General features: G+C 68.7%; 69 protein-coding genes (2 of these 69 cut by a window edge). 43 read left to right on the top strand and 26 right to left on the bottom strand.

Translation table 11 applies throughout. The features are described 5' to 3' along the window. From AVL48_RS01805 to mptB, 6 genes are all read left to right on the top strand, one after another. A protein-coding gene (locus AVL48_RS01805) for a hypothetical protein (RefSeq protein WP_244162595.1) crosses the window boundary here: on the top strand, positions 1 to 1,296 show its 3' portion. Its footprint begins 495 nt before the window's first position; the window shows 1,296 of its 1,791 coding nt (coding positions 496–1,791); the start codon falls outside the window, past its left edge; its stop codon occupies positions 1,294 to 1,296. A gap of 402 nt (positions 1,297 to 1,698) precedes the next feature. Next, on the top strand, positions 1,699 to 3,486 hold the full coding sequence (locus AVL48_RS01800; protein WP_061986452.1) for an ABC transporter substrate-binding protein: 1,788 nt from the start codon (positions 1,699 to 1,701) through the stop codon (positions 3,484 to 3,486). Positions 3,487 to 3,495: 9 nt separating this feature from the next. Further along, positions 3,496 to 4,527: an ABC transporter permease gene (locus tag AVL48_RS01795; RefSeq protein WP_061986450.1), complete on the top strand. Its 1,032-nt coding sequence runs from the start codon at positions 3,496 to 3,498 to the stop codon at positions 4,525 to 4,527. After that, entirely contained in the window at positions 4,524 to 5,429 is a 906-nt protein-coding gene (locus AVL48_RS01790) for an ABC transporter permease (RefSeq protein ID WP_061986448.1), read from the top strand. The genes AVL48_RS01795 and AVL48_RS01790 overlap by 4 nt, the downstream gene beginning before the upstream one ends. After that, positions 5,426 to 7,075, top strand: coding sequence for a nickel ABC transporter ATP-binding protein NikE (nikE, locus tag AVL48_RS01785; protein ID WP_061986446.1), 1,650 nt, complete (start codon positions 5,426 to 5,428; stop codon positions 7,073 to 7,075). The genes AVL48_RS01790 and nikE overlap by 4 nt, the downstream gene beginning before the upstream one ends. A gap of 83 nt (positions 7,076 to 7,158) precedes the next feature. Continuing rightward, complete coding sequence (mptB, locus tag AVL48_RS01780) at positions 7,159 to 8,721, top strand: polyprenol phosphomannose-dependent alpha 1,6 mannosyltransferase MptB (protein ID WP_061986444.1); 1,563 nt, start codon at positions 7,159 to 7,161, stop codon at positions 8,719 to 8,721. A 173-nt stretch (positions 8,722 to 8,894) separates the two neighbouring features. Here the strand turns inward: mptB and AVL48_RS01775 are convergent, their stop codons facing one another. Genes AVL48_RS01775 through AVL48_RS01760 form a run of 4 tightly spaced genes read right to left on the bottom strand, consistent with a single transcriptional unit; the run spans position 8,895 to position 12,817 of the window. After that, complete coding sequence (locus AVL48_RS01775) at positions 8,895 to 9,311, bottom strand: TIGR03668 family PPOX class F420-dependent oxidoreductase (protein WP_061986442.1); 417 nt, start codon at positions 9,309 to 9,311, stop codon at positions 8,895 to 8,897. Between the two features lie 2 nt (positions 9,312 to 9,313). Next, positions 9,314 to 9,940 (bottom strand): class I SAM-dependent methyltransferase, encoded by a 627-nt coding sequence (locus AVL48_RS01770; RefSeq protein ID WP_061986440.1) that lies wholly within the window; start codon positions 9,938 to 9,940, stop codon positions 9,314 to 9,316. Positions 9,941 to 9,989: 49 nt separating this feature from the next. Continuing rightward, on the bottom strand, positions 9,990 to 10,880 hold the full coding sequence (locus AVL48_RS01765) for a S66 peptidase family protein (RefSeq protein ID WP_061986438.1): 891 nt from the start codon (positions 10,878 to 10,880) through the stop codon (positions 9,990 to 9,992). Beyond that, complete coding sequence (locus tag AVL48_RS01760; RefSeq protein ID WP_061986436.1) at positions 10,877 to 12,817, bottom strand: prolyl oligopeptidase family serine peptidase; 1,941 nt, start codon at positions 12,815 to 12,817, stop codon at positions 10,877 to 10,879. Before AVL48_RS01760 ends, AVL48_RS01765 begins: the two co-directional genes overlap by 4 nt. Before the next feature lie 143 nt (positions 12,818 to 12,960). Between AVL48_RS01760 and AVL48_RS01755 the strand changes: the two genes are divergently transcribed. The 8 genes from AVL48_RS01755 (at position 12,961) to AVL48_RS01715 (ending at position 23,478) form a co-directional block, all read left to right on the top strand. Continuing rightward, positions 12,961 to 13,536, top strand: coding sequence for a DUF3090 domain-containing protein (locus AVL48_RS01755; RefSeq protein ID WP_061986433.1), 576 nt, complete (start codon positions 12,961 to 12,963; stop codon positions 13,534 to 13,536). A gap of 4 nt (positions 13,537 to 13,540) precedes the next feature. After that, positions 13,541 to 14,323, top strand: coding sequence for an SCO1664 family protein (locus AVL48_RS01750; RefSeq protein WP_082857511.1), 783 nt, complete (start codon positions 13,541 to 13,543; stop codon positions 14,321 to 14,323). A 22-nt stretch (positions 14,324 to 14,345) separates the two neighbouring features. Beyond that, complete coding sequence (locus tag AVL48_RS01745; RefSeq protein ID WP_061986431.1) at positions 14,346 to 15,236, top strand: aminoglycoside phosphotransferase family protein; 891 nt, start codon at positions 14,346 to 14,348, stop codon at positions 15,234 to 15,236. Between the two features lie 97 nt (positions 15,237 to 15,333). Further along, positions 15,334 to 16,149 carry a DUF3097 domain-containing protein gene (locus tag AVL48_RS01740; RefSeq protein WP_061986429.1) on the top strand — a complete coding sequence of 272 codons (816 nt, stop codon included), beginning with the start codon at positions 15,334 to 15,336 and terminating at the stop codon, positions 16,147 to 16,149. A 95-nt stretch (positions 16,150 to 16,244) separates the two neighbouring features. Further along, positions 16,245 to 16,676 carry an NfeD family protein gene (locus AVL48_RS01735; RefSeq protein WP_061986428.1) on the top strand — a complete coding sequence of 144 codons (432 nt, stop codon included), beginning with the start codon at positions 16,245 to 16,247 and terminating at the stop codon, positions 16,674 to 16,676. 59 nt (positions 16,677 to 16,735) lie between these two features. Beyond that, positions 16,736 to 18,070 (top strand): SPFH domain-containing protein, encoded by a 1,335-nt coding sequence (locus tag AVL48_RS01730; RefSeq protein ID WP_177242299.1) that lies wholly within the window; start codon positions 16,736 to 16,738, stop codon positions 18,068 to 18,070. Positions 18,071 to 18,309: 239 nt separating this feature from the next. Beyond that, positions 18,310 to 22,665, top strand: a complete 4,356-nt coding sequence (locus tag AVL48_RS01725; protein WP_061986423.1) for an HAD-IC family P-type ATPase — start codon at positions 18,310 to 18,312, stop codon at positions 22,663 to 22,665. Between the two features lie 240 nt (positions 22,666 to 22,905). Further along, positions 22,906 to 23,478 (top strand): TetR/AcrR family transcriptional regulator, encoded by a 573-nt coding sequence (locus AVL48_RS01715; RefSeq protein ID WP_061986418.1) that lies wholly within the window; start codon positions 22,906 to 22,908, stop codon positions 23,476 to 23,478. Here the strand turns inward: AVL48_RS01715 and AVL48_RS01710 are convergent. Beyond that, on the bottom strand, positions 23,469 to 24,227 hold the full coding sequence (locus AVL48_RS01710; RefSeq protein WP_061986416.1) for an SGNH/GDSL hydrolase family protein: 759 nt from the start codon (positions 24,225 to 24,227) through the stop codon (positions 23,469 to 23,471). The two genes, AVL48_RS01715 and AVL48_RS01710, sit on opposite strands and share 10 nt — an antisense overlap. 221 nt (positions 24,228 to 24,448) lie before the next feature. Between AVL48_RS01710 and AVL48_RS01705 the strand changes: the two genes are divergently transcribed. After that, a complete protein-coding gene (locus AVL48_RS01705) occupies positions 24,449 to 25,234 on the top strand; it encodes a S1 family peptidase (RefSeq protein WP_061986414.1) in 786 nt (261 codons plus the stop codon). A gap of 77 nt (positions 25,235 to 25,311) precedes the next feature. On the opposite strand, the gene AVL48_RS01700 is transcribed toward AVL48_RS01705, so the two are convergent. The 3 genes from AVL48_RS01700 to AVL48_RS01690 form a co-directional block, all read right to left on the bottom strand. Then, positions 25,312 to 28,773 carry a FlgD immunoglobulin-like domain containing protein gene (locus AVL48_RS01700; protein WP_061986412.1) on the bottom strand — a complete coding sequence of 1,154 codons (3,462 nt, stop codon included), beginning with the start codon at positions 28,771 to 28,773 and terminating at the stop codon, positions 25,312 to 25,314. Between the two features lie 213 nt (positions 28,774 to 28,986). After that, positions 28,987 to 29,193 carry a hypothetical protein gene (locus AVL48_RS01695; protein WP_061986410.1) on the bottom strand — a complete coding sequence of 69 codons (207 nt, stop codon included), beginning with the start codon at positions 29,191 to 29,193 and terminating at the stop codon, positions 28,987 to 28,989. 15 nt (positions 29,194 to 29,208) lie between these two features. Next, entirely contained in the window at positions 29,209 to 29,472 is a 264-nt protein-coding gene (locus AVL48_RS01690) for a hypothetical protein (protein ID WP_061986408.1), read from the bottom strand. 335 nt (positions 29,473 to 29,807) lie between these two features. Here AVL48_RS01690 and AVL48_RS01685 point away from each other — a divergent pair, with 335 nt between their 5' ends. Both AVL48_RS01685 and AVL48_RS01680 read left to right on the top strand, forming a co-directional pair. Then, on the top strand, positions 29,808 to 30,935 hold the full coding sequence (locus AVL48_RS01685) for a sensor histidine kinase (protein WP_158070231.1): 1,128 nt from the start codon (positions 29,808 to 29,810) through the stop codon (positions 30,933 to 30,935). Positions 30,936 to 30,972: 37 nt separating this feature from the next. Continuing rightward, positions 30,973 to 31,638 (top strand): response regulator, encoded by a 666-nt coding sequence (locus AVL48_RS01680; protein ID WP_177242296.1) that lies wholly within the window; start codon positions 30,973 to 30,975, stop codon positions 31,636 to 31,638. Between the two features lie 38 nt (positions 31,639 to 31,676). Here AVL48_RS01680 and AVL48_RS01675 read toward each other — a convergent pair whose 3' ends face one another. After that, on the bottom strand, positions 31,677 to 32,810 hold the full coding sequence (locus AVL48_RS01675) for a peptidoglycan-binding protein (protein ID WP_061986404.1): 1,134 nt from the start codon (positions 32,808 to 32,810) through the stop codon (positions 31,677 to 31,679). Positions 32,811 to 32,841: 31 nt separating this feature from the next. Continuing rightward, on the bottom strand, positions 32,842 to 33,840 hold the full coding sequence (locus AVL48_RS01670; protein ID WP_061986402.1) for a peptidoglycan-binding domain-containing protein: 999 nt from the start codon (positions 33,838 to 33,840) through the stop codon (positions 32,842 to 32,844). Between the two features lie 292 nt (positions 33,841 to 34,132). On the opposite strand from AVL48_RS01670, the gene AVL48_RS01665 reads away from it, so the two are divergent. After that, a complete protein-coding gene (locus AVL48_RS01665) occupies positions 34,133 to 35,095 on the top strand; it encodes an ArsR/SmtB family transcription factor (RefSeq protein WP_063816571.1) in 963 nt (320 codons plus the stop codon). Between the two features lie 50 nt (positions 35,096 to 35,145). Here the strand turns inward: AVL48_RS01665 and AVL48_RS01660 are convergent, their stop codons facing one another. The 3 genes from AVL48_RS01660 to AVL48_RS01650 all read right to left on the bottom strand — a co-directional run bounded on the left by AVL48_RS01660 (position 35,146) and on the right by AVL48_RS01650 (position 40,062). Continuing rightward, a complete protein-coding gene (locus AVL48_RS01660; protein WP_061986398.1) occupies positions 35,146 to 36,672 on the bottom strand; it encodes an alkaline phosphatase D family protein in 1,527 nt (508 codons plus the stop codon). Between the two features lie 10 nt (positions 36,673 to 36,682). Continuing rightward, the gene (locus AVL48_RS01655) at positions 36,683 to 38,284 is read right to left on the bottom strand and encodes an FG-GAP repeat protein (RefSeq protein WP_143104764.1); all 1,602 of its coding nucleotides are present in this window, start codon (positions 38,282 to 38,284) and stop codon (positions 36,683 to 36,685) included. A gap of 74 nt (positions 38,285 to 38,358) precedes the next feature. Further along, positions 38,359 to 40,062: a glycoside hydrolase domain-containing protein gene (locus AVL48_RS01650; protein WP_061986393.1), complete on the bottom strand. Its 1,704-nt coding sequence runs from the start codon at positions 40,060 to 40,062 to the stop codon at positions 38,359 to 38,361. A 145-nt stretch (positions 40,063 to 40,207) separates the two neighbouring features. On the opposite strand from AVL48_RS01650, the gene AVL48_RS01645 reads away from it, so the two are divergent. Both AVL48_RS01645 and AVL48_RS01640 read left to right on the top strand, forming a co-directional pair. Then, positions 40,208 to 41,125, top strand: coding sequence for a peptidoglycan-binding protein (locus AVL48_RS01645; RefSeq protein ID WP_061986391.1), 918 nt, complete (start codon positions 40,208 to 40,210; stop codon positions 41,123 to 41,125). Positions 41,126 to 41,151: 26 nt separating this feature from the next. Next, positions 41,152 to 42,123, top strand: a complete 972-nt coding sequence (locus tag AVL48_RS01640) for a penicillin-insensitive murein endopeptidase (protein WP_061986388.1) — start codon at positions 41,152 to 41,154, stop codon at positions 42,121 to 42,123. Between the two features lie 330 nt (positions 42,124 to 42,453). Here AVL48_RS01640 and AVL48_RS01635 read toward each other — a convergent pair whose 3' ends face one another. Beyond that, positions 42,454 to 45,273 (bottom strand): AfsR/SARP family transcriptional regulator, encoded by a 2,820-nt coding sequence (locus tag AVL48_RS01635; protein ID WP_061986386.1) that lies wholly within the window; start codon positions 45,271 to 45,273, stop codon positions 42,454 to 42,456. A gap of 241 nt (positions 45,274 to 45,514) precedes the next feature. Here AVL48_RS01635 and AVL48_RS01630 point away from each other — a divergent pair, with 241 nt between their 5' ends. Together AVL48_RS01630 and AVL48_RS01620 are read left to right on the top strand one after the other, a co-directional pair. Beyond that, complete coding sequence (locus AVL48_RS01630) at positions 45,515 to 45,775, top strand: hypothetical protein (RefSeq protein ID WP_061986655.1); 261 nt, start codon at positions 45,515 to 45,517, stop codon at positions 45,773 to 45,775. Between the two features lie 1,101 nt (positions 45,776 to 46,876). Continuing rightward, positions 46,877 to 47,938: an alcohol dehydrogenase catalytic domain-containing protein gene (locus AVL48_RS01620; RefSeq protein ID WP_061989757.1), complete on the top strand. Its 1,062-nt coding sequence runs from the start codon at positions 46,877 to 46,879 to the stop codon at positions 47,936 to 47,938. A gap of 7 nt (positions 47,939 to 47,945) precedes the next feature. On the opposite strand, the gene AVL48_RS01615 is transcribed toward AVL48_RS01620, so the two are convergent. After that, entirely contained in the window at positions 47,946 to 48,137 is a 192-nt protein-coding gene (locus tag AVL48_RS01615) for a hypothetical protein (RefSeq protein ID WP_244162596.1), read from the bottom strand. A 494-nt stretch (positions 48,138 to 48,631) separates the two neighbouring features. Here AVL48_RS01615 and AVL48_RS01610 point away from each other — a divergent pair, with 494 nt between their 5' ends. The 6 genes from AVL48_RS01610 to AVL48_RS01585 all read left to right on the top strand — a co-directional run bounded on the left by AVL48_RS01610 (position 48,632) and on the right by AVL48_RS01585 (position 54,604). Beyond that, entirely contained in the window at positions 48,632 to 49,399 is a 768-nt protein-coding gene (locus tag AVL48_RS01610) for a GntR family transcriptional regulator (protein WP_074038270.1), read from the top strand. Between the two features lie 118 nt (positions 49,400 to 49,517). Beyond that, positions 49,518 to 50,144: a helix-turn-helix transcriptional regulator gene (locus AVL48_RS01605; protein ID WP_208616274.1), complete on the top strand. Its 627-nt coding sequence runs from the start codon at positions 49,518 to 49,520 to the stop codon at positions 50,142 to 50,144. Between the two features lie 49 nt (positions 50,145 to 50,193). Then, positions 50,194 to 51,459 carry an ABC transporter substrate-binding protein gene (locus tag AVL48_RS01600; RefSeq protein ID WP_061989759.1) on the top strand — a complete coding sequence of 422 codons (1,266 nt, stop codon included), beginning with the start codon at positions 50,194 to 50,196 and terminating at the stop codon, positions 51,457 to 51,459. Between the two features lie 46 nt (positions 51,460 to 51,505). Beyond that, positions 51,506 to 52,363 carry a carbohydrate ABC transporter permease gene (locus AVL48_RS01595; RefSeq protein WP_061989797.1) on the top strand — a complete coding sequence of 286 codons (858 nt, stop codon included), beginning with the start codon at positions 51,506 to 51,508 and terminating at the stop codon, positions 52,361 to 52,363. After that, entirely contained in the window at positions 52,363 to 53,205 is an 843-nt protein-coding gene (locus AVL48_RS01590) for a carbohydrate ABC transporter permease (RefSeq protein ID WP_061989761.1), read from the top strand. Before AVL48_RS01595 ends, AVL48_RS01590 begins: the two co-directional genes overlap by 1 nt. A gap of 10 nt (positions 53,206 to 53,215) precedes the next feature. Continuing rightward, entirely contained in the window at positions 53,216 to 54,604 is a 1,389-nt protein-coding gene (locus AVL48_RS01585) for a GH1 family beta-glucosidase (protein WP_061989763.1), read from the top strand. On the opposite strand, the gene AVL48_RS01580 is transcribed toward AVL48_RS01585, so the two are convergent. The 3 genes from AVL48_RS01580 to AVL48_RS01570 all read right to left on the bottom strand — a co-directional run bounded on the left by AVL48_RS01580 (position 54,576) and on the right by AVL48_RS01570 (position 62,015). Beyond that, positions 54,576 to 58,247, bottom strand: coding sequence for an ATP-binding protein (locus AVL48_RS01580; RefSeq protein WP_061989765.1), 3,672 nt, complete (start codon positions 58,245 to 58,247; stop codon positions 54,576 to 54,578). The genes AVL48_RS01585 and AVL48_RS01580 overlap by 29 nt on opposite strands. Then, complete coding sequence (locus AVL48_RS01575) at positions 58,244 to 61,438, bottom strand: ATP-binding protein (RefSeq protein ID WP_244162597.1); 3,195 nt, start codon at positions 61,436 to 61,438, stop codon at positions 58,244 to 58,246. The genes AVL48_RS01580 and AVL48_RS01575 overlap by 4 nt, the downstream gene beginning before the upstream one ends. 139 nt (positions 61,439 to 61,577) lie before the next feature. Next, the gene (locus tag AVL48_RS01570) at positions 61,578 to 62,015 is read right to left on the bottom strand and encodes a hypothetical protein (RefSeq protein WP_244162598.1); all 438 of its coding nucleotides are present in this window, start codon (positions 62,013 to 62,015) and stop codon (positions 61,578 to 61,580) included. 653 nt (positions 62,016 to 62,668) lie between these two features. Between AVL48_RS01570 and AVL48_RS01565 the strand changes: the two genes are divergently transcribed. After that, positions 62,669 to 63,007, top strand: a complete 339-nt coding sequence (locus AVL48_RS01565) for a hypothetical protein (RefSeq protein ID WP_244162599.1) — start codon at positions 62,669 to 62,671, stop codon at positions 63,005 to 63,007. A gap of 67 nt (positions 63,008 to 63,074) precedes the next feature. Here AVL48_RS01565 and AVL48_RS01560 read toward each other — a convergent pair whose 3' ends face one another. The 4 genes from AVL48_RS01560 to AVL48_RS01545 all read right to left on the bottom strand — a co-directional run bounded on the left by AVL48_RS01560 (position 63,075) and on the right by AVL48_RS01545 (position 66,490). Then, positions 63,075 to 63,272, bottom strand: a complete 198-nt coding sequence (locus AVL48_RS01560; protein ID WP_061989769.1) for an Lsr2 dimerization domain-containing protein — start codon at positions 63,270 to 63,272, stop codon at positions 63,075 to 63,077. 58 nt (positions 63,273 to 63,330) lie between these two features. After that, complete coding sequence (locus tag AVL48_RS01555) at positions 63,331 to 63,951, bottom strand: helix-turn-helix transcriptional regulator (protein WP_061989771.1); 621 nt, start codon at positions 63,949 to 63,951, stop codon at positions 63,331 to 63,333. A 102-nt stretch (positions 63,952 to 64,053) separates the two neighbouring features. Beyond that, the gene (locus AVL48_RS01550) at positions 64,054 to 64,689 is read right to left on the bottom strand and encodes a helix-turn-helix transcriptional regulator (RefSeq protein WP_061989773.1); all 636 of its coding nucleotides are present in this window, start codon (positions 64,687 to 64,689) and stop codon (positions 64,054 to 64,056) included. A 361-nt stretch (positions 64,690 to 65,050) separates the two neighbouring features. Beyond that, the gene (locus tag AVL48_RS01545; RefSeq protein ID WP_061989775.1) at positions 65,051 to 66,490 is read right to left on the bottom strand and encodes an amino acid permease; all 1,440 of its coding nucleotides are present in this window, start codon (positions 66,488 to 66,490) and stop codon (positions 65,051 to 65,053) included. Positions 66,491 to 66,975: 485 nt separating this feature from the next. Here AVL48_RS01545 and AVL48_RS01540 point away from each other — a divergent pair, with 485 nt between their 5' ends. The 10 genes from AVL48_RS01540 to AVL48_RS01495 all read left to right on the top strand — a co-directional run bounded on the left by AVL48_RS01540 (position 66,976) and on the right by AVL48_RS01495 (position 80,689). Then, on the top strand, positions 66,976 to 69,486 hold the full coding sequence (locus AVL48_RS01540; protein ID WP_061989777.1) for a helix-turn-helix transcriptional regulator: 2,511 nt from the start codon (positions 66,976 to 66,978) through the stop codon (positions 69,484 to 69,486). After that, the gene (locus AVL48_RS01535; protein ID WP_061989779.1) at positions 69,470 to 69,967 is read left to right on the top strand and encodes an SsgA family sporulation/cell division regulator; all 498 of its coding nucleotides are present in this window, start codon (positions 69,470 to 69,472) and stop codon (positions 69,965 to 69,967) included. The genes AVL48_RS01540 and AVL48_RS01535 overlap by 17 nt, the downstream gene beginning before the upstream one ends. A gap of 18 nt (positions 69,968 to 69,985) precedes the next feature. Next, a complete protein-coding gene (locus AVL48_RS01530) occupies positions 69,986 to 72,238 on the top strand; it encodes a hypothetical protein (RefSeq protein WP_244162600.1) in 2,253 nt (750 codons plus the stop codon). A gap of 427 nt (positions 72,239 to 72,665) precedes the next feature. Beyond that, complete coding sequence (locus tag AVL48_RS01525; RefSeq protein ID WP_244162601.1) at positions 72,666 to 73,214, top strand: hypothetical protein; 549 nt, start codon at positions 72,666 to 72,668, stop codon at positions 73,212 to 73,214. Positions 73,215 to 73,495: 281 nt separating this feature from the next. Then, positions 73,496 to 75,184 (top strand): carbamoyltransferase N-terminal domain-containing protein, encoded by a 1,689-nt coding sequence (locus AVL48_RS01520; RefSeq protein ID WP_061989781.1) that lies wholly within the window; start codon positions 73,496 to 73,498, stop codon positions 75,182 to 75,184. After that, positions 75,181 to 76,455 (top strand): cytochrome P450, encoded by a 1,275-nt coding sequence (locus AVL48_RS01515; protein WP_061989783.1) that lies wholly within the window; start codon positions 75,181 to 75,183, stop codon positions 76,453 to 76,455. Before AVL48_RS01520 ends, AVL48_RS01515 begins: the two co-directional genes overlap by 4 nt. Then, positions 76,452 to 78,173 (top strand): fatty acyl-AMP ligase, encoded by a 1,722-nt coding sequence (locus tag AVL48_RS01510; protein ID WP_158070232.1) that lies wholly within the window; start codon positions 76,452 to 76,454, stop codon positions 78,171 to 78,173. Before AVL48_RS01515 ends, AVL48_RS01510 begins: the two co-directional genes overlap by 4 nt. Positions 78,174 to 78,196: 23 nt before the next feature. Beyond that, entirely contained in the window at positions 78,197 to 78,481 is a 285-nt protein-coding gene (locus AVL48_RS01505; RefSeq protein ID WP_061989787.1) for an acyl carrier protein, read from the top strand. Positions 78,482 to 78,494: 13 nt separating this feature from the next. Then, positions 78,495 to 79,745, top strand: a complete 1,251-nt coding sequence (locus AVL48_RS01500; RefSeq protein WP_061989788.1) for a cytochrome P450 family protein — start codon at positions 78,495 to 78,497, stop codon at positions 79,743 to 79,745. 47 nt (positions 79,746 to 79,792) lie between these two features. Then, a complete protein-coding gene (locus AVL48_RS01495; RefSeq protein WP_061989790.1) occupies positions 79,793 to 80,689 on the top strand; it encodes an AurF N-oxygenase family protein in 897 nt (298 codons plus the stop codon). Positions 80,690 to 80,828: 139 nt separating this feature from the next. On the opposite strand, the gene AVL48_RS01490 is transcribed toward AVL48_RS01495, so the two are convergent. The 4 genes from AVL48_RS01490 to AVL48_RS01475 form a co-directional block, all read right to left on the bottom strand. Then, positions 80,829 to 85,772, bottom strand: coding sequence for an SDR family oxidoreductase (locus AVL48_RS01490; RefSeq protein ID WP_061988612.1), 4,944 nt, complete (start codon positions 85,770 to 85,772; stop codon positions 80,829 to 80,831). 22 nt (positions 85,773 to 85,794) lie between these two features. Then, on the bottom strand, positions 85,795 to 88,764 hold the full coding sequence (locus AVL48_RS01485) for an SDR family oxidoreductase (protein ID WP_074038271.1): 2,970 nt from the start codon (positions 88,762 to 88,764) through the stop codon (positions 85,795 to 85,797). 5 nt (positions 88,765 to 88,769) lie between these two features. Continuing rightward, positions 88,770 to 90,059: an acyltransferase domain-containing protein gene (locus AVL48_RS01480; protein ID WP_061988617.1), complete on the bottom strand. Its 1,290-nt coding sequence runs from the start codon at positions 90,057 to 90,059 to the stop codon at positions 88,770 to 88,772. A gap of 251 nt (positions 90,060 to 90,310) precedes the next feature. Next, positions 90,311 to 91,717, bottom strand: a complete 1,407-nt coding sequence (locus AVL48_RS01475) for a helix-turn-helix transcriptional regulator (RefSeq protein ID WP_061988619.1) — start codon at positions 91,715 to 91,717, stop codon at positions 90,311 to 90,313. 444 nt (positions 91,718 to 92,161) lie between these two features. Between AVL48_RS01475 and AVL48_RS01470 the strand changes: the two genes are divergently transcribed. The 4 genes in view from AVL48_RS01470 to AVL48_RS01455 are tightly spaced (at most 57 nt apart) and all read left to right on the top strand, a layout consistent with a single transcriptional unit that may run on beyond the window. Further along, the gene (locus AVL48_RS01470) at positions 92,162 to 94,561 is read left to right on the top strand and encodes a right-handed parallel beta-helix repeat-containing protein (RefSeq protein WP_061988667.1); all 2,400 of its coding nucleotides are present in this window, start codon (positions 92,162 to 92,164) and stop codon (positions 94,559 to 94,561) included. Between the two features lie 56 nt (positions 94,562 to 94,617). Then, the gene (locus AVL48_RS01465; protein ID WP_061988620.1) at positions 94,618 to 97,113 is read left to right on the top strand and encodes a hypothetical protein; all 2,496 of its coding nucleotides are present in this window, start codon (positions 94,618 to 94,620) and stop codon (positions 97,111 to 97,113) included. Positions 97,114 to 97,170: 57 nt separating this feature from the next. Beyond that, the gene (locus AVL48_RS01460; RefSeq protein ID WP_061988669.1) at positions 97,171 to 97,527 is read left to right on the top strand and encodes a WXG100 family type VII secretion target; all 357 of its coding nucleotides are present in this window, start codon (positions 97,171 to 97,173) and stop codon (positions 97,525 to 97,527) included. Between the two features lie 57 nt (positions 97,528 to 97,584). Continuing rightward, on the top strand, positions 97,585 to 115,343 hold the 5' portion of the coding sequence (locus tag AVL48_RS01455) for a WXG100-like domain-containing protein (RefSeq protein WP_061988622.1). The gene runs 10,012 nt beyond the window's last position; 17,759 of the gene's 27,771 nt are visible here — the first part of the coding sequence; the start codon lies at positions 97,585 to 97,587; its stop codon lies off the right edge, out of view.

The following is a 115,343-nucleotide window of genomic DNA, read 5'->3' as shown; positions in this document are numbered from 1 at the left end:
CGCCTGTTCGGCCAGGACGTCACCGAATGGGGACCCACGCACGTACTGATGATCGGCGGCGGCGTCTGTGTCGTCCTCGGTCTGCAGCTGCTGCTCGGCGAGGCGCGCCAGGTCGGCGCGACCGGACCGATCGTGCGCCTGCTCGGACCGGTCCTCGCCGGTGCCTGGATGATGGGCGCGTCGGCGTTCCTGATGGAGTTCGACCTCGGCGTGCCGCAGTTCCCGATGTTGTCGCAGGTCGTGCTCGTCGGCCTGATCGGCGCCTGGACGCTGACCTACGGACGGCTTTCGTGGGGCCCCGGCGGTGCGCTGATCGTGGTCGCGGTCTTCCTCGCCTCGCGGGCTTCCTTCACCGTCATCCCGCTGTTCGCCGACCTGCACGTGGCGTCGCTGCTGCCGTACGTCGCCGAAGCGCTGATCATCGAGGTCGTCGCCCTGGTGATGCGCGGACGGCAGGGGTACTCGTTCGCCGCTGTCGCCGGTCTGCTCGTGGGCACGGCCGGGATCCTCGCCGAGGCGGCGTTCACCCAGTGGCTGATGCCGAATCCGTGGCCGACGGCCCATCTGCCGTTGTTCGTCCTGTTCGGGACCGGTGCCGCACTCGCGGGTGCGTTCATCGGTGTCTGGCAGTACCAGCGGGTCGAGGAGACGGCGACCCAGGTGCCCACGACCGGCCCCCGGCACTCGATCGGGCTCGTCGGCGCGCTGGGCGCGGTCGTCCTGATGTCGTCAGTCGCTGTTCCGGCGGATCCGGAAGCGGGGTTCACCGCGGACGTCCGGCTGACCGAGGCCGCCACCGGGTTGCCGATCTCGAATCCGCACGGTGGCGGGACGCCCCGATGGGTCGACGCGACCGTCACGATCTCCCGGCCCGACCTGGCCGACGACTCCGTCTGGCTGAACGGCTTCGCTTGGCAGGGCGGCGACTTCTTCACGGCGCCGCTGGAGAAGATCGGCGAGGGTGTGTACCGCACGGCGCAGCCGCTGCCGGTGTTAGGCCAGTGGAAGACCGGGATCCGCGTACATGTGCCGAACCGGGTGATGGGACTCGCCCCGATCTACGCGCCCGCCGACCCGGCCGCGAACGCGCCGGCGATCGACGCGGCGTCCGGCTCGCGCCCGTTCATGTCCGAGATCGAGTTCCTCCAGCGGGAACGGAAGTCCGAGACCCCCGCTGTGTTGTGGACGGTCGCCTACGCCGTCGTCGGACTGATCTTCGCCGGGATGTGGGCGCTGTTCGCGTGGCTGTACGCGGCCGCCGCCAGCGCGCGCCGGCGTGAGGTCTCCGTCGGCTGAACCTTTCGCCCCGTCGCGTTTCGTCCTCTGAGTGCGGTACTTGCGCGTGCAAGGACCGCGATCAGAGGACGAAACGCTTTGCTCCCACTTGGTCGCCACGTATCGATTGAGCATCATCGGGCGCAAGCCTTTTGCAAGCACGCTTCCCTTGAATGCCCAGGACACCGCACGTGTTCCCACTTCACGCGCCGAATCAGTGACTCAAAGCTACTTTGCTCACACGCAAAGTAGCTGTCGACCACGCGATGACGTCCACCGTGCACGATCGGTATTGGCGAGTCATTGCGCGGTTACCGCGACATGTGGTTACTTTTCCGCCTCGGGGGTTGGCACACAGCGAATTTCGATGGGGTGGTCTTCGTGCGCACAGAGCGTTTTCCCAGACGACGGCGCGGTCTCCGCGTGGTGGCGGTCCTCGCCGCGTCGGCGGTCGCGACGGTGCCTTTCGCGCCGGTCGCGATGGCGCAGCAGCAGGGCAAGGTGCTGCGGGTGGCGCTCACGACCGGCATCGACCACCTGAACCCCTTCACCGCCACGCTGTCGGCGGCGACGCAGGTCGGCCGGTTCAACTACGAGTTCCTGACCCTGCCTTCGGCCGAGGACACCCAGCCCACGGGCGGGGTCGCGGAGTCGTGGAAGACCTCCGACGACAAGCTCACCTGGACCTTCGCCATCCGCCAGGGGATGAAGTGGTCCGACGGCAAGCCGGTGACCGCGCAGGACCCCGCGTACACCTTCCAGCGAATGCTCGACGACGAGAACGCCCGCACCGCGAACGGCAGCTACGTCACGAACTTCGCGTCGGTGTCGGCGCCGGACGACAAGACGCTCGTCATCAAGACGAAGACGCCGCAGGCGAGCATGACCGCGCTCGACGTCCCGATCGTGCCCAAGCACATCTGGGAGCCGATCAAGGACCTCAACGCCCCCTCGACCGACGAGATGGCCGTCGTCGGCGTCGGCAGCGGCCCGTACCTGCTGACCGAGTACAAGAAGAACGAGTTCGTGAAGTTCAAGGCGAACAAGGACTACTGGCGTGGCGCGCCCAAGGTCGACGAACTGCAGCTGCTGCAGTTCAAGGACGCCGAGGCGGCGGTGAACGCGCTCAAGCAGGGCGAGGTCGACGTCATCAACCGGCTCACGCCGACGCAGTTCGACGCGCTCAAGGGCGAAAAGAACATCACCACCAACAAGGCGCCTGGCCGCCGGTACAACGAGCTCATCATCAACTTCGGCGTGAAGAACGTCGCCGACCAGCCGATCGGTGACGGCAACCCGCTGCTGAAGGACATCCGCGTCCGCAAGGCGATCGCGCAGGCCATCGACACCGAGTCCATCGTCCAGAAGGTGATGAGCGGCTACGGCCAGCCCGGAACCGGCGTCGTGCCCGCCATCTACAAGGCCTACACCTGGACACCGTCCGACACGGAGAAGACCAAGTTCGACATCGCCGCGGCGAACGCCACGCTCGACCAGGCGGGCTTCGCCAAGGGGCCCGACGGTATCCGGGTCGCCCCCGGCGGCGCGAAGCTGGAGTTCCGCCTCGCCGGCCACGCGAACCGCCCGTTCGACCAGCGCACCGCCCAGTTCGTGACCGGCTGGCTCAAGGACGTCGGCATCGGCGTCAAGCAGGAACTCGTCTCCGACGACGAACTCGACGACCGCACCACCGCGGGCAACTACGACCTCGCCATCTCCGGTTACGGCACCTCACCCGACCCGGATTACGCGCTCTCGCTCAACACCTGCGCCGCCCGCCCGAACGCCCAGGGCAACGGCGGGACCTCGGCCACCTTCTTCTGCGACCCGCAGTTCGAAGAGCTGTACAAGAAGCAGCTGACCGAGTTCGACCCGGCCAAGCGCGCCGAAATCGTCAAGCAGGCCCAGGCCGTCCTGGCGAACCAGTACGTCGACGTCGTCCTGGACTACGACAACGTGCTCGAGGCCTACCGCTCGGACAAGTTCAGCTCGTTCACCAAGCAGCCGCAGCCCGATGGCGCGATCCTCGAGCAGTCCGGCTACTGGGGCGTCTACGGCGCCACGCCTGCCGACGCGGCCGCGGCGAACTCCGACGACGGCGGAAGCAACACCGGACTGTGGATCGGCATCGGCGCGGTCGTGCTCGTGGTGCTCGTCGGCGGCGGTGTGCTGCTCGGACGGCGCGGCAAGTCCGCCGAAGACCGGGAGTAAAGGACAGCGTTGAGCGAGGCACTCAGTTCTCTCGACCAGACCTCGGTGCTCGTCGACCCCGACGAGCACCGAGGCGGGACCGGCACCACGCGGTTCGTCCTCACCAAGATCGGCGGCGCGCTGGCGAGCCTCGCGCTCGTCGTCGTCCTCGGCTTCTTCCTGTTCCGGACGCTGCCCGGCGATCCCGTCCGGTTCATGGTCCGCGACCGGCCGACGGACCCGGTGCGGATGGCGGAGCTGCGGGAGCAGATGGGCGTGGACAAGCCACTGCTGCGACAGTTCTGGGACTACGTCGTGGGCTTGTGCCAAGGCACCATGGGCGATTCCTATCTGCTGAAGCGTCCGGTGATCGACATGATCGGCGAGCGGTTGTGGCCGACCATCCTGCTCGTCGGCAGTGCGACCGTGCTCGCGATCGCGCTCGGCCTGTGGCTCGGCATCCGCGCGGGCTGGCGCCGGGGGAGCAGGTTCGACAAGGTCCAAACAGGACTCGCGCTGACCCTGTGGTCGGTCCCGCAGTTCTGGCTCGGGCTCATGCTGCTCGTCGCGACGAACGGCCTCTTTCCCAGCCGGGGCATGCATTCCCCGGACGTCGAGCCCGGCTTCTTCAGCGAAGGACTCGACGTCCTCCACCACCTGGTGCTGCCGTGCGTGACCCTGCTGGTGGTGTTCTACGCCCAGTACATGCTGGTCATGCGCTCGTCGTTGATCGGTGAGATGAATTCCGACTACCTCACCACCGCGCGGGCCAAGGGATTGCGGGACGACCTCGTGCGCAAACGGCACGCGGTTCCCAACGCCCTGCTCCCGACGGTGACGCTGGTCTTCATGCAGTTCGGCATGGTGGTCTCCGGGGCGGTCTCGGTCGAGGCAGTGTTCAGCTGGCCGGGTCTCGGGCAGCTGCTCTACGAAGCGCTTCGCGGTCCTGATCTGCCTGTGCTGCAAGGCGTCTTCGTCACGCTCGCCGGCGCGGTGGTGCTGATGAACCTGCTCGCGGAATTGCTCTACCGCGTGCTCGACCCCAGGGTGCGGACGGCATGACGACAGCGGAAAAACCCGGTTCGATCGTCTGGCGCCGCCGCCGCGCGGCCGTGGCGAAGCACTGGCACGAGTTCACCACCAACAAGGCCGGCGTCTTCGGCCTCGCGTTCCTCGCGAGCATCACGGTGCTGGCCATCCTGGCGCCGGTGATCTCGGACGAGTCCGGCCTCGACGTCACCAAGGCCACCGGCGGTTCACTGCAGCCGCCGAGCGGGGAGTACTGGCTCGGTACCGAAATCGACGGCCGCTCGGTGCTGCTCATGACGTTCTGGGGCGCGCGGATCTCGTTGCTCGTCGGCTTCTCGGCCGCGTTCCTCTCGGTACTGATCGGCACCGTCGTCGGGATCGCGGCCGCGCATTTCGGCGGCTGGCTGTCCGGGCTGCTGCTGCGGTTCACGGACTTCTTCCTGGTGCTGCCGTCGCTCGTCCTCGCCGTGGCGCTGGCCTCGGTGCTGGAGCAGGGCACGGCGACGGTGATCGTCGCGATCGGCGTCACCGCGTGGCCGAGCACCGCGCGGCTGGTCAGGGCCCAAACCCTGACGATCGAAGGTCGTCCGTACATCGAGCGCGCGAAGGCGCTCGGCGGCGGCCATCTGCACATCGTCGGCAAACACGTCCTGCCGGGCGTCATGCCGCTCGTGCTGGCCAACACCACCCTCGTCGTCGGCAACGCGGTCATCGCGGACGCGACGCTGGCCTTCCTCGGCGTCGGCAACCCGAACAGCATCTCGTGGGGCGCCATGTTGCAGGCCGCGCTGAACAACGGCGCGATCAGCAAGGGCGCCTGGTGGAACCTGTTGCCGCCGGGTATCGCGATCGTCGTGGTCGTCCTCGCCTTCACCCTCGTCGGACGCGCGCTGGAGACCGTGCTGAACCCGCGCCTGAAGGGACAGCACTCATGAGCCCCTTGCTGGAACTGAAGAACCTCGGTGTCACCTACACGACCGGCAGCGGCGAGGTCGCCGCCGTCCGGGGCGTCGACCTGGTGCTCGAACCCGGCGACACCCTCGGGGTGGCGGGGGAGTCGGGCTCGGGGAAGTCGACCGTCGCGATGAGCGTGCTGCGGCTGCTGCCGCGGTCGGCGAAGATCAGCGGAGAGATCCTGCTGGACGGCGAAGACGTCACGGCCATGAAATGGGGCAGGCTGCGCGCGGTGCGCTGGGCCGAAGCCTCGGTCGTGTTCCAGGGCGCGATGCACGCGCTCAACCCGGTCCGCAAGATCGGCGAGCAGATCGCCGAGCCGATCCGCCTGCACCCGCCCGGCGGCAAGGCGCCCTCGGACGCCGAGGTCCAGGCCAAGGTGGCCGAACTGCTCGAACAGGTCGACCTGCCGCCCGGCCGCGCGGGGGCGTACCCGCACGAGCTGTCCGGCGGTCAGAAGCAGCGCGTCATGATCGCGATGGCGCTGGCCTGCTCACCGCGGCTGATCATCGCCGACGAGCCGACCACCGCACTCGACGTCGTCGTCCAGGCTCAGGTGCTCGCCCTGCTCGGCAGGCTGGTCGCGGACCAGGGGATCGGGCTGATCATGATCAGTCACGACCTGTCGGTGCTCGCCGCGACCTGCCGCCGGATCGCGGTGATGTACGACGGCGAGATCGTGGAAGAACGGCCGAGCGCGGAATTGATGACCGCGCCACGGCACGAACACAGCAAGGCGCTGGCGGCCGCGTTCCCGACCGTCGGCGATCCGGCATCCCGGTTCGCGCCCGCCACCAGCACGCCACTGCCACCGGAACCGGAACGCGTCGCCGACCAGCCCGCGCTGCTGGAGGCCGAAGACCTGCGCGTCAGCTTCCGCGACCGCACCGGCAAGCGGATCAACGCCGTGGCCGGAGTGAGTCTCCAGGTGCGGAAGGACGAGATCGTCGCGCTGGTCGGCCAGTCCGGCTCCGGCAAGACGACGCTGGCCCGGACACTGCTCGGGCTGCAGAAACCCGACTCCGGGGCGGTGCGCTACGACGGCGAACCCGTCCCGCTCGGCGGCGCCGGGCTCAAGGCGTACCGGCGGCAGGTCCAGCTGGTCCTGCAGGACCCGACCAGCGCGCTGAACCCGAACCACACGGTGTACGAGGCCGTCGCGGAAGGCCCGCGCATCCACGGCCTGAGCGCGGACGAGCACGAGATCGTCACCAAGGCCCTCGAAGCGGCCGAACTGCGGCCGGCGGAGAAGTTCCTCGACCGGCTCCCGCACGAGTTGTCCGGCGGGCAACGGCAGCGCGTGGTCATCGCGGGCGCGCTCGCGCTGAACCCCGGCGTGGTCGTGGCCGACGAACCGGTGGCGTCGCTCGACGCGTCGGTGCGGGGAGAGATCCTCGCGCTGCTGCTGCGCCTGCGGCGTGAGCTGGGACTCGCCGGACTCGTGATCACGCACGACCTGGGGCTGGCGTGGAACATCGCCGACCGGGTCGCGGTCATGTACCGCGGGGAATTGGTGGAGGTCGGTACCGTGGAGGAGGTCCTGCTGGACCCGAAACACGAGTACACGAAGTCGCTGCTCGCCGCGTTGCCGGGAGGTACCGCTCAGCGGGCGGCGGCGGACCGCTGAGCGACGGGATTCCCGTCTCCGACGCGGGAAACACCCATTGCCGCGCACACGTACAGGCGCGGTGTGTAACCTCCAATCTCGAAATGGTGACCACGACAGACCCCCAGCAGACGCCCTCGGCCGGTTCGCTCGGCGAGCGGCTCCGGGTGCCTTCCCGCTTCCCGTACCGCACGATCGCGATGGGAACCGTGGGCAGCACACTGCTGATGCTGGCCGCGCTCGGCGCGGGCGGCATCCTCGTCCGTGACCCGATCCTGGGCCACGGACCTTTGTCGTGGATCCGTTACGGCCACGGCCGGCTCCTGGCCAACGCGATGCTCTACCTCGGCTTCGGGCTGATCATCTGGGCGTGGGTCCGGCTGGGCCGCTACGCCCTCGCCGGCCGGATCGGCAGCCGTCCGATCGTGATCGCGGCGGCCTGCTGGATGGCGCCGCTGCTGGTGTCGCCGCCGCTGTTCACCCGCGACGTCTTCTCCTACCTCGCGCAAGGCGCGCAGCTGCTGAACGGCCTCGACCCGTACGCCAACGGCCCGGCCGAACTGGTCGTGCTGCCGGATGTCGTGCAGAACGTGCACCCGCTGTGGCAGACCACGCCCGCGCCGTACGGCCCGCTGTTCCTGCTGGTCGCCAAGGGAATCGTCTCGGTCACCGGCAACGACATGATCGCCGGCGTCATCGCGACCAGGCTCGTGCTGATGATCGGCCTGATCGGCATGCTGTGGTCACTGCCGCGGCTGGTCAAGCATCTCGGCGGCAAGCTCCCGATCACGCTCTGGCTCGCCATCGCCAGCCCGATGACGGTCATCCACCTCGTCGGCGGTCCGCACAACGACCTGCTGATGCTGGGCTTCCTCACCATCGGCGTACTGGCCGCGCTGGAACGCAAGCACGTCCTCGCGATCGTCCTGGTCACCATCGGCATGCTGATCAAGCCGACCGCCGCCTGGGCGCTGCCGTTCCTGGTCTGGGTGTGGGCGAACCACCTGCCCGGTGACCGGAAGGTGGTCAACTTCTTCCGCGCCGGCGCCGCGTCGGTCGGGATCTTCTTGCCGGTGTTCGTCGCCGGAACCTGGATTTCGCTCGGCTCGGTGAACCTCGGCTGGCTCACCGGCCTCAAGGCGCCGACCCTGATCGCGAACTGGATGAACTTCCCGACCGGGATCGGCGAGATCGTCTACTCGCTGGTGAACCTGGTGATCGACGTCGAGGTGTCGCCGTTCGTCACCGTGTTCCGGGCGATCGCGATGGTCGGGCTGTTCGTCTTCGCCGGCCGCCAATGGTGGCTCGCCCGCAACGGCGGGAACCCGGCGATCCACCGGATGGCGATCGTCCTGCTGGCCGGCGCGATTGTCCCGCCGCCGTCGCTGCCGTGGTACCTGACCTGGGGTTTCGTGGTCCTGTCCGCCTTCGAGTGGCGCCGCCGGAACCTCGCCGTCGTCGTGGCGGTCTCGGTGTTCGTGACGCTGGTGTACTACCCGACAGGGGAGCAGGCGCTGTACGACTGGTGGTTCATGGCCGTCGTCGTCGCCGCGAGCGTCTACGCCGCCGCTTCGCTGCTGCGGCCGGACCCGCTGGGGATCATCGCCGCCTGGCGGGGGAAGCCGGTGGAGCAGTTCCTGCCCGCCGAGGCGCCGCGTTCCTCCTGATACTGGAAGGGCCCGGGAAAGAGGGGCCATCACGTACTGGCCGTCGCCCGGTCTCACACCAATCGCGACCTGTGCACTGGCCGCCGTAGGTGACTAAAAGTACCAAAGTGTATAACGGCCTATACGGCATGGCACTGGTGTTGTTGCCGTAAAACGGCAACAACACCAAAAGCTCAGGAAGCCCGCCAGCCGCTCCACGTGTGAACGAGCGTGCTCACCACTGCATGCGGAGCAGGCTGCGCCTCGTACTGCGGATACTTCTCCCGCAGCAGCCGCACCGGCAGCGCCTGCTCCCCGGGATCGGTCAGCACCCGGGCGACCCCATCGGCCCGCGCCCACCACAGCCCGGCCCAGTCCTCGTCGTAGTGGTCGGTCAAGAAGCTGACCACGGGGTTCTCTGTGATGTTCTTCAGCCGCCGCAGGGCTGTCGTGCTCTTCGGCTTGTGATCGATCGCGAACGCCACCGAGTCCCCTTCGACGACGAACGTCACCGGCACCAGGTGAGGCACGCCGTCCGTCCCCGTCGTCGCCAGCCTCGCGATCAGCTCGCCCTCGAACCGGGCGCGGGCTTCCTCCGGGGACAACCGCATGCCTAGACGCTACGCCGTACCCGGAGCACGTTGTCCGAACGCGTCCCCGGCTGCCCCTCCGGCCCCGGGTGATCGTGCGTGATCAGATCCTGCAGCTCCACGGTCCATTCGCCGTCGCCCAGCGCCAGCGCTTCGAGTACCTCGGCGGGGGTCGGGAAGTGGACGTCCTTGTGCGGCGGGTCTTCCATCCACGTCGGCCAGCCCGCGTGGCCTGCGACCAGCAGTGTGCCGCCCGGCGCGGTGGCCTCGGCGGCACGGCGGAGCGCCTTGTCCCGGCCGCCGTTCTCGTCGACGGGGGAGTGGAAGAACTGCGCCGAGACGAGGTCGAAACGCCCCTCCGGGAACGACGCCGCAAGGTCATGGCGTTCCCAGGTGATGCCTTCGACACCGGCTTCGGCCGCGTGTGCGGCGGCACGCTTGAGCGCGGTGTCCGAAATGTCGACGGCGGTGACGCGCCATCCTCGCTGCGCGAGCCAGATCGCGTCACCGCCTTCGCCGCATCCGAGGTCGAGTGCGGTGCCTGGCGCCAGATCGGCGACTTCGCGCACCAGCAGCGGGTTCGCCTTCCCGCTCCAGACCTGGTCCTTGTCCCCGTAGAAGTCTTCCCAGAACTGTCGTGTGGAATCCATGCCGGAAACGATGCCCGTGATCTCGCCGGAACCGCCAGTTCTGTTGCTGTTATGGCAAAATCCGCAGCGTTCCCCGGTCCGCGTCGAGGGTGGCCCGCGCACCGAGGGGAATGGTCGGCGATGCCGGGACATGGCCGAAGCCGAAGTCCCACACCACCGGCACGCCGAGCGGCCCCAAGCGGTCGAGCATCAGACCTCGGATCGTTTCCGGATCGCCACACGCCTTCCATGAGCCCAGTACGACGCCCTGGACGCCGTCGAGCCAGCCGGACCGCAGCAGCTGGGTCACCATCCGGTCGATCCGGTACGCCGGTTCGGTGACGTCCTCAAGGAGCACGATCGCGTCACGCGCCGAACCCTGCTCCGGAGTGCCGAGTCCCGAGGTGAGCAGGGCGAGGTTGCCGCCGATGAGCGTGCCGGTCGCGGTGCCGGGCAGCAGCAGCGGCGACGCCGTCGGCGAGGCGATCGTCCGCACCTCGTCCGGTTCGAACAACGACAGCCGCAGGTGCTCGGCGGCCACCGCGTCGAACAAGGTGGTCGCGGGCAAGGGGGAGAACAGCGTCTCCAGTCCCAAGTGGACATTCACCGCCCGGTGCAGCGCGGTCACGTCGCTGGATCCGGCGAACATCTTCGGCCCGGCCGCCCGCAGCGCGGCCCAGTCGACCAGGTCGAGCATTCGCTGGGAGCCGTAGCCGCCGCGGGCGGCGAGAACGCAGGTCACCCCCGGATCCAGCCACGCCCGCGTGAACTCGGCGGCCCGCGCCTCGTCGGAGGCGGAGAGATAGCCGTCGCGGACGGCGCGCACGCACTCACCGACGCTGACCTCGACGCCCCAGCCGCGCAGCACCGGCACCGCCTTTTCGACGAGATCTGCCGGGACCGGTCCCGCGGGAGCGACCAAGGCGATCGTGTCACCCGGCCGCGTCTTCGGCGGCCTCACCGGCTCAGCCGGAGCTTCGGCACGCCGGGGGTTTCGAAGCCGAAGACCTGGCCGTAGAACGACAACTCCGCTTCGAGCGCCGCCACGATGGTCTCCGCCTTCCGGAAACCGTGCTGCTCGCCCTCGAACCTCAGGTAGGCGTGGTCGATGCCCCGCCCCGCCAGTCCGGCCACGAACCGGTCCGCCTGCTCCGGTGGGCAGATCTCGTCCTCCACGCCCTGCAGGAACAGCAGCGGACCGGCGACGGTGCCGGCGTTGTGGATGGGCGAGCGTTCCCGGTAGCGCTGCTCGGTTTCCGGTAGCGGTCCGATCAGCCCGTCGAGGTAACGGGACTCGAAGTCGTGTGTCTCGCCGCCGTCACCGGTCCACTGGTAGAGGTCGAGGATCGGGTACATCACGGTGCCCGCGCGGTAGGTGGTCGTGGTGGTCAGCGACGCGGCGGAGGTGTACCCGCCCGCGCTGCCGCCGCGGATGGCCAGCCTGTCACCGTCGACGGTGCCTTCGGCGGCGAGGGCTTCGGCGACGGCGACGCAATCCGCGACGTCGACGACGCCCCACTGTGCACGAAGCCGTTCGCGGTAGGCGCGCCCGTAACCGGTCGAGCCGCCGTAGTTCACCGTGACGACGGCGATGCCGCGGCTGGTGAAGTAGGCGATCTCGAAGTCGAGTACCGCGCTGTCACGGCCGGTCGGTCCGCCGTGCGGGTAGACCAGCAGCGGGGGGCGTTCGCCGTCCGGCGCGGCGAAGTCGGCGTTCGCGGGCAGGTAGACGAAGGCGGGGACCCGGTCGCCGTCGCCGGTCTTGAAGATCCGCTCCACGGGCCTCGACAGGTAGTCCGGCGACGGGGGTTCGGGTGCCGACGCGAGTTCGGTCACCGTGCCGTCCCGGAGGTCGACCTTCACCACGGCGGCTTCACGGTCCGGCCCGGCCGCGACGCCGACGACGCCGCCGTCGTGGACGGCGAAGCCGTTGGTGGACCAAGCGGTCAGGTCGGCGGCGGCAGCCACCGGCGTCACCTCCCGCGTCGCCTCGTCGAGGACGGCGAGCTTGCCCGACGCGATGACGGCGAACCGGCCGTCGCCGAGCGGGGTGAACCAGCGCGCGCCGAGTTTCCACATCGCGCCGCCGATCTCCTGTTCGGCGGGCGCCAGATTCTCCAGGCCGCCGTCGAGTCCGACGCGGTGCAGATTCCACCAGCCATCCGGATCCAGCAGGGCCAGCAGGCTGTCGGCGGATTCCCATTCGACCTGGCAGACGGCGACGTCGGCCGCGCCGGCGAGCACGCGATGGGGCCCGAACGTGCCGTCCTCGCCGACGTCGGCGACGCACAGTTCCGTGCCGTCCCACGGCATCGCGGGATGGTTCCAGCCGATCCACGCCGCCCGCGCGCCGTCGGGCGACAGCTGCGGCGCGGTGAGGAAGTGATGGCTCGCGGACAGGACCCGCTCCGGGCCGCCGTCGAGGGGGAGCGCGACGAGGTCCCTGGCGATGTCGACGCGCCGGGGACCGGTGCTGCGTTCGCGGACCAGCCACACTTCGCCGGGACGGCCGGGCCGGAGGTCGCTGTAGCGGATCCCGTGCCGGGACGCGGGTTCCGGGGTGAGGGGAGTGGTCTCGCCGGTGGTGAGATCGCGGCGGTGGACCCGCTGATCCGCCCAGTGCGTGAACACGAGGACGCCGCCGTCCACCAGCCAGGGACGGCCGCCGTACTCGTGCACGCGGTTCCGGGCGTTCCACGGAGCGGGAAGGACGTCTTCGATCGGGCCGTCCGCGCGTGCCCGCACGAGGGTGACGCGGCCGCCGTCGCCGGTGCGCGGTTCGGCCCACCAGACCTCGTCGCCGACCGTCGCGAGCCATTGCGCGCTGACTCCCGAGGCCGCGACGTCCGCGGCCGACAGGGGAGATGTCCAGGTGCCGTAAGGGGCGATCTCAACCACGGTTGAAGACTAGGATCGCCTCTTTGCCCGCCGTGGCCCGGGGCACACCGACGACCTGGCGATCCGTCGCGCCGTTCGCCCACGGCTGAACGGTGGGGCGGCGGGTGCCGATCATCTGGCTGTGGCCTAGGGTCAAAGGTGCCATGTCTCGCGTAATCCACGTCTTCCGCCAGCCCGACCGGTTCGTCGCAGGAACCGTCGGTGAGCCCGGCGACCGCACCTTCTACCTCCAAGCGTCCGAGGACGTCCGCACGATCAGTGTGACGATCGAAAAACAGCAGGTCGTGGTCTTGGCCGAAAGGCTCGGTTCGCTGCTGGAAGAGGTCGCCAGCCGGTTCGGCGCGGACGTACCGGACGACGCGCCGGACGAGCTGCTCGACGTCGACCCCTTGACCGTTCCGGTCGAGGAGGAGTTCCGCGTCGGCACGATGGGCCTCGGCTGGGACGCCGAGAGCAGCGCCGTCGTCATCGAGCTGCTGGCGATGACGGAGGGGGAGGTGGACGAAACGGTCGTTCTGGACGACACCGAAGAAGGGCCCGACGCGGTCCGCGTCTTCCTGAGCCCTGGCGCGGCGCGGGCGTTCGCCGAACGCGCCGACCGGGTGGTCAACGCCGGCCGTAAGCCGTGCCCGCTGTGCGCCGAGCCGCTCGACCCGGCGGGGCACATCTGCCCGCGGCAGAACGGGTACCGGCGCGACGTCGACGTCATCGAGGACTGACCAGGTGGCGGAGACTTCGCGGGAGCTGGTGACGCGCGGCAAGATCGACGTCGAAGGCAGGCTGGTCGACGCCTCCAACGTCACGCTCTTCTGCAAGATCGAACTCGACGGCGTGACCGGCAACGTCGTGTACAAGCCGGTGTCGGGTGAACGGCCGCTGTGGGACTTCCCGGACGGGACGCTCGCGGGCCGCGAGGTCGCGACGGCCATGGTCTCCGAAGCCGCCGGGCTGGGCGCGATCCCGCCGACGGTGCTGCGTGACGGGCCGTTCGGGCCGGGCATGGTGCAGCTGTGGATCGAGACCACCGAAGAGGAACTGGTCGACGTCCGGTCCCCGGAGAGCCTGCCGGAGGACTGGCGTGTCGTGCTGCACGCGCATGATCGCGACGGTGAGCCCGCGGTGCTCGCGCACGCGGACCGCCCGGGGATGCGGGAACTGGCCGTGCTCGACATCGTGGTCAACAACACCGATCGCAAGGGCGGGCACGTGCTCGCCGGCGCCGACGGCCGGATTTACGGGGTGGATCACGGCATCTGCCTGCACACCGACCCGAAGCTGCGGACGGTGTTGTGGGGCTGGATCGGTGAGCCGCTCACCGAGACCGAGATCGGCAAGCTGCGCGGTCTGCGTGAGCGGATCGACGGCGAACTCGGCGAGGCGCTGAGCGAGCACCTCACCGGCTTCGAGATCCGCGCCTTGGCCGAACGGGCCGACTTGCTGCTGGCGGAGGGCGTCTTCCCGGAGCCGGGTGACGATTGGCGCGCCATCCCGTGGCCGCTGTTCTGACCGAGTGATCGCTGGGGGCGACGTGACCGAGATACTGGACGACGAGGCCCGCGCGCGCTTGGTCGCGCGGTTCGGTGAGGACGTCGGCCCGTGGTGTGACGAGCTGCCCGCCCTCGTCGCGAAACTGGCGGAGCAGTGGGGGCTCACCGTCGTCGACGCGAAGCCGGGCAACACCGGCCGCACCCTGATCTGCGCGGGGGACGACGGCGCCAAGAAGGTCCTCAAGCTGACCCCGGATCGCACGATCGCCGAGTCCGAGGCCGCCGCGCTGCGCGCCTGGGACGGCTGTTCGAGAGTCGCGCAGGTCCTCGCCACCGAACTCGCCGACGAGGCGATCCTGCTGGAAGGCATCGATCCCGGGACACAGTTGCTGGAGTCGGGCGCGAGCGTGCCGTGGGCCGAGGTCGGCGACCTGATGACGCAGATCCACTCGGTGACCCCGCCCGCCGGCTTCTCGACACTCGAAGACCGGGTCGTCTTCATGTATGGGCTCGCCGAGCGAGGGCTGCGCGGGTCCGTCGCCGAAGCCACGCTGCCACTGGCAACCCTCGACCGAGCCCGGCGGCGCGCACTCGCCCTCGCGACCGACGGGGCAGGGAACTCGCTCGTGCACGGCGACCTGCATCCGGGCAACGTCCTCGACGGCGGGCCCGGCCGCGGCGCGGTCGCCATCGACCCGCGCCCGAGCGTCGGGGACCCGGCCTTCGACCTCGCCGATTGGGTCACCCTGCCGATGAGCGACGGCGGCACACTCGAAGACGGGTTCGACGCCCTCGCGCCGCACCTGCCCGGATTCGACGCGGAGCGGGTCCGGGCGTGGTGCGTCGCGCTCTCCCCGCTGTTCGTGATCCGCCCCCTCCAGCGTGGTGAACGGACCCCGTTCGTCGAAGCGATGCTGTCATTCTGTCGGTGAACCTGAGTCCGCGATCGACTCCGGTCAGGCGACGGATGACCGCCTGACCGGCGTGGCGGGGCGACGTCGGCCCCGGGCGCCGATAGCGTCGTCCGCCGTGCGCTCTCATTCGTATGACGACGTGCTGTCCGGGCCGCGCAAGCGGAAGGTCTCCGAGGTGCCCGCCGAGCCGGGACTCGTGGTCGAGGACCCGGCCAGCGGGTATTGCGGCGCCGTGGTGAAGATCGAGTACGGCAACGTCGTACTGGAAGACCGGCACGGCAGGCATCGCGTGTTCCCGCTGAACCCCGCGGGTTTCCTGCTCGAGGGCAAACCCGTCACCCTCGTGCCCGCGAAGGCGGCTCCGAAGACCCCGGCCCGGCGGATCTCCGCGTCCGGGTCGGTCCAGGTCCAAGGGCTCAAGGCGCGGGTCGCGCGCGATTCGCGGATCTGGGTCGAAGGCAAGCACGACGCCGAACTCGTCGAGCGGGTCTGGGGGCACGATCTCCGGGTCGAAGGCGTCGTGGTGGAACCACTCGATGGGGTGGACGTGCTGTCGGATCGCATCGGCGAGTTCGGCACCGGACCCGGCCGTCGCCTCGGGGTGCTGGTCGATCACTTGGTCGCGGGCAGCAAGGAGTCGCGGATCGTCGACGGAATCCGCGACGAGAACGTGTTGATCACCGGCCATCCGTACATCGACATCTGGGAGGCCGTGAAGCCGTCGGTCGTCGGCATCCGCGCCTGGCCGAACATCCCGCGTGGCACGGAGTGGAAACAGGGCGTCTGCGCCGCGCTGGGCTGGGGTGAGCCATGGGAGGGCTGGCAGCGGGTCCTGGCGGCGGTCGGCAGCTACCGGGATCTGGAAACGCCGCTGATCGGAGCGGTGGAGCGGCTCATCGACTTCGTCTCCGACCCCGGCGAGGAGTCCTGAATGACCGATTCGCGCGAGGTCACTCAAGGTCACGCGTCGGTCACGTCGGTTTCGCTTCCCCGGTATGAATCTTCGCGATCTGGGAGCATGAACGCATGACAGGCGCTCTCATCTGGCTGATCGCCGGGATCCTCTTGATCATCGCCGAGCTGCTCTCGGGCGACCTGTTCCTGCTCATGGTCGGCGCCGGAGCCCTGTTCGGGGCCGGCTCCGCGGCGCTGACCGGGAACCCGTTCATCGACGTCGCGGTGTTCGCCGTCACCTCGGTCGGGATGCTCGCCCTCGTCCGGCCCGCCCTCAAACGCCGGTTCCTCGCGGGACCGGGCATCAAGACCAACACCGACGCGCTGATCGGCGCGCGAGCGGTAGTAGTGTCCACAGTGGACGTCGAAGCCGGGCAGGTGAAGCTGGCGGGTGACGTCTGGTCGGCCCGGGCCATGACCGAAGGGGAACCGATCGCCCCGGGGACATCGGTGACCGTCGTCGAGATCTCGGGCGCCACGGCGGTCGTCTCCGCCGAGCTGTGAGCCGGACGGTGGAACAGCAAAAGGGTTTCTACGTAAGGGGAAGGTAGTTGTCAGAGACAGTGGTGTTCATCGTTGTCGGACTGCTCGCGTTGTTCGTGATCGTCGTCGTGGTCAAGGCGATCATGGTGGTGCCACAGGCGCAGTCCGCTGTGATCGAACGGCTGGGCCGGTTCCGGACGGTGGCTTCTCCCGGCCTGACGTTTCTGGTGCCCTTCCTGGACAAGGTGCGGGCGCGGATCGACCTCCGCGAGCAGGTCGTCTCGTTCCCGCCCCAGCCGGTGATCACGGAGGACAACCTGACCGTGTCGATCGACACGGTCGTGTACTTCCAGGTGACCGATTCGCGGGCCGCGGTCTACGAGATCTCGAACTACATCGTCGGTGTCGAGCAGCTGACCACCACGACACTGCGAAACGTCGTCGGTGGCATGAGCCTCGAGCAGACGCTGACCTCGCGTGACTCGATCAACAGCCAGCTGCGCGGCGTTCTCGACGAGGCCACCGGCCGCTGGGGCATCCGTGTCGCCCGGGTCGAACTGAAGGCGATCGACCCGCCGCCCTCCATCCAAGACTCGATGGAGAAGCAGATGCGCGCCGACCGGGAGAAGCGCGCGATGATCCTGACCGCCGAAGGTCAGCGTGAATCGGCGATCAAGACCGCCGAAGGTCAGAAGCAGAGCCAGATCCTCGCGGCCGAGGGCGCCAAGCAGGCCGCGATCCTGAGCGCGGAGGCCGAGCGGCAGTCGCGGATTCTGCGGGCGCAGGGTGAACGCGCCGCCCGGTACCTGCAGGCGCAGGGTCAGGCGAAGGCGATCGAGAAGGTCTTCGCGGCGATCAAGGCCGGACGTCCCACTCCCGAGGTTCTCGCGTACCAGTACCTGCAGACCCTGCCGCAGATGGCGCAGGGCGACGCGAACAAGGTCTGGATGATCCCGAGCGACTACGGCAAGGCACTGGAAGGCTTCGCCCGCGCACTCGGCGCCCCCGGCGACGACGGCGTGTTCCGCTACGAGCCGCCGAAGGAAGAGCCCGTCGAGAAGCCGGACCTGGAGGACGAAGAAGTCCAGGGCTGGTTCGACACCTCCAGCGACCCGAAGGTCGCCGAAGCCGTCGCGGCCGCGGAAGCCGTGGCACGCAAGGAGGTTCCGGCGCTGGGCGTCGCGACGCCGCGACAGGAGCCGCCCGCGCCTCGGCCGGTTCCCAAGGCCGCGCCCGCTCCGGAGCAGCAGGCCGCCCCGGCGGAGCAGCAGGCGCCGCCGCCCGCGCAGCTGCCGCAGCCCCAGCCGCCCGCCGCTCCGCAAGGAGGCCCGTACCAGGGCCCTCCGGGACAGGCACCGGGTGGCGGCGGACCGTTCCCGCAGCAGGGGCCGTTCGGCGGTCCGCCGCAGCGTTGAGGTGATTCGAGAAAGGGCCGTCCCGTCCGGGGCGGCCCTTTCTCGTGGGGTTCGCTTCGACGGGGGCCTTATCAGGCTCCGTGACCAGTGACACGCGGTGTGTTCGGCGAGCCCGTTCTTCCAGTGGCCATGCCGGGGCGTACCCCTTCCGTGTCACCTCAAACCGCGCGCGATTGGACGCTTCGGCGACCGGGTATCCGTGGAGATCAACATGACCACTGGCGCGAGGAGGATGCCGCATGCGGCGGACGGACCCGGAGACCGTGGACGTGCTGGGCGTCCCCTTCCCCAGGCCGATTCCGGCGATGAGCCGGGTCGCGCGGGGGCTGGCAGGACTGGCACTCATGCCGTTCGAGGGGATGCCCGGCCGAGGTCCGCGGCGGGCGGTCTGGTCGTGTCCCGGCAGGCTCTACATCGAGACCCACGGTGTCAAGGGTCCGGATGGCGCCCGCGTCGCCCGGCAGGTCGAGCGGGCGCTGACGGAGATCCCCGGTGTGCGCTGGGCGCAGGTGAACGCGCCGACTTCGCGGGTGGTCGTGGCGGTCGGGGAGCCCGCGCCACGGCGGGTGGAGCTGGTTCGCGCGGTCGAACGGGCGGAGTCGGAGCCGTCCTGTGAGGCCGAGCGAATCGAGGAGGACGAACTCCACCATCCGGCCGATGGAGCACGGGCGACCCGGCTTCCTTCCGTGATCGCCGCCGACGCCGCGGGCCTGGTGCTCTCGGCGGCTTCGAAACTGATGCCGTGGGCGCCGCTGCCGACGGAGGTCGCCGCGCTGGCCTCGCTCGTCGACCTGCATCCGCGGCTGCGCGCGCTGGCGGACCGGAAGCTGCGGGGGCATGAGCGGGCGGATTCGGCGACGTCGATCGGGGCGGCGCTGGCACACGGTTTGGCGGCCCGCGGCGAGGGCACGGTACTGGACATCATGGTCCGGAGCACCCAATGGCGAGAGGCCAAGGCACACAAGCGTGCCTGGTGCGCGGCCGAGTCCCGGCTGGTCCGGCAACGTGATCACGCCGGCGCGGAGCCGGTGGTGGGGGAACGACCGCGGCCACTTCCGGAGGGGGCCGCGGATCGTCATGCGCGCCGGTCCATCGCGGCCGGGGCCGCGGCGGCGGCGGTGGCCCTGCCGTTCACCGGTCCGCGACGGGCCGCCGCCGTCGGGATCTCGGCCATACCCAAGGCGCCGTCGAATGGCGCGGCCGCCTTTTCCGCTCAACTGGGCCAAGTCCTCGCCAGGCGGGGTGCTCTGGTGATGGACCGCTCCGTGCTGCGGAGGCTGGATCTGCTCGACACGCTGGTCATCGACACGGCGGCACTCGGCGCCGGGGTGAACGTGCTCAGCGATCTGGTTCCGTTGCCGGGCAGCGAACCGGTGGAGCTGACCGCCGCCGCCTTCGCCTTGTTCGACGAGGAGAAGCCACAGGTGGTCCGGCGTGACGGTGACTGGGTCCTCGGCCCGGTCGACGACCTCGACCTCGAGGGGCGCGACGGAGTCCGGGAACGGCAGCGATTGCTGGATCAGGGCGCGCCCCTCGTGCTGGGCCTGGCCCGTGACGGGCGGCTGCAAGGACTGCTGGCCGTCGCCGAAGAGCTCTCGCCCGAGGTCGACGCCCTGGCATCGGCGGCCAAGTCGGCCGGGATACGGGTGGTCCAGAGCGATGGCGGTGAAGGAGTGCTCGACGTCGTCCGCGAACTCCAGGCCGACGGAGGCGTGGTCATGCTCGTCTCCGGTGACCGTCGGGCTCTGGGCGCCGCCGACTGCGGAATCGGCGTCCACGACGAGGGAACTCCGCCGCCGTGGGGCGCACACGTTCTGATCGAGCGGGACATCGACATCGCCATGCTGCTCGTCGAAGCGATCACCGCGGCCCGGACGGTCGTGCGCGATTCCACGTTGTTCGCCACCGTGGCGAGCGGTATCGGTGGAGTGAGCGCCCTCAGCGCCCGGCGCAAACCGGCCGCGAGCGGCCTTCGCGCGGTGAACGCGGGCGCGCTCATGGCCTTCAGCGACGGGATCTGGCGGGCCCGGAACCTCACCGGCACGCGGAAAGCGGCTCCGGCGGGCCGCGTCGCACCGCCGTGGCATCTGATGCCGGCGGACCTCGTGCTCGACCGGCTCGGCTCGGACCCGCGCGGTCTCGACGAAGACGAGGCACGACGGCGAACTCCCGCGAACCGCGTCGGGGGAGCAGGCGGCGCCGGCACGAGTATCGCCAAGGCGTTCCTCTCCGAGCTTTCCAACCCGCTGACTCCGGTGCTCGCGGGCGGTGCGGCCGTGTCCGCGGCGGTGGGGTCCCCGGTCGACGCCGCGCTGGTCGCGGGGATCGTCGGGGTGTCGGCGCTGATCGGCAGTGTGCAGCAGGTCCACACCGAACGCGCGCTGGCCGGGCTCTTCGAGCGGTCCGCCACGGTGACCACCGTCGTCCGGGACGGCACGGAGCAGCGCGTCGTCGCCGACGATCTGGTGCGCGGCGACATCGTCTCGCTGCGGTCCGGTGACGTCGTACCCGCGGATTGCCGGGTGCTCGAAGCCACCGGCGTGGAACTCGACGAATCGTCGCTGACCGGCGAATCGTTGCCGGTGCCCAAGGATCCGTCCCCGGTGGTGGCCGCGGACATCGCCGAGCGGGCCTCGATGCTCTACGAGGGCACCGTGGTCGCCGCGGGGAAGGTGACCGCCGTGGTCGTCGCGACCGGCGACCAGACCGAGGTCGGGCGCGGGCTGGCCGCGGCTCGGGGCGCCGCCCCCGAGACCGGCGTCGAAACCCGGCTCGCGTCGCTCACCAAGCAGGCGCTCCCGGTCGCGGTCGGCTCGGCTGCCGCCGTCGCGGGCGCGGGCCTGATCCGCGGTGTGCCGCTGCGCGAAAGCCTCGGCGCCGCGGTGAACCTCGCGGTCGCTTCGGTGCCGGAAGGGTTGCCGTTCCTGGTCAACGCGGCCCAGCTCGCCGCCGCCCGCAGGCTCGCCGACCACGGCGCGCTCGTCCGCAATCCACGCACGATCGAGGCGCTCGGGCGGGTCGACGTCCTCTGCTTCGACAAGACCGGCACGCTGACCGAGGGCAGGCTCAGCGTCACCCGGATCGACGACGGGCACAGCAGTGCCGCCGTGTCGCGGCTCGGGAAGAGCCATCGCGCGGTGCTGACCGCCGCCGTGCGCGCGACACCCCGGGCGGACAACCCCGAGGAACTGCCGCATCACACCGATCAGGCCGTCCTCGAAGGCGGCCTGGCCGCGGGTGTGGACGCGGACGGCTGGGAGAAGACGGACGCGGTCCCGTTCGAGCCGTCCCGCGGGTTCCACGCCACCAACGGCAGGCTCGGCGACCGGAATCTGTTGTGTGTCAAGGGCGCGCCGGAGGTCGTCGTGCCACGGTGCGTCCGGCACGGCGGCAAGCCGATCGGCGCCGGAACCCGGAAACGGCTGGAAAAGCGGATGGAGCGGCTGGCCGCCTCCGGACACCGCGTCCTCGCCGTCGCCGAACGGACCGTGTCCACAAAGGACATTTCCGAGGACGACGTCGTCGATCTCCACTTGCTCGGCTTCGTCGCACTCGCGGATCCGGTGCGTGACAGTGCCGCCCCCGCCGCGGAAACGCTGCGCGAGGCCGGCGTGCGGACGGTGATGATAACCGGCGACCATCCGGCCACCGGGGAAGCCGTCTCCGAGGAGATCACCGGCCGCAACGGCGATACCAAGGTGCTCACCGGCGCCCGGATCGAAGAACTCGGTGACGCCGAACTCGATGCCGAACTCGCCGACGTCGACGTGATCGCCCGGTGCAGCCCGGCGCAGAAGGTGCGGATCATCCAGGCGTACCAACGGGGTGGCCGGGTCGTCGCGATGACCGGCGACGGCGCGAACGACGCACCCGCCATCCGGCTCGCCGACGTCGGCATCGCGCTCGGGCAACGGGGCACCCCCGCGGCGAGGGCGGCCGCGGATCTCGTGGTCACCGACGACCGGCTGGAGACGATCGTCGCCGCGCTGATCGAAGGCCGGGCGATGTGGGCGTCGGTGCGGGAAGCGCTCGGCATCCTGCTCGGCGGGAACCTGGGGGAGATCGCGTTCACCGTGCTCGGTTCCGCCGTCACCGGCCGGTCTCCGCTCACCGCCCGTCAGCTGCTGCTGATGAACCTGCTCACCGATCTGGCGCCCGCGCTGGCCATCGCGCTGAGCAGGCCGGACCGCGAGGCAGTGCCGGAACTGCTCCGAGAAGGGCCCAGCGCCTCGCTCGGTGACGCGCTCCGGCGCGACATCACCACCCGAGCGGTGACCACGACACTGGGGGCGACCACGGCGTGGACCCTGGCCCGGCTGACCGGCAGGCGGCGGCGGGCGAGCACCGTCGCGCTCGCCTCGCTCATCGGAACGCAGCTCGGGCAGACGCTGCTGATCGGCGGACGCGACGGCACGGTGCTGGCCGCGGGCCTGGGTTCCGCGGCCCTGCTGGCCGTGCTGATCCAGACGCCCGGCGTCAGCCAGTTCTTCGGCTGCACCCCGCTCGGGCCGGTCGGGTGGGGGATCGCGCTGGGCAGCGCCGGCGCCGCGAGCGCCGTCGGGCTCTTGGCCGGAAGGCGCGGTGTCGCGCGCTAGTGCCGGTCAACGACGACGTCTTCGCCGCTCTTGCCCACCCGGCCCGGCGCGAGGTGCTCGGCATCCTCTCGACGGACCGCGAGCCGCGGGCCTCGCTGGAAGCCGCACCACTGCGAGAGGTGACCGACTGGCTCTCGCCGTACGAGCGGTACTGGCGTGCAGGGCACTCACGCATTTAGTCCTCTAAATGCATTCGGTCCGCCGGGACGGGTCTGGACACCGGGTCTAGGATCCCCGCTTGTGACGGACGAGAAACCGCTCCGAGCCGACGCCCGCCGTAACCGGACCCGGGTGCTGGAGGCCGCGGAGCGCGTCTTCACGGCCAGAGGCACCAGTGCGCCGACCGAGGAGGTCGCCCGCGAGGCAGGCGTCGGCGTCGGCACGGTGTTCCGGCACTTCCCGACGAAGGAAGCCCTGCTGGAGGCTGTTCTCTTCGCGCGTCTTCACCGCTTCGCCGACGAAGCCGAAGCCACCGTGGCCGCGGACTCGTCCGATCCGGGGGACGCGTTCTTCGGCTTCCTGACCGGCTGGATCGAGATGTCGGGCGCCAAGAACGCGTACTTCGAGGCCTTGTCGGCGGCCGGGGTCACCGTTGCGGCCACGGGCGCGGTGATCGGCGCCCGGCTGAAGGACGCGCTCGGCGTCTTGCTCAGTCGTGCGCAGGACGCGGGCGCCGTCCGCAAGGACCTCATCGTCGAAGAGCTGATCCCGGTGATCATCGGGACGGCGAAGGCCGCGGAATACGCCGGTCCCGACCTGAGGAACCGAACGGTCTGCCTCCTGTTCGACGGGCTTCGGCCGCGTCAGGCGTAAGGATCCATCGTCGGCCGCTTCGGTGCGAGCGCGTCACCGGAGGACTCGCCGCGCAGCCTGCGCCTGATCCACGGGACAGCGTGTTCCTTGCCCCACTGGAGGTTCTCCGTACGCCGAGCCTGCGGGCTCAACACCGGCCGCGGACCGAGTTCCGCGGGGGTGAGCTTGTGCGGTTCGCCGAGCGCGTCCAGTACGGCGATGGCGACCTCGTTGTGCCCCAGCGAATTCAGGTGGAGACGGTCCGGTGCCCACAGTCGCCGGTCCCGCAGCCGGCGCATCGCCCACATGTCCACCAGCAGCGCACCGTGCCGCGAGGCGATGCCGCGAACGTGCTCGTTGTAGATCGCTACGCGGCCGCGGATCCTGCGGAACAGCGCGTCTTCGACCCCGTCGACGCCGGTGAAGAGGACGACGCGCGCGCCGGAGGCGACGATCTCGCCCACCGCGACGTCGTAGTCGTCGCAGAGGGCGTCGATGTCGACCTTCGGCCGCATCAGGTCGTTGCCGCCGGCGTACAGCGTCACGAGGTCCGGGTTCAGCGCGAGCGCCGGTGAGAGCTGCTCGGTGAGGACCTGTCCGAGGAGCTTGCCGCGGATCGCGAGGTTGGCGTAGCGGAAACCGGTGTGGTTACCCGCGAGCTGACCGGCGACGCGATCGGCCCAGCCTCGGACGCCGTTGGGGGACGACGGGTCCTCGTCACCAACACCTTCGGTGAAGGAATCGCCGAGGCAGACTAAGCGGTTGGTCATGCCTCGATGTTACCCAGCAGGGCACGCCTGGTCTGGCCGCCCCCGCGCGTCACGAGGCCACGACGGTGTAGTCCCCATGGGGTCACTTCACCTGGTGCGCTATCACGCTGGGTCGGTCATTCGGCCGATACGCACCCGGCCGAAGAGCCGATCTGGTGGTGAGGATCACCCCATAGCGTGACGACTGTCAGCAATTCGTCGTCTCCGGGGAGTTCACGATAATGCTTCGCAAAACAGGCGTACTGATGATGGGGTTGGCCGCGGCGGGAGCGGTGCTGGTACCGGGGATCGCCGTGGCGGCTGAGGGGCCGACCCCCTACGTCATCGGCGGGCACGACGCCACCGAGGACTACCCGTTCATGGTGTCGTTGCAGCAAGACGGACATCATTTCTGCGGTGGCTCGCTGATCAGTGAGAACTGGGTGGTGACCGCGGCGCACTGCGTGCAGGGAGCGCGTCCGGGCCAGGTCAGGACCAGGATCGGCGCGCGGCAGCACAACAGCGGGGGCACGGAGACCGGTGTCAGCCAGATCGTCGTCCACCCGGATTTCTCCAGGCAGAAGCCGCCGGGCGGGGACATCGCGCTGGTCCGGTTGGACAAACCGGTGACCGAGCAGCCGATCAAGATCGCCGAGGCCGTGGGTGGCGCGGGAACGGCGACCCGGATCCTCGGCTGGGGCGAGCACTGCGCCGAGGAGAACTGCGGCGCGCCGGAAATTCTCCAGGAATTGGACACCAAGGTCATGCCTGCGGACGATTGCCGCAATGTGGCGACCGGTAAGGAAATCTGCACCGGTACCGACACGCCGGACGCGATGGGCTGCTACGGCGACTCCGGTGGGCCCCAGCTCAAGGGCAGGCCGGGTGAATGGGAACTGGTCGGTGCCACCAGCCGCGATGGGGACGCGGACCCGAAGTGCGCCAGCGGTCTGGGCATCTGGACCGATGTGACGGTGTACCGGGACTGGATCGCCGGGCACACGAGCCGGACGTCGACCGTGGCTTGATGTCGGACGTGGCGCGAGAGCCACTTCCGACACCGCGGAGGTGGCTCTCGCGACACATCCGGCCGCTGTGCCGGCGGTCAGGTGGTTTCGAGATCGTTCAGTATCTGTTTGGCCAAGGCCAGGCTTGGCCCATATCGGGCCGGGTCGACGGCGTCGAGCCGGGTGTAGACGTCTACTGCTTCTCTTGCCGACTCGATCGCTTCCTGGCGTTGGCCGTTGTCCTTCAGGTAGCCGACGGCCGGGTACAGCAGCCAGTGACCGTGGTCGGCGGCGTAGCGCGGGTTTTCCTGCGGGAGGGTTCGGGCGATCCCGACCGCTTCGAGCGCTTTCGCTATCCCTTGTGGTCGATCGCCCTTGGCCCAGTAGGTGTAGGCCAGCTGGTTGAGTGCCCATCCGGTCAGGTGTCGGTGTCCGGGGGCCGAACCGAGTCGCCGGTAGAGCGCCACCGCCTCTTCACCGAGGGAGATGGCCTCGTCCACGCGGCCATGCTGGGTCAGGAAGGTGGCGGTTGCCACCAGGAACGGGCCCGGGCTCTCGGCGTAGGCCGGGTCGCCGGCGGCGAGTTCACGCAGGACGCCCACCGAGTCGAGCGCGTTCGCCGTGGCCTGGTCGCGATCACCCTTCGCCCAGAACCGGTGCGCGAGGTACATGGAACTGTTGGCCAGACCCCAGCGGTACTGGGAGTTGGCGGGCTGTTCCTGGACGAGTGTCCGGTAGAGCCCTCGCCCTTCCTGGTAGACCACGATCGCCTCGTCACCTCGGCCGACGTCGCCGAGGTAGCCGCCGACCACGAACGTGAGCCATTCCGCCAGCGTCGGGTGGAACGCCGGGTCGGTCGCGGCGATCTCGCGGCCCATCGCGACCGCCTCCAGCGCCCGCTCGACCGCCGCCGCCCTGGCGTTCTCACCCCACAGGCGCTTGGCTTCGGCCATCAGCGCCCGTGCTTTGTCGTGACCGCACTGCCCCCAGCCCGGTTTGATGCTCGCGCCGTCCGCGGTCCAGTCGAACACCTTGGGGCACCCGCCGTTCAGCCGATGCACGCTGCCCACATCGTCCATCCGCCAGCGCAGTGCCCGGTTCAAGAAGCTGTCTTCGGCCATGACGGTGGTACGCCCCTGATGGGTAAAGGCGTTGAGGCCGAGCGCACTGTCCACATTCGACACATAACCGACGCCCGTTCCGTTGTTCGCGCCGGTGAACTCCTTCACCACCAGTCCGTCGTTGGTGTACATCCTGATCCAGGTCTGGCCGACGTGACTGTGCGTCTCCCTGCCGTTGACAGCCGCATAGAAGTAGTCGCCGTCCGGTGCGACGGCGGCGAGACCGTAGAAACCGTCCCTTTCCAAGCAGCGGTACGGCTTGGTCGCGTCCCAGTCCTGGCATCGGGGCACGAACCTGGTCACCTCGTTGTTCGAGGTCCGGCGTTCGATCGTGCTGCCCCCCATCCAGTACTGCGGTCCCGGTTCGGGCGGCGCGTGCCCCGATTCGGTCCATCCGGTGCGGTAGATGTCACCCGTGTCCTGGTCGATCTTGATGTTGGACGGGGCGAACTTCTCCGGACTGGTGTCCGCCGGGATTGCGGGCTTCGCTTTGAGTACGGAATCCCAGTCCAAGTACACCGGGTTCTGCGCCTCCCCGGAGAAGCCGGTGACCGGAACCGCGACACCATAAGGAGGCTTGGGCACCAGAGGGTCACGCTCCCACTCTCCGTTCATGGTGAACCAGATGGTGCCGTCGTCATCGATCCACGCGCCTGGCGCGGTGGCGCTGAAGATGCCCAAGCCCGGGTTGTCGGTCAGCCTCAGCTCGTCGTCATCGATGATCCCGTTCGTCGTCTTCGTGTCGAACCCGACGAACCACTTCCAGCCCTGCCCGTCCTTGTCGAACGCCAACTGCCCGATCGACGTGGCCAGCCGCAGGGTGCCGTCGGGCAGGTACTCATAGATCGTGACCTCGTTGGAACGGGTGGGCGTGCTGGCGCCGAGGACGTACAAGTAGGTTCGCCCGTTCTTCAAGGTGCGGCGCACGCTGGCCTTGCTTCGGTCGAACGGCCCGCTTGGGCCGTTGGGCCGCCAGTTCGCCCGCAATCGCCAGCCAGGTGCCTCGTCGATCAGGTCGTACTCGAGGGCGCCCGCGGTCATGATCTTGGGGTCGGCCTTCTTGTTCACCTGTGGCAGCACGATGAACTGTGCGCTGCGAACCAGGGGTTTGCCGTCCGCCCCGGTCTGTATCTTGTCGCCGTCCTTGTCGAAGGTCACGACCCGGCTGTTCATCTGGTCGACAACCACCATGTCGCCGTTCTTCAGGACGGCAAGGCTCGCCGCCGCACCCTGCCGGTAATCCGGGTTGTCATCCTTGTTCTGGGGATTCCGACAGCCACCCCCCACCCGGTACTGGTCATCCGGCCAGCGGAGTCTGGTCGGCTGGATCGGTCCGGGTGTCGCCTTTCCGAAGAACGCTTCATGAGTCCGTCCACTCGGCGTGGTGGTGTAGCGGTGCACCTGGCCGGTGCCCACGTCGCCCACGTGCAGCGCGCCGCCCTCGCCACCCACTGCGACGGCATACGGATCGGTGAAGCCCGTGAGGGTCTCGACGGTGTGGCCGTTCCCGTCGAGCTTGACCACGTCCTTGCCGGTGGCCACCCACAGTGCCCCTGTCTGGTCGAGCGCGATTCCTTTGGGGGCGTTCACCGGGAACGAACCCACCAGCTCGCCGGTGCTCTTGTCGTACTGGCGCACCTGCCCGGCGTAGTGATCGCTCGCGTACAGGAATTCGCCGTCCACGGCGAGCCCGAACACCGAGGCGCCCACGCTCGGATTCGCCACGATGTAGCCCCTGTCCATGCCGGGCCATGGCGTTTGTGGGGTTTCCTCGCCGTAGAAGTCTCTTTCGCGGTCACGCGCGTAGCGCATCAGCATGGTTTTGCCGCAGAAGTAGATCGGCTTTTCCGGCGCGGGTGGGACTCTGTCGAGGATCTCGTCGCCGTCGACAGCCACGTAGACGAACTTGTCGTCGACCGCGAGCGCCATGCCGCCGCCGGCTCGGCCACCGCCCCAGACCCGCTTGCCGTCCGCGGTCCACTTGCGCAGTTCGGCGTTGAACTCCTCGTAGTCGGACGACTCGTAGACGTTTCCCTGTTCGTCGGTGGCGACCGCGTCGACCCCGGTGCCGAACACACCTTTGCCGTGCGCGGGCGTGCTGCCCTGGCCGATCGGTTCTTCCTCGACCGCGGCGACGTTGCTGGCCAACGCTTTCCACGAGTAGCTGCCTGCCGGGGCGACCTTGCGGTAGTCCGTCGTGCCGTCCCAGCGCAGCTCGACCACCTGGGCCTCGTCCGGTTCGGTCTTGGGCATCGCTTCCACCAGCGTGCGGACCGGTTGCTTGCCTGCCGCGTCGTAAATGGTGACGCTCAGCTGTTTCTTGTCTCGGGGAACGGTGACCGTGCCGATCACCTTCCCGTCCGGATCGCCGCCGACGACCGTGGTCGGCGACGCTTCGCCCGTGCCCGCTGACACCGACAACGCGACCGTGACGATCACCAATGTCGTTATGGCTCTCCGAAAACGACTTCTTCGTTTCATCAAATCCCCAGGGTTCAACGCAAATGAGTACCGTTCACGGTTTTTCTCACGGCGGAACGACGTCCATCGCCGCGGTGCGGCCCGGGGAGACGGCCGGTGACGGCCGTCTCCCGGACGTTCAGGCCCGGTTGACGCTGCTCAAGGTTCGAGGTCAGCGTTGTGCGGACCAGCTCAGTCCTGCAGGCGACCGCGCAGCTGGGTGTGCACGGCGGCGGCGAACGCGTGTGGGTCCTCCGCCGGATCGCCCGGGATCTCGACAGGGGTCACGGTCTGGCCTTCCTGAGCCCTGACACCCGTCTGGGTGGCCTCGTCCTCGGCGGGGACGCTGAACCCGAGCACGTTGCCCTGTGCGTCATGGACGATGTCGATTCTGGCCATGATCGATTCCTCCTATTACCGGCTCGGGGCCGTGACGGCGGTGGGCTGGTAATAGACGTAGTCGGATCCATTGTTGCGCAGATGAACCCACAACGTGTTGTTCTTCGCCCACTCCTCGACGATCTGGATGGAGCCGTTGGCGGGAGACCAGGCCGTGGGGACGATGCTCATCCTCGACCAGTGGTCCCCGTCGAAGTTCCAGGTGAACCATCTCCACTCTTCCTGGCCGGGGGCCAACGCGATGACCCCCCACTGCGTGAAATCAACTTGCACAGCCATGGACTGATCCCTTCCGTGCCTTGACGATGAACGTGCCGGGCAGCCTCGGCACGCGGCCGAGCGTGTGTACGTCACAGGTGCCACCTGCCCTCACCCCGACGATCGCAGGGGTCGTCGACGCGCTTCCATGGCTATCGGGCACCCGTCGGGGCAGGCGGGTTCGCCCGTTGAGCCCGTGTTCATCCACCTGTCCTTGCTTGACGCGGACTAGATCACTGAGGGCGGGTAGCGGGGCCGGTCGCGCCGTTCCGAGCCGATCGGAAGTCAACCTGTGCGGTAGGGATGTCGTCCCGGAGCCGGACGCGCCGCGGTCGCTTCGACGGCTATCGTTCCGTGTGCGCCCACCGACCTGGTTGAGAAAGATCGCCCCCGCGGTGGCCGACGCGGTACTCGCCGTGTTCATGATCGGGTTCACGGTCCAGGCGGGTTTCGCCGTCGATCTCCCGGGGTTCAGGCCGTTCGACGCGACCGGTGTCGTGCTCAGTGTGCTGGTCAACGCGCCGCTGGCGGTTCGACGCCGGGCGCCGCTCGGGGTCTTCGTCCTGTTGCTGGCCGGATGGGCCGGCTATCTGGTGCCCGGGTACTGGCCGGGCGTCAGCGCGCTGGCGCTGCTGCTCGGTCTGTACACCGTCGCCGCGCACCGGTCGCTTCCGGTGACGGCGGTGTGCGCCGCGGCCACGCTGGCGGGCGAGACCTACGCGGCCTGCCAGTCCCAGCTGATCGGCTCGACGGGGACGGCGGTGTTCCAGAGCGTGTTGCTGACCGGTGTCGCGTGGGGTTTCGGCGCCAACGCCGGGCGGCTGGCCCAGCGCAACGGCCAGCTGCGGGTACTGACCGGGCAGCTGCGCCGCGAGCAGGAAGACCGGGCGCGGCGGGCCGTGACGGAGGAACGGGTCCGCACCGCACGCGAGCTGCATGACGTCGTCGCCCATCACATGTCGGTCATCGCGGTACAGGCGGAAATGGCGCGATACGTGTTCGAGTCGGATCCGGCGGCCAGCCGGACGGCGCTGGATGTCATCGGCCGCACCAGCAGCGAGGGCTTGGACGAATTGCGGCGCATGCTGACGGTGCTGCGGTCCGGTGAGGACGACGACACCTTCGTACCCGCTCCCGGGTTGGCGGGACTGGAGGACCTGGCGGCGAGAGTCGGCGCCGCCGGGGTGCACGTCGAGATCTCCGTGCGGGGGAGGGTGCGCTCGCTGCCGGACGGGGTGGAACTCTGCATTTATCGTGTCGTGCAGGAGGCGCTGACCAACGTGGTCAAGCATGCCCGTCCGGCGAGGGCGTGGGTGTCGCTGACCTACGGCGCGGAGGAAGTGTCGGTCCGGATCGCCGACGACGGCCGCTCCGAGCGGTTCCAGGAGAGCTCCGGACACGGCATGATCGGCATGCGTGAGCGTGCCGAACTGTACGGGGGACACTCGTGGCGGGCGCGGGCGCGGAGGGGGGTTTCGTGGTGACGCTGGTGCTCCCGCTGGCGGCTGGGGGAGTCGGTTCATGATCGAAGTGCTGGTCGTCGACGACCAGGATCTCGTCCGTGCCGGATTTGTCGCGCTGCTACGGGCCGCGCCCGGTATCACCGTCGTCGGCGAGGCCGCCGACGGACAGGAGGCGGTGGACCTGGCGGCGCGGCTGCGGCCCGACGTCGTGGTGATGGACATCCGGATGCCGGGCACGAACGGGGTGGTCGCGACCGAACGCATCCTCGCCGCGGAAAGCGATCGTCCGACACGTGTGCTCGTGCTGACGACGTTCGACCTGGACGAATACGTGTACGCGGCGTTGCGCGCGGGGGCCTCGGGCTTCCTGTTCAAGGACGTCCGTGCGGAACGGCTGGTCGCCGCGATCCACACGATCGCGGCGGGGGGGCAGCTGTTCGCCCCGTCCGTCACGCGGCGCCTGATCGAGGCCTATACGAACCGGCCGGATCGGCCTGCCGCCGCGCGCGGACCTGAGCTGGATTGCCTCACCGCGCGGGAGACCGAGGTGCTGCGCCTGGTCGGCAAAGGGATGACCAACGGCGGTATCGCGGGCGAGCTGGTGGTGAGCGAGTCCACGGTGAAGACGCACGTGAACCGCGCGATGACGAAACTCGGCCTCTCCAGTCGCGCGCAGATCGTCGCACTGGCCTACGAGTCCGGTCTCGTCAGGCCGGGTGCCTGAGGCTTCCGGTTCGACGAGACCGGAAGCCTCAGGACAGTTCATCGCCCGGTTTGCAGGGCCCGCCAGGTGTTCGCGCCGACTATCCCGTCGGCATCGAGCCCCCGGGAGGCTTGGTAGCCCTTGACGGCCGTGGTGGTCTTGGTGCCGAATTTGCCGTCGACGGTCAGATTCGCGGCCGTGGCGGCGTTGAGCGACCGTTGCAGCCGGAAAACGGCTTCACCCGACGAACCGTCCTGAAGCTGCGGAGTGGCGCCCCGTGCCAGCAGCGCCGTCCAGGTGTGCGAGTCCACCGAGCCCGCCTCTGCGAGGCCCACCTGCGCCTGGAACCGCTTCAGCGCGGACACGGTCGCCGGATCCAGGACACCGCTGGGGTCACCGGCACCCGTGTCCTGTCCGGCGGCCCGGAGCAGGCATTGCGCCGTCTTCACCTCAGGCCGGGTGACGCCGGGCTCGAGTCGCGGATAGGGGCCGTCGACGCCGACGTTCGCGCAACCGCGGGAGCGGGACACCAGCTCGGTCGCGGCTCGTTTGCCCTCGGTGGCCGCGTCGACGGCGTCGTGGATGGGCGACGCTTTGACACCGGGGAAGACGATGTAGTCGACGACCCTGCCCGACACCCCGCCCGAACGCGGGTCGGGATTGATACCGAGCGCCTTGGCCAGTGCATAGGAACCCTCGCCGATCGCGCCGGCCGGGCCGACGTCGCCCACCACGGCATAGGCGACCCTGCCCTGATAGACGACCGCGGCGACAGTGCCACCGGTGATGCCGGAGCGGGCGTAACTCCAGGTGGAGCTGATCCCGGGGACCACGATGTAGGGCAGTTTCTCGGCGTTGAGCGGTTTGCCGTCCGGCTGCGACCACGCGGTCTGCCCCTGCCAGGAGGGATCGGTCGAAGCGTTGCACTTCTCGGTGCGCTGCCCGTCGCAATCGACCGTCATCCCGGACCGCCAGTGCACCGCGCCGCCGGTCGCGCAGACGGGAACCGTGCGGGTGCCGCCGCTGCGCTCGGCGTACTTCCCGGCGGACACCTGCTGCGCGCAGTTCGCGACCACCGCGCTCAACTCGGCCCCGGTCGGATCAGCGGCCGTGACCGCGCTCGCCTGGTTCGCCGCCGCGAGGCCGCAGACGACCATCATCGCCATCCCCAGTGCTGCCGTCTTCAGCCGCATCGCACGTCTCTTCTCTGTCTACGGTGGATTTTCATTTGCCCGCCTGCAACGCCGCCCAGGTCTTCGGCCCGGTGATTCCGTCGGCGGTGAGGCCTTGCGCACTCTGGTATCGCTTCACCGCCGTGGTGGTGTTCGGGCCGAACCGGCCGTCGAGTTCGAGGCCCGCGTCGAGTGCGGCGTTCAGCGCGCGTTGAAGGCGCAGCACCGCGTCTCCGGAGGCACCGTCCTGAACCTGCGGCGTCGTGCCCCGCGCCAGCAAAGCCGTCCACGTGTGCGAGTCCACCTTGCCGAGTGACGGCAGGCCGACGCTCGCCTGGAACTGTTTCGCGGCGTCGGCGGTCGTCGCGTCGAAGGTGCCGGTGGGGCCGTTCGCGCCGGTGGGGAATCCGGCGCCGGTGAGCAGGCACTGCGCGGCCTTGACCAGGTTCCCCGTCGCGGCCGGGCCGATCTCGGGGTAGCGCGGGTGGTCCAGGCTCACCGCCGCGCAGGTCTTGGCGTCGCCTTCGACGACGTTGCGGTACCGGATCGCGGTGAACCCCGCCGTCCGATCGGCCGACCACGTGCGCTGCGACGCGACCGTCCCCGATCGGTACTCCTCCCACACCACCGCCTGCGTCTTCGCGGCGTCCGCCCACCGGATGAACAGCGCCATGTGCTGGTGGGCACTGGAATGCACCCACAGGCTGTCACCCGGCAGGAGGTTCTTCTTGTCGATCCGGGTGGCGACCTGCATGATGTCGCCCGTCCAGTGCGCGGTCTTCAGCCCCCAGGCCATCGACACGTACCCGGAACAGTCCTGCCGGTAGGTGCCGTACTGATTGGTGTGCTTGGCTTCCTGGCTGTAGGGCACCCGCTCGTCGATCCAGCTCTTCGCTCTGGTCAGGATGTCGTCGCGGGTCAATTGCAGATCGGCGGTGGGATGCCCGGCGGACTGGAGATCCGGTTCCGCGTGGGCGAGCCGGGGTATCGGCTGGAGAAGTCCACAAAGGACCAAGACGGCGGCGAGGACGCTCGCGGCTGTGGTTCGCATGGCTTCAGCATCGGCGTACGAGACGGGGAGTGGCAAAGGTTTTCGCCTACCCCAAAGGGTGGTCGGCGGGTCAACCCTGGCGGTAGGCGAAATTGGTCCTACGCGGTATTTGTGCCCTCGGTGGTGTCGGGGAACGCCTCGGATCCCCTAACATCGAGTGTCGCAAGGGGGTTCTGCCAGGTGCCGTGGTTTCTGTCCGGTGCCTGGCGGCATTGGGTTGCATTTCAGGGGGATTCATGTCGCTTGTGCTTGTTTTCGATTACCGGGAGCGCGGTTCTCGTAGGAGATGTCCGTGCTGAGGATCCATTTCACTCCCGAAGATCTGGCCAGGACCAGGATCAGCGCGGCACCGCAGCCGATGTGGGAGATCCTGCTCAGCATGTACCGCTTGCGAGGCCGCGAAGGCGGGGTCATCTTCGAAGAATGGCGAAGATCGGTGGCGCAGGCGGCACACGTCACCACCCGGCCGCTGGCCGACCTTGCCGCCCAATCCGGCTACGCGGTCGATTTCATCACCCCGACGCTGCGGAACCTCTCGCTGGCGGAAGGGCTGGAAGCGCTGCGTCGCACCCCGAAGAAACGGCTTCGGGCGGATCTGGCCGTGCTGGCCGGAAGCCGGCGCCTTCCCTCGTGGACCGCGGACCTGGCCGAGGGCAGACCGGAGACGCTCACCCGGCTCGCCGACTCGGTCGAGCGGTACTTCACGGCCTGCCTCGCCCCGTACTGGGTGCGGGTGTGCGGCCGGGTCGAGCAGGAACGGGCCAGACAGGTGAAGACGATGACCGAGGAAGGGTGCGAGTCGCTGCTCGCCCGGCTACATCCCACGGCGCGGTGGAACTATCCCGTGCTGGAACTGGACTATCCGGTCGAGCACGAACTGCGCCTGAACGGGCGAGGACTGTGTCTCACGCCGTCCTTCTTCTGCTGGGGACTGCCGACGACCTTTTTGGCCGGTGAGCTGGAACCGACCCTGGTCTACCCGATCGAGCACAAGGTCGGCTGGTCGGGCGACGGAGCGACGCACCGGCCACTGACGTCCCTGCTCGGCCGGACACGGGCCAGGGTCCTCGAAACCATCGGGGAGCGCCCCGGCACCACCACCGAAGTGGCTTCCCGCACGAAGACCAGTCTCCCGACGGCGAGCCAGCAGGCCGCCACCCTGCGCGCGGCCGGACTGATCAGCAGCAGCCAGAACGGGCAGTCCGTGCTGCATTCGATCACCCCGCTCGGGCTCGCGCTCCTGGCGGAGGGCTGACCGTCCGGGGCCCGGTCGCGAGCGGTTCGCGGCCGGGCCCCGGACTCCGGTCACGGGGCCTGCAGGCCGGGACGGCCTTCTTCGATCACATACGAGCGCAGTGTCGTCGCGGGTTCGCCGCGGACGGTGACCTTCTTGACGGCCCGGAAGTCGACGTCCATCTTGGTCTGGCTCAGCTTCGCGCGGACGTAACCCCGGTGCTTGGAGTAGAACTTGAGGTGCGGATTGCCCGCCTGGTCGGGGACGCCGGTGGTGTCCGTTTCGTCACCGCCGGAGGACACGGAACTGGTGACCAGTTCGGTGCCCACCACCGGGGAGCCCGGATTGGTGTAGTCCACCTTGAGTTCGTTCGCCCAGGCGCGGTGCACGTCACCGGTGAGGACCACCGGATTGCGGACACCGCGCTGGACCCAGCCCTTCTGGACGCGGTCACGGGAAGCCGGGTAACCGTCCCAGCCGTCCATTCCGGACGCGCCGTTCGCGTCCGCCCGCCGGGCGAAGAACACCTGCTGGCCGATGACGTCCCAGGTTCCTTGCCGCTGGGAGAACCCGTCGAGCAACCAGTTCTCCTGCGCGATGCCGGGCAGGCTCCGCGCCGGGTCACCGGCCTCCGGGCAGTACTTCCAGCCGTCGCCGCAAGCCTGGTCACTCCGGTACTGGCGGGTGTCGAGCATGTGGAAGGTGGCGAGCCTGCCCCAGCGCACGCGCCGGTACAGCTGGATCTTGTCCCCGTTCGGTTTCGCCCCGCCCCGGAGCGGCATGTTCTCGTAGTACGCCTTGTAAGCGTCCGCGCGGCGCTTGGCCCAGCCGTCCGGGAGCGAGGGCTTGTCGTTGGACCGCTTGCCCGCGGCGTAGTTGTTCTCGACCTCGTGATCGTCCGGGACCACCAGCCAGGGGGCGACTGCGTGCGCGGCCTGGAGATCGGCGTCCATCTTGTATTCCGCGTACCGCTGCCGGTAATGGTCGAGTTTGGTGAGTTCCGTTTTGATCCGGTGACGCCGGGGCCGGGGATCGTCGGGATCGTTGGTGGTTTCGTAGATGTAGTCGCCCAGGTGCAGGATGAGGCCGGGGCGGTCCTCGGCCATGCGGCGGTACACGGTGTAGAAGCCGTCTTCGTAGTGCGCGCACGAGGTGAAGGCCATCAGCAGGTCGCGTCCGAAGGTGTCGAACGCGGGAGTGGTGCGGGTGCGGCCGACGGGCGAGATATGCCCCGCGGCGCGGAACCGGTAGTAGTACTCGTAGTCCGGTTGCAGCCCGTTGACCTCGACGTGCACCGAGTGCGCGTCGGCGTACAGGGCGGTGACCTGGCCCTTCTTGACCACGTTCGTGAACTTGTCGTCGGTCGCGACCTCCCAGTCCACCGCGGTCGACGTGGTCGGCATCCCGCCGTTGCCGTTCTCCAGTGGGTCCGGCGCCAGCCTGGTCCACAGCACGACACCGTCGGGCAACGGGTCGCCCGACGCGACGCCGAGCTTGAACGGGTAAGGCAGTGCGGCACCCGCCCGGCCGCCGAGCGCCACCGCCCCCACGGTGACGGCGGTACCGAAGACGAAGGTCCGTCGGTTGAACTCGCTCATTTCCCCATCCCTACTTAGGTGTTTCCAGGTTGTCGTCCAGTACGGCGGAGTTGCCCGCGAACGGGGTCCCCGGCCCGAAAGCGGTCGGCGTGCCGATCTGGGCGCGGCCGAGCTTGCGGGCCGCGGTGACCGTGAGCGCGTTGCCCGCCAGCCCGGTGTTCAGCACGAACATCGCTCCGGTCTGCGGGCTGCCGTCCTCCCACGGAGCCGAGACGGTCAGTTCCGGTTTGCCGTCCCCGGTGATGTCGAGGATCCGCAGGCCGTATCCGAAACCCTCGCCAACGGCCGCGACGGCGTTCACGGGCGCGGTGTTCTCGCCGACCGCGGTGGCGGGGAAGGACGACAACCCGGCCGCGCCGCCGCGCAGCAAGCACAGCGCTCCGGTGCGGTTGTCCTCCTTGAGCACGCCGACGGCCAGGTCGTCGAAGGTGTCGCCGTCGAGGTCACCGACGGCGAGGGAACCCCCGAACTGGTCGTTCGCCTCGGGGCTGCCCGGAATCGCGTCACCGGACTGGTCGATCACCTCGACCGCGGTGGTCAGGCCGGCGTTGCCGCCCCGCACGGAGACGAGCGCCCCGGACCCGGCCGGGCCGCCACGACGGCGGTCGGCCTGGATCACCAGGTCGGCGTTGGCCCCGCCGTGGAAGCGGCCGATGACCGCGCCCCGCCATTTCCCGTGGGTGGCCGCGTTGCCCACGCTGATGTAGGAGGACGCCTTGGCGGAGAGCCCGCTCGCCGAGCCGTGCAGCAGGTGGACCGAGCCCCAGGCGTCGGCGGTCCCGGTGATCACCTCACCGGCCGAGACGACGGCGAGGTCGTCGCGTTTGTCACCGGTGATGTCCCCGGCGGCGAGTGCCCACCCCATCAGGTCGCCCGCCTCGGCCGCCCCGGCGAGATCCGGATCGTCCTGGTTGAACGCGATCGCGTTCCGCGCGGTGAGACCGGCGCTCCCGCCGTAGAGGATCCACACCGCGCCGGCGCGTGCCTTCGTCTCGATCGCCTCACCCGGCGACCCGATGCCGAGGTCGGCGTAGCCGTCCCCGTTGAAGTCGCCGGTGGCCAGACTGGCGCCGAACAGGTCGCCTGCCTCCATCGCCCCCGGCACGTCCGCGGTGTCCTGGTTGATCGTTCCTAGCGCTCCGGTAAGGGCACGGAGATAGGGCGCCGTGCGCTGACCGTAGAGGACGCTGACCGTGCCGGCGTTCGCCAGTCCGTTGACCGACTCTCCCGGGTTGCCGATCGCGACGTCGGCCAGCCCGTCCCGGTTGAAGTCGCCGGTCGCGAGGGCGGCACCGAATTTGTCGGAGGCTTCCATGCCCAGCCCGACACCGGCGGCGTTCTGATTGACCAGCGCCGCAGGGGCGCCGGGCAGGGTGGCCCCACCGGGCAGCACCTGAACGGAGCCACCGAGGTCGTTGGGCTTGAGGGAGGTGTCGCCGCTGTAGGTCAGCCGCGCTCCCGTGGACAGCACGAGGTCGGCGACGCCGTCCCCGTTCACGTCCGCCTGCGGGGTGGCCGCGAGTGCCGTCGGCATCGGTGCGGCGGCCACCGGGGAGGCCACGAAGGTCAGTGCGGCCGCGGCCGCCAATACGGGAAACCATTTTTTCGCCACGATGGACGACGCTAGAAAGCGGGAACGATGGTGGACAACCGTTTTCGGCTCGATGAAAAGGTTCGGCACCGCGCTCACCGTCCTGCCTGCAACGCGGCCCAGGTGGCCTGACCGACCACGCCGTCCACATCCAGTCCGCGAGAGCTCTGGTAGTCGCGGACCGTCTTTTCGGTGTTCGGCCCGAACGCGCCGTCGATGGCGAGGGTTTTGCCGGACGCGGCGGTGAGGGCACGTTGCAGCCGGTTCACCGCAGCTCCGGTGGCACCCTGCCGCAGGGTCGGAGTGTCCCCTGCGGACACTAACGCGGTCCAGGTGCGCGCTTCGATCTCACCGGTCGCGGTGAGCCCGTGAGCCTGCTGGAACGCCTTCGTGGCGGCGACCGTGGGTTCGTCGAAAGTCCCGGTCGGCCGGGCGTTCGGCGCCAACAGGCACTGCGCCGCCTTGACCAGGTTCCCGGTCGCGCCAGAGGCGATTCTGGGATAAGCGGTGAAATCGAGGCTCACCGTGTCACACGGCAGTGTCGTGCGCGGCCCGACGTCGAGGTAGTCGCGGTCGATACCGGGGATCCGCACCCCGCCCCAGGTTTCCGCGACCTCACCGGCGTACTGGTGAATCCGCTGATGGCTCGCCCAGTACGTGCTCGGTGCGTACGAGCCGGTGTCGGTGTCGGCCTTGTCGTTCCACCAGGCGAACCAGATGTGGTCCGGTCTGGTGTAGGAGGTGTTCGTGTAGGCGCTCGCCAGATCCTTGATCCCGGACCCTGCGCTCGTGTAGACGCCGGAAAGCCAGCCCTTCGCGTGGAGCGCTTCGGTCCAGCCGCTGACGTAGGACAGCACGCCGGCCTTGCACGCCGCGGTCGACGAGTAGCCTTCGATGTCGCTGTAGATCACGCTTCCGGGGCCAAAGCCGAGCGCCGTGTTGGCCGTGATCGCGCTCGCCGCCGCGTCCCGGCCCTGTTGCCGCGCGACCGAGGGGTCGCTGGACATCTTCAGGCGATAGCCGGTGCACGGCGCTTGTCTGCCGACGTCGGTGAGGATGAAACGCCAGCCGCGGGTGGCCTGGTTCGCGACCCACGCCGAGGTCAGATTGGGTTGCGCGCAGGCGCGCAGGTCACCGCTCGAATAGATGCCGACGGCGCGATACGGAGAGGCACGCCAAGCGTCCATTGTGGCCTGTGCGGGTGCGGCACAGGCTTCGAATCCCTTGCCCTGGAAGCTGCCCGGGGCCACGATCGGCGCCGCCGCGGCCGCTTTCGCCGGTCGGGCGGGAAGGATGGCACGCGCGCCGCCCGGGACCAGACGTGCCCCGGACAGCGCCGCGCGCACGGTCAGTTCGGTCGCGCCGGTGTGTCCCGCGGTGACCAGGACACCGGCATCGGGGACAGCGACCCGGATCGCGTTTTCGCGGGACGGCGTCCCGGGTGGTGGGGTGGCCGTCCCCGGCGGCGCGGTCACCACGCCATCGGGCACCTGCTCGGGCGTCAGGTCCGCGAGCGGTTCGATCACCAGGCCTGCCGTGCGGTCGACGATTTTCGCCGGACAGTCCGGTTCTTCGACCTGGTGTCCCAAGTAGACGGTCTCGCTGTCGAACCGGACGCAGGCGCTCGGTGTGGTGGCCAGATCGACCACCCGCCAGCCGCCGGGGACGTCGAGCTGATAGCCGTGGTAGGTGACGGTGCGCGAGCCCGTGTCGGCGCTAGCGGCCGGGGTGGTCGTGGTCGCGGCCGCCAGCAAGGCGAAGGCGATCGCGGTGACGCTTGCGCGCCAGGTGGGTTTCATCGGTTCTCCTTCCGGAATCGAGGGCGGGAGGTTATCGACGCGTGGCGAAGGGCCGGAAGCGTTTTGGTGCCCGTGGAAAGGCTTTCCGCGCAAGGAATCCGCGTTCTACGGTTCCGGCTCCGTACCTGGACGAGCAAGGAGTGTCATGCGGCGCCTACTGACTTTTCTCGCCACCGTCGTGGCCATGGTGATGATCGGGGCGGGATCCGCACACGCGGCACCCGCCCCGGCGTGGCCGTTGGTGGGCGGTGATTCCACCGGGCCTGAGGTGACGTCGGCGCAATATCTGCTCCGGCAGCGCGGCGCGCAGATCGACGCCGACGGCATCGTCGGCCCGAAGACCCAAGCGGCGGTGAAAGCGTTCCAGACCGCTCAGGGACTGACGGCCGACGGCATCGTGGGTCCCAAAACCTGGAGCAAACTGGTGCTGAACCTCGACACCGGCGCGACCGGCGAGGCGGTGACGGGCGCGCAGCACCAGTTGGTGCGCCACGGTTACCAGATCAGACCGGACGGCACGTTCGCGGCAAGCACCGCGAGCGCGGTGACCGCCTTCAAGACCAAGCACGGGCTCCCCGCGACCTCGCTCATCGACGCCACCACGTGGCAGTGGCTCATCGGCGGGACCCCGTCCGTCGCGGGCTGGTCGCTGCCCCTCTCGCGTGCCACCCTGCCGCGCAGTGAGTACGACGATCCGCATCACGACTACCCGGCGATCGACCTGCCGGTCGGCACGGGCACCCGGGCCCTCGCGGTCACCGCCGGCACCGTGGCGCTGGTCAACGACAGTTCCTGCGGCAAGGGCGTGGTCCTGACCGCCAACGGGGCCCGGTTCGTCTACTGTCACTTCTCCCAGCACGCCGTGGCGTCCGGGGCGACGGTCCAGGCAGGCCAGCTCATCGGCTACACGGGGAACACCGGGAACTCGACTGGACCGCATCTGCACTTCGGTGTCAAGATCGGCTCGACCAGTCATTGCCCGCAGCGGTTGCTGCTGGCGATCTACGACGGCGTCGCACCTCCCGCGCCGTCGAGCCTGCCCACCTCGGGCTGTTCGTACTGAAACCACCGCGAAACCCGGAGAATTCCATGCGCAGATTAGCGGCGGCACTCGCCGTCTTGGTGCTGTCGGCCGGTTCGACGGTCCTCACCGTGGCACCGGCCCACGCATACGGCAACGCCTTCTTCCATACCCAGAGCAGCGGAAACCGAGGCGTGGAGGTGCTCGCGATACAGCATCTTCTCGCCCAGCACGGGCACGCGGTCCCCGCCACCGGTGTGTTCGATCCCGCCACGGTCGCGGCCGTGCGCGCGTTCCAGACGGCCGAAGCCCTCGGCGTGGACGGGATCGCGGGACCGAAAACCTGGGCCGCCCTGGCTCCGACGGTCCGGGCGGGCGACAGCGGCGAGGCGGTCAAAGCACTTCAGGTGGAACTGAACGCCAAACGCAGGCTGAGCCTGCCGGTCAGCGGGCGGTTCGACGCGGCGACGACCACGGCGGTCCGCGCCTTCCAGGAGCACGCGGGCATCGCCGTGGACGGGATCGCCGGACCGGCCACGTGGAAGAATCTCGTCTGGCACCACGACTATCCCGACTTCGGTCAAGGGCTGTGCGATCAGGACCCCGACGGGAACGGGGCAGCGGCCAACTGGGGCACCGGCGCCGCGGTGGCGCAGCTCGAACAGGCGGCGAAGACGTTCTCGGCCACGGGCCGCGGAAAGATCCCGATGGGCGACTTCGGTTTCGAACACGGCGGCGCGATCCCCGGGCACGGCAGTCACCAGGTGGGACTCGACGTCGACCTGTGGCCGGTGCGGACCGACGGCGCGCAGTGCAGTGCGGGCCGGATCACCTGGCGATCGTCCACCTACGACCGAGCAGCGACGCGCGATCTGGTCAAAGCGATCCGGGCGGCCGCGCCCAGGCACGTGAAGCTCGTCTTCTTCAACGATCCCACGTTGATCGACGAAGGCCTGACGACCAGCTATCCGAATCACGACAACCATCTGCATGTCCGCTACTGCGAAGCGGTGCATCCGAACAACCTGTACGCCTGCTGAGATGGCCAGGGGTGGTGTCTCGTGCGCTTGAGCGCGAGACACCACCCCCGGCTCGGCGATCTCGTCGATAATCTCGGTCACGCTGCGACACGGCCGTGGTCTTCGCCCGGCCGGAGATCGACGCACAGCAGGCCTCCGTCGATCGTCCTGTCGACGGGGAGAGCCCCGGTACAGCAAGGAAATCCGCCCTTACCGGCCTCTTTCCGGTGTGTTCCTTCAGGCGCGGCCCACCAGGCGACCAGTCCGGGCGGCAGGTCGAGGCCCCCTTTTCTCGCTGAACCACCGTAGCGATAGTCGGCGCGGGCCCTCCGGTGCGGCACACGGATCACCTCAAGAGGCTGCTTCCGTATCGAGGGATTCGAGGAACTCGCGCACCACGTCGGACTCTTCACCGTCGAGCTCGACGAAAATGTTCAACGCTCGGAGCGCGTATTCCCTGGCCGGGTCGTGCCGGTACCTGCGGCGGTGCAGCTCCGCGGTCCCCAGCAGGGCGTGGGCTTCGTGATACCGATCGCCCAGCCTCGTGCACAGCTCGAGTGTCGCTTCGTATTCGCGCATCGCCGTCGTCATGTCACCCATATCCCGGTATGCGTGGGCGACGTTGACCATCATGTTGGCCTCGAGCAGGACAGCGTCGCAGGCGCGGGCGGCTTCGAGACCGATTTCGGCGTAGGGCAACGCCTGTTCCGGTTGCCCGGACTCGACGTACAGTTCACAGAGGGCGTCGATACTGCCGGCCTTCTGGTAGTCCGATGATTCGGGCTTCGCCAGCTGGACCGCCTCGCGGGCGTAGACGATGCCCTCTTCGTACCGTTTCATCTCGCGCAGCGTGGAGGCCAGGTTGGCCAGCATGCTGGAATGCAGGTGATCGTTGTCGATCTCGCGGACCGCCGCGAGCCCGCGTTCCAGATACTCCACGGCGACTTCGTTCCGGCCGAGCCGGGAGTTTCCGATGCCCAGGAACATCAGAATCCGGGCCCGGGGCCCGGGTGCGGTCAGCTTTTCGGTGGAGGCCAGCGCGATGGTGAGGACCTGGATCCATTCCGACATCAGTCCCGTCGAATAGAAACTGTTGTAGGTGCACCAGGCCAGTTGCCAGACGATCTCGTGTTCACCGAGTTCCGCCGCGTGTTCGATGAGGGCGACCACGTTCTTGGTCTCGTCTTCGTACCAGCTCAACGCCGACTCGCGGGTCTCGAACTCCGGCAACGAATGAGTCGTACACGGAATCCGGAGAGAAGGCAGCGGGTAGTCCTTGATCAGGCGGCTGAGTACCCCACGCATGGCGTGCAGGTACCAGACCATCAGCTCGCGGCTCGCTTCGCGGCGTGTCGCCGGGGACTCTTCGCTGCTCACCATTTCATCGGCGTAGACCTTGATGAGGTCGTGGAATCCGTACCGGTTCCCGGCGGGTTCGAGCAGATGCTGTTCGCTCAAGGTACGGAGCAATTCTTCGGTTTCGGCGACGGGACGGTCGATCAGCGCGGCGGCGGCATAAGCCCCGATGCTCGGGGCCCGTACCAGGCCGAGCAGACGGAAGGCCCTGGCCAGTTCGATGTCGAGGGTGGTGTAGGACCAGGAGATGACACTGCGCACGGAGGTCATCTCGTCGTCGTCGACATGGAGGTTGTCCAGCCGGTCCTGTGCGGCGTGCAGGTTCTCGACGAGTTCACGCAGGCTCGTGTCCGGCCTCCCCGAGATCTTTTCGGCCGCGACCCGCAGGGCCAGCGGAAGATGACCGCACAACCGCACGAGTTCGACCGCCTCGGACATCTCGTCGTCGATTCGACGGCTGCCGATCGTGTTACGCAGAAGATCCAGCGCCTCGGCCTCCGTGAGGAGACCCAGGGTCAGCCGACGTGCCCCGTCCCTGGCGACCAGGCCACTGAGCCGGTTACGGCTGGTGACGAGCACCAGACTGTTCGACGTACCCGGCAGCAGATCGCGTACCTGCTCCGTCGACACCGCGTTGTCCAGGAGGATCAGCACTCGTTTGTCGGAGAGCAGGGTCCGGTACATCGAGGCCAGCGCGTCCGGTTGGGACCGTTGGCGTGCGCCGCCCAGAGCCCAGAGCAGATGACCGAGCGCGTCGTCGGTGCTGAGCGGCGCGCGATTGGGGTCGAAACCGCGAAGGTCCAGGTACAGCTGACCGTCCGGGTAGCTGTCGACGACGGTCCTGGCGAACCGTACCGCGAGGGTGGTCTTACCGATTCCCCCCGCGCCGTCGATCGCCGAAATGACGAGGGCCTTGCCGCTAGCTCGCGTCGCCGAGCACCACTGCGCCAGTTGCTCGAGTTCACCGGTGCGGCCGACGAAGTCCGGCGCCTCGTGGGGCAGCTGCGCGGGGACCCGGGAACGTGCCTGCGCCGATGCCTGCGACGGCGGGTCCAGTTCCGGTTCGGAGCGCAGCATGCGCAGATGCAGATCCGTGAGCGCCGCGCCGGGGTCGAGACCGAGTTCGTCGGCGAACAAGCGGCGCGCGGACTCGAATTCGGCCAGCGCGTCCGCGCGCCTGCCGCTCCGATAGAGGGCCAGCATGAGCTGCGCTCGCAGTCCTTCACGGAAAGGCTCCGCTTCCACGGCCTCGCCGAGCTCCGCCACCAGTTCACGATGCCTGCCGACGGCGAGCATGAGTTCCGCCCGTTCTTCGACGAGCTGGTAGCGCAGTTCCGACAGGCGGGTCCGTTCCGCATCCGCGAACGGCCCCGGTAGGCCGGACAGCGGAATTCCCCGCCACAGCGCGAGACACTGACCGATCAGGTCGGCCGACGCCGACTTCTTCCCGGCGCGCGCCATCCCGCGCGCGTCGGCGAGCTTGGACTCGACCACGGACACGTCGAGTTCCTGCGGGCCGAGGACGAGTTTGTAGCCCGCTCCCGAGCGCGTGAGCACGACCTCGCCCGCGACGGCCAGCGCACGGCGTAGGCCGTGGATGTAGGTGTGCACACTGCCTTCGACCGAAGCCGGCGCCGCATCGCCCCAAACACCGTCGATGAGTTGCGCCCGCGAAACCGTCTGGTTGGCGCGCAACGCGAGAATGGCGAGGACGGCTCGCTGCCGGGGCGGCCCCAGAGCGATCTCCTCTTCTCCCGCGCGGGCCTTCACCTCACCTAATAGCTCTACCCACATGATCTTCTCGACACCGGCCACGACACTCCAACCTCCAGCCGGGACCAGAATCGCGCACTCCGGGTGACCAGGCGTGCCGGAGCCGGGCCTGTCTGCCCTTTTTTACCCTGAATCCTGGACTTTTGTCCGGTGGCGGCCCAGTCGATGAGAACGCTTGCCGATCTCGCGGCCTGAACGTCCAGTCGTCCGGTGAAGAAAGAATGAAGTTCTTCGTCACAAGCTGGGGCAATGGAAAAATGACCCAGTTGGGACGGTGATCGTGATGACCGGTATCCGAATCGAATTGAGCCGGCGAGAGCGGGCGATACTTCGGGCCGTCGCGGCCGGGCGTGGTGTCCTCGTCTCCAGCTGTGAACCGGCCCTCACGATCGACGGCTGCTGGTGTGACCACGCCGCGGTGCACAATCTCGTCGAAGCAGGTCTCATCGAGAAAGAGCGGCAGGTGCCGTACGGTCTGGCGACACCCGCGGTGATCACGAGAGCGGGCGAAGCTGCGCTTGCCGAAGACCCTCGAAGTACATGATGCCCACCTTCCTTGCGCCTAGCGCAAGGAAGGTGGCCATCATGTATTCACGCGCCACAGGACTCTGTCGCGCCACGTTTTCCTTAGCCCTCGAAGGGACGCTTCGGCTGAGTCCGGGCCCTGGCCTTGAGCATGGCCTCGACCGCCGGTCCCAGCGCGGCGGAGGAGGACGAGCCGGCCTGGGCGAGGAGGGGTGAAGTCCGCCCACGCGGAACCCGCCGAGCCGGGGCGTGCTGTACGGGAGCGGGAGGCGCCGGTGCCGGCCGTCGCAGATTCGCGAGCAGGGCCGGAGTGGGTTTCACGGCGCCGGTGACGGGAGATCCGGCGGCGGGGGAGACCTGATGCCGGTTTTCCGGCCGTGAGTGTGCGTCCGAAGGAGCGAGTGCACTCGAGCCGGTGCGCTGGAGGCGAAGGGACGCGGTCAGTTCACGAATGGCCGTGAGCGTGTCCGGATGTACGATCTGGCGCTTTCGCCGAAGGGGCACGGGCGGATTCTTCCGGCGTTCCTCGATGGTCGTCACGGTGACTTCAGACCTGCCCTGATGGCTCGGGGCATATTCGGCGGAAGAGCGGTGGTACTTCCGTCCCGCGCCGAAGGGCCTGAGTCGCATCAGCCGGTTCAGGCCGGCGTCGATCACGTCCTCGACGTCGTGAGCGGGACAGGTACCGCGCCAGGCACATCCGTTGATGGCGCAACGGCGTAGGTGATCGAATGATGCACTGGTTTCCGTGGCCATACCCCACGGTACGACGGAAGTGCGGCCCTTGCCCGACCGTGGTCCGAGCTGCCCCCGGCAGTGCCCTTTTTTCGGTGCTTCGTGCGCGTTCTGCCTCTTCGAAAGGCAGCGAACAAGCCCGGCACGAACCTCGATAACCACGCGAAGCCGTCTTTGACAAGGATATTTTCGTCTATAACAAAACGAATTCTCCTGTGTTATCGTTCCAGAGAACCGAGGGGGTTCGCAGCTCTTCGGAAAGCTATCGGCATGTTCGCGCCGCCCGCGACGGCTTCGGAATCCGTCGGCCCCGCGCGATACTGAGGGGAGTACCGGTGAGCTTGGCGAGTTTCGTTTCGCGTGGCGCGGCCGGCGTGTGAAAGCCATGGATATCCAGCACGGCTTGCCCGCGACGATGCGGGCGGTCCGGTTCGATCCCGTCACCGGGAGGCCGGAAGTGGCCGAAGTGCCGGTCCCGGCGCGACAGCGCGACGAAGTCGTGGTCAAGGTCGCCGCCTGCGGGATCCGCAGGTCCGATTTCGCCTGGCTCGACGGTAGCGCCGGCCCTCGTGGACCCGTCTACACACCCGGACACGGAGCGGCCGGGGTCGTCGCGGCAGTCGGGGACGACGTGCGGTCCTGGGTCCCCGGTGACCGGGTGGTCGTCGCGGCGGGCCGGGAATGCCGCGACTGTCCCGAGTGCCGGGCAGGGCTCAGCCCGGACGACTGCTCCGACCTCCGGTTGATGGGCGAGCACTACGACGGTGCGTGGGCCGAATACCTGGTCACGTCGGCGACGGCGCTGGTCGCGGTTCCCGGGGCCGTTCCGCTGGAGCAGGCGGCGGTTCTCCCCGGCGCGCTGTCCATCGCGTACGGCGCTATCGACGCCGCGCGGCTGCGGCCCGCCGAAGCCGTCGGTGTCTGGGGTTCGGGTGGACTCGGCAATCACCTGGTCCGGTTGGCCCGGATTTGCGGTGCCTCGCCGATCATCGCACTCGACCGGCGCCCGGAAGCCCGCGAGGGAGCGCTCGAACAAGGGGCCGACGTCGCTCTGCATCCGGCGAACAACCGCGTCGCCTCCTATATCGGGGAGATCACGAAGGGCCGCGGGCTGGACGTGGCCTTCGATTTCGGCGGCCGCGATTCGACGTTCGCCCAGGCGCATGCGGCCCTCGGCGCACGAGGACGGCTGGTGCTGGTGAAAACGGCTTCGAAGGGATCACTGGTCACGCGGATGTTCGCCGAGGGTGAGGTAGGCCGGACCGTCATCTCGCATACCGGATACCGCGTCCGTCACCTGAGGGATCTGATCGAACTCACCGAACGCGGACGGCTGGACGTCTCCGCTTCCATCAGCGCGATTCTTCCACTGACGCGAATCGCGGAAGGACTCGCCAAGGTCCGCGAGTACGAGGACAATCCGCCCCGGTTGCTGCTTCGGCCCTGAACCGGGATCACAGCTCCGCCGGGCGGAGCGACCACCTGACCTGACGGCCCGTCTTCGTCGCGTCGACCTGGCGGAGTTTCTCCAGATCGTTGAGCAGTTCGGACGCGCGGCTGTGGTGGATCCGCATCGCGCCTGCCACTTCGACCGTCCGGAGTGGAGGCCGGTTGTCGCGTTCGGCTTGCCGGAGCAACCAGAGCACCTGCCCGATCGAGGTCCACAGAGGATCCCGGTCGACGGCTTTCCGTTCTTCGTCGGGCAGGTGCTGCCGACACGAGGACGCATACCGGCGCAGTGGCGCGGAATAGCGGACGACACCCTTGCACGCTCGACCGGAACGTGACAGGCACCCGCAGCGCGGCCTGTCGGTTTCGAAGGTGTTCAGGGACAAGCCCGCGGGAAGATTCGAGTTCATCGATGTGGGCGAATTCCGGATAGTCGAGAAGTTGGCACCCTCAAAGCTCTCAGGAGCCAGGGTTGGTGTCGAGGCAGAAAATCCGTGACTTGCGGGACTTGACCAAGTGCGCGCGGACACCTTTCGCAACGGGCCTCGTGTTGCCCGGCGCGTCTGGACTTGTGCCCTTCCGTCCCGACTTTCCGGGAAGCGCTTTGCCCCGGCCGGCCGGGAAACGCAGTGTGTCTGCGTACTCGTTTTCGATCCTGGCGTATGGGAGTGTTTTGGAGCAACGGAAAGGAGTGGGGGCGAGAACGTGGTCGGGTGAGATAGCCGAGTGGATTCGCCGCCGCATCGGGGAGGGTGAGCTGAAGCCCGGCGACCGGGTGCCGTCGACCCGGACGATCGCGGCGGAGTGGCGGGTGGCGCATGCCACCGCCACCAAGGCTCTTGCCATCCTCCGCACGGAAGGGCTCGTCGAAGCCATTCCCGGCGCGTACACCATGGTCGCCGGCGGGCCGGGCAGGAGCGGGCGCGGCAATTCCCGTGAGCGTATCGTTCTCGCCGCGATCGAAATCGCGGACGAGGCTGGTCTCGACGCGGTGTCCATGCGTGCCGTCGCGGCCAGACTGGACGTCGCGACGATGTCGCTGTACCACCACGTGAAGGGCCGTTCCGAACTCATCACCCTGATGGCGGAGACCGCTTCGACGGCGATCGCGCCCGTGGACGCCGCCCTGCGTGGACGGTCCCGGCTCGAGTCGGCCGCACGATCGCTGTGGACGGCCTACCGGCGCCATCCGTGGCTGACGAGGTTCGATCTGGGAGCCTCGCGAGCGCTGTCGTGGCAGGAAGAGGGTCCGGTGAGCTCCTTTCACCACCACGTCCTGCTGTACGCGCTCGTCCGCGGCCTGGCGGCGGACCTTTTCGGCGACGGGCCGACGTCCGGTGCGCCGGGGTGCTTCGAGGGGGCTGGGGAGGGCTTGGTGGACGACGCGGACGGCCTTTTCGATTTGGGCCTGCGTGCCCTGCTCGACGGGCTGTCCGACGGTGATCCGCAAGAGCGGTAGTGGCGCGCACCACGTTTCGCGCAAGCGACCGAAAGGGCGCTGGCCTGCGCGTTGAGAGATCGTGAAGTCCGATTCCGCACTCTCATGACTCACGGGGTACCGAGCGTGGGAAGGACACATGATGGAACCGGTACGTGTTGCGGTGCAGGCGACCGACACGATCATGCAAGCGGGCCTCACGAGCTTTCTGCGAAGCCGCCCTGAGCTGGTGTTGGTGGATCGAAGCGAGTTGACCGAGGGAGACGTCCTGGTCGTGCACATCGACCGGATGACCCAGCACACGGTCGCCGATCTCCGGGGCGACGCCGTCACCGGTCAAGTGTCCAAAGTGCTGATCGCGAGTGAACTGCGGGAGAACGACATCCTGAGCGCGGTCGAGTGCCGGGTGGTGGCGGTACTGGCCAGGGCGCAGACTTCCGGTGATCGTCTGGTCGAAACCATCCAGTCCGTCGTGCCTGGACGCGGTCTCCTGCCGACAGACCTGCTCGGGCAGTTGCTCGACGGGGTGCGGCGGCTGCAGCGCGACGCGCTGGTCCCCCGTGGACCGGACTCCGCCGGCCTCACGCCGCGCGAGGTCGACGTCCTGCGGTTGATGGCCGAAGGCCACGACACCGTCGAAATCGCGGACAAGCTCTGCTATTCGGAGCGAACCGTGAAGAACGTGATCTACGGGCTGACCAATCGCCTGAACCTGCGGAACCGTCCACACGCGGTCGCTTACGCGATGCGTGCCGGAGTGATCTGACGTTGTTTCGGGTGGCGTCGCGGGTGGCGTCCTGAAGGGAAGGACCGGAATGCTTTCCGGCTTGCGCAAACGTGTTCTCGCGATCGTCGCCCTCGCGGGCGTGGTGGGTGCCGGGTGCGCCCCGGCCTCGGACGAGGGGATCGAGCTGAGCATCGCCACCTTCGGCGAGTTCGGCTACAGCTCGCTTCTCAAGGAGTACGAGGCGGCTCATCCCGGGATCCGGATCCAGAACCGGGTCGCCGACTTCGAGACCCATCACAAAGGCATCGCGACCCAGCTGGCCGCGGGTCGAGGCGCCGCCGACGTCGTGGCGATCGAAGAGCAGTACATGCCGCAGTTCCGTCAGTCGGTGGACAAGTTCGTCGACCTCGCCGGATTCGGTGCCACCGACCTCCGCGGCCGGTGGCCGGAGTGGAAGTGGAAGCAGGGGCTCGCGAACGGCGGTGGCACCGTCATGGGGCTCGGCACGGACATGGGCGGGCTCGCCATGTGCTTCCGCAAGGACTACTTCGCCCAGGCCGGGCTGCCGACCGAGCGTGCCGCGGTGGCCGCGTTGTGGCCCACCTGGGAGGACTACGCGAAGACCGGGGATCTCTTCTCGGGCAAAGCCCTGTCGGCCAAGTTCGCGGACTCGGCGGGTGGCGTCTACACCGCGATCCTGAACCAGTCACCGGAGAACTTCTTCTCCGCCGAGGACGACTCCTTCATCGCCGACCGGAATCCCGCCCTGCGCCGGGCTTTCACGATCGCCGGGCAGATCGGCGCGAAGGGACAGACCGCCCGGGTGACCCCGTTCACCCAACCGTGGAACGTCGCCATCAAGCAGGGTTCCTTCGCCACCATCGCCTGCCCGGCGTGGATGCTCACCCAGATCCAGGAAGCGGGTGGGCCGGAGAACGCGGGGAAGTGGGACGTCACCGCGGTGCCCGGCGGCGGCGGCAACAACGGCGGCTCGTTCCTGACCGTGCCCACCCAGAGCAAGCATCAGCGTGAGGCCTACGACCTGGCGAAGTGGCTGACGGAGCCGGCGCAGGAGGTGCGGCTGTTCACCGAGTCCAACATCCTGCCCAGCGAACCGGCCGCTTACGGTGCGCCGGAGGTACTCGGGAAGACCGACGCGTACTTCAGTGACGCGCCCATCGGCCGTATCTACGCGGCGTCGGCCGACAGCCTGAAGCCCAACTACCGCGGTCTGAAGGACGCCAAGGTGCGCCCGACGTTCGGCACAGCGCTGGGCCGGGTGGAATCCGGCAAGCAGGCACTCGACGCGGCCTGGGACCAAGCGGTCACGGAAGCCCGTGCCGCGGCTTCGTGACCGGGGGCTCTCGGCTCGATGGGATCGGCGGGTCACGCCGTTCCTCATGGTCATGCCCTTCTTCGCGCTCTTCGCGGTGTTCGGGCTGTTTCCCCTGCTCTTCACGCTCTGGGTGTCGCTGCACGACTGGCAGTTGATCAATGGCGACGAGGGTTACGTCGGACTGCACAACTACTTCGCCCTGTTCGGCGACCCCAAGTTCTACAACGCCCTCGGCAACACACTCACCTTGCTGCTGCTCGCCACGGTGCCGCAGATCGTGCTCGCGCTGGGTGTCGCCGCCCTGCTCGACCGTCCGCTGCGCGCCAAGACCTTCTGGCGCTCGGCCGTCCTCCTGCCGAACGTGGTTTCGGTGGCGGCGGTGGCCTTGGTGTTCGGGCAGTTGTTCGGGCGCGACTTCGGCGTCATCAACTGGCTACTCGGCCTCGTGGGCCTGCCGCCGCTCGACTGGCACGCACACGGCTGGTCGGCGCAGGCGGCGATCGCACTGATCGTCGTCTGGCGCTGGGCGGGCTACAACGCGCTGCTGTACCTGGCGGCGATGCAGAGCGTGCCCGCCGAACTGTACGAAGCCGCGGAACTCGACGGTGCTTCCCGGCTGCGGCAGTTCTGGTCCGTCACGGTGCCGTCGATCCGGCCGACGATCCTCTTCACCGCGGTCGTCTCGGCCATCGGCGGAACGCAGTTGTTCGTCGAACCGCAGTTGTTCGACACCAACGGCGTGGCGGGCACCGGCGGCGACGACCGCCAGTTCCAAACCATCGTGATGTACCTGTACGAGAAGGGGTTCGGGCAGTTCGACGCCGGTTACGCGGCCGCGATCGCGTGGGTGGTGTTCCTCGTCTGCGCCGCGCTCGCGGCAGGCTGTGTCGTCCTCGCCCGCCGGCTCCCCGGGAGAGCGTGATGGTGCGGCGACGGCGCCGGCCCGGCTTCCTGGTCTACGGTGCGCTGCTGGCGGTCGTGATCGGGTCGGTCTTCCCGCTCTACTGGTCGTTCGTGGTGTCCACCAGGGACGGATCCGCGATCGCCGAGCGGACTCCGCCGCTGATCCCTGGCGGGCATCTCCTGGACAACGTGCGCGAGGTCTTCGACAAGGTCGATTTCTGGCTCGCCATGCAGAACTCGCTCATCGTCTCGAGCACGGTGACGGTGTCCAACGTGGTGTTGGCGAGCCTCGCCGGATTCGCCTTCGCCAGACTGCGCTTCCGCGGTCGCGACACGCTGTTCCTGCTGCTCGTCGGCACGGTGATGGTGCCTGCCCAGTTGGGGATCATCCCGCTGTACATGGTGGTGGGCGAACTGGGCTGGTACGGCGAATTGACGGCGGTGATCGTGCCGGGCCTGGTGAGCGCGTTCAGCGTGTTCTGGATGCGCCAAGCTTGTGAAGAGGCCGTCCCCGCCGAGCTGCTCGACGCGGCCACGATGGACGGTTGCTCGATTCTCCGGTCGTACTGGCACGTGGGCCTGCCCGCGATCCGGTCCCAGGCGGCCGTGCTGGCGATGCTCACGTTCATGGCGGCCTGGAACGACTTCTTCTTCCCGCTCGTCGTCCTGGACCCGCATGACAGCCCCACCGTCCAGGTGGCGCTGTCGACGCTCGCCAGCGGTTACTACACCGACTACGCGCTGATGCTCACCGGCGCGACGCTCGGGGTGCTCCCGGTGATCGTGCTGTTCGTCCTGCTGGCGCGGCACATGGTCCAGGGAGCGCTACTCGGCGGGCCCAGCTCGGGTTTCAAGCGATGAGAGGAACGTGATGGACGTGGCGCAGCAGTACCGTTTCCCGCCCGGTTTCCGCTGGGGAGCGGGTACTTCGGCCTTCCAGGTCGAGGGTGGCGTCGCCGAGGGCGGGCGGGGCCGATCGGTCTGGGACACCTTCGCGGCAGTCGAGGGCAAGATCCACTCCGGGCATACCGCGGACGTGGCCTGCGACCACTTCCATCGCTACGAGGAAGATTTCGCGTTGTTGGCCCGGATCGGCGTCCCCGGCTACCGATTCTCGGTCTCGTGGCCGCGCGTGATGCCGGACGGGCGCACGTTGGAAGTGCGCGGCCTCGGGTTCTACGACCGCATGGTGGACGCCCTGCTGGACCGCGGGATCACCCCTTCGCTGACGCTCTACCACTGGGATCTGCCGCAGGCGCTCGAAGACGAAGGCGGTTGGCCGGCCAGGGACACGGCATACCGCTTCGCCGACTACACGGCGTTGGTCCAGGAGTTGCTCGGCGACCGGGTGGATCACTGGACAACGGTCAACGAGCCGTTTTGCGCGGCGTTCCTGGGCTACGGAACCGGGGTGCACGCTCCCGGGCGCACCGACGAGGTACTCGCGATGCGCGCGGCGCACCACCTGATGCTCGCCCACGGGCTCGCCATGCAAGTGCTGCGCACGGGCGCCAGGCCGGGACAGGAGTTCGGCCTGGCGCTGAACTTCGCGCCGACGCTGGCCGACGTCGACGATGAGCGGCATCGCGAAGCCAAGCGAAAATTCGACGGCCTCCACAACCGCTTCTTCCTCGATCCCGCTTTGGGCCGGGGCTACCCGGAGGACGTCCTGGCCGACACCTGGCACCTCGGCGACTGGACGTCGGTCATCCACGATGGCGACCTCGAGACCATCGCCCAGCCGATGGACTGGCTCGGGGTCAACTATTACGCCCCGGCCAGGGTGATCCCGCTGGAGGACACCGATGCCGTGAGCAACTGTGGGTTGCCGAGCCTGCGCGGGATGGACGTGACCCCGCCGCGAGGACCGCTGACGTCGTTCGGCTGGGAGCAGGCACCGGATTCGCTGACGGATCTTCTCGTCTGGCTGCACCGCCACACGGGAGGCCTGCCGACGCACGTTCTGGAGAACGGCGCCGCGTTCGAAGACCGGGTCGAGGAGGACGGCCGGATCCGGGACAGCGAGCGCGAACGGTACCTCCACGAGCACCTGCACGCGATCCTCGCCGCGATCGACGCGGGGGCGGACGTGCGCGGATACGTGGTCTGGTCGCTGCTGGACAACTTCGAATGGTCACTCGGGTACACCCAGCGGTTCGGCCTGGTCAGGGTGGACTTCGCCGACGGACTGCGCCGCACCGTCAAGGACAGCGCCCGCTACTACGCGCGTGTCATCGAGAGGAACGCGCTACCTGCCTGATCGAAGTGCCGACGGGGAGTCCGGCGAGACCGTTGCGCGACTCCAGGCCGAGTACGGCGAGCACGCGGGTGACATGCGCCTGCACGGTGCGGCGGGGGAGCGCCAGCGCGGTGGCGATCTCCGGGTTCGAGCGTCCCTGTCCCGCCAAGGTCGCGACCGCGCGCTCCATGGCCGACAACGAGGCCCATCCCGCCGCCGCGACGGCTTTGTCCGGCCGTCCCAGGGTGATGCTGTACTTCCGTAAGCGCTGTTCGAGCGCCTCGACGTCCCATTGCGCGCCGAAACGGTCCAGCTCGGCGACAGCGTCGTTCGCCGCCGCCCGGGCCTCGTCAAGCCTGCCTTTCCCGGCGAGCAGGACCGCGGCATCGCCCAGCGCCGAGGCCAGCTCGATCCGGCGGCCGACCTTGTCGTAATGATCGACGGCCTCAAGCAGGGGCCCCGGCTCGCCGGAGACGAGCGCTTCGCACCATCGCGCGGCAGCGGTCGCTCTCGCGGGTGTGACCTCTTTCGCGGCCTCTTCCCGGCAGACGTCGAGTGCCTTGGCCGCGATGTCGTCGCCGCCCTGAGCCTTGGCCAGCCGGATGAGCCACGGAAGCCATTGGTGACGCAGCATCATCGCGGCGTACGTGGGGTCCATGACCGGGCTGAGCAGCGCGACGGCCTGGTCCGGGTCGCCTCGTTGTTCGGCCTGCAGAGAACGGGCGACCAGGAGGAAGTCGCAGCTCTCCCGCTCGGAGCCGGTGACCGGGATGTGCTCCTCGGCGGCATAGAGATGGGCCGCGGCCTGTTCGGTCTCGCCGCGGCGGCCGTGGATCAACCCGGCGACACCGTGCAGCAGCAGTGCGGCCGCGCCCGGCTCGCGATGGCCGTGGAAGGTGATCGCCGGTCCGTCTTCGGTGACGGTGTCCAGCTCTGCCAGCGCGTCGTCCCACTCGCCGGTCCAGTAGTCGTGCACGGCCGAGGAGACCTGAAGTCCATGGGGAAGCGAGTATTTCGCCGCCGCGCGCCGGGCGGTGCGCAGCGTCGACCGCGCCTCGTCCAGCTGGTCGAGGTTCTGCAGGGTGAACAGGCGGTTGTCGAGCAGGTCGAAGTAGAACCCCGCGTGCTCTTGATGTCCTTCGACGGCCTCGATGGCCTGCTCGACATGGCGCAGCGCGCCTTCGTGGTCGCGTTCGATCGATTTGACGAGCCACAGTGTCTGCAGCGCGTGCCCGATCGGATAAGGCTCGCCCACCGAGAGCGCCTGCCGGTAGGACCGCAGGGCCTTCCTGGACGCCTCTTCGAGGTCGTCGAGGGTGCCGCGGTCGAAGTTCGCCAGCAGGGCGCGGCGTCGCTCCCGCCAGATCGGCGGGGTCTCCGGGGAGTCGTTGCGGGCCAACAGGCTTATCGCGGTGTCCGTGTCACCGCGGCGATGCGCCATCGCCGCCGCGAGGTGGCGCATCTCCGCCGCCCGGTTCGGGTCACGGCTGATGAGCATGGCTTCCCGCGCCAGGTCGAAGGGCTCCTGATCGAGCCGGAACAGCACCAGGACGTAGGCGGCGAGCAGTGCTTCGCGGCGAGGGTCGTCCGCCGGGCATTCGTCCAGCACCCGGTGCAGGAGGACCGCGGCGATCGACGGGGCGCGGTTCGCGAGGGACTCGTGGTGGTCGGCCAGCCAGCCGATCACCCAGTCGTCGACCGCCGCCGGAACGGCGACGAGCTGCTGGGCGACGTGTTCGACCCCCGAACCGATCTCCGCGAGCGCCTCGGCTGCCCGGCGGTGCCACTCGGCCCGGACGTCGCCGGGAATTTCGTTGTACAGCGCCCACCGGAGCATCGGATGCCGGAACGCCAGCTGCGTCCCGGTGTCCACGATGATCCGCATCTCCATCACTTCTTCGAACACACCGAGCAGTTCGGATGGCATCTTGCCCATCGTGGCGCCCACTTGCGCCAGGCCGAACTCCATGCCCAGCACCGCCGCGCGGCGCACTGTCTCTCTGGAGAATTCTCCGAGCAGATCCAGCGTCCGGGAAACCGCGTCCAGCAGGGACTCCGGCGCCTTCAGGTCCGTACCTGTCCGCACCCGCGCGATCCCGTCGACGACCTTGAGGGCGTCTTCGCGCATCAGCGCGCCGGTCACCTCGCGAAGGTAGAGCGGATTGCCCGCGGCCTTGGTGATGAGCGAGCACAGTTCCTCGCCGGGACGGGCGCCGATCAGGTCGCCGAGGAGGTCTTCGGCGGCGGGCACGGTGAGCGGGCCGAGGGTGATCAATTCGAGCCCGCGGGCCTCCGCCGCCTGACGCGCCTGCACCAGTTCCTCCCGCCGCGGAACGGGGCGCGATGCGGCGATCAGCAGCAGCGGAAGTTGCCGGGTGGCCGCGGAGAGCCGGTTCCACATGAGCACGCTCGCCTCGTCGGCCCACTGCAGGTCGTCGATGACCATCACCAGCGGCGCGGTGGCGCACAGCCGGTCGATGTGGGTGAGGATCTGGTCCGCGGCGGCGGCCACCGGGTCGGTGCCGTTCGCCGTCGCGTCCGCGCCGATGAGCTTCGCGTCCAGTCCGAGGCATTCCAGGACCACTTGCAGCGGGAACAATTGCTCCAGTTCACTGGCCGCGGCCCAGGCGACGTGGCAACCGCGCTCGCCGACGTCCGCGAGCGCGCGGGTGAGCACCTCGGACTTCCCGATGCCGGGTTCGCCCTCGATCCACACCGTCCGGCCACGTCCGGCCAGGACTTCTTCGGCCAGCCGCCGAAGAAGAGTGACTTCTCCTTCGCGGCCGTGGCAGACGGGCGACGTCTCGCCACGGGCCTCCAAGGCGTGGGCGACCGGGCCGGGGAGCACAGACAGCGTCTCGACGGCGGCCGCCTGCTCGACGGGTGGCGCCAGTTCCGGGTCGTTGACGAGAATCCGCTGGTGGATCTCGACGAGCTTCCGTCCAGGTTGGACACCCAGCTCCGCACGCAGGATCCGGCGTGCGGTACGGAAGGCGTCCAGGGCCTCGGTGGTACGGCCACCGCGGTGCAGGGCGATCATCAACGACTGCCAGAGCGGTTCCCGCAACGGGTGCTCGCGCACGAGGAGCGTCAGTTCGGACACCAAATCCTCATGCGCTCCCAAGGCCAGCAGCCCGGCCGCCCGCAACTCGAGCGCGGCGAGCCGCTGTTCGGCCAACCCGGCGCGCAGCGACTCGGCATGAGGGCCGGGGATCCCGGTCAGCGCTTCCCCGCTCCACAGGGCGAGCGCGCGGTCCAGCGTTTCGACCGTGCCGGCGGCGTCGTTCTCCTGCCAGTGCGCGCGAGCCGTTTCGCGAAGCCGGCCGAACTCGCCGATGTCGAGCGCGGCGGAATCGAGCCTGAGCCGGTACCCGGCGGAGTCCGACACCAGCAGACCGTCGGTGGACCAGCGGGTCCGGCTCGGTTCCAGGATCCGGCGCAGCCCCGAGATGTAGGTGTGCACGCTGCCGTTCGCGCTGACGGGCGCGGTGTCGCCCCAGACCGCCTGGATCAGCTCGGCCCTGGTGATCGGCCGGGTCACCGCCCGGGTCGCCAGTGCGGCGAACACGGCGCGCTGACGGGCAGGACCCAGTTCGAGTTCGTCGTCGCCGAGCCAGGCACGCAGCGAGCCGAGCGCCTGGACCCTGAACGGCTTTTCGCTCATCGGCGGGCCAGCTCACGGCCGCGGGCGAAACGCTGTTCCGCTCGCTGGACGTCCGCGATCGCGTCGAGTTCGTCGTAACCGTTCAAAGCGACCTGGAGCGACGCCTCGGCCTTGGCCGTCTCGCCCTGCCGGACGAGTAGTGCGGCGGCGTCTTCCATGGCCTGCGCCTCACCGAACCGGTTTCCCGCCGTCCGCAGGTACTCGGCCGCGGCGAACGCGGCCGTCGGATCCCCGCTGAGCACGGCCCGGCATCGGAGCGCCTCCGCTCGAAACCCCGATGTGCGCTCACACCGCGACGTCGCCAGCTCGGCGACCTCGTACTCCCCGGCATCGACCGCGACCCGGACCAGACCGGGCAGCCAGGGGCAGGCCGCCTCGTCTTCGAGCTCGAGCAACCCCGACCACAGGTCGAAAGCGACCGTCGGCCGGTTCTCCGCCTCGGCGAGCATCGCGTTGGCCACCAGGATGAATTCCGTGCCGTCCTGCTCCGAGACCTCAGGGGGAGCCGAGGCCCAGACGGACATCAGATGCGTGCGCGCGTCGTCCGGCCTGCCCTGATGGGCGGCGATCACCGCCGCCACCCCGGTGATCCGCCGCAAGACCACGGACCGGTCGAGGGTGTGCCGCGCGAGGGTGATTCCGTTGCGAAGCCGACGTGTGAGGTCCTTTCGCGGTGCGTCCCAGCGGCCGAGCCAGTAGGACTCCACGGGGTCCAGGGCGGGCATCGTCCGCTGGACGGGGATCAGGGCCGGACGCGGTTCCTCGGCGGGATTCCCGTCCACCGGCCAGCCACCGGCCCGGGCCCGGGTCAGCAAGGACTCGTGCAGGGCACGCCAAGCCGGCGGTAGCCGTGGTTCCTCGAGCGCCTCCTTGACGTCCTGCACGGTTCGATCGGTGGTGCCCCGGAGGAGACGCGAGAAGGAGTGCAGCCAGCGCATCTCCGCCAGCACGTCGGGGTCTTCCGTCCGGGCGGCGACCTGGCCTGCTTCGGCGGCGAGATCCCGATCGAGCCAGAGCTTGATCCGTGCGGTCGCGATTCCCAGCGTTTCCCGGAGCGCGGGCGGAACGGTGCCGGCGGTGTTCACCCGCTGGAGCAGCCGCATCGTCGCCAACGGAGCTCGCGGCGCCAGCTGGTAGACCTCGCGCGCCAGCCAGGTGCAGAACCATCTGTCGACCGGGACCGGGGCGGCGAGCAACTGGAACGCCACCCGTTCGACGGGGGCGCCGACGTCCGCTAGTGCTTCCGCGAGTTGCCGGTGCAGAGCCAGCCGGATCGCGGTCGGAGTCCGGGCGTAGAGCGCCTCGCGGACCACGGGATGCCGGAAGGTGAGCTTGCCCCGGGCGCGGGTCACCAGGCCGACGGCCTCCACCTCGGCGACGACGTGGTCGAATTCGGCCGCCGGCCTGCCCAGTGCGGCGGCGAGGTCGTCGCGCGTGAAGAACCGGTCCAGCAGGGCTGCCCACCGCAGCAACTCCGAGGCCGCGGCGGAGAGGAAACCGAGGCGACGGCCGACTGCCTCCAGCGCGGGCTGGGGAACGACCGGACCGTTCTCGGTGGCCGCGGTTTCCGGCGGCTCGTTCCCGTCCAGGGCGCTGACGAGGTCGCGCACGAAAAGGGGGTTTCCGGCGGCGGCGGCCGAAAGTTCGAGCAGCGCCGGGCTCGGGGTGGCTCCGGCGAGGGCGGTGACGAGTTCCTCGACCTCTTGGCGGGAAAGGGGCGCCAGGGTGTAGAGATGGGTGTCCGTCGTGGAAATCCGGGCGCGCAGCGTGGTGAGCCGGTGCTCGGCGGGCACCCGCCTGCTCGCTCCGACCAGCAGCAGCGGAAGGCGGCCGGCCTCGATCGCGAGTCGTCGCCAGGCTTCGAGGCTGGCCGTGTCCGCCCACTGGAGATCGTCCATCACGAGGATCAAGGGCTGTTCCCGGCACAGGGCCCTGACGAGTTCGACGACGAGTGCTATCACCACTTCGGACTCCGCTACGTCACCCGCGACGAGAGTGCGGGCCGCGCGAGCCACTTCCCGGCGGCGGCCGTCCGCCGAGGTCACTTTGACGTCGAGGCAGTCGAGCACGACCTGCAGCGGACCGTGCTGCTGAAGCTGATCCGCCCCGGCGATGGCGACCGTGCCGGCCCCGGCCCGCGCGATCCCTTCCGTGATCAGCGCGGATTTGCCGATTCCCGGCTCACCTTCGAGCCAGACGGAGCAGCCACGGCCCTCACCGAGGTCACGCACCGCCGCCTGGATCCAGGCCAGTTCACAGTGCCTGCCGACGAGAGGTTCGCGTGACTCGGTACGGGGTGCCGGAGTGGCGTTGACCGTCACCCTTGGGGTGGTGGCCTGTCCACGCCACAATGCCGGGTCGTCGGCGCGGATCTGCTCGTAGCGCGCGGTCAGGTCGCTGCCCGGTTCGACGCCGAGTTCGTCGATCGTGGTGGCGCGAAGCCGCTCGAACGCGCCCAGCGCCTCGTCGCGGCGCCCGCATCGGTAGAGCGCGAGCAGGTGCAGGCCCTGGAGTCCTTCGCGGACCGGATGCGCCGCGGCGACCGGCGCCAGTTCGGTGAGGACTCGCTGGTGCTCACCCACGTCGAGCATGATCTTGGCGCGGCGCTCGACGACCTCCAGCCGCAGTTCCTGCAGCCGTTCACGCTGGTTCTCGGCGTAGGGACCGGGCAATCCGGACATCGGCTCGTCTTTGAAGAGTTCGAGCGCGTTGTCCAGCGCGGCGAGCGCGCCGTCGACGTCCTGTCCGCGCAGGCACAGCCGGGCCCTTTCGCGGAGGTGTTCGAACCGGACGACGTCTATCGCCTCGGCTTCGACCCGCAGACAGTAGCCAGGGCCACTCGAAGCCAGTACCGCCGTGGCGTCGCGCAGCGTGCGAGTGGGGTCGAGGGCGGAACGCAACGAGGAGACATAGGTGTAGATGCTGCCGTTGGCGCTGGCCGGTGCCTTGTCCCCCCAGATGGCGTCGATGAGGTCCGACCGGGTGACGACCTGGTTCACCTGGAACGCCAGTACGGCCAGCAGCGTCCTGCGCTGAGCCGACCCGAGTACGACTTCGTCGCCGCCACGCCAAGCTCGCACTGGACCGAAGAGGTCGAGCTGCAAGCGCATCTTCGCCTCCGCGGTGTGCTCGCGTACCGAATGGGGAATCGGGTAGTGCGGATCGACCAGACCGTGTACCAACCGACTCACCCGAACGGCCTCGCTGATCCGATCTGATGATCTGACGGTTACGCCCTGTAAACGAAACTCCTGGGCGAGATACTGTGGTTGGACCCCAGGTCCGGTCGAAAGAGCCGAAAACTTTTCATTTCCGACCGGAAGTGGCGGCTCAGCCGGCTGTCGCGTCGAACAGCAGATCGCCGTCGAACAGCGCCCCGCCTGGGATCGGTTCGCGTATCCACCTGACGCCGTTCGCCGGGGCCGCGCCCTGGGGGAGGGGCAGATCCGTTCCTTCGTTGAACAGCCACACGCCGGCCGCTCGCGGGACGGGTCGTTCCGGCGGAGTGATGAGGAAGGCCCACCACTGTTCTCCGTCGCCGCCACGCAGGCCTACCACTCCGCCGCGCACTCCCGCCGAGTCCATCCTGTCGAGCAGTGGTCCGCCGCGGGTGGCGGACATGGCCACCGCGAGCAGATCCCGCTGCAGGGAGAGCAGGACATCGGTGTGGGTGGTCCGTACCGGCCAGCCGAAGTCGCACCAGTAGCGCAGAGCGGCGTCGCGGACCTCGCGGTCGGTTCCGGCCAGGGAGAGTGCGGAGCTCGTCATGATCGGCACACCTTTCTCTTACGGGTCCGGCGGTCGGAGAGGGACGAGCAGAAGGTTGCCCGTCCCGTCTTCAGATTTTCTTGATGTCGGCCGAGTTGGCCCCCTTGGCCTGATCGGGTGACGGCTCGCCGGAGTGGTGCGATATGCGGTGACCGCCGTGGAGGCCGAAGCGCGACCGTTGGTGTCGCTGTACGGCATACGCGGATGAAATGATCGGTACCGGCGGGTTCGCGACGGCCGGTGGTGCTACTTTTCAATGTCCGGGTAGCGCTTGTGGGTCCCGAGATCTCCGAGTAATCGGAACTGCTCCGGTAAACGTTTGCCGCCCCCGAAGGCCGATGGTTCAGCGCATCTTTTATTCGGTGCGCCGCGACGGGCAAAGGCCGCCGTCTCGGCGGGCTCGCGCCCGGAAACCTGCGCCGTACGTACTGTTACGACAAGTAAATCGCGACGACCGAGTTCGTATTCGGTGAACGATTCACCGGTTCGGTGGCGGTTGACGTGTTCGTCGTCTCAAGCGGTTCCGCTTCCTGCTAGTCTCAAATACGGTCAATGGCCGTGAGCGACCCGCGGGCTCCGGAAAAGTATGAAGCGGTGCTTTGAAAACGGCGCTTCAATCCGACTGCACGACGACGACAATGAGGGTGGACATCGTGAGTTCAAAAGGGCTCGGTAATCGGCCCGCGGCAGGCGAACGGAACCGGCAGGCGGCCGAGGCCCCACCCCGGCCGTTGGGTGCGCTGCTGCTGCATCTGGAATTGGCGGGCTGGCTCGATCGGTATGTGGACCGGCTGGTGCGAGTGGATACCAAGACCTCCGACGCGTTGACCGAAGACCAGCGGGTGGACCTCATGGTCGGCCTGTCCAATGCCGCCGAAGCCTTACGCAGTTCCGAGCGCTGCGATCACGAATCCGCCGAGCGGATGCTGCGATCGGCGCTCGGCCTCATCGAAGGGGTCGATCTGGATCGGTTCGCCCTGGCCGCTCCCTAGGTTTCGCGGCTTGTCCATGGGAAGCGCCTGGGAGACCGGCGAAGATCGGGGGATTCCTGGGTGCGCGTCACCGCGCATCGGTGAAGTAGGTGCCCGGCCGCCGCCGTCCGGCCCTGATGTACCGCTCCAAGAGTTGCCGTAGCCGCGTCGCGCGATCAGTGGAAAGGTCGATCTCGTAGTCGACGTCGTCGAGGGAGAACGGTACCGTCTCGACGGCCCGGCTTTCTCGCGATCCGGCCCCGGGCCTTGTCCGCGCTTCGTTCACCGTTGCCACCTACTTCCCGGGACCGTGCCGACGACGGAAGCTCTGCGAGGCGGGCGGTTCAGATGATGCCCGCCTGCATGGCGTAGGCGACCGCGTGTGGCCGGTTGCGCAGGCTGAGCCTGCTGGTCAGCTCGTAGATCACGTTCTTGACGGTGCGCTCGGAGTAGCACAGTTTCTCGGCGATCTCACCGGTGTCCCAGCCGTCCGCCATGAGCCGGAGGACGTCGACTTCGCGCGAGGTCAGTCCGGCCGAACTCAGCCCCCGCGGGGAGAGCACGTCGTGCTGCAGCCGTCGCACGCTGCCGAGCAGTTGACCGAGCAGATCCGGTGGCAACAGGCCGCATCCGGAACCCGCGGCCACGACGGCTTCGACCAGCCTGTCCCCGGACGTGCGGCTCCGCGGGAGCACCGCGACCACGCGACACTCGACGGCACTGAGGACGTCGTTCTCCCGCAGCTCGCCGACCAGCAGCACCTTCGGCACCATCGCGAGTGGACCCTGCCGGAGGTCCGCGACGATCTGTGGGGTCATCCGGTCCGCCTGGACCAAGAGCACGTCCTGTTCGCCCACCGCGTCGACCTCGATGACGGCTACCTCGGAGCGGGTCCGCAGGAAGCTGGTCAATCCGGTCTTCGTGATCGAATCCGTCGCTTGGACGGCTACCCGTACCGGTTCCATTTCGACCCTCCACCATGGCCGCGACCCCCGTCGGGCCGCCGGCCGTAACTCGAGCAGATTTGCCACAACCGCAATCGGCGCGCCGGCCGCCCGGCGCGCCGATCAGATCAACCCGGCCCGCATGGCATACGCGACCGCCTGGGATCGGGTGTTGAGCCGCAACCGGCTCATCAACCCGTACAGCACGTTCTTGACCGTGCCTTCGGAATACGTGAGCTTCTTGGCGATCTCGTCGGTCTGGTAGCCCTCGGCGATCAACTGGAGCACGTCACGCTCCCGTGTCTCGAACCCGAAGAGCGTCAGACCCGCGGGCGCCAGCACCTGGAACCTGAGCTGGGTGAGCTGGTCGAGGAGGATGCCTTGAAGCCGGTAGGGCATCAGGGCGGCACCGCGGCCCACCGCGAGGACCGCGGACGCCAGGGTGCCTTCTTTGATCTCGTTCCGGGACAGCAAAGCCGTCACGCCGCATTCGACCGCGACCAGCAGGTCTTCCGCGCGGAAACGGTCGGCGACGACAACGGCTCGCGGCGCCGATGTCACGCCCGTGCCCTGGAACTGGCGCAGGAACGCGAAGGTGCTGCTTCCCACCACGCCGTCCACGACCGCCAGGATCACGTCCGGGCGTTCGGTCGTGCCGCCCGTCAGTACCTGAAGCTGCTCACTGACGCCCAGCATGGTCTTGACGCCGGCCTCGGTGAACTCGTCACTCGCCTGCACCAGGACTTTCACCGCATCCATGGCACGAACTCCTCTCCCGCCCGTCTCGGGACATGAGGAAGAGTGGCGTCGGCTACTTCATAAGCGCTCTATTACCCTTCGCGACCTTGATCGCTGGAACGCCGCGGGTGAAGACTTCGCGGTCGGCGACGGCCGCTTTGCCGCTCCACCGCGGCCGGAAGTAGCTGCTGACAAGCTTAGCTTCTGATCAACAAGGTGTCGCGCCGCGAACCGTACGCGAGAGTTTCGGCACCGATTTCTGCCTCGAAGACTCTGGCCGCGCCGCCGCAGGGTAGCGGAGAGTAGTCAAATCGACGCACCGGCCGCGACTGAGCTGAAGGGAGCTTCCCCGCGTCTCGTGCGGGGAAGCTCCCTTCAGCCACTACGACTCCTCGTTCACCCCGGCGAGCTGCTCGCGCTTACGCCGGCTGGCGAACCAGCCCACGACGAGGGCGCCCACGATGATCGGCAGGCACAACAGGGTGACCCGGCCCGCGCCGTCGTCGAGCCACATCAACACGAGCACCGACGCCAGGAAGGCGAGGGTGACGTACTGCGTCACCGGCGTCCACGGCAGGCGGTAGCCCGGACGATCGACCAAGCCCGCCTTCGAGCGCTTCACGAAGACCAGGTGACAGATGACGATCAACCCCCAGGTGGCGACGATCGCGACCGCGGAGAAGTTGAGGATGATCTCGAACGCGCTCGCCGGCACCAGGTAGTTGAGGCCGACGCCGAGTACACAGACGCCACCCGTGAGCAGAATGCCGCCGTAGGGCACCTGGCTCTTGTTCATCACGCCGGTGAATCCGGGGGCGGAACCGGTCTTCGCCATCGAACGCAGGATGCGGCCGGTGGCGTAGAGGCCCGAGTTCAGGCTGGACAGCGCGGCCGTGAGCACGACCAGATTCATCACGTCGCCGGCGGCGGGGACACCGATGCTGGACAGAACGGTGACGAAGGGGCTTTCCCCGGCGCGGTACTCGTCCGACGGCAGCAGCATGGACAGCAGCACGACCGAACCGACGTAGAACACGCCGATCCGCCACATGATCGAGTTGATCGCCTTCGGCATCACCTTCGCCGGCTCGGCGGTCTCGCCCGCCGTGACACCGACGAGTTCCACCGCGGCATAAGCGAAAACGACGCCCTGTACGACCAGGACCAGTGGCAGGAGACCGTTCGGCATGATGCCGCCGCCGTCCGCGATCAGCTGCGGTCCCGGCGTATGCCCGTCGACCGGCGTGCCGGTGACCAGCAGGAAGATCGCGATCGCCATGAACACCACCACGGCACCGACCTTGATGATGGCGAACCAGAATTCCATCTCGCCGAAGATCTTCACCGAGACGAGGTTCAGCGTCAGCACGACGGCCAGCATGATCAGCGCCAGAATCCACTGCGGGATGTCCGAGAACATGGACCAATAGTGCGCGTAGATCGCGATCGCGGTGATATCGGCGATTCCGGTCGTCGCCCAGTTCAGGAAGTACATCCACCCGGCGACGAAGGCGCCTTTCTCGCCGAGGAATTCCCGTGCATAAGAAACGAAGGCGCCCGATGACGGACGGTGCAATACCAGCTCGCCCAGTGCGCGAACCACGAAAAAGGCGAACAAACCACAAATGGCGTAGACGATCGCGAGCGCGGGACCCGCCGAGTTCAGGCGACCGCCCGCACCGAGGAACAGTCCGGTGCCGATCGCCCCACCGATCGCCATCATGCTGATATGCCTTGGCTTCAGGGACTTGCTGTAGCCTTCGTCGCCGGCGTCGTGGGAGGCGCCGACAGCGGACAGTCCCTCTTTTCCTGAAGTTCGCATCAGGGTTTCAGCCTCTTGTCCTGTGATGACGGACGGCCCGGTTCCCCCACTGAGCATCGAAGGCGCCAAGCCGGCGAGCTTGTCAGTGGGCTCGCGAGGGGAACTGTGGAGCCAGGCGAACGGCGGGTCAATGCCACAGGTGCCCATTCTGAACTTCTGGATAACAGGAGAAGCTTCTACGGGAAATGCTTGAGCTACTTTTGAGTTCGACTTAAGGAAGGCTTGAGGTGCCCATTGTGAGCCGGATCGCATTCGCGGGCCACAAGCGCTGAATCACCTTCGCGATGCGGAGGCGTCGTCTCGCCGGCGGAGGTCCGGACGGCGCGCTCCCTACCACGCCCGGGGCAGGATGCCCGCCCGGGCGGCGCGCTTGTCCAGCACCTCTGCCCGAAGATACCCGGGGTGACGTGGATAAAGAATTCATGGAGTCGCCCTTGCTGAAATCGCTGTTATTCCAGGAAAACCGAGGCCGGAAGGACTGCGAAATGGCGCGACGACGTGGCGGACCGGTAGGACGGAAGGCGGAACTCGCGACCCTCGTGGCGGACCGTCGTACCGTCGGCCCGACCGTGGTGTCCGGTCTGCCGGGCAGCGGCAAGTCGGCCTTGCTGGACGAGGTGCGCCGGACGCTGGCCGAGAGCGGTGCGCCGGTGCTCAGCGTGTCCTTGCACGTCGAGCGACCCGAGTGGGACCTGTTCGGCTTCCGATCGGTGCTCGCGGCTATCCGTGAGCAGTACGAGCAGTTCGAAACCGACTCCAAGCTGCCGGAGTCCCTGGAACGGGTGAGCGGTTCGTGCACGGAGGCCGCCTATGCCGATCCGTGGTCGCGCTTCTGCCTCCTGCACGCGATGAGCACCTTGTTCACCAGGCTCGAGACCACCGCCCCGGTGACGGTCCTGCTCGACGACGCCGACCGGCTCCCGGATCCCGTCCTCGCCGTGGCTCCGATGCACCGTGCCGGTCATACGGTGATCGCGTCGTGCCGCACGCCGCTGCCCGGCCGGCCGGACCCGTTCCGCGGAACGCAGGGCCGGACGATCGAACTCGGCCCGCTTCCTCCGGAAGAAGCCACGGCTCTGCTGCGGCGCGCGGTGGGTGCGCGGATCACGCCTGCCGTGGAGCAGGCGGTCCGGCGGGCACTCGGACCGCTGTGGGGCCATCCGGCGGCACTGCTTTCGACGGTGACCGAACTGCGTCGCGGTGAACGGCTCCAGGTCGTCGACGGTCTCGCCCATCTGCGTGACGCCCAAGCCCCCATCGCCGTGCCGGACGGCCACCCCTTCTCCGAAGTGCTCGAAGGCCTCGGGGTGATCGGCGAGCGGCTGGTGCTGCTCGCGGCCGGTTCGCCCGGACTCGCCCTGGAGGAGATCCCCTATCTCGAGGACGGCGACGGAACGGGCAAGACCGCGGGCCGGGCGGCTGACGCACTCATCGAGGCGGGGCTGCTGGACCGCGATCCGGACGGGCGGATCCGCTGCCGGGTGCCGGGAATCGGGGCAGCGATGGTCCACAGTGGACTCCATGTCCGACGGCTGCACCGTGCCGTCGCCGAGGGCATGCTGGGCAGCGGCAGGGTGACCGGGCCGCATCGGGAACCGCTCGCCAGGCATATCGCCGCAGCGGGAAGCGCGATGCCCCCTCGCACGGACCACGTCGGCCTGCTGCGGGCCGCTGAATGCGCGCTCGCCGCCGATTCCCCTGAGCGCACCGCGCATCTCCACGCGATCTGGCGGCACACCGGCCGGACGGCAGACCGGGCCGGACGCCAGACCGAACTCTTCCGTCATCTGGTTCGCACCGCCGATTACCCGGCGCTGGAAACCTTCGTCCAGGAGGCGCTGACCGAGGCGCCGGGAGCGGACGAGCGCGCCGAACTCGCCGTCGCGGCGGTCCTGTCCGCCGTGCACCTCGGGCGTCCGGTACCGGAAAACGTGCGAGACAGGCTGGTGGGCGACGAAGCGACGCTGGAGTTCGCCGACCGATGGTTCGCCGGTCGGCGGATCGTGCCGGAGGACGTGGAGCTGTCCCTGCTGCCGATCTGGCGCCAGGTCAGCTTCGCGGCGCCCGCACCGGGCAGGCGCCGCAAGCTGCCCGATGACGAACTCGCCGAGGCCTGCGCCATCCGCGATCTCGTGCCCGTGTTCCGGACGGTGCTGGGCCGGGACTACCGGACCCCCTCGTCCGGGCCGGTGGCCGCACACCACCGGATGCGGACCGCGCACGCGGAAGGGCGCTGGGAGGAGGCGCTGGAGGCGGTGAACGAGCTCGAAGCGCACGATTCGGTGGACGAGCTGGTCCGGGAGCACACCCGGCTGCTCGCGGCGGAGGTGTGCGGCAGGATAAATGGAGCGCGGCGCGCGGCAGGCTGGCTCGCCAAGGTTCCCTTGAACGGCAGTCTTCCCTTGCTGCGGGCCTGGGTGGAAATGGGCGCCCACCAGGAGACCGAAGACGACCGCGAGGCGTTCGAGTCCGGTTGGCGTGCTTTGTGGACACATTTCGATTCGGCCGACGAGGTCGGGGCCGCGCGGCTGTTCCTCCGGCTGGCCCGATCGGCCCGGCGCGACGGTGACGCCGTCCGGCACGACGAGGTGGTCGAGGCCGCGGAAAAGTGGTTCGCCCGCAAGGGGACCTCGCATTCCTCCGAACTGCCCGCCCTGGTGCGCGCCCTGGTGAACGGCGACGAGACGGGGGCTTCCCCCACGGAGCGGGTCCTGGTCGGACTCGGCCGGTTTCCCGCCGACGTCCGGACGGAGAACGGCGGCGGCGAGGCGGCGGGCCGTCGGGGCGGTCGCGAGCCGTTGTCGGAGACCGAGATCGGCATCCTCGACCTGGTGCGCGACGGACGGACCAACCGGCAGATCGCCCGAGCCGTCCGGATCAGCGAGAAAACGGTCGAGAAGCACCTGACGAGGTTGTTCGCCAAAGCGGGCTGCCGCACCAGGTACGGCCTGGCGACGTCGAGTCTGGGGCGACGGTCGGATGTCATCGGTGCCTGAGGATTCCGGCTGCCGCCGCAAACGGCTGCCCGCCACCGGGCGGGTGGAAGGCCACACCTCGCACTCACATCGGGCCGATTTCACGCTGCGGTGCCCTTCGGGTGACGCGGTGGCGGTCGAGGCGTTCCTCTGCTATGACACCAAGGACCCCCTGGTCGTCACCCTGTCCTTTCTGCGCGGCGAGATCGAACCGATCGACTGGGTGCTCGGGCGTGACCTCCTGATCGGCGGGACGGCGCTTTCGGTGGGGGACGGAGACGTCCGGATCCACCCGGGTGAGGACGACCCCGGTCTCGTCTGGCTGCGCCTGGACGCACCGGCCGGGCGGGCGGTACTGACCGGCTGCCGTCGGCAACTGACCGAATTCCTCGACTGCACGGTCGCTTTGGTGCCCTTCGGCGAAGAAACCGCGTGGTTGGAGATCGACGCGTCGATCACCCGGTTCTTCGCCGAAGACCGCGATGACTTCCCCGAGTCTTGACCTCGAAAGGTGAACCCGATGCCGGTCCTCAAAATGCCACGTCTCGGCCGACGCAAGTCGCGAGTCGCCTGCGTGCGCATCGGCGCCTCGCTCGTCGTACACGGTCCGGAGGGGATCACGGCACAGGCCCGGGAACTGGCCTCGTCGATGCCGGCCGATCCGGAGCACGCCGTCGTCGTCGTGGACCGCCCCGGTGCCGACGCCCACTCGATCGCGAACGCCGTCGGAGCGGTTTTCGGCGAGGAACTCCGGCCTCTCCGCCTGATCCCTTCCACCGACGCCGGGCCCATCACCCTCGCCACCGCGCAGAAACTCGCGGACCGAATCGACCGGACGGTGATCTATCCCGACGGGGTGGTGCTCGCGAGCGTCTCCGGCCTGTGCTTCCTGCCGCCCTTCGAAGCCAACGGGTGGGTCGGCTGCGGACCGGACAGGGAACCGGTCCGGCTGGGCAGGAGGTACCCCTCGCCGGAGTGGGACGGTCCGGTCACCACCGACCCCCAGCGGGCGGGGCGGGCCCTCGTGGTCGAACCGCTGCCCGCCGGCGTCTGGCTGCGTTCCGATGGTCCACAGCGGTGGCTGGACGCCGACCGCGCGAGGCTGACCCGATGGCTCAGCGTGCGTCCCCGTGAGTTCACGGCCGTGCTCGGCGGACACGGTCTGCCGCCGCTCGCACTGGACGACGTCGTGCGGTGGTGGGCCTCGGTACCGCCGGAGACCCGCGCCCGGACCCGCTTTCTGAGCTTCGGGAACGTTCCGCTGCCCTCGGACACGACACTCGGGCAGGCATTGGCGGACGCCGTCGGCGAGGAGATCGTGCTGTACGGCGGTCTCCCGGTGGGTTCACCCGCGGCACCCGAATTCTTCACCCTCCGCGAGGACGGTTCACACAGCTTCCGGACCTTCGCCGAACAGATCACCTTCTCGCCGCGGCGCGGTTCGGCCAAGGCCGCCGCTCCGCAGATCCGCCAAGGCCGCCTGCCCTTCAAGGGTTTGATCGAGGTCGGTCCCGGGGTGTATCGGTACGAAGAGGATTCGGTCGTCGAGGTCGTCCAGGCAGGATTGTGGCTCCGCACCACTCGTGAGCCGGAGCGGGCGGCTGAGATCAGGATGATGCCGTACGACCCCGGAGCCTTCCTCGTCTTCTTCGATCCCGCGATGGCCGGGCACGACGCGCTCGTCGCGAAGTTGCTCGACCGGCTGGACGGTCCGGTCCGTGCCGGCGCGAAGCCGTTCCCTGTCCCGTCGGCACCGGAACCGCGACGAACCGAGCTTCCGTTCACCGCCGATCTCACCACGCCGCTGACGCCGCTGCCCCGGCTTTCGCGGCTCCTGCGACGGCATCTCGAAGAGTCGAAGGTCCCGCGACCCGAGGCGGATACGGAAGTTCCTTATCTCGCCGTGGAACTGAGCGGAGGAGAGGGCGAACCCGCGCTTCCGGAGCCGCGACCGGAGACCGAACCCGAGCGAGCGGCGGTCCAGCCCACGCCACGACCCGAATCGCGCGTCTGGCCCCTGGACCCGGGATTCGTCGCCGATCGGGAGTCGGTGCGGTCGGGACGGGAGAGCGCCTTCGATGCGCTGTCGGCGCAGATCGCGGAGACCTGGCGTCGCTTCTCGCCGAACCGCCCGATGTCGGACAGTGGGCTGACCGAAGCGGTCGCGGCCGGGTTGTACCTGGCCGGTGACGATCCCGACCTCGACGCGTGCCTGCGCGCGGGTGCGGAAGGACCGCACGTGGACTTCGGCCGTTGTGTGGCGGCGGGTCTGCAGAAGCTCCCGGTGCATCGCAACGTCGCGGCGACGGTCGTCGACCCGGCGCCGGGTTCGTGGGAGTTGCTCGGCGACGGCATGGTGCTGCGGGAATGGGGCTTTCTCAACCTGCTCACCGTGCCCGATGACGCGGAAAAGGGTTCCACGGACCTGATCGTCTGGTCGGGGACCGGGCGGCTCACCGCCTTGATCGAACCGAAAGAGGAGGGCCTTCCGAATCGGGTGGTCTTCCTGCCGGGCACGGCCTTCAAAGTGCTCGAAGTCATCGAGCCCGGGGAAAAGGAGCGAGGACGAATTCTGATGCGCGAACTGATGGCATCGGAAGTCGGTGCGGACGGCGGCAAGGCCGGTTCCCAGGCCCGGGACGAACTCATCCGGACGTCGTTGCGGCGATTCACGGGCCGTTCGGGCGGCGCGCGGTCATCCCGCAGGAGGACGACACGGTTGGGCCGGATCCCCGGAATCGCGGACCCAGCTGACCGGAAGAACGAACTTTAGGCACGGATTCGCGCCGGCTTGGCGGGTGACTCACTGGCCTCGCCAGCACGACAGCGCTGGAGGGCCCCATTCCCTGCGCCAGGCGCACGGAAGGAGCCCGTCATGTACTTCACGCATATAACCCCGGCCGCTCCACGTCGGAAGCCTCAAGCCAGGAATTCCGTGAAGGCCTCCTTGCCTACCCTGAAAGTAGGGAAGGAGGCCTTCACGGACAAGCCACGTTCACCTCGAACGTCCTTGGTGAAGGAAACTCCTCCGCCTCGCCCGCGCGGGGCCGTCGTACCGGAGAAGCGGGCGAACCCGCGTTACCGTCGGCGGCGACCACGGCCGAAAGCGCTGACAAGGAGGGCGGTTCGCTTATGACCACCCGGGCCCGGCCGGAGGATCCCCCAGGCTTTCCCAGCGAATCATCAGCTAAGGAGTTCCCGTGGCGACGAAAATCGATGCCAACGCCATCCGAGGGGTGGCCGACAACATCGCCAAGATCATGGACGAGCACAAGACGGCCTTCGAGTCGCTGAAGAACCATTGGCCTAACGCGGGGAAGTTCCCGCTGGCCCAGTGGGTCGAGAGGGTCGTCGATGACCGGCGCAACGCCGTTGTCGCGCATGCCGACCATCTCACGCTCACCTTCGAAACCATGAGCGCGAAACTGAAGGCCATCGCGGACAAGTTCGAGAAGACCGACGGCGACAACGCCGCGGCGATCAAGAGTCTTCTCGCCGCGCTCGAAGGGGAGATCTCCGGCAAGATCACGACCTTCGACCAGAAGACCGAGAACGACCAGCGGAACTATTCCGGGGAGGGCACCAACTCCGACGGCGACGGATACAACGACAACCTCACCCAGGCGGTCCCCAGTGCGACGGAGCAGAGCAACGGGGAGAGGCCGAATGAGCCCTGGAACGCCTATACGAATCCGGATCCCACGGTGAACCACAATCCCAAGCCGGACGAGAACGGCTGGGTGTCGTAGACGCTTTCCGTCCGCCGTGTACCGGGCGTGCCGGGGTGCTGGAGTATGCCTGAATATCGGCCCGGATTGCCCTGATTCACCCTCGGCTCAGGCCGCTTACACCGGGGTCGGGCGGTCGCATCCGGAACATGTCCGAAGAGGCAACGATCCTATGCTGGAAGTCCAAGTCGGCCCGGCCATGTTGGACATTTTCGACCCCGCGTACTGAAGATGGTGCCGAATTCTTCTGTTCAGCTGACTTCCGCGAATCGGGAAATCGACTCCGGGAAAGGGGTACCGCCATGAGCGAGATCTTCTGCGGATTGAAGCTCACCCACGACGGCTCCCTGGCCGCGATCGAAGACGATCGACTGCTCTTCTCGATCGAGGCCGAGAAACTGGAGAACCGGGATCGGTACTCGGCGCTGAACACGTGGCGTGACCTCGTCGCCGTACTCGGCGGGCAGGGGCTGTGCCCGGAAGAGCTGACTTCGATCGCGGTGGACGGCTGGGGACGAACCGCGGGTGAGGACACCCACCAGGTCCACGTGATCGACGACGCGGGCGGCCGGCGTCCGGTACCGGTCGCCTCCTATCGCGACTTGCCCGGCAGTGGCATCGACCCGCTCAGCCGTCCGTTCGAAACGGCCGAACTGTTCGGTGACCGCCTGGTGAAGTTCCGCAGTTTCAGCCATGCGACCGGCCACGCGCTGGCGGGCTACTGCAGCAGTCCCTTCGCCCGGCGGGGTGAATCCGCGCTCATCGTGGTGTGGGACGGCGGCATGGCGCCCTGTCTGTATCACTACGACCCGGCCCGCCGGTCTCTGCGGCCGCTGCGCTGGCTGTTGGACGTCCTGGGTGGTCTATACCCCATCTTCGCCACCCACCTCGAACCCTTCCGCACCGGGGACGGCGCCCTCGACACCGATGCCCGGAAACTGGAGACGGTGATCCTGCCGGTCTCCGGCAAAGCGATGGCCTACGCGGCATTGGGGAGCCCGGACGACGACGCCCTGGCCGCCATGGCCGCCGCTTCGAGCAGGCACCGGCCCACCGACGTCGTGCCCATGTATCTGTGGAGCCGCTCCGTCCTGCGCGAGCTGGCGCCGAAGAAGCTTTCCGACGCCACCCTGATGGCGTCGATGCAGGAATACCTCGGGGGACTGCTGGTCGAAGCGCTCCGCCGGTTCGTGACCGAGCACAAAGAGTTCCGCGGTACGCCGCTCGCGTTGTCCGGTGGATGTGCCTTGAACATCAAGTGGAACGCCCGGGTCCGGGACTCCGGCCTGTTCTCCGAGGTGTGGGTACCGCCGTTCCCCAACGACGCGGGTTCGGCCATCGGCGCGGCCTGCGCGGAGATGATCGACCGCACCGGGAAGAGTGCCCTGCACTGGTCGGCCTTCGCGGGACCGGAGGTCATTCCCGGTGCCGAAGTGCCGCAGGGCTGGACGTCGACGCCGTGCACGCTGGACGAACTGGCCGAACTGCTCGCCGTCGAAGGCGAACCGGTGATCGTCCTGACCGGCCGGGCCGAGATCGGTCCCCGCGCGCTCGGGCACCGGAGCATCATCGCCCCGGCGATCGACGCCGGGATGCTGGACCGGCTGAACGAGCTCAAGCAGCGCGCGTCCTACCGGCCGGTGGCACCGATCTGCCTGGAGGACGCGGCTCCCGACGTGTTCTCGCCGGGCACCCGGGACCCGTACATGCTGTTCGAGCACCAGGTCCGTCCGGAATGGCGCGCGCGGGTCCCGGCCGTGGTGCACGTCGACGGCAGCGCCCGGCTGCAGACCGTCGGTGCGGAGAACCCGGTGACGTACGAACTGCTGACCGCCTACCGGCGCCGGACCGGGGTACCGGTGTTGTGCAACACCAGCGCGAACTTCAACGGATCCGGGTTCTTCCCGGACGTCGCTTCCGCCGCCCGCTGGGGAAAGGTCCGCTACATCTGGTCGGAGGGGGCGCTCTACCGCTCTGAGGCCGGCCGATGACCACCGACCTCGGAGAGGTCTTCGCCCGCTTACCGGAGGTCCTGCGTGAGCGGGAGCCCTACCCGGTTCTCGCCCGCCTGCGGGAGTCCTCGCCGTATCCGGCTTCGGACGGCGTCGTCGTGGTGGCGAAGCACGAACACTGTTCGGCGATCCTGCGCGACCCACGCGTCAGTAGCGACAGGAGCCGGGCCCGCATCTTCCACGAGGACGTCCGACCGGCGAGCCGGAAGCTCGTCGACCTCGATCCGCCGGACCACACTCGCCTCCGCCGCCTGGTGTCCAAGGCCTTCACCGGGCGCGCCCTCGCGCCGCTGGTGACGCGGATCAGGGCGACGGTGCACGATCTCCTCGACGCGATTCCCCCGGACAAGCCCTTCGATGTCATCAAGGACTTCGCTTCGCCGCTGGCGTTGTCGACGGTCTGCGCCCAGCTGGGCGTTCCCGCCGCGGATCACGAACTGGTCGGCGACTGGTCCAGGACGCTCTCCCGCGGGCTGTACCCGCTCCCGCTGGGATCGGTGGATCACGAGGCGACCGGCGACGCGGCGCGGGCGGGTGGACGCCTGCTCGTCTACTTCAAGAAGCTGCTCGCGGAACCACGTTCGGCGCCGCACGGCCCCGTCCTCGACGCCCTGCTGAACACCGGGGACGAGGGAAGCGGGCTGAGTGAAAGCGAAGTCCTCGGTATCTGCGTGCTGCTGATCAACGCCGGCTACGAGACGACGGTCGATCTCGTCGGAAACGGCGTCCGGGCACTGCTGGAGCATCCGGAACAGTTGCGGCGTCTCACCGAGGATCCGGAGCTGGCGCCCGCGATGGTGGACGAGGTGCTGCGATACGACTCGCCCGCGCAGATCACCACGAGAGTGGCCGTCGCCGACCTGACCGTCGGTGGACTGCGGATCGCGGCAGGGGATCTTCTGGTCCTCCTGCTGGGTGCGGCCAATCGCGATCCCGCCGTCTTCGCCGGGCCCGACGAGTTCGACATCGGCCGGCCGGGAGCCGGGCAGCACCTCGCTTTCGCGTCGGGCCCGCATTTCTGCCTCGGCAGCGGGCTCGCCCGGGTCGAAGGAGCCGCCGCGTTCGCGGCGTTCGCCTGCCGGGTTGTCGAGCCGAAGCCACTGACGGATCGGCTCACGTACAAGGCGACCCCGAGTTTGCGTGGACCGGAAAGTCTCGTGGTCGCGTTCAGCGGTGTCCGTGCTGCGCCACCGGTGCTCAGCAGAGCGACCGCCGACCACGGGGTCGGCCAGGGAAGGAGGCGGACGTGACCGGTGTGACCACAGCCCCAGGTGTGGCGCGGGTCTTCCAGGAGCGGGTCCGGGAGCACGGTGAGCGGGAGGCCGTGGCCTTGGTCCGAGACCCGGACGACCCGGACTCCACCGTGTCCTGGAGCTATCGACGGCTGCACGACGAGGCGAGTGCCGTCGCGGCGCAGCTCGAACGCCTGGCCCGGCCGGGAGACCGGATCCTGCTGACCTATCCGTCCGGGCCGCATTTCGCCGCGGCCTTCCTCGGCTGCCTCTACAGCGGACTGATCGCTGTTCCGGCGCCGTTACCCGTGCGCTCCAGACAACAGAAGCGTCGATTGACGGCCATCGCGGAGGACGCCGGTGTCTCGGTGGTGCTGGCCCACTCCGGCGACCGCGACGTCGTACTGGACTGGGTGTCCTCGGAAGGGCTCGGCGATCTGGTTCCCGTGTTCACCGACACCGCGGACCCGGCCGCGGCGGCGGACTTCTCCGCGCGGGAGAGCGGACCCGACGCCGCCGCGTTCTTGCAGTACACCTCCGGGTCCACGGGTGACGCCAAGGGTGTCGTGCTGACCCACGACAACATCCTGACCAACTCCCGGATCCTGTTCGAGATCACCGATCTGCCACCGGAAGAGATCCGCCTGGTCTGCTGGCTCCCGCTCTACCACGACATGGGGTTGATCGGCCAGCTGCTGAGCCCGCTGTTGTTCGGTGGCACCTCGTATCTCCTCGATCCCGGCACCTTCGTCCGGCGTCCCTATTCCTGGCTGCGCACCATCGACCGGTACCGCGCCACGGTCTCGGCGGCCCCCGACTTCGCCTTCGGCCTTTGTGTCGACCGGATCTCCGACGAGGAGGTCTCCCGGCTCGACCTGTCGACCTGGAAGATGGCGACCAACGGTGCCGACTGGCTCAACCTGTCCACCATGCGCGGCTTCACCGACAAGTTCGCCGCCGCCGGGTTCAAGGCCGAAATGTGTCCGGCGTACGGCCTGGCGGAAGCCACGCTGATCGTGGCGAGCCGTCGTTCGGCCACCCTGCGGGTCCTTGACGCGGACCGGAACGCGCTCGACGGCGGAGCCTTCGAGGTCGCGGAATCGGCTGAGACCGGCAAGCGGATCATCAGCTGCGGGTTCCCGCACGAGATCGATCTGGAACTGGTCGATCCGGACACTCTGGAGCCTCTCGGCGAGGACCAGGTCGGTGAGATCTGGCTGCGCGGACGCAGCGTCGCCAAGGGGTACTGGGGCAAGGACGAACAGACCAGGCAGTTGTTCCACGCGACCACGGCCCAGGGCGACGGACCGTATCTCCGGACCGGCGATCTCGGGTTCCGCCACGACGGCGAGCTTTACGTGACCGGGCGGATCAAGGAGGTCATCGTCGTGCGGGGGCTGAAGATCTACCCGCAGGACATCGAGTCCGCCTTGCGGGCGGAATTCCCGGAACTGCCGGGGATCACCGCGGCCTTCCGCCTTCCGGGACCCGAGGACGAACCGGACCGGGTCGTCATCACGCACGAGGTCCGCGAAGCGCCGGCCGAATATCTGGCGGAACTGGCGCAGAAGGTCGTGCACCTGGTGGCTCGCGAGTTCGGTGCCCAGGTCGCCGGGGTGTCGTTCCTCCGCCCGGGCGGCGTACAGCGGACCACCAGCGGGAAAGTGAAACGCGTGGAAATGCGCGAACGCTATCTGGCGGGCTCGTTGCAGCCCGTCTATCAGTACACCCGCTGAACTCGAGCACAGGAGAACAGGAAATGAGTATCGAGCAGAACGGTCTGCGGCAGATCGACGAAGAAAAGCTGCGTGAGTGGCTGGTCTCCCGGGCCGCCAAGTACGCGAAGCTGGACGACGCCGAGATCGACGCCGACACGCCGCTGTCCCAGTACGGCTTGGATTCGGTGAGCGCGGTCGCCCTCGCCGTCGACCTCGAGGACGAATTCGGAATCGTGCTGGGCGTCGACACGCTGTGGAAGTACCCGACCGTGAACCTCGTGGTCGAGATGCTTCTCTCGACCCCCCAACGAAGCCAGCGGGATTAGCGGAGGAACTTCGGTGGATGACCTTTCGACCGCCCGCACCGTCCAAGAGCGACGGTGCCCCGTCGGCACCTCCTTGCACAGTAAGCTCAGGACACCGGACTTCGCGGCGAATCCGTTCGATCTGCTCGGCGAACTGCGGGAGAGCGGGCCGGTGCACCGGTGCGAACCGCCCGGCGCGGCCCCGATCTGGCTGATCACCCGGCACGCGGAGGGGGCCGCCGCGCTCACCGACCCTCGGCTGGTGAAGGATCCGACCGCGGTCGGTCTGCCCGCGGGCTGGCAGCCCGGCACGGAAACGTCCCAGCTCTGGTCGAAGGATCTGGCAAGCAACGACCCGCCGAACCACACCCGGCTGCGCAAGCTCGTGGCCCGTCCGTTCACGAAGCGCCGCGTCGAGGCGATGCGGCCGGGCATCGAGAAGGCCGCCCGGGAACTGCGCGAGAACATGGTGCGGCACGAAACCTTCGATCTGGTCACCGAGTTCGCCGGCGGTCTGACCACCGCCACGATCTGCGATCTGCTCGGCATACCCGCCGCCGACCGGGACACCTTCCAGGGGTGGGCGGACACGTTCTTCACCGTCACCGTGCCTGGGCAAGCGGACAACGACCTGTTCGTCTCGATCACCAAATACTTCGCCAGGCTCATCGCCCGCAAGCGCGACGATCCGCAGGACGATCTCCTGAGTGCCCTGATCAAGGACACCGGAGACGACAAACTCGACGGCCATGAACTGATCTCGATGGCGTCGTCGCTGCTGCTCACCGGACACGAGCCCGCCGTCCGGCTGATCGGCAACATCCTGTTCAGCCTGCTGCGCAGGCCCGACCTGGTCCGGGAACTGCGAGAGGACCCGTCGCTGATCCCCGCCACCATCAGGGAGATCATCCGATTCGACAGCCCGGCGCTGACCTCGCTGGTCCGCTTCGCCGCCGAGGACATCGAAATGGGCGACGTGGTGATTCGCCGCGGGGACGCGGTGCTGGTCTCGCTGCTCTCGGCCAACCGTGATGCGGCGAAGTTCGAGCAGGCGGACGAATTCCTCCCGGCCCGCGACACCGCCGGTCACCTCGGTTTCGGCCTCGGCATCCACTTCTGCATCGGTGCGCAGCTGGCACAACTGGAGGCGGAGGTGGCGGTGCGGGAACTGCTGCCGCTGCTGCCCGAACTCAGCCTCGCCGTTCCGGAAAGCGAACTGCCCTATCACCCGGGGTTGCAGATGTACGGGGTGCAAAGCCTACCGGTGCGCCTTCGTCGGACGTGATGATCCCGCTTGGCTCTATCCGCCGACCTAGTGGAGATGAAGATGCCATGTCCCCTGTGACAAGGGAAACGAGCCGCGAGAAGACGGCGGAGCGGCTGCTCAAGTCGTCCGCCGGAAAATTCTACGACCCCGAAGTCGACATCGACTGGAACGCTCCACTGGTCGAGGGGAAGTCCTTCATGCTTCCTCACCGATCTTCGCTTTACGGCACGAAGCTGTGGGACACGCTTTCGCATGAGCAACGCATCGAGCTCGGCAAACACGAGATGGCCAACGTCGCGGGTTTGGGACTATGGTTCGAAAACCTCGTGATGCAGATGCTTCTCAAAGAGCTCTACACGGGGGATCCGATCAGCTCGCACGCCCAGTACGCGCTGACCGAGATCGCGGACGAATGCCGCCACTCGACCATGTTCGCGCGGCTGACCGGCTGGATGGATTGCCCGGTTTACGGCCCCGTACCGTGGATGCGTCAGCTGGGGAAACTCTTGCCCACCCTCAGCTACGGGCCCGCGCGTTATGCCGCGATCCTGGTCGCGGAGGAGGTACTCGACCGCATCGGGCGTGAGCAGATGAACAACCCGGACATCCAGCCCCTGGTGCGGATGGTCAACCGGATCCACGTGCTCGAAGAAGCCCGTCACGTCACTTTCGCCCGCGAAGAGCTCACCCGCGGGATGGCGCAGATGTCCAAGACGGAATTGCTCTACCAGCAGGCCATGGCCGCACAGATCTCGTTCCTCGTGGTTCGCGCGTTGGTCAACCCGAACTTCTTCGCGGCGGTCGGGATCCGGCCCCGTGAAGGTGCCAAAGCGGCATGGAACAACCCGCGCTGGCACGAGACCATCCGCTGGGCGGGGGAGAAGGTCATGCCGTTCCTTCTGGATTCGGGCTTGGTCGGCAAACCCGGCATGTACTTCTGGCGTAAGTCCTTTCTCTTGTGAAGGGGGCGGAGCACGACTCGGTCTGAGCTCGCTCCCGGAGTACATGAAGGCCCCCTTCCTTGCGCTAGGCGCAAGGAAGGGGGCCTTCATGTACTCCGGACGGGGTGAGGCGGGGTCAGCCGGTCTGTACCCGGTCGCTTCACCCGCCGTCGACCCACAGCACCACACGTCCCTGCGCCATCGCGAGTCCTCCGCCCGGCTCGATGTGCACGGCCGTGGCGTCCCTGGCCCCCGGAAGGGCGACGAGCCGCGCGATCTTCATCCGCCCCCCGGCGGACTCCGCCGGCGCCAGGATGGCGGCCAGTGCCGGATGCGGCAGGCAGGCAGCAGGCGTCGGCGTACCGCACCACAGGTCCTCGTCCGCGTGAGCGCGCACCCCGGCGAGCCCGCCGACCGGGGCCGCGGGCGCTTCGGGCGGGTGCTCGCCGTAGTTCACCACCGCGGTCGCCACCGTGCCGGTATCGTCGTTCACCGTCACCCGTACTTGCCAGACCTCATCGGTCCAGCCACCGGCCGCGTCGAACTCCAGCGCGAGAGAGTTCCCGTCATGCCGAAGCCGGTCGAGGTGGAGGTCCACCTCGGAGATCGATTCCAGGTGCTGGCGCGGATGTCCTTCCGGGCGCACCCAGTCACCGGCGGCGAGGACGTATTCGAGCAACATCGGCACGGAGAGCGCGCCGGTGGATTCGCGCAGGTGGGGGTCCTCGGCGAGGGTCCATCGGTGCCGAGCGCGGAATCGCTCGTGCTCGGCGAACCGGCTGACCTCGCCGAGGAACAGCCGGCCGGTGTCCACTCGTGTCCGGTCCGGGCTCCCGGCGGGCCACGACGTGCCGCGCAGATGATGCGGCCGGGCCATCACGCCGAGCCTGCCGAAGTAGCCGGACTCCCCGCTGTGGTCCGGGTTTCCGGTCAGTGCGGCCATTTCCGAGAGCCAGTTCGCGACGCCGTCCTCGGATGACATCGTGGAACCGTAACGGGCGGCACCGACGTAGTGGACGATGTTGCCGGTGCGCTCCCAAGTCGGCCAGTTGATCGTGTGCACTGGCACGCCACTGCGCCGCGCGGTCCACAGTCCGAGCCTGCTCAGCGCGCCGCTGCCCGCCGCGTAGGCGGTGTGACCGACCATTCCGCCGCTCGCGGACATGGACCCCGCGCAGGAGACGAAGCGCAAGGGCCGGTCCACCGACGCCCGCGCGGAGACCGCGTCGAACAAGGCCACGAAGCCGGTGACCTTCACGTCGACCGCCCGCACCACTTCTTCCGGCGTCAGCCGGGAGAACCGGACACCGCGATAAGTGGCGGCGTTGTGCACCAGCACGGTCGGGCTTTTGTCCAGAGTGGACAGAAGTCGTTCGACCTGAGCCCGGTCGGTGACATCACAGGGCTCGTAACGGATCCGCAGACCGATGTCGGCCGCGGCGGCGAGGTTGGCCAGCGCGGTCCGTACGAATTCGGCGTCCTCGACGGCACGACGGCCTTCGGCGACCCCGCCGGGTTCACCGGCCGCGTCGATGAGCCGCCTCTTGCGCCAGTCGGCGAAGGTGGCATCGTCCGGCACCGCACCGGGGCCGGTCAGGGGGCGTCTTCCGGTGACCACCACCTCCGCGCCGAGGGCGGCGAGTCGCCGGGCGAGGGCGAAACCGACTCCTCGCCCGCCACCGGAGACGAGTACGCAGTCTTCGGGGCCCACCGGCGACGCCGAGGCCGGGTCCGATGGTGCGGAGGTGATCCGGACACGCTGAACGTGGCGTACACCGTCGCGGTAGCCGACCTCCTGATCACCGGGCAGCCCGGCTTCGATGTCGAGCACCCTGGCGATCGTGGCGGCATCACCTCGGTCGAGGTCGATGCTCCTGGTGCGGACCCCGGGCAGTTCGACCATCAGGTTCTTCGCCAGTGCGACCCAGGCCCCGCTCAGCGGTTGCGGAACGGGACCGCCGGAGTGTCCGAACAGCCCGTCGCCATGGCCGACCGTCAGATACTGGAAGCGGTCCGCTTCCGCCGATTCGAGCCAGTGGTCGTACACCGCCTGAAGTGCCGCGGTGGTGGTCTGGAGCGCTTCACGCCAGACCGGATCACCCAGCTCGTAGTCGGTGAGACCGGTGAGCGTGAGATCGGCGATGGCATCCCACTCGGCCGTCAATTCCGCGACACACGTCGGGGAATCCGCCGTGACGACGATGGCGCCTCGCGCGGAGAGCTGCTCCGCCACCGCTTCGGTGGTGGGTCCGTGCGCGCCCAGCACCAGCACCCGCCGGTCCAGAAGCCCACCCGGAGCGGACTCCACCGGACGCGGCACGGGCTCGGCCACCCAACGCTGCACCTGCCTGGAGAAGGACGAACTGTCGTAGGCGAGAAGCTGCGGGCGCACGGCCGGTTCGTTTTCCGCACCGTCCGGGGGTGTCCGCACCGCCGGCGGGGAGACCGCCAGAGGATGTGCCGCACGCTGCTCGTCGACCGTCCGCACCCGTCCGCTTTCCTGATGCACGTAACCCAGCGGTTCGCCGGTCGCGCCGGTCATCCGCAGCACAAGCCGTCCGTCCGAGGTGAAAACCCCGCCCCAGTCACCGGTCTCCGGGCCGGAGGTGGCCCTCAGCGTCAGTTCCTCCCCGGCCAGCGCGACGTCGTCGAGGCCGCCGTAGAAGTCGATCCTGCGTACCGTCCGCGGCACCGCGATCGGGCTCCACCCGTCCTCGGCGGCCACCGCCATCACTTGCGCCAGCGCGTCACAGACGACGGCGGGGAACACCGCGTCCTCGAACCAGCGCGTCACCTCGACGCGGTCGAGGGTCAGCGTGGCCAGTTTGCCTTCGGGACCGAAATGGACTCGTTCCGCCGCCGCGAAGATCCCGGACAGCGCGACGAACGGGTTCGGCAGTTGATAAGGGTTCGCCAGCTCCAAGGAGCCGGCGGTGACGGGCAGCCGATCCGGTCGCGGCCGCGGGCACTCGACCGGCCGGTCACGCAGGACCACCGACATCCGGCCGTGCTTCCGGTCGGTGGCCAGCACCGTCCCGTCCGGCGCCACCACATCGGTCAGGATCCGTACTCGCACCACGGTTTCGCCGTACTCGCCAGGCGTGTCTTCGACGACCTCCGCGACGATCTTCTTCCGCTGGGGCCGGGCGGATTCCCGGAAGACGCGGACGAAGCGGTCGAGGGAGAGGTCGCGGACGCCGACCGGCACCCGGCCGGGCACGAGTGCTTTCGCCGCCTGTGCGGCGATCTCCACGACGAGCATCCCGGGTACGGTGGGATGCCCGCCGACGAGATGATGCCGCAGATAGGCGTCACGGTCGACGCTGAATTCCCGGTGCGCCACCAGCCTGTCCGCGCCCGCCTCGGTGACTTCGCCGAGCAGCGGTGCCGCCTTCGGCTCGGGGCCGGGGATCCAGACCGCGATCCGCTGCGGATGCCGCTCGCTCATGATGCGCCGTTCGACCGCCCCGAAATAGCCGAGGGTGGGAGCGGCGCCCGGCCTGCTCAGCTCGGCGAGGAAGTGCGCGATGCCCTCGGCGGCGGGCATCCGCGACAGATGCCGGTCCAGCACCTCGGCCACCAGCGGCTCGGTGGAGCGGGTCGTGCCGTCCCACAGTCCCCAGCCGAAGGTGGTTTCGGTCGAATCCAGCGCCGCGTCCGCGGCGGTGTACAGGAAGTCGTTGGCCGCGGCATAGTCGGTCTCGCCTTGGATACCGAAGAGCCCGGCCAGCGAACCCGCGTTGACCCAGCGCCGGGGCGGGTTTCCGGCAAAGGCGTGTTTGAGCGCGTGATACGTGTCGATCTTGATGTCACGCACGGCCCGGAAGTTCTTCAGCGGTTTCGCGGGCAGTTCCGCGGAGCGGGTCAGTCCGGAGAAGTTCAGCAACAGATCGACGGGCCTTCCGTCGTGCGCCGCGGTCACCTCCGCGCACACCCGCCGGACCTCGGCTGGATCACGCGTGTCACACACGTGGTAGTGCACCTTGCCCTCGCCGCAGAGCGCGGTGAGCCGGGCCAGATCGGCGTGCACTTCCCGGGCTTGGGCGAGTTTTCGCAGCCTGGCGTTGGCCATCGGTACACCGCCGACTTCACGGGCGGCCGCCACCAGGGCCGTCCGGCGACGAAGCCGATGGGCTTCTTCGTCCTCGGTCAGTTCTTCGTGGTGGTAGGCGGAAAGGTCGTTGGTGCCGAGGATGTGGACCACGGGACGGCAGTTCTCCGCCAAGCCGAGCAGGGTGAGCATTCCGATGCCCCGGCTCGTGCCCGCGCCGAGGACGACGGAGTCCTCGGTCAGTACCGGTCCCCGCGCCGGCGGCACGGGGGCGGGCCGCGCGCGCCGTACCCAGCGTTCCCCGCCTCCCAGTACGACTCCCGGCAGGGCATGCCGGACCCGCATCTCTTCGGTGAGCTGCGCGGGAGCCGCCTGATCGTCCGCGGCGGTCAGGACCACGCAGAACCGTGCCTTGGCGACCACCGGTTCCAGCTCCAGCACCTTGACCAGTCCGGTGAACAATCCCGCGTAGGGGTGGACCGCTCCGTCTTCGCGTGCGCCGCCGGAAAGGGCGATTCCGTAGGTTTCCAGCCCCTGGGCGGCTTTCGCGACGAGAAAGCAAGCGTCATGCAGGCGGAGTACGTCGGCCGGGGCCGAGTCGCGGTCCAGCCAGTCGTGCCAAGGATCCAGGGTCGCGAGCACGCGTACATGCCGGTAGGACCGTTCGGTCAGCATCGCGAGGAGTTCCTCGCCGTCGTTCACCCGTCGACCGCCGAGCCACCAGCCCGCGTCATCGAATCGAAGGACGACCGCGTCGTCCGGCAGCCCCTCCGGTACCGAAGCGCCATCAGCGAGCACCACCAACGTGCCGGTCGGGAACAGCGGTCCGGCAGGGCGCACAGGGACGCGCTTTTCCCGCTGCCAGGACAGTTCGTACCGTTGCAGCACGGTCGTGGGTGAGGCCGGGGACCGGACCCGCAACCGGGCCGCCCGGCCGTTCGACTCGCGGGCCACGACCTGTTCGGGCACCTTGCCGGTCAGCACTTCCAGCAGTTCCCGCGCTCCCTCGGCGCCGAAGAGATGCGGTGAAACGACGCCATCCGGAATGCTCATGACAACTCCAAAGCAGTGTGCGTCAGGGTTCGATGTGCGCGAGCACGGGAAGAGACCATTCCTCGGCCTTCTCCGCCGAAGTGACCGCGAAGAGGTAAGCGCCTTCCGCGTCGACGGAGTCACCGGACGGTTTCTCCCGTAGCGACCGGACCCAGGCGGGGTACGGGTTGGCGCTCATCCCGCCCACCAGGGCCAGGTCGAGATCGCCTTCTTCGAGGAACCGGGCCGCGGTCTCGAAGGATTCGAGCAGGGCCGCGGTCCCGGCGTCCACCACCAGGTTCAGCCCTCGGAGATCGAAGTGGTTGGCGATCCTGGAGGCGATGACGTTCGGCATCACCCCGGGCTGGGTGTCCGGGCTGATCGCGGGCCAGGTGCCGGCCACCTCGGACCACATCCGGTCGAGGAAGTCCGCCACGGCGGGGGTGGGATTCCCGCCCACCGCCGCCCGGACGTCGTCGAAATGCACCCGCAGTTGCGCGCCGTGCATCGCGCCGGTCTGGCCGGTCACCCCGAACAGGACGCCGGTGGTGTCGCGGTGGGTCTCGCACAACTTCCGCACCGGGGCGGGAAGCCGCACCATGCACTCGAGAGCCAGTAGCTGCGCCCGGTCGATCCGGCGCATCATCGGCGGTGGCAACGCGACCCCGTCGATCGGGTGCACCGGGTAGACCGCGCCGAAGGAGGCCGCGCCGTCGTCCGGCTCGCAGGCCGACCAGCCGACGATCACCAGCGGCCGGGACCGGACGGCGACCGGGGCGGTCGCACGCGGTCCCTCGGACGCCCTCGGATGCAGCTCGGGAAGGTACTCCGACACCACGGCCGTCGCGTTCGTGCCGCCGAAGCCGAACGCGGCCACCGCGCCGGTCCGCGCTCGATCACGGGCACCTCGCCGCCAATCCGTGGTCCGGCGTGGCACCTCGATGTTCGTGGTCTGCTCCGTGACCCGCGCGGGCAGGCGTTCGAACCGGTGCTGAGGCGGAATCCGGTCGTGGCGCAGACACAGCAGGAGGTGGATCAGGGACACCACGCCCGCCGGCCACCCGGTGTGCCCGATGACGGATTTGTTGGACACCACGGTGACCGGGCGGTCCGGCGCGTAGACCTCGGCGATACCCAGCAGTTCGGCGGTGTCGCCCGTGGGGGTGCCGGTGGCGTGCGCGATGACGAGGTCGATGTCCCGCGGGCTGGTTCCGGCCTTGGCCAGCGCCCGTCGTGCCGCCATCACCTGGCCGGTGGTGGCGGGCGCGTTGATCGCCTTGCCCTTGCCGTCCGCCGACAGACCGACTCCACGGACGATGCCGAGCACGGTGTCGCCATCCGCCAGCGCCCGGGACAGCTTCTTCAGCACCACGAGTCCCGCGCCGTCGGCGAACAGCACGCCGTTGGCACCTTCGTCCAGCGAGCGGACTTCGCCGGTGGGGGACAGGCCGCCCATTTTGGCGAACGCCACCATGTAGGTGACCTGCATGACCGCCGAGCCACCGCACACGGCGACATCGCAACGGCCGGAATCCAGTTCTCGGATGCCCCGGTCCAGTGCGTACAGCGAGGACGAACAAGCCGTGTCCACCACGTGCACGGCGGAATCACCGGGAAGGATCCCCGCGATGGCGTCCGACGCGATCGCGTGCGGCAACGACCGGGCGGCATCGCCCGTGCCGCGCGGGAAACGGGCCAGGACGCGCTGCTCGACCTGATGTTTCTCCTCACCGGTCATGCCCTGCGCGTGCGGTCCGTCGAGCGCTTCGCGTACCGCGGCGACCACCTGGGCCTCGGACAGGTGCTGGCTGCCGTCGGCGGTGAGCCCGACACAGAAGGCGACCCGGTCGTCTGCGCCCACGCTGGTGTGCTCGAGCGCCTGATACAGGCTGTGCCGCAGCCACAGGGTGCTGAAGTCGGTGTCCGCCGGTGCTTCCGCCGCGAGCCGGGGATGCGGACGGAAACCGGTGATGAGTCCGGAAACCGGCTGCGATCCCTTGTCCGGCACGTCGGTGCGGTTCGGGGTGAACGCGGCGGTCACCCAACGGTCGGGGGTGGCCTCGGTGAACAGGTTCGGTCCGTCGACCAGCACGTCCCAGAACTCCTCCGGACTGGACGCGCCGGGTACCGCCATGCCCATCCCCACGACGACGATCGGATCTTCGGTGTCCGGCTCCGCGGGCGGGGTGGACTCGGGTACTGGTGGTGGAGCGACGTCCTGCACCGTGCGGGGCGGCTCGGGAAGATCCCCGCACATCAGGTCCACACCGCCGTCCGCGCTGACCGTCTGCCCGGTGATCCAGCGGGAGCGGGACGAGGCGAGGAAAGCGACCAGTTCGGCGAACTCGTCGACCTCGCCCAGCCTGCGACCCAACGGCGTCCGGTCCCGCATCATCGAGGCGAAGTCGGCGTAACCGGGGAACATGCGACCGCCCGCGGTGTCCAGTAGCCCGCCGGAGGCGGTGTTGACGCGGATCCCCGCCGGGCCCAGCTCCACCGCGAGGTACCGGGTCATCGCCTCGAGCGCCGCCTTGGTGACGCCGATCGCGAGGTAGTCCTTCAGCACCGAGCGCGCCCCCACCGAGGACACGTTGACCACACTGGCCTGACCGCTCGCGGCCAGCAGTGGCCGGGCCCGTTGCACGCAGCGCAAGGGGGCCTTGAGGTTCGTCGCCAGCGCCCGGTCGAGCTCGTCCTCGCTGATCCCGGCGGCGGTGCCGAAGATCCCGAGCGCGGCGTTGTTGACCAGGATGTCCAGCCTGCCCTCGGCCTCGCCGATCTGCCCCATGATCCGTTCGACGTGCTCGTCCTTGGCGACCGAACCGCGCGCGAGCCGGACGTCCAGTCCTTCGGCGGACAAGCGCCCGGCGATCTCCTTGCCTCGCTGGAAGGAGTGGAAGCAGTTGAGATAGACGACCGCCCCGCGGCGGGCGAGCAGTTCCACCACCGCGGAACCGACGCCGCCCGCGCCGCCGGTCACCAGGGCGACGCGGCCTTCCAGTTCCCCGTTCACCGGGTTCACCCGCGACTGCCGGTCACATAGTCGGTGACCTTGGCGAGTGTGTCCAGATCGGTACTGCGGAAACCCGGCGCGGGCGCGGGCAGGTCGAAGATCTGCCGGGCCTTCGTCAGCAGTTCCGTCTGGCGCATCGAGTCGACGCCGAGGTCCGCCTCCAGCGCCGCGTCCTCGGTCAGCACCTCGACCGGGTATTCCAGCGCTTCGGCGTACAGTTCGCGCAACCGGGAGAACACTTCTCCCCGCGCCGGAACCGAGCCGGCGGCGACCAGTGCCGGAGCCGGCACCGTCTCCTGTACCGGGGGCGCGGCGGGAGCCGGGACGGCGACCGCTTGCCGCGTGCGGGGGACAGGCGTGGGTTGCCCGGTCTGGGTGAGGGCTCCCACCGCGGAGGCGAGCGGGAAGGCGGCGCGGACGAGTTTGGTGAGCGTCTCACCCGCACCCAGCTCGGTGAACGACCGCCTTCCTTCGGCGTAGAGGCCGGAAAGCGCTTCACGGAACTGAACCGGCTGGGACAGATGAAGGCCCAGCAGGGCGGCCAGGTCATCGCCGTCGTGATACCGGCGCCCGAGGATCGGGGAATACACCGGGACGGCGAAGCCGCCCGCTTTGTACTCGGCGGCCTTCGCGGCCAGCTCCCGCCCCGCCGGAACGAGAGCCTGATTGTGGAACCCGTAAGGCGAAGAGACCGCACCAGTGCCGATTCCGAGCGTTTCCGCCACCGTGCGTGCCGTGGCCAACTGTGCCGCGGGACCCGACAGCACGGTTTGTTCGTCGGCGTTGTCGACCGCGAAGGCCAGGCCGGGCAGTTCCACGAGCGAGAGCAGAAGCTCGCTGCGGGCCCGGCCGCACCGCAGTGCGAGCAGGCCGCCCTCGGGAGCGTGGGCACGCAGGACTTCGTTGCGGTCACAGACGACGGAAGCACCGTCGGCGATGGAGAACGCCCCGCCGATCACCAGGGCCGCGATCTCGCCGAAGCTGTGCCCCACCACCAGATCCACGATCGTGCCGCGGGCGGCGAGAATCCGGTACGCGGTGACGGAGGCGCCGTAGATCGCCAGCTGGAGCTCGTCCGGATGCCGGGTGAGCATTTCTTCGAGCGAAGGTGCCTCGGCCGCGAACACCACCGAACTGACGGTGCGGCCGGTCCGGGCGCGATACACCTCGTCGATGGTTTCGAACACTTCGTGCACCGATTCGTCACCGCGTGCCCACGGAACGGCCAACGTGCCGGGCCGGTACGCTCCTTGCCCGGGAACCAGTCCGACTTCAGTCTGTCCGAGGTCCATCATTCGGCTCACCTTCTGTCCGGCTTCTGTTCTGTCGCACCAGGAAATGCGCGGAAGCTTTCGATTTCCGGACGGTATCGGCCGAACTCGCGGCGGAAGGGGAAGAGTGCCCGAACAGTGCGGGGAGTAGCCCTTTTGTCACCGGCCGGGTGCGCCTGACGTTCACCTGCCCTCGACCGGCCCGCGATCGAGGGGTGCCCGTTCGGGCAGGGTCGTTGGACCACCGATCAGCCGGTTCGCGGAAACCCCATCGGCTACCGGATGGGGACTAAGATCGAGCGTAATTCGCTTCGCCCGGAAATCGCGAGTTTGCGATAGATATTCGAGAGGTGGAATTCCACAGTAGACGTGGTCAGCTGTAATCGCTTGGCGATCTCGCCATTGCTCAGCCCGCCCTGAGCGAGGTTCGCCACCTTGCGTTCTTTCGCGGACACCTTCGGCGTTTCACCGGCCGCCGTCCACCGTCGTAGCGCTTCGTCCGCGCGGACTTCCCAAGCGTTGTTGCCGGTCGCGAGCGCGGTTTCGCGGAGGCCGCGGAGCGCGGGCTGAACCTCGTCGTGGCGTCCCTCGAGCCTCAATTTCACCGCGAGTTCATATTGGGCTTCCATCAAGGTGTTCCGGGCGCCGCTGTCCGCCAGGAGTTCGACCGCCTTCTTCAAAAGCTCGACATCCCGGCCCTCGGTGGACACCAGGCCGAGCGTGCGCAAGGCGGTACCGATCGCCCGGGCGGTGCCCCACCTCCTCGCGCGGCTGAGTTCCTCCTCGGCCAGCGGAAGGGCGATGGTCTCCCGTCCCGTCGCGGCGGCGCAGAGTGCTGCTCTCGACCGCCAGGGGATGACGGCGGGGTTGCCGACCCCCCAGGAGGCGAGTTCCCGGCCGCAGGCGACGAAGTCCTCGTAGGCAGGTTCCGGCTGCCCGATCGCCCGGCTCAGGAGGCCGCGCGCCGCGAGGACTTCGGCGCGATCGACGACGGCGTCCAGGTTGCCGCTGAAAGCGTGAGCGCGCATCAGGGCGTCCGCGCGATCGAGATCGCCGAGGTCGACCAAGGCCTCGATGGCCCAGGCCACCGCGACCTCGGTGAACTGGTTTTGGACGCCGCGAGTGACGAGGGGATCGAGCAGCCGGACAGCGGTCACCGAGTCGCCGTTGAGAGCCGCGACGCGAGCCCGGAGCACGGTCAGGGCCGGTGATGCGGCCCAACCCGCGCGGGTCATCGCGCGTTCGCAATGGTGCTGGGCCAAAGCACCGTCGTCGAGGTAGGCGAGCGACAGGATCGCGTACCAGAATGTGCCGACATCACGCCAGTTGAACGACTTCAGGGCTTCATGGGCGAGCTCGGCCGCTTCCCGCGGGTCGTTCCCTTGGTTCACCAGCGACATCGCGCGCGTCGCGCTCAGCCGTTCCGGCGGAACCGGGAGCCCGTGCCGGCCGGCGGTCTGCGGTCCGGGCCTGGGACTGCCCGCCACGTAGACCAGGCCACCCAGTTCCGGTCCGACGATGTCGGGTGAGGCGAACTCGAGGATCCGGCGCAGGGCACTCATAGCGGCCTCGTCGGCTTCGCTCCACCGGCCCAGCGCGCCCAACCGTGCCCGTTCTTTGCGCGCCGCGTCGAGGGCTTCGCGAGCGGCCTCGGCATCGTCCGGCCTGTCCAGTTCAGTCACCCCTTCCCGTGCCGCCCGCCTGCCGCGCGCCGATCGGTTCCCTCCGCCGGATCGAGTCGCGGAGCGCCATGTCGGCCTCGCTTTTGCCACCTTCGGCGGGGGCCACCTCTGCTCATCGTACTTCGAGGGGTGCGCCCGCGGCCGCCGGGTGGTCACTCTCCACAGTGTCGCCGTCACTGAACGAATCCGGGCTCTTGTTCCCACGCGATGCGCACGCCACGGCCGGAAAGAGGGTTTTCCCTTACGAAGAGGGTGACGGGTGGAGCGCAAGAGGCGATTTTGCCCGACATGTTGCCCGAACTTCCCCCGAGCGCCCTTTGTCTTCCGTTTCTCCTCGAAGATCAGAGCAGCTGCGAATGAAGAATTCGTTGAGGCCTTATTGGTGCGCTCAAAGTCCCGGATTCGGGGCCGGTACGGGTGATGAACGAGAAAGGGAGCCGGAACGTGGGCCAAAACGTCATCATGGTCACGCAGACGCCGGGGCACGGTTACCGGCGCATCGGTGACGCGGTGGCCGGTGCACCCGAAGGCGCCTTGATCGTGGTGGCACCCGGCCGGTACAACGAAAACCTCGTATTGTCCAAACCGGTGACGATCACCGCCGAGGACGGCATCGGGACGGTCACCATCCTGGCCGGCTCCGGGGTCGCGGTCTCGGTGGCCACCTCCTCGGCCGCCTTGTCCGGAATCTCCGTCGTGTCCAGCGACAAGGACAATCCCGCCGTCTTCGTGGCGCAAGGTCAGCTGAGCCTCACGGAATGCTCCCTCGACGGAGCGGGCTGGTCCACGGTCTTCGCGTCCGGCGACGGCAAGGTCCTGATGCGGGACTGCGAAGTCCGCAATGGCGTCGGAGCCGGCGTCGTGGTCACCGCCGCGGACGGTGGCGTGCTCGAATCCTGCCGCTTCACCGACCTGGGGACCTCCGCCGTGGTGGTCGCCGACGACGGAGCGCTGACGATGCGCGCCTGCAGTGTCGTCAAGGCGGCGGGAAACGGCATCTGCCTCAACGGCCGCGGCACCCTGACCGTCGACGACACCACCATCACCGGCACCGGCAAGCCCGCGGTCGCGGTCGAGCAGCAAGCGACGATGAAGGCGAAGCGGCTGTCGGTGTCCGCCGCGGACGGTATCGGTTTCTACCTGGCCAGCACCGGTCACGTCTTTCTCGACGACTGCTCGGTGGAGCGTGTCGGCGCCGAGGGCATTTTCGTGGCGGAAGGCTGCAAACCGGAACTGCGTGGCTGCCGCGTCCGCGCCAGCGGCTTCCGCGGCGTGCACTTCGCCGCCCGTTCCGGCGGCAAGTTCACCAACTGCGAGGTCGCCGAGGTGGACGGGATCGGCGTCCACGTGACCGAGCGGTCCACTCCGGAATTCGACCAGCTCTCCGTCGCCGGGAGCAAACGATCCGGCGTCCGGGTTTCCGACGCCGCCGATCCGTTCTTCCGCCGGTTACGGGTACTCGGGTCGGACGGCGCCGGTGTCGAGGTCGACGAAGGTGGCCGCGGCACGATGGAGAACGTAGAGATCGAAGGCGGCGAAGTAGGGCTGCGCATCGTCGGCGGCTCTCGGCTGACAGCGAGCGGGCTGAGCGTACGTGACACCAGGGCCGCCGGTGTCGAGGTCGTCGACGCCGCACTGGCGCTGGCGGACAGTGCCATCACCGGTTCCGGTGGGGACGGTGTCCACGCCGGGGGCGGAGCCAACCTGTCGGTCGCCCGTTGCCGCGTGCACGGCAGCGATGGCATGGGCTGTCAGTTCGCCGAGGGGGCGTCGGGCAGCATCACCGATTCCGAGTTCTCCGGTGGCCAGGCCGACGGCATCCGGCTCGACACGCGGGAAGCCGTCCGGGTCTCGTCGTGCACCGTGCGGGACAACCACGGCAGCGGTCTGCGGCAGACCCGGCCCGGCACGGCGATCGAAGTGCTGGACCTGATCACCAGCGGGAACCTGCGGCCGGACGCGTTCGGGACGTCCGCGTCGGCCGAAGCGGCGCGCTCTTCACCCGCCGCCGCTCCCACCCCGGTCAAGACCGCCGACGATCCGCTCATGGAACTGCAGGGCCTCGTCGGATTGGCCGGGGTCAAGCGCGAGGTGACGTCACTGATCAATCTCAACAAGATGGCCAAGCGGCGGCAGGACGCGGGATTGTCGGCCCCGCCGATGGCCCGCCACCTGGTGTTCGCGGGAGCGCCGGGAACCGGCAAGACCACGGTCGCCCGTCTCTACGGGCAGGTGCTCGCGCAACTCGGTGTGCTGCGTGAAGGACATCTGGTCGAGGTGGCCAGGGCCGATCTGGTCGCGCAGATCATCGGTGGCACCGCGATCAAGACGACGGAGGCCTTCACCACCGCACTCGGCGGCGTCCTGTTCATCGACGAGGCGTACACCCTGAGCGCCGGTTCGGGAGGAAGCGGGCCGGACTTCGGTCGCGAGGCCATCGACACCCTGGTCAAGCTGATGGAAGACCACCGCGACGACGTCGTCGTGATCGCCGCGGGTTACTCGAACGAAATGTCGAAGTTCCTCGAATCCAACCCCGGGATGGAATCGAGGTTCAGCCGCACGATCGAGTTCGCCAACTACACGGCGGACGAGCTCGTCACCATCGTCCGGACCCAGTGCGCCAAACACGACTACCGCCTCGACGAAGAAGCGGCGGACGGTCTGCTCGACTACTTCGAGGCGATTCCGAAGGACGGCACCTTCGGCAACGGCCGGACCGCCCGGCGAGTGTTCGAGCGCATGACCGACAGGCAGGCGTCCCGCCTCGCGGAGGCTTCGGAGGTGACCGCGGCCGATCTGACGTTGCTGACCGCGGAGGACCTGGAAACCGGTGTGCGGTGACCCGCACCCTCGAAGGTTTCGCTCCGTCCATTCGCACTGCCCGAGCAGGAGGCAAGATGAACCACGACATCGTGGATCAAGGCGCCGGTGACTTCCTCGTCGAACGGCGTGGTGCCCACGTGCTGATCCGCCGGATCGGTGAAGCCGACCTTCAAGCCGGCGCCATCGGCTGGCCGGAACCGGTCGACGGTCACGTGTTCGTCCTGGTCTCCCCAGGCGCGGCGAGAGATGGCTCGCTCACCACCGCGTTGCCCGCCCTGTTGCACCGCTCCGTGGTGGCGAAGGACGTCGAAGCCGTGCGGATCGCCTTGCCGGGATTCGGTCGGGATCCCTTCGTCCCGCAGGCCTTGGCCGACGCGCTCAATGTCGAGATCTTCGCCCCGGACGGCACCTTCGTCGTCGAACCGGGGGCACTCCTTTACGCGGGTCACGGGACCGGCGGCACCGGATGGCTGCGGTTCCGTCCGGGAGCGCCCGCTTGTCCTGATGGACGACGGTATCCGGTACCTGCCTGGGAAGCCGCGATGCCGGCCACGCCGTCCGGCGTGCCGGGGGCGATCATCGAACCGATGCCGGCCGCGATCCTCGAACCGGTGCCTGCCGGCCTGCTGGTGCGGCGCCCGGACGCACGTCCGGCGACTCTCGGCGACGCGGCTTTTTCGGTGCCCGCCGACCCGTCCGTCGCCAAGATCGTCGTCGGAGCGGAAGGGGCCGTACCGGCCGCCGGGCTTGTGTCCACAGTGGTCGGTCGGCTCCCGCTCGTACCGACGACGTTGGTCCCACTGTCCACGACGACCAGTGCCCACGCCTGGCTGAGCGAGTTCGCGAAGTCGCTCAGCCGGAACGTCGTCGTCGAAATCTCGCCTACGGACGTGAAGAAGCGCTATCGGCCGTTCGTGGCGAAACTGCTGCAGCGCGCGGACGGAGGTCAGGAGGTACTCGAAGCCGTTGTCCCGCCCCGGGGATGGCAGCGACGCGACGCTTCCGGATATCGGCGTGGGCAGGTCATGGCCGACGTCGTCCCGTCAGGGCTCGTGCTACGGACCGGAGCCGGTGATTCCGCGGCCTCGGCGGCGTCGTTCGACCCCGAAGCTTGGACGCTGTACCTCGGAACGCCCGGTGAACCGATCGGCCCGGACCTGCTCTCCGCCGCGGAAGCGCTGCTCGGCGAACTCGTCCCGGAAACACGCAACGTGGCCCGCCTCCGGTTGCTGGGTGTGCTCGACGACCGGACCCGCGAACTGATCGACCGCCCACCGGCCATCGTCACGCGGCCGGTTCCCGCCACCGGCCAGAAGCGGGCCGAACCGGCGAAGCGCACGGAAACGCGGGTCGCGCCGTCCGCTCCGGCCGGGCCGGCCGCCGCGACGCCGCGTCCGCAGGGCGGACCGGTCATGCCGGCCGCGCTCATGGTGTCCTCGGCACCGGTGCCGACGGTGTCCGGCGCGGCGGCCGCCGTTCCCGCGCAGGAGCCGGTCGCGAAAGCTCAGCCTTCTCCAGCCGTCCCCGCCTTCGTCACGCCGCAGCAGGTGCCGGCCACGCCGGTCGAAGCGCCGAGCGTCACCGACACACGCTCCGACGACACCGTTCCGGCGCCGATGCCGGTGGTGGAAGAGACCCGTATGGAGGTCTCGAACCGTCCCGTGGCCGAAGTGGCCGAGACGCGCGAGCCTGCCAAGCCGGTCGAACCCCGGGTGGCGACCGGCACCGCGCTCGTCGTCGCCGACCGGGCCAGTACGGCGGCCGAGCAGGCCCGTTTCACCGCCGCGGCCGGTGACGAGTACGGCGAAGCGCTCGCCACGGTGAACGCGGCTTTGGCGACCTGGCCGTCCATGCGCGGCCAGGCCGATACCGGGATCAAGGCCGACTACGTCGCGGTCTGCCTGTACCTGGGCCGTGGCCGCGGCGGTTTCGGCGACCTGAACCCCGCCGTACGTGGCGGGACCACCGGGGAGATCGAAGGCCAGGTCACCTGTCTCGCGTCGGGACTGCGGCGACTGCCCACACATCGGCGTGCGGTGCTCCGGCAGAGCAAGGACGCGCAGGCGCTGGAGCGCACGATCACGCCGGGCTCGATCCTGACCGAGCCCGGGTTCCTCGTCGGCAGCATGGATCTCGACGTGACCGTGCCGGACGCGGAGCTCGACGTCCTCATCTGGCCCGCGTCGGCCCGGCGGACGTCGGAGCTGCTGATCGGGCAACCGGTGAACGAGGTGGTCTTCTTCGCCGGCGCCCGGTTCAAGGCTTTGGCGCTGCGGGAGACCGAACCGGCAGGCGAAGAGCAGGGTGAAGAGCCGGCCGCGCCCCGAGTGGCCGCGCTGTTCCGGGAACTCGCGCCCAACGAAGCGGTTCCGGTTTCCGGCGAACTCGACGACCACGATCTTGCCGTGCTGGCGAAGCTCGACAGGGCACTCGAACGAAGGCATCGCGGTGCGCTGCGCTTGATCGAGGAACCCGGCCTGACGAGCCGTATGACGAGTGCCCTCTACGAGTGGCGCGAAGAAGCGTCGGCTCCGGCCACCGCGGGGCGAACGGTCACGCTGGCTTCATGACAGGTCCGGCCGAAAGCTGTTCGAGGCAAGAAGTCCATGTACGGAAAGGTGAGCACGATGGCGGACGAATTCCGTCTTGATCCCTCGGGAATGCAGGACATGCTGTCCAGGCTTCGGTCCGACAACGCCGAATTCTCGGACGCGGTGACGCGGTTGAACCAAACCCTGGACCGGTATCACGGTTGCTGGGGCGAGGACAAGGCGGGCAAGAAGTTCGCCGAAGGTTATGTGGACAACGCGAATGACGTGCGGACCGGGCTGGGAGACCTGTCCAAAGGGGTGGGGGAGCTGGCCGACGGCGTCGCCACCACGGTCGGCGACTTCCGTGATCTGGATGAGGCGAACGCGAAGACATTCGATCACCAGTTGGCCGAAGCTCTCCAGCAGCAACAGCAGAACGCGCCGAAAGACTGAGTAAGTCGGCAGGATTCCAGTTCTTTTGACGGCATGACTTTCAGGTGAAGGGGGTGGGTGGTGTTCGAGTCCGGTGATGGGCCCGCGAAACCGCCCAAAGCCCTGCAGAATTTCCTGAAGATCATGGTGGGGATGGAGTGGCCTGAGGGCAATGTCCGGAGTATGCGGGCGATGTCGCAGGCGTGGTCGGATTTCGGCCCGGTGGCCGAGGATTTCGCCGAGAGCGTGCGGACGCGGGCGGCCGACCTGGATCGGTCGATGGACGGCGAGTACGCGCAGGCGATGGCGGAGTACCTGCGCGGGACCATCGCGAAGGCTTTGGACCAGTTGGCGGCGTATTCGAAGGACCTGTCGAAGACGACGAGGACCGCCGCGGCGAATGTGGAGAAGGCGCAGATCCTGTTGATCGCGGCCGCGGTGTTCGCGGTGGCGCAGATCGCTTTTCTGGCGGCCTCATTGATCTTTTCGTGGATGATCCCGGCGGTCAAGGCCGCGACGCAGCTGACGATGCGGATGATCATTCAGCAGTTGCTGGCGAAGCTGGCGACGTTGGGGTTGGAAAAGCTGTCATGGGAGGGACTGAAGCAGGCACTGGTGCGGATCGCGCCGTTCGTCCAGCAGGCGGCGATCGATGTGGGGGCGTCCGCGGCGGTGGGTGCGGGCCTGATGACGTCGATGGACTACTTCACCCAGCTGGGCCAGAAGAACAACGGCCAGCGGGACGAGATCGACGGTAAGGCGGTGTGGCAGGCGGCGGTGGGTGGCGCGATCGGTGGTGCGGCGTCGGGGGTGATGACGGGTGGCGCGCGGGTATTCGTGCACTCGGCGCAGTCGGCGGCGAGGGAGCTGGGGAAGAAGATCCCGCGCGGGATGGTGATCTGGGGACAGCTGGGTTATGCGGGTGGTCAGGTCGCGTCGGTGTTGTGGAGTACACCGATCATCAACGCGGCGTTGGACAATCCCGAGGCGTTCTGGGGTGGGGCGCTGGGGGCGTTGTCCGGGTTCGGCCGTCCTCGGATGCCGGATGGCGCGGGTGGTGAGGGCGGGATGAGCGTCGATGTCAAGGATATCGATGGGTTCCTGCCCGGAGGACCGGAAAAACCCGCGCCGCCGGGTGGTCTCGAGCAGAACGGTGCGGGGGAGGACGGCTCCGGGGACCGTGCGGTCTCGGAAAAGCCTTCGCCTGGCACGGAAGGCAAGCCCGATCGGCCGTCTCTGAGTATTCCGCGGTTGTCCGGGGAGACCTTGGTCGGGGACGCTCCGATCACCGAATCGTCCGGCCGGCCGAGCACGGCCACCGGAACCGTCGGTACGCCGACTCCGGTCGCCGGAAGCGTCGAGGCGCAGACCGGCACCGGGACGCTCACCGATGGACGTCCCGCGCCCCTGCAGCAGTCGGTCGTCACCAGCGGTGGAAGCCCGGTGGGGCAGCTCTTCACCGCCGACCCCGGAACCGTCAACGCCCCTTCGCCCAGTGGAACGGCGGGCAGCCAGGCCGCCTCGGCGGTGGGCGGCCAGACCACATCGAACGCTACGCAGCCGACGTCGACCACGGCCGACGGCCCGGGTTCGCGAGCCGGGGCCGTGCAATCGGACACCGGTACGGGCGAGCGTCAGGTTTCGCCCGGTGGGGACGGCTCCGCGGCCACGAACGCCGTCGGTCAGCAATCCACGCCCACAGCGGCGAGCCAGGCACCAGAGCCCACTTCGAGCGCGAATGGTCAATCGGCCGGTGCGACACGGCCGGTCACCGCCACTCCGGAACCGACGGAAATCCGGCAGGGGCAGGCGGCTGGGCAACCTGTCGCGAATCAGTCGCCCTTGAGCTCCACCGGTTCGCCGACCCAGCCAGTGACCGGGACGACGGGACAGCCGGGCGCGGGTGAGAACGGCCGGGCGTCGTCGGTGGGGCAGACGGCGCCGGTTCAGCCGCCCGCGACCACCGCTGGTGGCCCGGGTCAGTCGGGTGCCGGTATACCGGCCCACTCTGGCACGGGACCGCAGAATGCCACGGCGGGGCAGCCCGCGACGAACCAGCCGCCCGCGAGTACCGCAGGTGGTCCGGGTCAGTCGGGTGCTGGCTCGTCCATGTCGGGTGAGAATGGCAGGGCGTCGTCGGCGGGGCAGTCCGCGCCGGTTCAGTCGCCCGCGAGTACTGCTGGTGGCCTGGGTCAGTCGGGTGCCGGTACGCCGGCCCACTCTGGCACGGGATCGCAGAATGCCACGGCGGGGCAGCCCGCGACGAACCAGCCGCCCGCGACCACCGCCGGTGGTCCGGGTCAGTCGGGTGCTGGCTCGTCCATGTCAGGTGAGAATGGCAGGGGGCAGTCCGCGCCGGTCCAGCCACCCGCGAGTACTGCTGGTGGGCCCGCTCAGGCGGGTGCCGGTACACCGGCCCACTCTGGCACGGGACCGCAGAATGCCACGGCGGGGCAGCCCGCGACGAACCAACCGCCCGCGGCCACCGCCGGTGGCCCAGCACAACCGGTCGCGCCGAAGACGACCGAGTCCGGCCCCGCCGAAGGGCAACCCCAGCCGACTCGACCGGCCGAGGGCACGGACCGGCCGACCACACCCCAGGCCGACGGCGCGCCGCAACCGTCCGCACCGAAGGACGACGTCCCGACGCAGCCGAGTACGCCGAAGGACGACAGCTCGCCGCAGCCGAGCACTCCGAAAGTCGAAGAAAACCGACCGGCCGGGGAAAACCCTCAGCCGGACCGCCCGGCTCCCGGCAAACCCGACGACGGCGCGCGTTCCGACGCCGCGCCGCCCGTTGTGGCTGAAGGCAACCGGCCGTCACCCGTCTCCGGTCAGCCGGTGGCGAACCAGACGGGCCGTTCGGAGACCACCGCTGCCCAGCCGTCCTCGAACGACGCCGCACGACCGGCGTCCGGGCAGGGTGCTCGTCAGGACGCGTCCGTGGTGGAACGGCCCCAGGGGCGTGATGCCGACGGTCGTGGCGGGTCGTCGACGCAGCAGTTCTTGCGTGGCGACACGCCGTCCGTCGGGAGCCAGCCGGCCCGGACGGAGTCGGCGCCCGCGGCGCAGCCACCCAAGGGTGATGGGCCGCCGCCTCCGCGGACGGAGGCCGCGCCGGTGGCTCAGCCGCCGAAGGGAGGCGGTGATGGGCCGCAGCCCACCCGGACGGAAGCCGCCCCCGCGGCTCAGCCGTCGAAGGGTGACGGGCCGCAGCCTCCGAGGTCATCCGGCGAAAGTGCCCGGCCCGGTGGGGAGTCGGTCGCGGCGCAACGTGGTCTGCGGGCGCCGGGCGAACTGCCGTCGGTCGTGGGAACACCGGAGAACCGGCCGGGCGGCAGGTCCGGTGATGATCGGTCGCGGGCGGATTCGGGGGTTGGCCTCGGGGAGGTACAAGGGGCGCTTCTGGCAGCACAACTGGCATCGACCCGGCCGGACCAGGTGACGAAGTCTACTCAGGACGGCCCGGCGGCGGAGTTCGTGACGGCTGCGGACTGGAGCTCGGTGCGGGAGTCGGTTCCGCCGACGAGGCATCGGGGCGAGCGCCGGGATCTTTCGACAGCGGTGGACAAGGAACCGGGCATCGCGCAGCTCCGGTTCGATGTGCGGCGAGGTGAGGTGGCGCCGGGGCAGTGGGTGCGCGAGTTGTCGGTGCCGGTGGAACTGGTGTCGAAGCCGGGCGGGGTGGACGCGGGTGCGCGTCGGGGTTTGGCCCGCGACATGCAGCGGGTTCTGGATGAGCGGATCAATGGCAGGCACCGGTTCCCCGGCGGGGATCAGCTGCATGTGGTGATCGACGCGCGGACGGCGGAGGCGCCACCGCGTGCGGGCTGGGAGCGGGACGGATCGCGGCCGGTGCCGGTCGAGGTGGGCACGACGGCGGAGCGGGGGCAGCTGTCGTGGCGGGTCGGGGACCCCGACGCGGCGGTGGGAAAGCTGTTGCGGTTCATCGGCGCGGAGGGGGAGATGTCGGAGCCGGGGCGGCTGGGCGGCGCCGCCGACGGGCGGAGCACACGCCTGGACGCGACGGATCTCGAGGGGATTGACAACGCGATCCGGGACACCGCGGTCGAGGCACGGGAGGCACCCCCGCGAACGGATCCGAAGCAACCTGAGGTGGTCGCGGGTCCTTCAGGGACGTTGGTGTGGCCGAGCCGGTTGTCGGAGTTGGGGACGTCGTGGTTGCGGGGTGAGGACGGGTGGTATCGGGCGGAGGGTCCGGGGGTGGTGCAGGGCGTGGGGGCGCTGGTGGTTGTGCCGGGGGGTGCGCGGGCCGTGTTCGACTCGGGTGGTGAGGCGCGGTATGTGGAGCTGGCGGACGGGCTGAGTGTCGAGCGAGGTCTGGACGGCGGGTGGTCGCCGCCGCGGTCGACCGCCGGAGAGGTGCGGGCGCAGAAGATGACCGAGGCCGAGGTGCGGGCCGCCGGGCCGGTGACCCTCACCGACGGGTCGAAGGCGACGTTGCCGCCGGAGAGTGAGCGGGTGGTCGATCACCACGGTGCCCAGAAGGTGGTGGCGTACCGGCAGCTGAAGGACGGCGATGGGAGCTGGTTGGCCCAGCCGAGGGTGTTCGTGCCGGACGGCGACGGCGGGTGGGTGCAGCACGCGACGGACGTGGTGGCCTACGAGGGGTGGCTGGCAAGCGCGAACAAGGCGCCGGACGCGGCCAGGACGTTGTGGGACATCGCGGCGCGGTCGGGCCCGGAGGTTCCGCGGCACCGGCGGTTGACCGGGTTGTCGGAGCCGGAGTTGCGGGAGCTGTACGGCAGGGGTCCGGAGGCGGACGCGTTCGCGGCGGTGTTCGAGTTGATCCGGCGGAACAAGGGGATCGCGTTGCGGTGGACGCAGGTGTCGGCCGTACATGCCTTCGGCGAGGGCCGGGTGGTGAACATGGCCGCGGGGGAGGGCAAGTCGTGGTTGTTCTTCGCGCATGCGGCGGTGAACGCGATGCGGGCGGGGGTGGATGGGGTTCAGGTGACCACGACCCGGGGGATTCTGGCGGATCGCGAGATGCCGGTGTATCTGGGGCTGCTGGAGAAACTGGGCGTCGACGTGCACCGGCTGAACCAGGACAATCCGCCGCCGGGGCCGCGGGAGGAGCGTCCGACGGTGTATCTGGGCACCGCCGAGGATGTGGGGTTCACCTATTTGCGGCATGACACGTTGCCGGGTCAGCAGGCGAAGGAAGATCCGATACTGCTGACGGTGAGCATCGACGAGATCGACGAGGCGCTGGTGTATTCGAACGCCCAGTACATCCTGAGTGACGGGGTCCAGGGCGTGGCGTCACCGGAGGTGCTCGATCAGGTGAGGGCGGCGCACGACCTGGTGCGGGACGGGACGGAGAGCGGCTGGCTGATGGAGGCCGATTTCGGGCGGCGGGAAGGGCAGGCGGGCGGTCAGGCCCGGCTGACCGAAACCGGTCTGGAAAAGGTCGAGCTGCTGCTGGGGCGGACCTTGTCGGTGGAAGAGGTGACCCGGGTGAACATGGCCGCCGCCGCCCGCTGGGAATACCGGGAGAACGTGCATTACGTCCTGCACGACGGCAAGATCTACATCATCGATCAGACGACACATAATGTGATGTTCGATCCGGCGACCAGTTCGGAGAGCCGGTGGAACGGCGGGCTGGCGCAGGCGGTGGAGTTCAAACACGGCTTGGAGGTCCGGAGTGATTCCGCCGGGGACAAGATGGTGACGGTCCACGAGTTGCTGGGGAAGAAGGAGTACGGGCAGAAGACCGGGGCGTCGGGGACGGCGAACGGGCACGGGGAGAAGTTCGCCGAACAGGGGATGTCGCCGGTGGTGCAGGACATCCCCCGGTACTACCAGTCACGGTTGAAGATCTCCGATGACGTGGTCGCCGCGGACGAGACCGCGAAACTGCGGCAGCTGGCCCAGGACGTGCACGCGATGCAGGCCCCTGGTGGCACCCGCCAGCCGCAGTTGATCCTGGCGACCCGCAACGACCAAGTCGCGATGGTGTCGGGCATGCTGGGCGAGCTCGGTGTCGCGCATGAGGCGATCGACGCGAAGTGGCAGCTGGAGAAGGGCGCCGCTTTCGACGACGAGTTCAAGCGGGTCATCGAGGCCGCCGGCGCGCAGGGCAAGGTCCTGGTGATCAACATGCAGGGCGCCCGCGGGGTGGACATCACCACCACGAAGGAAGCGAAGGACGCCGGAGATCTGGTGGTGCGGATCACCGCGCATTCGGAGATCTCCCGCGACATCGACGTGCAGGCCCAGAACCGCGCCGGACGCTCCGGCGGCGGCGGCGAAGTCGTCTACTACACCTCACCCAAAGACGAGTTGTTCCACCTGTCCTACAACCCCGACGTCCAGCTGGCCATCACCAGATACACCGACGCGGTCACCTCCGGCGACACCCACGCCACGACCGTCGCCGAGCAAGGCCTGCGTGACCTGGTCGACGAACTCCACAACACCCACTCCGGACACCCCACCGTCGATCGGACCGACGCGCAGGCCAACACCCCGCCCACCGGTGCCGACAACACGCTCACCGAACCCCACGCGGAACCCGAAACCCACCCCCCCGACCAACGGCCCACCGCACCCGAACGCCACGACTCCCTGCTCGACGACCCTGTCGTCGACAGGGACGACAGTGACACCCCCACCGCGCTCGCCGAAGCACTCAGCGCCGCCCACCAGACCTTCACCGACCAGCTCGACGCCTGGCGCGCCACCCACCCCGACATAGTGGTACCGGAGCCGGTGACCGACCGGCTGAAGAAGGACTTCCTCACCGATTTCCGGGCCGCTCGGGCGTCGCAGGCCGCGACGACACCGGAAGACCGGCAGACGCGGCTCGATTCGATCGTCGGCGGCCTGTACGAAGCCTTCAGCCAAGCCTTCGTCCCCGGCCACGTCGGGCCCCGTTCGGTGGAGACGGAACCGGAATGGCCGTCGATCCCGTCGGATCGCGATGGCGCCTTGGCGTGGGTGCACGGCGAGGGCGGGCTGCCCCGGCAGAACTTCGGTAAACGGCCCGCACAGGACTTCCAGCGTTACGTCGAACAGGCGACGAAAATCGTATCGCTGTACCACCGCGTGCCCGTTTGGATCGAGAATCCCCGTCCGTCGCAAGCGGACGCGGTCAGGCTGAACAACGCGGTGAAGGACATCGTCGCGGGATATCTGGCCAACGGTCTCTCCGAAGCGGGCGCGCACGAACTGAGCCGGGAACTCGCGAAGAAGCTGAATACTTCGCGGAGTTCGCCACCGGACTCGGCCGGTTTGCCCGGCGGCGCGCGCACCGAAGATCCTGGTGCTGAAGAGGGAGAGCCCTCCCGTAGTGACGCGATGGACCTCCCGGATGTCCCCGACTGGGCACAGGAGTGGTTTGACAACCTCCCGTCGGCCCAGGAACTTCCGGAAACGGCGCCCGATGAGCCGGTCGCTACCCAGTCGGTGGACGCGGCCACCCCAGCCGGGTATCCGGCCTTGCCGGAAGCCGACGGCGAGTTGCGGCGGGGAGTGGCGTATCCAGCCGTGGAGGAGGACGGCTGGCGCGCCGCGGTGCCGTTGTCCGAAGACAGCATGAACGCGCTGGAGGAGCTGAAGAACCGGTTCGCGGCCAAGGTCAGGGAAGCGGTCGAACAGGGGCGGGAGATGCCGGATGCGCGGCTGCACTCCTACCAGCGGGTGGAACGCCGGACGGAAAAAGAGGACGCCGATTTGTCGCGGCTGGAGCGCGAATTGCGCGCGGCGGCCGAAGGCGCCAGTCCGGGCCTCGACCAACGGAAGCTCACCTTCGACCGCGAAGCGCACCGACCTCTCAAGGGCAGGGAACTCCGGATCACTCTTCATGCTTCGCTGAAGCGGACCGAACAGAGCTATCGAACGGCGCGTGAACTGGACATGTCCTTCGCCGGCGTGGCACAGAAGCACGTGTTGCCCGCAGCTGAGGTTCGCCGCCTGCGGTTGCTGGTGGAGGGCATGGCCCAACGGCTGGACGACGACGCCGATTCCCACGGGCAGGTACGTCTCGAGGTGCACGTGGTGACCACTGCCGGACCGGCCGAACGACGGATTTCGGGAGTGACCGCCGAGTTGTACGCGGCGGTAGGGGCGGCGCGGCCACAGTACTCGGCCGAACAAATAGCGGAGTTCATCACCCGGCATGTCGTGTTGGGTGTCACCCGGACGGAGAACCGAAAGCATGTCGGTCTTTTCGTCACCCTCGCCGAACCCGCTCGAATACCGGACCACTCCGTGCCCGCGGCGGAGCAAGTCGAAGACACGCCGCTGACTTCGCTGCCGAGGGAACTGAGCGTTCGAGTCATGCACCGCAGCGATGTCGAAATCGACAGATGGGAAGGAGCGCTGGCGACCGGGGAGCTCTTCACGATCGTCGAAGACGCTCGCACGAAGCTGAATGGATTCATTGACAAACTCCTGACCGAAGTCCTTGAGCGCGCCTTCAAGGGACAGCAACTCAACGATGTTCGTTTGCACGTCTGGAAACCGCTCAACAAGGTCGCTCCCGGAGTTCGCTTGCCCGAACATGACGCACTCGAAGAGCTGGTGGTGCGAGAGGCGGGGGTCCGGGGCCTGGTGCCCGGTCAGCTGCGCTTCACCTACGAGACCCACCAAGCGAAGACGAAAGCGTCGCGCGCGGTGGGAATCACTTCGCATCGGACACCGAGGCAGGGGAAGGACCACTATCTCGCGGCGACTTCCTTGACGGAGTTCTTCCTGCCGAGACTCGCCGTTCTGCCGGAAGCCAGCCGGGAGCGGATCACGTGGCTGGCGACGGGATTCATCGTTCGGCACAAGGCGCCACAGGGCGGGAACGAGACTCTCTCCATCGCGGTGACGCAGACCTCCGAAATCGGTGCCGGCCTCCGGGTGAAAGAGGTACGGAAACTCGTCCTCACCGCTTTCTCCGGGCAGTTACCCGGGCCCGCAGGCGCGCGACGGGCCCGCGCGATCTTGACCGAGTCCGTCCGCATCACCTCCTACATCCGGAATGGAGCGCAGCCCGCCGTTCTGGTTGACGTGGTCGAGAACGGTGAGGTGCCGTCGCCCCGGAGGAAAGAGTGGCAGGAGCAGGCGCGGTCGACGCGGGAGGCTTCGCGTGCGGCCCGAGAAGCGGAAACCGACGAAGCGGAGACCGAGGTCGTCCGGAGTGAAGCCGTTGGTGCGGGTGGGGTGTCCGCGGCCGTGGAGACCTCCTGGCGCGCCGAGTTGGAGGTGAGCATTCCGCCGCGGTGGTCGCCGGACGATGAGGCTTCACTGGCCGGCCTGGTGGACCGGATCGCGCGGGACGCCGAGGTGCTGGAGTGGGAGACGCGGGAGCCGTTGGACATCGCGTTACGGCTGGCCGATACCGCCGAGCGGCGGGCGCGGTTCGGGCTCGCGCTGCTCGACTCGCTCGACGGCCGGTTGCGGGCGGCGCTGCGGGGCCGGGGGGTGGACGCGGACGCGGTGCGGTTCGGGTTCGACCGGTTGGACAGAGACTTGCTCGAGGGCGAGTCGCCCAGTGTCGAGGTGCTGGTGCGCCGATCGCCGAACCGGCCTGTGCGGTACTACCGGGCCGCGAGGGCGCAGACTCTGCCTTTCTTGCCGGACAGTGCGGCGTTCTCGCAGGCTTCGTGGCGTCGGATGGGATGGCAGCTGGAGGGCTTCGTCCAGCGGGTGCGGGACAGCGGCGCCGTGACGGGGGGACCTCGCCTGGTCATCACTCTGCTTTCCGCGCCCGGTGACCCGGTTTCCGTGCGGGAGGCCATGGTCACGGCGCAGGTGACCGCCGCGGTCTGGGCGGCGATGCCGCGGGCTTCGGAGGAGCAGGTCACGAGGTTCATCGAGGCCAACATCGAGTTTCGTCGTGACAGCTCGGCCGAGGGACCGGCGCTGGTGATGACAGTCGAAAGCCCGGTGCCTGAGCTGGACCGGGGTCCGGACCAGCCCGAGAGGTCGCTGCCGGGGGGCGAGCAGGTGACCGATGTGCCCGGTCCTCTCGGCCTGCCTGAGCCGTCCGGGACTTCGAGGTCGTTGGTCCCGTTGCCGGTCGTCACCGGACCTTCCTTGCGAACGCTGCTCACCACGACCGACGTCGGAATGACCGCAGAGGTGGTGGACGAGTGGTCCGCGGTGCTGTCGTCGTATGAACCGCCGCTTTTGTCCGAGGCGGGCGAGGAATCCCTGACGCGCCTGGCGGATCGTCTCGTCAGCGACTTCGAGATCGCGCCGGAACGGGAGCCGTGGGACGTCAGGCTTCATATGACCGACCGGATGGGCAAGCTCACGCGGTACGGCGACGACGTGTTCACGATGCTGGACAGTAAGTTGCGCTCCGCCCTGCTGGCCCGGGGTATGTCCGAGGAACTGCTGCGGTTCGACTTCGACCATGTCGGACACCCCGCACGCATGTCGGCTGACGCCGGCGTCAGGATCACCGTGCACCAGTCGCCGAACCTGACTGTGCAGGACTACTGGAGCACGCGGAAACTGGACCTTTCCTTCCTGACCCGAAAGGAGGCGCTTCCGCACGCCGAGCGACGCCGGCTGCGGTGGATGGTGGCGAGTTTGATCCGGTGGGTCGACATGAGCAACGATCCCGCTCGGCTGGTGCTCGATCTGCGCAGTGCGGCGACGATGATGGAGAGCCGGGCGGGCTGGGTCACGGCCGAGGTGAACGCGGCGGTGCGGGCGGCGTTGCCGGAGGCATCCCCGGCGGGGATCGAGTCCTTCATCCAGGGGCACATCGAGCTCCGCAAGGAGGCGATGCGGAGGAATCCGGTGCTGTTCCTGGATTTGACGGGGCTTGGTTGGACCCGGATGCCCACGACGAGCGAGGAACCGGCCGGCGAGGTGATTCCGTTGCCCGTCGTCACTGAAGGCCCCCGGTCGGCGGAGGCGACCCGGATCAACAGTCCCCGGCCGGTGGCCGGCTGGCGAGCCGAGCTTTCGGTGACCGATACGCGGTGGTGGTCTCCCGACGACGAGGCTTCGCTGGCTCAGTTGTTGAAGGAGATCGGCCGGAACAGCGCGCGTTTGGAGCGGTTGGCCGGTGAACCGTTGAACATCAGGATCCGGATGTCCGACACACCGGAGCGGCGGGCGACGGCCGGGCCGGCCTTGTTCGAACTGCTGGATGGCCGGGTGCGGGCGGCGCTGCGGGAGGAGGGTATCGACGCGGACGCGCAACGCTTCTCCTTCGACCGGATGGAAGGCAATGTGCGAAATGGCGCCGCGCCCAGTGTCGAAATAACGGTGTACCGGGCGTTCTATCTGCCGGTGGAAAGTTACCGGGCCGCGAGGGGACTCCAGATGACCTTCCTTCCCGGCCAAGGGGTCTTGCCGCAGCAATCGCGTCGTTGGCTGTGGTGGATGGTGCAGGGGCTGGCCGAGCGCGTGCGGGGCAACAACGATCCCGGTCAGCGGGTCCGGCTCGTGCTCGATCTTCGCACCGGGGAGCCGTCGGCCAAAGCTCGAAGGGACTTGATCACGGCAGAAGTGAACACCGCGGTCCGGGCGGCGTTGCCCCAGGCGTCGGATGAGCAGATCAGGCGGTTCATCGAAGGCCATATCGCGTTCCGGCAGGAGCGGGTGCCGGTGACCTGGAATCCGTGGCTCTTCTTGGACATCGAAGGTCCGCAGCACGATCTGGACCGGTTGCGCACCCCGCGCCAATTCTCGACGTCGTGGTCCGACGCGGTGAAAAAGCGAGCCAAAGAACCGATCGGGTTGCCCAACGCTGGGGAAGCGCCGTCGGCGGAGATGGCCGGGGACCCGGACAACGTCATCGGGGACGGAGAGCACGCGGATTGGTCGTGGACCGACGAGGGCTTCGACGCCGATTTCTTCACGGCGATGGGTTTCGACCCCGGGCAATGGTCCGCCTTCATCGAGCAGCCTCCCGGTGAGATGGTGGAGACAAGGCTGGGTCTTCCGTCGCTCCCACCGGATCGTGACGGTGTGCTGGCGTGGTTGCGCGACGACGGCGGGCTGGGCAGGAATGTCTTCGGGAAAAAGCCCGCGCGAGAATTCGAGCGTCCTATCGAGCAGGCCACGAGAATCGTGTCGCGATATCACCACGTTCCGGTGTGGGAAGGGAGCCCGGCCCCGGACCAGGTAGAGGCCGTCGAGCTGAACGGCTTGGTGAAAGACGTCATCGCGGGATACCTGGCCAACGGCTTGCCCGAAGAGGACGCCGACAAGCTGGCCCGGGAACTCGCAACGAAACTGGGCACTTCCCGGACCTCTCCGCAGTCCTCGGTGGTCTTGCCCGGCGGGGCGCGCGGGGAAACCGTCGCGCGGGTCGGGGAAAGTTCCCGAAGCGGGCAATCATCGTCCTCTGTGGACGCTGGGCTGCCCGCCCTGCTTCCCCCGGCCATCGAGTTGGACGACCTGGGACCGCGCCTCACGGCGGATCCCCTCGTGTCGGATACCCGGCCGCGGACCCCGCAGGGCACGGAAACCGTCGCTCTGCCCGGAGTCGCCCGGGCGACCCCGTCGTACTTCCGCCGGGCCAAGGCACCGGGCATCGCCACCCAGCTGAGCCGGACCGAGGAAGTGGACCAGGTCGTCGCGTCGGCCCGCTCGTTCGCCCCGAATCCCCCCACCGCGAGCGAGGTCGCCGATCTGGAGCACGCGTTCGGCAACGACGTGGGCTCATTCTTCGGCGAGGGCCGTGTGTTCACCCTGGGCGGCAGGCCCATCCGGATCAGGGTCGATGAACTTCACTGGCCAAGGCAGAAGGCGGCGGACCGTACCGGGACGACGAAACCGGTCACCCGAGAGGGAGCCGGAAGCACGAGTGCGCGTACCGGTACCAAGACGAACCCGAAGACCACCTGGATCTTCTTCACGCCGATGGTGCCCGGCCTGTTCGCCACCGGGGTCTTTTCGGTGCCGACCGGTGTTTCCACCGTCCGCGGGCACGGCCACGACTTGAGCGGCTCCAAGCAGATCAGTGTCTCCCTGCCGGAGCGGCCGGCGAACGGCGCGAGCGGTTACCAGGGGACACGCTCGGTCAGCGTGCCGATGACCGTGATCGTCGAGCCAGAGAACCCGCGGAGCGATGACCGGAAGCTGAACATCGAGCACCCGGGCGACAGCCCGTTGCGCAAGCCGGTCGCGGCTGAGTTCGCCGTGCCGGAAGGGCTGCGTGAAGAGGGCCGCCCGCTGCCGTTGCCCGACGCCTTGCCGCCATCGGCCACCGAAGCGGTCACGATGAAACCGGGAATGCCGCGAAAGATCTTCGACCAGGTGCTCGCCCGGCTTGGCAAGCTGGACAAGGACTCGCGTGAGGTACTGCGGGACTTCCTCGGCACGGGCACCATCACCGCGAACCTCGCGGAGATGGCGGTGACCCCGCAGGCCGACCCGGAGTCGGGCTGGACCACTTCGCATTCGCTGGTCCGCGGTGGTAACCCGCTCAAACGGCTCGTCTCCTCGCGGTCGCGGAAGGTGCAGATGCGTGCCGTCGCCCGCCAGGTCGCTTACCTGGAGACGATCGAGGACGCCGAGTTTCGCGAGCATGAGACCGAAACCAGCACGAAGACCGCGTCGAGCACGGCAGGCCGCGACGTCACCGGGGCGCTCGCCGGTGGACCGGGTTTCGACTACGGCATGGTCAGCGCGGGAGCCGGTCCCGCCGTCGGGGGTGGGTACAGCAAGAGCCGGACCACCACGCACGGCCAGGAGTCCGGGCGGTCGGTGACCCGCTCCTATAAGGACAGCGTGGTCCGCTATCGCACGGTGTACGACCTGCAGGTTCGGGTGCCCGGCAGGGCTCCGCTCACTTTCGTCGGTGCCGTGGAGGGAACCCAATGGGCACAGCTCGACGACGCCCGTCAGGCAGGTCTCCTGCCTGGCCAGAGCACCGGCGGGCCCGGCACGGTCGGAGCGCCACTGCGACTGGAAGAGGCCAGTGCCCGCCTGAAGTCGATCCTGCGCGATTCGGCGAAGACCATTCCCGGGCACAAACGCTGGGCGTGGCGGGACACGGGGCTCGTGACCCCCTTCGGCGACCGGAAGCTCAAGAAGGGCTTGACCGGGAAGCTGGAGCGCCAGCTTGGACGCTGGGAAGCCATCGACACGGCGGTGTCGGCGGACAACCTCGCCCGGCGGTTGCCGAATCTGCTCTCCGACCAGCCGCAGTTCCTCGAACTGGCGCCCGAGCCGGGCCGCGGGCACGACTACCACACGGGGTTCCGGATCGACGCCCGGTTGCTGACGCCGCTCGGAGAGCCGCTGGGCCCGGTCAAAGGCGGCGCGGGCACCACCGCGCTGACTGACGCCGAGCGCGGCGGGGACACCGCCGACCGCGGCTGGAGCGCCGCGGGCGGCATCCGCGCCCGGATCTACGGAGCGCTGGCGGGCAACACGGTCATGATGACCGGCACGCACAAGGTGTCCTTCGACCGGACCAGGTCCACCGGACTGACGCGTGACACCGAAACGGCCTCCGGCGGGACCGTCGGCCCGCGACTGGACGAGTCCGGCGCGGTCGTCCCGGAGCCCAAATACCGGTACGCGGCGAAGGTGGAGCTGAAGGTCTCGGGCTCGTACTGGTCCAGGTACAACGATCTCGCCCAGGGACTCACCGTCGGGAAACCGGGCAAGCACGTGCCCGAGGACCATCACCTGCCCATCGTCGACTCGCGGGCCGCCGCGGACGGACGTGCTCCGCGCACGGTCGTCGCCGACGTGGTGCTCGAGCTGACGGAAGCGGAGAAGCACGCCCTGCGGGCGGTGTCGGCGACCGGGGGAACCAGGTTGCCGTCGAAGCCGCTGAACCAGGCCGACTATCTGCGGACCGGGACTTCCCGCGTACTCGACGGCGTTCAGGTGCTTTCCGTGAGCGGGCTCGACCAGGTACGCAAACGCGTCAGGAGGACGCTCAAGCGCGCGTCCGGCGACCCGATCTGGAAGTACCGGGACGGCGAGAACTCCGCGCTGATCGACCAGGCGATCTCGGTCGAGGCCCTGCGTTCGGATCTGCGGGCGTTCAACCGTCCGACCCGGATCGACGGCTTGCGGTGGAAGCGGCGGAAGGCGGCCCGCACGGCGGCCGTGGGGGTGTCGTATCGCCTTCGTGACCCGGAAGTGCTCGACACCTTCTGGCAGCAGCCGAAACAGGGCGTGGGGACTTCGACCTCGGCCTCGTCGGAGAAGGGCCGCGCCTGGGGGATCGCGAACGAGTTCGAACCCGCGGTCTTCGCCGTCAGCGATGGCGTGGCGCATCCGCCCGGAACGGTCATGCGCGGCGTGGCGCCGGTCCTCACGGAACTGAACCTGTGGCGCTCCAGCAAGGGCAAGCGGTCGAGCCGCAAGACGTCGGTTTCGACGTCGAGCTCGCAAGTCCTCGAACCGCGCCGGATCCACGTGGTCGAAGCCACCCTGGAGACGACGGTTTCGGTGGAGACGGCCAGGCGTGGTCTTCTCGATCGATGGCATTTCCGCCGGACCCGGCCCGTGAAGACGGCCGCGCACCGGTCCGAGCTGCCGCGTGCCGCGCGGGTCCTGTTGACCGACGAACAACTGCACGAAGTGCGGATCCAGCAAGCGGCCGAAGACGCGCGCAGGGGTCTCACGCCTTCCACGCCGACGGCGCCGAGGCCCGCCGAACACGTCGGTGAGGTCCCCGAAGAGCACCGTCTCGGTGGCTCGAACTGGGCCGACGGGGTCAGCGAGCCGGTCGATCTCAGTGCTCAGCTCTACCGGGCCGACCAGGCCGACGGCACCGGCAGCACGGCCGGGCTCTACGCGCGGCTCGAGGCGGCGCTCACCAAGGAGAAGGCCGAGCAGCTGCTGAACAGCGCGGCCTCCGACACCGGTCACGACAACCACCGCGCGATCGAGCGGTTCCTGTCCGGCTTCCAGGCTTCGATGGTCAATCTGGCCAACGGTGGCGTCACCGCCGGTCTGCGGCTGGACGACAAACTCAGTGGGGAGACCTACGATCTCGTCGTCGAAGCCCGCCCGAAGAGCGAGCCGAAGCCCTTCGGTGTGGTGCACGGCGAGCTCACCAAGGCTTCGGTGGCGTCCGTGTGGGCGGCGACCACTCGCACCGCGAAGCGGAGCTTCGTCGAGCTGATGACCATCCCGGCCGCGGCCATGATGTTCCAGTCGGAATCGGCCGCGCAAGAGGCCCAGCGCGACCCCGGTAAGCACGGCGCGCCCTCCACCACGCTCGGCTACGGCGTCGGGCACGTCCTCGACTGGCTGAACCAGTTCAGGAGCCGCAAGGACAGCCGTACCGCGGAGTCGACGCAGTCCGAGTCGGTCAGCGGCGCCTTGGCCGAGCGCAGCGTCGAGCTGGACTTCGACATCCGTTTCGAACGGCGCGGCGAGCGCATCGCCGAGATCTCCGCGACGCGCACGGTGCGCACCCGATCGGCGGTGGAAGACCAGGGCACCGGGGACGACCTTCCGCACGAGGGCACGGTGACCCGGCGTCCGGAAACCGAAGCCACCGAGGACAGCCTCGACAAGTGGCGGCGGCCGTCCGGCGCGGCGAACCTCCCGGCCGACCCGGCGGATTTCCGGATCACCCATTTCGACGGCCAGGTCGAGGCTCTGCGCGAGGCCGCCCAAGCCGTCCTCGAGGCCGCGACCGGGAAGAAGCTGGATTCGCGGACACTGGCGCTGATCCGCGAGCAGCTCACGCCCAGCTGGCTCAACGTCCTGGCGTCGTCGCATTTCAAAGACGGCAGCGCCACCGGGATCGAGCTGCCCCTCCCTTCGGAACTGGGCGTGAACCTGACGTTGCACGCCATGGTCGACGGCCCCGGCAGCCTCGAGAACGCGAGCGGGCGAATCAAGCTGAACGGACACACGGAAGCCGCGCGGGCGAAGGAGGTCAGTGGCGGTAGCGAAACCGCGCAGGCGATCGCGACCCTGCCGGTCGTCGGCGCGGGCGTGCCCCAGGCTCCCGGGCACACCACCTACGAAGAGGGGCGGCAGGTCTTCGGCAGTATGCAGGCCTTGTTCTTCGGGTTCGAAGCCCACGGCGCCGTCGCTGACGGCCACGAGCACGAGGGTGCGCACGGCTCAGGCGGCAAGGCACTGCCGAAGCCCGGCACCCCCGCCTCGGCCGATCCGATCACCAGCACCTGGTCCTATCCGACCCGGTTCCGGCTGGTGGCGGAACCCAGCTCGACCGGCCCGCTCGCCCGGCGCGGCACACAGGTGGCCGACGTCGACTACGGCAAGGGCTACCACGTCCGCCGCAAGGACCAGAACCACCGACTGCCCCTGCCGCTCAAGAACAGCGTCCTCGAACTGGCCCGGCGCGACCGCGAATGGACCGAGGCCAGGGCGAAGGCCCGCGCGGTGGCCGCCAGGAACCCCGGCCGTACCGTCGCCGAGACCGCCTTCGAACGCCGCGCCGCGGCGAAGTTCTGGAAGGCGAAACGCGACTACGACAACGCCCTCGCCGCGGCACAGGCGGATCCGGCGCTCCACGGCGGGCGCCGCGTCGTCCGGATGGAGATCCCGGCGGGTACCTGGACGGTGCCGGTCGAACACTGGAAGCCCCTTTCCCAGCTCACCCGTGACCTTCTCGCCGCACACGACGAGGACCGCATTCCGCGGGTGCGCTATCGCGTGATCGGCGACCCCGTGGCTGCCCTGCTGGACTTCACCGGCGTGGTCATGCCCAAACTGGACTCCTTCGCCAACCTCGAACAGTTGTCGACGCCCGTGGGGCAGCGGCTCGGACGGAACGACCTCGGCCTGGCGACCGAACCCGAGGTCTTGCGCGGCGCCGGGAACACGATCATCGAGATCTGGATCGACGAGAACGCCGACCGGGTTCCGGTCGTCGACGACGCCGCCGACACCGAGCTGCCCCCGGTGTG

Origin of the sequence: Amycolatopsis regifaucium (genome assembly GCF_001613935.1) — a bacterium.
GTDB classification, from domain to species: Bacteria; Actinomycetota; Actinomycetes; order Mycobacteriales; family Pseudonocardiaceae; genus Amycolatopsis; species Amycolatopsis regifaucium.
Note: the sequence above shows the minus strand (reverse complement) of the source record. Positions and strands in the feature narration are given on the sequence as shown.

Bases quoted from the DNA above. Each gene is read 5' to 3' on its own strand.
- AVL48_RS01680 (WP_177242296.1), top strand. From the start codon at position 30,973: ATGATCGAAGTGCTGGTCGTCGACGACCAGGATCTCGTCCGTGCCGGA.
- AVL48_RS01570 (WP_244162598.1), bottom strand. From the start codon at position 62,015: ATGACGAGCTCCGCACTCTCCCTGGCCGGAACCGACCGCGAGGTCCGC.
- AVL48_RS01520 (WP_061989781.1), top strand. From the start codon at position 73,496: ATGAGCGAGATCTTCTGCGGATTGAAGCTCACCCACGACGGCTCCCTG.
- AVL48_RS01600 (WP_061989759.1), top strand. From the start codon at position 50,194: ATGCTTTCCGGCTTGCGCAAACGTGTTCTCGCGATCGTCGCCCTCGCG.
- AVL48_RS01695 (WP_061986410.1), bottom strand. From the start codon at position 29,193: ATGGCCAGAATCGACATCGTCCATGACGCACAGGGCAACGTGCTCGGG.
- AVL48_RS01480 (WP_061988617.1), bottom strand. From the start codon at position 90,059: ATGATGGACCTCGGACAGACTGAAGTCGGACTGGTTCCCGGGCAAGGA.
- AVL48_RS01555 (WP_061989771.1), bottom strand. From the start codon at position 63,951: ATGGAACCGGTACGGGTAGCCGTCCAAGCGACGGATTCGATCACGAAG.
- AVL48_RS01530 (WP_244162600.1), top strand. From the start codon at position 69,986: ATGCCGGTCCTCAAAATGCCACGTCTCGGCCGACGCAAGTCGCGAGTC.
- AVL48_RS01535 (WP_061989779.1), top strand. From the start codon at position 69,470: ATGTCATCGGTGCCTGAGGATTCCGGCTGCCGCCGCAAACGGCTGCCC.
- AVL48_RS01465 (WP_061988620.1), top strand. From the start codon at position 94,618: ATGAACCACGACATCGTGGATCAAGGCGCCGGTGACTTCCTCGTCGAA.
- AVL48_RS01670 (WP_061986402.1), bottom strand. From the start codon at position 33,840: ATGCGAACCACAGCCGCGAGCGTCCTCGCCGCCGTCTTGGTCCTTTGT.
- AVL48_RS01545 (WP_061989775.1), bottom strand. From the start codon at position 66,490: ATGCGAACTTCAGGAAAAGAGGGACTGTCCGCTGTCGGCGCCTCCCAC.
- AVL48_RS01705 (WP_061986414.1), top strand. From the start codon at position 24,449: ATGCTTCGCAAAACAGGCGTACTGATGATGGGGTTGGCCGCGGCGGGA.
- AVL48_RS01630 (WP_061986655.1), top strand. From the start codon at position 45,515: ATGACCGGTATCCGAATCGAATTGAGCCGGCGAGAGCGGGCGATACTT.
- AVL48_RS01505 (WP_061989787.1), top strand. From the start codon at position 78,197: ATGAGTATCGAGCAGAACGGTCTGCGGCAGATCGACGAAGAAAAGCTG.
- AVL48_RS01725 (WP_061986423.1), top strand. From the start codon at position 18,310: ATGCGGCGGACGGACCCGGAGACCGTGGACGTGCTGGGCGTCCCCTTC.
- AVL48_RS01650 (WP_061986393.1), bottom strand. From the start codon at position 40,062: ATGAAACCCACCTGGCGCGCAAGCGTCACCGCGATCGCCTTCGCCTTG.
- AVL48_RS01550 (WP_061989773.1), bottom strand. From the start codon at position 64,689: ATGGATGCGGTGAAAGTCCTGGTGCAGGCGAGTGACGAGTTCACCGAG.
- AVL48_RS01620 (WP_061989757.1), top strand. From the start codon at position 46,877: ATGGATATCCAGCACGGCTTGCCCGCGACGATGCGGGCGGTCCGGTTC.
- AVL48_RS01515 (WP_061989783.1), top strand. From the start codon at position 75,181: ATGACCACCGACCTCGGAGAGGTCTTCGCCCGCTTACCGGAGGTCCTG.
- AVL48_RS01775 (WP_061986442.1), bottom strand. From the start codon at position 9,311: ATGCGGTTGTCCCCGGAGGAAGCCCGCGCCCGGTTCGAGGGCGAGCTG.
- mptB (WP_061986444.1), top strand. From the start codon at position 7,159: ATGGTGACCACGACAGACCCCCAGCAGACGCCCTCGGCCGGTTCGCTC.
- AVL48_RS01585 (WP_061989763.1), top strand. From the start codon at position 53,216: ATGGACGTGGCGCAGCAGTACCGTTTCCCGCCCGGTTTCCGCTGGGGA.
- AVL48_RS01675 (WP_061986404.1), bottom strand. From the start codon at position 32,810: ATGCGGCTGAAGACGGCAGCACTGGGGATGGCGATGATGGTCGTCTGC.
- AVL48_RS01490 (WP_061988612.1), bottom strand. From the start codon at position 85,772: ATGAGCATTCCGGATGGCGTCGTTTCACCGCATCTCTTCGGCGCCGAG.
- AVL48_RS01640 (WP_061986388.1), top strand. From the start codon at position 41,152: ATGCGCAGATTAGCGGCGGCACTCGCCGTCTTGGTGCTGTCGGCCGGT.
- AVL48_RS01605 (WP_208616274.1), top strand. From the start codon at position 49,518: ATGATGGAACCGGTACGTGTTGCGGTGCAGGCGACCGACACGATCATG.
- AVL48_RS01645 (WP_061986391.1), top strand. From the start codon at position 40,208: ATGCGGCGCCTACTGACTTTTCTCGCCACCGTCGTGGCCATGGTGATG.
- AVL48_RS01495 (WP_061989790.1), top strand. From the start codon at position 79,793: ATGTCCCCTGTGACAAGGGAAACGAGCCGCGAGAAGACGGCGGAGCGG.
- nikE (WP_061986446.1), top strand. From the start codon at position 5,426: ATGAGCCCCTTGCTGGAACTGAAGAACCTCGGTGTCACCTACACGACC.
- AVL48_RS01595 (WP_061989797.1), top strand. From the start codon at position 51,506: ATGGTCATGCCCTTCTTCGCGCTCTTCGCGGTGTTCGGGCTGTTTCCC.
- AVL48_RS01580 (WP_061989765.1), bottom strand. From the start codon at position 58,247: ATGAGCGAAAAGCCGTTCAGGGTCCAGGCGCTCGGCTCGCTGCGTGCC.
- AVL48_RS01590 (WP_061989761.1), top strand. From the start codon at position 52,363: ATGGTGCGGCGACGGCGCCGGCCCGGCTTCCTGGTCTACGGTGCGCTG.
- AVL48_RS01540 (WP_061989777.1), top strand. From the start codon at position 66,976: ATGGCGCGACGACGTGGCGGACCGGTAGGACGGAAGGCGGAACTCGCG.
- AVL48_RS01755 (WP_061986433.1), top strand. From the start codon at position 12,961: ATGTCTCGCGTAATCCACGTCTTCCGCCAGCCCGACCGGTTCGTCGCA.
- AVL48_RS01735 (WP_061986428.1), top strand. From the start codon at position 16,245: ATGACAGGCGCTCTCATCTGGCTGATCGCCGGGATCCTCTTGATCATC.
- AVL48_RS01710 (WP_061986416.1), bottom strand. From the start codon at position 24,227: ATGACCAACCGCTTAGTCTGCCTCGGCGATTCCTTCACCGAAGGTGTT.
- AVL48_RS01660 (WP_061986398.1), bottom strand. From the start codon at position 36,672: ATGAGCGAGTTCAACCGACGGACCTTCGTCTTCGGTACCGCCGTCACC.
- AVL48_RS01690 (WP_061986408.1), bottom strand. From the start codon at position 29,472: ATGGCTGTGCAAGTTGATTTCACGCAGTGGGGGGTCATCGCGTTGGCC.
- AVL48_RS01790 (WP_061986448.1), top strand. From the start codon at position 4,524: ATGACGACAGCGGAAAAACCCGGTTCGATCGTCTGGCGCCGCCGCCGC.
- AVL48_RS01460 (WP_061988669.1), top strand. From the start codon at position 97,171: ATGGCGGACGAATTCCGTCTTGATCCCTCGGGAATGCAGGACATGCTG.
- AVL48_RS01770 (WP_061986440.1), bottom strand. From the start codon at position 9,940: ATGGATTCCACACGACAGTTCTGGGAAGACTTCTACGGGGACAAGGAC.